This is a genomic window from Streptomyces sp. NBC_00154, from assembly GCF_026342835.1.
Taxonomy (GTDB): Bacteria; Actinomycetota; Actinomycetes; order Streptomycetales; family Streptomycetaceae; genus Streptomyces.
In genome coordinates this window covers 167358-282417 of record NZ_JAPEMI010000003.1, presented here as the reverse complement: position 1 = coordinate 282417, position 115060 = coordinate 167358, and the positions used below count along the sequence as shown (strand labels likewise).

Genomic DNA, 115060 nt, shown 5'->3' with positions numbered 1-115060 from the left:
CCTCCCACCAGGTGGTCCTGGACGGCGGGTGGAACATCGCGGACTGCGTGGCCCGGTCGTACGACCTGGAGGGCATGCATGTCGGCACGGTCGCCGCCGGGCGCATCGGTCTGGCCGTATTGCGCCGCCTCGCTCCCTTCGACGTCAAGCTGCACTACACCGACCGGTACCGGCTGCCCGAGGACGTCGAGCGGGAGCTGGGGCTGGTCTTCCACGAGAGCGCGGCGGACATGGTGCCGCACTGCGATGTCGTCACCGTCAACGCACCGTTGCATCCCGAGACCGAGGGGCTGTTCGGCGACGAGCTGTTGGCCACAATGAAGCGTGGCGCGTATCTGATCAACACGGCCCGGGCGCGCATTGTCGACCGGGACGCCGTCGAACGTGCCCTGCGCAGTGGTCAGTTGGCGGGTTACGCGGGCGATGTCTGGTACCCGCAGCCGGCCCCCGCCGACCACCCCTGGCGCACGATGCCGCACCACGGCATGACCCCGCACATCTCCGGGTCCTCGCTCTCCGCGCAGGCCCGGTACGCGGCCGGTACCCGAGAGATCCTGGAGTCCTGGTTCGCGGGCCGTCCGATCCGTGACGAGTACCAGATCGTCGATGGAGGAGCCCTGGCCGGAACCGGCGCCCACTCCTACTCGGTGACCCGGTGAGGGTTGGAGGCTGCCGCCCGGCCCGCTCAGGCACGGCCGATGTGCACGTTCGTCGACTTCACCCGAGCGGTGGCCTCGATAGCGACCTCCAGAGCGGCCGGCTGAGCGGGTGTGCCCCGCTCAGCCGGCTGCTGTGGCGACATCGGTGTCCAGCGAGGCCCGCAGCCACTCGTGGGCGGCCCCGAGGGTCGGCTCCGGCGAGCCGGACAGCTCGCCGGTCAGCTCCCAGTACCGGTCGACCATCGGATCGGCGGCCAGGGCCAGCAGCCCGCTGAGCCTGCGGCGGAACTCCGGGCTGTCCTGCAGGCCGCGCGAGTCGGCGTGGGCCGCGACGAAGCAGTCGAGTGCCTGCCCCCGCTTCGGTGCCCGGTTCCCCTTCAGGTCAGCCGCGGCCAGCGTGTACGCATCGAAGAGGCCGTCGTACAGCACGTCGGGGCGGCGGACCTTGTCGGTCCGGTTGCCCGCCGGCCGACGCGGGTCGGTGGCCGGGCAGGGCGCGGTGGCGATGGCGTACAGCCGGGCGAAGGTCAGCACCTGGGCCGGCGTCGGATCCGCCGGTGGCTGCGGTACCGCGTACTCGAGGATCGAGGAGACCAGCCGGGGCGACAGCCGGACGGGCAGGGCTCCCCGCCAGAAGCGCGCCAGCGGCGCCGTACTGGGTGGGGCGGACACCCTGCCGACCAGCCGCAGGCGGTCGGCGCGCTCCTCGGCCGGGCAGTCCCGGATCAGCTGCAGGGCGGCCTCCCGCCAGCGCAGCGCGGTCAGTTGCGAGCCCAGCTCGCGCAGCTGTCCGTCGATGGCGTCCTCCAGCGCGTCCGCCAGACCGTCGCCGTGGTCGAGGACCCGGCCCACTTCCGGCACCGGCAGATCGAGGGTGCGCAGCGAGCGGATCAGCCGCAGCCTTTCCAACGCGTCGGGCCCGTACCGCCGGTGCCCGCCGGCACTGCGCGAGGCCTCGGGCAGCAGACCGCGGTCGGAGTAGAAGCGGACGGTCTTCACGGTGACGCCCGCCTGTTCGGCGAGCTCGCCAATGCTCCACATTCCGTCAGGGGACAAGGCTTGAACCTCCCTCAGGGGGAGTTCCTACCGTACCGGCGAGCGCGGACGACCGGTACGGCCGGCCGCGCGGACCGCGGCACGCAAGGAGGCGATCATGACGGCGTTCGTATTGGTTTCCGGACCTTTCACCGGTGGCTGGATCTGGCGGGAGACCGCCGAACGGCTGCGCGGGTCGGGGGCGGAGGTGCACCCGCTGACCCTCACCGGCCTCGGGGAGCGCCGCCACCTGGCCGGGCCGGGCACCGACCTGGAGACGCACATCGAGGATGTGGTGCAGCTGATCGACCACCTCGACGCGCCGGAGCTGGTGCTGGTCGGCCACGACTACGCCATCCACCCGGTGCTGGGTGCCGCCGATCGCCGCCCGGAGCGGATCGGCCGGGTCGTTCACCTGGACGCCGGCCTGCCGCAGGACGGCGACGCCGCCCTCGCCCTCGTCCCGGACCAGGAAGTCCGCGAGCGGCTGCTGCGCCGGGACGGGGCGGCCGAGCACGACTGGCGGATCCCCGTGCCGAAGCCCGACGAGTGGCATCGCTGGGGCAGCACCGCCGGCCTCCCGGCGGAGGCGTTGGCCCGGCTGGACCGCTACGCCGCGCCGCATCCGTCCGGCACCCTCGTCCAGTCGCTGCGGCTGACCGGGGCGCTCGCCGGACTGCCCACCACTGGCGTCTTCTGCACCGCCGGCGGGGTGACCATCGCCATGGTCGAGACGCTGGTTCGGAGCGGACCGCCGCAGTTCCGGGCGCTCGCCGACCCCCAGGTCACCTTCTTCGAACTCGCCACCGGGCACTGGCCGATGCTCTCCACCCCTGACGAGCTGGCCACTGTTCTGCTCCGGGCGGCCGCCGGCGAGGGGCACCGGATCACCGCGAGCGGCGACGAACAGCCGCCCTTCTACCTCAAGCCCTTCGTGCTGGACGTCCCGGAGCGGCCGCGCGAGCGGATCGGTTCGGTCGACCTCCACCTGCCGGACGCGGACGGGCCCCGGCCCGCCGTCGTGTTCGTTCACGGCGGCCCCGTCGCAGCCGAGCTGCGGCCCACCCCGCGGGACTGGCCGGTCTACACCGGCCACGCCCGGTACGCGGCGAGTCGGGGTGTCGTCGGCGTGACCGTCGACCACGGCCTGTACGCCCTCACCGACTACGCGCAGGCCGCCGAGGACATTGCCGCGGCCGTCGAACTCGTCCGGGGCGACCCGCGGGTGGATGCCGACCGCATCGCCCTGTGGTTCTTCTCCGCCGGTGGGCTGCTCGCCGCCGACTGGCTTGCCGCGCCACCGCCGTGGCTGCGCTGCGTCGCCGCGAACTACCCGGTCCTCGCGCCGCTCCCCGGCTGGAACGCCGTCGACGCGCGGTTCCGCCCCGTGGCCGCGGTGCGGACGGCCGGGGAGCTGCCGATCGTCCTCACCCGGGCCGGCCTGGAGCACGCCGAATTCGCGGCGACCGTCGAGGAGTTCCTGGCCGCCGCCAAGGCCGCCGAAGCCCGGATCGAGACCATCGACGTCCCGGCCGGCCGCCACGGCTTCGACGCGGCCGACCACACCGACGACTCCCGCCGTGCCGTGGCAGCCGCCCACGACGCAGTCCTGGCCCACCTCCAGGCCTGACCGCTACGTGAGGAGATCGACCGGCAGTACACCGACACGCAGGGCGCCTCGATCGTCGGGTTCGCCTTCGCCCACATGAACTACCGGGACAGGCGCAGCTCCGGCTGCTGATCCCAAGTCTCGGCTTCGGTCTACGTCTGCTCGGTGGGCTGCTGGGCGGCCTCGCGTGCGCCGGCGCTGATCAGCCCTGTCTCGTAGGCGACGATGACGGCCTGGACACGGTCACGGAGTCCGAGCTTGGCGAGGATGCGGGCGACGTGCGTCTTGACGGTCGCCTCGGCCAGGTGGAGGCGGGTGGCGAGTTCGGCGTTGCTCAGCCCTCGGGCCAGCAGGCCGAGGACCTCCAGTTCGCGCGGGGTGAGCGAGGCGAGGTCGCGGTGGAGGGCGGCGGTGTCGCTGCCGCGCTGGGCGAACCGCTGCACGAGGCGGCGGGTGATGGCGGGCGCGAGGAGAGCGTCGCCGGTACGGACCGTGCGGACGGCCGCGGTCAGATGCTCGGGGGTGACGTCCTTGAGGAGGAAGCCGCTGGCCCCGGCGGACAGTGCCGCATAGACGTATCGGTCGAGGTCGAAGGTGGTCAGGATGATGACGCGGGGTTCGCCGGGGGCGCCGGTGAGGATGCGGCGGGTGGCCTCCAGGCCGTCCATCTCGGGCATCCGGACGTCCATCAGGACCACGTCGGGACGTGTGCGGCGGACCGCTTCGACCGCTTCGGTTCCGTTGGTCGCCTCGGCGACGACGTCGATGCCGTCGGCGCCGAGGATCAACCGGAATCCGGTGCGCACCAGGGTCTGGTCGTCGGCGAGGAGCACACGCAGCGGCTCGGTCACGGTGCCTCCAAGGGGATCAGCGCCTCCACACGGTACCCGCCGGTCAGCCGCCGGCCGGTGTTCAGGCTTCCGTCGTAGACGGCGAGGCGCTCGCGCAGGCCGATCAGGCCCCGGCCGTTCCCGGTGGCCGCGCCCGCGCCCGGGTGTCCACCGGTGTCGGTGACTTCCACCCGGAGCCGTTCCGGGCCGTATTCGACGGTCACGGCGGCGGTGGCGCCGGACGCGTGCTTCACGGTGTTGGTCAGGGCTTCCTGGACCACGCGGTAGGCGGCGAGTTCGAGGCCGGGCGGGAGGGGGCGGGGCGGGCCGGTCACGGTCAGGTCGACGGGCAGTCCGGTGTCCCGGACCCGTCCGACCAGCGTTTCCAGCTGGTTCAGGCCGGGTTGCGGGGCCAACTCCGCCGCCGTATCGGCCAGGTCTGCACCTCCGTCCGTCCCCTCGCCCTCGTCGGCCATGGTGAGCAGTCCCATGACGTGGCGCAGCTCGGTCATGGCCGCCCGCCCGCCCGCCTCGACGGCCAGCAGCGCCTCGCCGGCCTGCTCAGGAGAGGTGTTCATGATCTTGCGGGCGGCGCCCGCTTGGATGATCATCACGCTGACGTTGTGCGTGACGACGTCGTGCAGTTCGCGGGCGATCCTGGCCCGCTCGTGCTCGACGGCCCGGCGCAGTGCCTCGGCCTGTTCGCGTTCCAGGGCGGAGAGCCGGGTGCGACCCTCGTCGGTCCGGAGTTTCCAGGTACGCAGGCCGACGGCGGCCACGGCCATCGGGACCAGGATCAGCAGGGCGATGTATTCGTTGGGGACGATCGGTGTCACCGAGTTCCCCGAGGTGCCGACCAGGACGACGGACACCGGCAGCGCCGCCAGGGTCGCCACCCGGTACGGGCTGTACACAGCGGCGCTGTAGACGGCGATGACGAACGCGTAGAAGGTGAGCCGCAGGACGCTCTGCGGTGTCGCCAGTGTCGCGGCCGTCACGATGCACAGCACGGCGAGCGGGTAGCGGCGGCGCAGCGCCAGAGAACCCGAGGCGATGACCGCGAGGGTCACCATGAAGGCCATGCCGCCGGGGCCGGACGGGCGCGGCACGACGCGCTCCACGCCGGGTGCGATCTCACGCACCACGACGTTATCGGCGTTGTCGATGCCGTAGTAGACGGTGGCGATTCCGAGTGCCAGTGTCACCAGCGCGTCGAACTGCCAGGCGCGCCGGGTGGGCCGCAGCGGTGGACCGCTCGGAAGCCCGGCGTCGCGGACCGTCCGGCGGGCGGCTTCCCACAGCCGATCCAGCGTCGTACGTACGTCCATCACCGGTTCATTGTCGCCGCCGCGCGGACCTGCGGAGTCCGTCCCGGTGGTCATTCCCACCGCACCGGATACATCACCCGCCTACATCGCAGGGATGACGTTTCCGGGGATCGTCCCAGCGCGGTACCGCAATGGGTTCGGGCGGACGATGCGTGCAGGGCGGGCCTGCTCCTAGCGTTCGCGAAGCCAGCTGCCCGTACCTGAGGAGCCCTCTATGACCACGCCGGTGATCGAACTGCGCGAGGTGAGCCGCCGATACGACGACGGCCCGCCCGCTCTGCACGAGGCGTCGCTGACCGTGCAGCCCGGCGAGGCCGTGGCGATCCTCGGTCCTTCCGGCAGCGGCAAGTCCACGCTGCTCAATCTGATCGCGGGCCTGGACCGGCCCGATACGGGGACCGTCACCGTGGACGGGGTGCGGGTGGACCAGCTGGGCGAAGCCGGATCGGCGCTCTACCGGCGGTCGAAGATCGGCATGGTCTTCCAGTTCTTCAACCTGCTCGACGATCTGACCGTCACCGACAATGTCGTCCTGCCCGCGCGCCTCGCGGGTATGGCACGTGGCGAGGCAGACCGCCGGACGGGGGAACTCCTGGAACTGCTGGGCATCGACCGGCACTCCCGCGCCTACCCGGGGCGGTTGTCCGGCGGCGAGCGGCAGCGCGTCGCGGTGGCCCGGGCGTTGATGAACCGGCCGGCGCTGCTCCTGGCCGACGAACCGACCGGGGCCCTGGACACGGCCGCCGGACAGGACGTCAGCAGGCTGCTCACAGGCCTCAATGCCGAGGGCCAGACCATCGTCGTGGTCACCCACGACCTGGCTCTGGCCCGGTCCTGCACGAACCGTACGGTCCGGATCGCCGACGGCCGGATCACCGAAGACGTCCGGTCGCAGGCCGTCGCCTCGGAGGCCGTCCGATGAGCGCGCTCGGCAAAGTGGTGCGCTCGGGGGTGAACCGACGCCGGGTGCAGACGCTGGTGATCGGGCTCGCCACGATGATGGCGGTGGCCGCCTCCGTCCTCGGCGGATCGCTGCTCGTGGTTTCCGGCGCGCCCTTCGACGACGCCTTCGCCAAGCAGCACGGCGCGCATCTGTCCGTGCAGTTCGACGCGGGCAAGGTGAGTGCCGGGCAGCTGTCCAAGTCCAAGGACACCGAAGGGGTGAGCGGTGCGGTCGGGCCGTTCCGTACGGCGACGGTCACCCCGCGGTCGGACGGGGCGGGCCCCGGGTGGCCGATGACCGTGGTCGGACGGGGCGATCCCGGCCGGGACGTGGACGAGGTGGCACTGCTCGACGGGCGGTGGCCCGCGCACTCCGGCGAGATCGTGCTGTCCGCCAACTCCTCGCTCTTCCCGACCATCGGCATGAAACTCGCCTTCCCCGATCTGTCCGGCGGTCCGACATTGACGGTGGTCGGTGTGGCCCGCTCGGTCACGCAGACCGCTGACGCCTGGGTGGTTCCGTCCCAGATGCGGGCGCTCACCGCGCCGGGCAGCGGGGGCTACCAGATGCTCTACCGCTTCACCGACGCGGGCACCGCCGCGCAGATCACCGCGGGCGGCAAGGCCGTGACGGAGTCTCTGCTGCCGGGAACGGCCGTCGGCGAACAGTCATGGCTCACCGTCAAGAAGACCGCCGAGCGCGACACCGCCCTCTACGTCCCGTTCCTCGTCGCGTTCGGCGCCCTGGGTCTGGTCATGTCGGTGCTCATCGTCGGCAACGTCGTCGCGTCGGCCGTCGGCACGGGAACGCGCCGCATCGGCATCCTCAAGGCCGTCGGCTGCACCCCGGCCCAGGTCGTGCGGGCCTACGTGGGCCAGGCACTGATCCCGGCCGCCGTCGGCACGGCCCTGGGTGTCCTCGTCGGTCACCTGCTCGCCGTCCCCGTACTGGCCGAGACCGAGGAGGTCTACGGCACCTCGTCCCTGGCCATCGCCCCCTGGGTCGACCTGGCGGTGATCGCCGGGGTGCTCTGTCTGGTGGCGGCGACCGCGTGGGCGAGTGCCTGGCGGGCCGGGCGGCTGCGTACGGTCGATGCGCTCGCCGTCGGGCGTACCACTTCGGCGGGGCGCGGCCGGTGGGCGGCCCGCCTGGCCGGACGGCTGCAGTTGCCGCAGCCGGTCGCCCTGGGCCTGGCCCGGCCCTTCGCGCGGCCCGCCCGCGCGCTGGCCATGGGCACGGCGATCCTGTTCGGCACCATCGCCGTCACGTTCACCGTGGGGATGGGCGCCTCGCTCGGCCAGGTGATGAAAGCCAAGGCCCACGACGCCGCCGATGTCGTCGTGCCCGCGCCCTTGCCGGACTTCGGACCTCAAGGCCCTGACCCCGAGAGACAGCCCAAGGCCGATCCCGCTGCAGTCGCCGCGGCCATCGAGGCTGCCGCCGGAACCGGGAAGTACTACAGCGCCGCGACGGTACGGGCGACCGTGTCCGGCCTGACCGGCACCATCGACGTGATCGCCTTCACCGGCGACGCCTCCTGGGGCGGCTACACGATGGTCTCGGGCCGCTGGCTCGACAAGCCCGGCGAGGCCGTGGTCCCGACCCCCTTCCTGGCCGCCACCGGCACCGGCATCGGCGACACCGTCACCCTGAACGGCCTGGCCGAGCCGGTCACGGTCCGGATCCTCGGTGAGATCCTCGACCCCCGTAACGACGGCATGCAGGTCTTCACCGACGCCTCGACCCTCACGGCCGCACAACCCGACCTGACGGAGACGAGCCATCACATCGCGGTCACGTCAGGCACCGACGTGACCGGCTACGTCGACGCGCTGAACAACGACCTGGCACCGCTGGGGGCCACCGCCCGGGCCGGCGGCCTCGACGCCGGCGGCGACATGGTCGTCACGCTCAACGCGCTGTCCGTGATCCTCACGCTGATGCTCGTCGCCGTCGCCGCGCTCGGCGTGCTCAACGGCGTGCTGCTCGACACCCGCGAGCGCGTCCGGGAGCTCGGTGTCCACAAGGCGCTCGGCATGACCCCCCGGCAGACCATCGCGATGGTCATCACCTCGGTCGTCGTGACCGGACTGGTCGCGGGCACTCTGGGCGTGCCGCTCGGCGTAGCCCTGCACGGCTGGGTCATCCCCGCGATGGGCGACAGCGTGGGGCTCCGCCTCCCCGGTTCCGTCATCGCCGTCTACCACGGGGCCGAACTGCTCCCGCTCGCACTCGGCGGCCTGCTCATCGCCACCCTGGGTGCGCTCCTGCCCGCCGGCTGGGCCGGCAGGGCCCGAACCGCCACGGCCCTGCGCACCGAATAGGAAGTCAGGTTCAGAGCTCGTGCCTCCGACCCCCACCGCAAGGAGCGGTGGGGGTCGGTTGGCTGGTTCCCTCCAGCTGGCGTGGGACGCGGGAGTTCCGGAGCTCTTTCAGCTCCGGGATTTGGTTAAAGAGCGTGCCGACGGAGACGCCGAGGACCTTGGTGACGTTGTTGGCCGGGTCGGGCAGCATGTCGCGGGCCGCGCGGATGAGGTCCTCGTTGACGACGGTGGGGCGCCCTCCCGTACGGCCGCGGGCGCGGGCGGCGGCCAGGCCCTCGTGGGTGTCCGGGGTTGATACTGGTGAGCTCGTCTATTCAACTGTCGTCAGTTCACCGTGGTGTCCAGCCGGATGGTGACCGTAGGTGATCTCCAGCGGCGTATCGGCTCCAGGTGCCGCCGGCTTGGACGGCCAGCTTGACGGTGGTGACTTGGTGGTAGCCGAGGGCGTCGGCAACGACGGGTGCGGGCATCTCCAGGACGTGCTGACGGATCGCGGAGACCCGGCTGGCGATGGTGGGGATGCCCAGGTCGTTGACCAGGGCCGAGAGCGCGTCGGGGTGCATCGGCTGTCCTGCCCGGCGCCCTGGGCACAGCCAGCGCGAGTCGCGATTTGTCGCGGTGTTCATGTTGTCCCGGTTGTCGATCCAGCTGAGCAGGAGATCGGCGACCGGTCCGGGGAGCGGGGAGGGCGGTTCGCCGAGCCGTAGGAGGACCTGGTCGCCGTCGTGGACCACGTCGTCGACGGTGAGGCGGACGACGCGGCTGAGCGGTTGCGCGTAGAGCAGGACGATGGCGGCCGCGACCCGGGGTCGGAGGGGGAGGTCGTGATCGGTCAGGAGGCGTCCATCGGGCAGGGCGTTGCTCGAGATGGTCTGTTTCAGGATGCCTTTTGGTCGGCGAGCTTCTCGATCTCGGTGGTCACCCGTGCCCCTCGGAAGAGCACCGGGAGCCACAGGAGACATGCCAGCAGGGGGACCGCGGCGTAGGTGGCCATGCCCACACTGGAGCCCAGCCCGTCCATGAGCGCGCCGAGGACGAGATAGCCGATGCCGATGAGCGCCGACTCCACGAATGCGATCATCGACAGCAGGCTCGCCCGGTGGCGCGACGGCACGGCCTCGTTGAACACGTTGTCCACGATCACGGCGGTGATCTCGGGAATCCCGACCAGGGCCAGGAACGCGGCGATGGTGACCCAGACAAGGCCGAGGCCGCTCAGGCCGAGTGCCGCGGCGAGCGTCAGGAGAGACACCGGGACGATGACCCGATACCCGATGCGCCGGTCCGCGCGGTCCGACAGCAGCGGAGTGAGCCCGCCGGCGAAGAATCCCGCCGATATGACCACGCTGACCAACGCGGTGCCCGCTCCCTGATCGGAGAGGGTCTTCTGCGTAAAAATGATGTACGGCGTCAAGGTCGCATGCATCAATCCGGACACCACGACAAGCGTCACGAGCGCCGGCGTGGCGACCCGAAGCATCGCCCGCCATGCTGTGGCGTCGCCGTGCTCCTCCTCGGCTCCGTCCTGCTCGTCCACCGCGTCCGCGCCGCGGATCTCGGGCACCCGTGACATCAGCACCACCACGGCCAGGACGAGGCACGCCGCCGAACCGACGTAGACGACTCCCCAGGAGATCTGCTGCAGTTGGCCGCCGAGGACGATGGCGGCTCCCGAGGTGACCGTCCCGAGCATGGTGAACCGGGACTTGATCTTGACGTAGCTGGCCGTTGCACCACGACGCACGAGCAGGTCGTACAGCAGGGCGGTGTCCGAACCGGACACACATGCCATGCCCACGCCCTGCCCGATGAACAGCGCCAGGAACACCCAGTAGTTGGAGAAAGCCACCTGACCGAGCAGACATCCAGCTATCAGCATCTGGCCGATCACGATGCTGGCACGCCTGCCGATTCGGTCGGCGATGACTCCCGTCGGCAACTCCGCAAGTCCGCTGACCAGGTAGAGCAGTGTCTGCAGTAGGGCCACTTGCCCGACGGAGAAGCCTCGCTGGTAAAGGAAGAGGACGAATACGCCGCGCTGGAACAGCGAGTTGGTGAGCACGGCGTATACGTAGAACGGGCGCGTGACACTTCGTGCTGCATTGTCGACTGCAGCCGACCCGCTAAGCCTTGATCCACCGATCTGATGGCTGTGGATGACTCTTCGGGAAACAAGGAAGTGCCTTGTGACCTGCGATGATGGGAGTTCTTGAGGCTTCCAGCACGCACGATCGGCAAGGCACTTCCGAGATGCAAGTTTCCCATACTCCAGCGGCGGTCTCCGCTGCGTTCGATGACCCGAATCTGGTCGCGCTTGCCGGGCTGGTTCCGGTGATGCGGCTGGCCGAACGGTGTGGGCTGTCGGGCCTGGTGACGCAGAAGGTGGAGCTGAGCGGGACGACGAACGGCGCGGGTGCGTCGGCGGACGCGAAGGTCAGCAGCATCGTGGCCGGCATGGCGGCGGGCGCGGACAGCATCGACGACCTCCGCATCCTGCGGCACGGCGCGATGCGGGCCGTGTTCACGGGTATCCGTGCGCCGTCCACGCTGGGCACGTTCCTTCGCGCGTTCACCCACGGCCACGCACTCCAACTCCACGCCGTCCACCGCAGGTTCCTCGGTCAACTGACCGCGCACACCCCACTGCTTCCCGGCGCCGATCAGATGGTGTTCATCGATGTCGACTCCACCCACAAGCGGGTCTACGGCCGGGCCAAGCAGGGCGCCGAGTACGGCCGGTTCAAGGGCATCCGCACCCTGCACCCCCTGCTCGCCACGATCTGCACCCCCACCTCCCGGCCGGTGATCGCAACAGTACGGATGCGCCGCGGCAAGGCAGCCGATTCCCGTGGGGCCCCGAAATTCGTCAGTGAGGCGCTGGCCACCGCCGTCGAGGCGGGCTGCACCGGCACCCGGATCCTGCGAGCGGACTCGCAGTTCTACAACGCCGGGGTGATCGCCACCTGCCGCCGGGCCGGAGCCCACTTCTCGATCACCTGCGGGATGAACCCCTCCATCAAACGGGCCATCCACACCCTCCCCGACCAGGCCTGGCAGCAGATCACGTACCCGACCGCGGTGCCCGATCCCGCAACCGGTGAACTCATCTCGGACGCCGAAGTCGCCGAGATCCCCGCCTACACCGCGTTCGCCAGCCGCACAAAAGCAGAGCGGGTCACCGCGCGGCTGATCGTGCGCCGGGTCCGCGACCTGGCCAAACCCGCCGTTGTGGGTGAGCAGGGCGAGTTGTTTCCCGTCTGGCGCTACCACCCGTTCTTCACCGACCAGCCCGCACAGACCCTCCAGGCCGAACGCGAACACCGTCACCACGCGGTCATCGAGCAGGTCATCGCCGACAGCAAAGCCTCTGCCCTGGCCCACCTGCCCTCCGCACACTTCCACGCCAACGCCGCATGGCTCACCCTGTGGGCGATGACCTACAACCTGCTGCGGGCCACCGGCGCACAGGCCTCCGCCTTCCACGCCAGGGCCACCACCGCCACGATCCGCACCCACCTGGTCCACGTTCCGGCCCGGATCGCCCGCTCCGGCCGCCGCATCACCCTGCACCTACCGCACAACTGGCCCTGGCAGCACGCCTGGACACACCTGTTCTCCACCGCCCACGGACCGGCCGGCTGATACGAACAGCCCCTGCCCGCCCCGCCCGCAAGGGCCCGACCGGAACCGAACCGTGGAAATGCTGGGCAGACCAGCGGACACAACCTGCCCTCACCCGGCCACCCGACCCGAAACCGATCAAAAGACCACTCTCAAACCACCTCGATGGATCAAGGCTAAGGGCCTCCGTGGTGCCGGTCATGCTGCGGGCTCCCTGGTGACTCCGGTGATCATTAGTGTTGGGCCTCCGCCGCCGACCGGAACCTCCAGCCTCGGTGTTTCACCGCGAGTTCCAGGGCTGGTGGCTGTCCGTCACCAGCTGGAAATGGTGCCCCGCGACCTGCAATGATCCGGCTTGTCGAAGGCTGGGATCGGATGCGGGTGGGGGCACCTTACACGTGCAGCGTAGCGAGTGGAGCCGGGGTCTGGCGATGCCCGAGGCTGCGGCAAACGCCCAACGGCGCCGGCCGCAGCCGTCGGCCTACTCGTCGTCGGTGGCGTCCTTGTCGCGCAGCGGCCGCAGCCCGCCGGGCAGCTCAGGAAGCTGGAACGAGTAGCGGCCCAGCATGTTGATGTGGTGCCGCACCAATGGGGAGAGGCGGGCCACATCCTCGTCGCGGACGTCGAAGCCGTTGGCGCGCAGCTGGTTGACCGCGGCGTCCATGTAGCGGGTGTTGAACAGCACGAGCGCGTTGAGGACCAGGCCCAGGGCGCCGAGCTGGTCTTCCATGCCGTCCTGGTAGCGGTGGTAGAGCTGCCCCTGCTTGCCGTGGAAGATCTTCCGGGCGAGTGCGTGGCGGCCGTCCTGGAGGTTGGCCTGCACTTTGATCTGCCTGCGGTAGCCGGGCTCGTCGGCCAGGCGCAGGATGTGCAGGGTCTTGGAGATCCGCCCGTAGTGGGCAATCGCGTCGCCCAGCGGGGTCGGGCGCCCGTCGCGCGCCAGCATCCGGATGACGTCGTACGCGCGTACGGCGCCGGTGTGGATGGAGCCGATGATCCGCAGGATGTCCTCCCAGTGGCGCTCGATCCTCGCGAGGTCGACCCGGCCGCGGGCGGCGTCCTGGAAGGCGCCGTAGTCGACAGTGCGGTCGATGCGCCACATCTTCTGGTCCGGCAGGTCCGCCAGCTGCGGCGCGTACGCGAACCCGGCCAAGGTAAGCAGGCCGAAGACGATGTCGCTGTTTATGTGAACAGTTCAAGTTGATCTTCCTTCGGTGCATCGCCCAGGGCATGGTCAGTGCGGTCGGTGTCAGTCGGGTCCGCTTGGATGACCCCATGTCGGTCTATGAAGTGATCAAGAAGTTGCCTGGTATCGCGGCTGTCCGCGATCACTCCAAGGCCCTGGCGATGTTGGACGCCGTTCTGTGCCCAGAGTGGGACTTCAGGTACTTCTCGTTCGATTCCCGTTGGTCGCAGGGGGAGGAGATGGCTTCGATGCGGGACGGCAGCGGCAACGACTACGCCATCGTGTTCGCCGCCGCCGGTGCGTACGCCCAGGCATGCAACCACGAGTCGCCGATGACCCCGTCTCACCTCTCGCCTCCGGCACCGTGGCCTGGGCTTTTCGACTCGGTCCCGGAGGTCTTCCGCTCTTATGTGGAGGAACCCGCCTTCGCCGACCACAACGGACTCCCGCGAGCCACCGTCTGCTTGTGGCGCGAACATTCCGACTCCCAGTGGAAGTGCGGCAACGTCCATGTCCCGGATGAGGAGATGGACGACGCCGACGGCGCGGAGTGGCTGTTTGATGTCCTCGTCGGGGGCTCGGCGGAGGCGTACCAGACCTTCGCCGAGGATTACTACGAGGTCACGCTGGACCTTTCGGCGGTCCAGGACATCTGGGACCTCAAGCCGCTGACCCAGCAGGGTGTCTCGGCATTGAATCCGAAGGCGACGCTCAGCGGTCTGGCAGAGGACATCGCCCAAATCGGTTATCCGACCGCCTGAGCGGCGTCGACGGCCGGTGTCCCGGAGCTGCTGGGGCTTACGACGAGAGCTCAAGTCGATCGACCTCCGGTGATTCGTTGGGGCCGTCAAGTGGTTCGTTGAGGTCGGCCAGCAGCTTCTCGACGCGCAGGCTGGTGCAGCGGTGCCGTTCGACCTCGCGGTCCCAGCCGCGCTCTGCTGCGTCCAGAGCGAGGGTCTGCTCGACTCGGCGGCGCGTCCGGAGCCGTGGCGCGTAGTCGGGTGTCGTGACGAACTTGGCGCAGGTCAGGTAGAGGTCGCATTCGCACGGCCCCTCAGCGGGCAGGCGCAGGCACCGGCCGAGTTCGAGCTCGGTCTTGAAGAAGTTCGTCTTGAGCCAGTCAATCGAGGTGTCCGGCAGCGCGCCGGTTCTGAGCTCGTCTCCCGTACGGAGGCGACCAGCCGGGCCAACGTCGTCACGCCGGGCAGCAGCACCCGCCGCTCGCGCAGCCACCCCGTCGCCGCGTCGAACAGCGCCTTCGGCCCCTCCCCGGTCGTCCAAGCCCGCGCGTCCACCCACCCCCGCAGCTCCGCCTCCGCGTCAGCGAACTCCGTGTACTCCAGGAGTTTCCGCAGCTCCCACATGTGCTCGAACCGGGTCTTCTCCCGCTCGCCGTACGCCTTCAGCACCGACGCGTCTGTGATGCCGAGCTGCTGGGCGAGGTAGTCGACGACTTCGGCCGGCACGTCGGTCGGGTCGTCCAGGAACACCCCGAGATACCGCACGGTGGTGAGCTGGGCCGCGAAGCCGAGCCGGTTGTGCGACCGCCCTTTGGACTCGATCAGCTCCCGGTCCGCATCGTCCAGGAAGAAGAACCGCTCCAACTCCGTACGCGACGGCGCCCCGTCGTACGCCGCGTACTTCGCGGCCTGCTCATCCGTCAGAAACTCGACCGGCACTCTCCGGACCTCCAGACAGTCAGGGATCAACACGACTGCCGAAGGCTCTGCCTCCACCGAACCCCAGGTCAAAGCGCTCTCAGGCGCGCGAAGGGCTTAGCGCCAGATTTCAACGGGCCAGACGCAGACGACCGGTCTCGGTCAGGGGTGCATTACGGTGCGGCACGAGGGCCTTTCCGGTCGCCGGTGCAGATGTCGCAATCCACACCAGGCCAGAAGGCCCTCACCCATTTCAAGATCACTCAACCGTGAACCCCGTCACCAACCTCCATGGACAGAACACCTAGCGGGCACTCGCCAGCTCCGAGGAGACCTCTGCCTTGTCGGTCAGGTCGGACACATCGAGGGAGGCCAGCGGAATCTTCGAGAACATCGGCGGCCCCTCCTCGGGTGTCGGCGCTGTCGGGCCGTAGATCCATTCGGTGAAGGCGTAGTCGTAGGTGTCGCGGTCCCGCAGGATCGCCTTGCGCTGCAGCCACCAGCCACCAGCCACCCCGTCCCCTGTCACCCCGTCAGCAGGGCTTGTGTGCTTGTGCATTCCCGGCGTGCCGAAGCTCCCGGACAGGGAACCCCCTTCGTACTTCTCCCCATTTCGATCATGAAACGAACAGGGATCATCACCGTAAGTTCGGGGCGGGAACCTCGCCGAGACCGGTGCCTCGGTCGGTGGCATCGCCACCGCAGGCTGCTGCAGCACTGACCCACCGGCAGGTCACACAGGGCGGCGCCGGGAAACCCACGGGAGCACCCGGCGCCGTCCAAGGGCCGGGCCCTGGATCCGGGCACGCGCCGGGTTCACAGACCGCGTTGGCACCGACGTACGCCCGTTCGCCGATGGTGATCGGGGCGACCGTTACCCATCCGTCGGCAACCTGGCAGGGACGCAGCGTGGCGCCGTAGCCGATCGCGGCGTCGCGGTCAACGCGCAGCAGCGTGGGCAGACCGACGAAACTGGTGGCGATGGTGGTGCCAGGGCCGACGCGCGCGCCCAGGAGCCACAGATAGGGGCCCATGGCAGGGGACTCATACTGAGCACCAGCACGTCCAGCGCCCACAGACGCAGATAGGTCGCTGCCAACGGAGGGTACCGGCCGGGTCTGATGCCCGCCGCCAGCGGCCGGGCGAGGGTGACGGGAACGATCCAGCGTACGGCGGTGTAACCGGCGAGCACGGCGATCGTCGTCCCCACCGCCCCAGCCCGACAACCGGGCGTGGTTCACCGCTTAGGAGACAGCCACCGGCCCGCGTGAGCAGCAGGAGCAGCCCGTACAACGCCGCCGCCTGGGCCATCCCGGCACGCGCGATCCGCCCACGTCGGCCGTGCCGAAGTGGCGCGGGACGGGGCTGCTCCACCACGCCGCGGGATCCCGCCGAGGCCACTACTTGCTCCAGCAACTGCGGGAACAGGTCGGCCTGCGCCTGCTGATGGGGCTGGGCGGATGAGACGATGACCAGGCCAGATCCGGTTGCTTGACCCCATTGTGTGCTGATCCGCTCCAGTGCCTTGGCAGCGAGTTCGTTGCTGCCCTGCCCGGAATAACAGGTGTCCAGGATCAGCATCAGGCGTCGGATGAAGCTTCCCCTTGATGTTGGACACCTGGAGACTGGGACGTGAGGTTCCAGAGGAAGTAGTGCCAGGTGGGAAGCAAGAGCAACCGCAGCAGGCGGTATTCGGAGGAGTTCAAGCGCGACGCGGTCGCGCTCGTGCGCTCCTCCGGCAAGACCGTCACCGAGGTGGCCCGGGACATCGGGGTCAGCGCCGAGGGACTGCGGAACTGGGTCAAGCAGGACACGATCGACCGCGGACGGGAGGCGCCGGGCGAGCTGACGACGGCCGAACGCGAAGAGCTGCGTCGGCTGCGGCGGCAGAACCGTGAGCAGGCCGAGACGATCGAGGTACTGCGAAAAGCGGCGGTCTTCTTCGCGAAGGAGAGCGATCGATGAGCGAGGTGTACGCGTTCATCGAGGCGGAGAAGACCACCCACGGAGTCGCTCTGTTGTGCCGGCTGCTGAAGGTGGCCCGGTCCTCTTTCTACGCCTGGTTGGCCGGTGAGCAGGCCCGCACCGCCCGCCGGGCCGCCGGGCCGCCGACGACGCCCTGGCGCACGAGATCACCGTGTTGCACATCGCCTCCCGATGCACCTCCAGATGTTCGGGCGCGCCAAACTCCCACTCCTCCGCAAACGGGTACTTCTCACCGCCGCCCGATGAGCATGCTGGCTCATTCTGGTGAGCGACGAGGGCCAGCCGAGAGCGATGCCACCTCAGCTTCCACCTGAGGAAGCTCTGTCCGCCGTGCGGGCGGTATCGAGACAACAGCATCTGCGGTCTGCCGCTGGAGAGGCTCGGTTTGCCAGGTGTCGGTGATGTCGGTCCAATGACGCAGGGTCGCTCTCCGGACACCCCCAGGCCGATCGCGGTCATACATGAGGTCGAAGCGATAGACCCGGCCTTCCTCCGAGATGATCTGCCCAAACTCGTGGTCTCCGCCGTCAGGGAAGAGATCGACGAGCACGGAGTTCGCCGGGTCGATCGACTGTTCCTTGAGCAGGTTCCGCAGCCGTACCCACAGATCGAGCGGGCTCTTCCGCAGCAGGTGCGTGTAGTGGATGTGCACGGCATGAGACATAGCCCAATCATCTGATACCAGGAAGCGGCACCACCAGAGAGACGGACCGGAAGATCGTTCACGGAATGTGTGCCAGAACCCACTACTGCGGTTCTGGCTCGCTTTCCGTGATGCGCGCACGCTGAGTAACGGCTGACGCTCAGATCGGGCGCCGGGAAGTTGCCTGAAAATGACCAAGGCCGATCTTGGTGTGGTCGACAGTGCGACGCCATGGAAGAGACGTTGCCCCGTCTGGAGGTGCTGTTGTTACCGTCCATCACGGACGTGTCGGTGCTGTCGCTGGACGTAAGCGACGACGCAATACGTATTGAGGCCTGCAGTACGGCGGCCGGGGCGGCGTGCCCGGATTGTGGGAGCGAGTCCAGTCGGGTGCATAGCTCCTACCTGCGGTTTCCTGCAGACGTGCCGAGTGGGGGACGTCAGGTGGTTCTCCATCTACGAGTCCGACGGTTCTTCTGTCCGCAGCCTTCGTGCGAACGGCGGACGTTTGCCGAACAGATGCCGGGACTGACCCGGAGGTACAGCAGGTGGACCGAGCGGTTGCGTTCGGCTCTCGCCGCAGTCGGTCTCGCCCTCGCCGGCCGGGCTGGTGCCCGGATGGCACGGGTCTTCGGGGTGTCCATCAGTCGCAGCGCGGTGTTGCGGCTGCTCGACGCCTTGCCCGAACCGGAAGTCCACGCCCCGAGGGTGGTCGGTGTCGATGAGTACGCCACACGCAAAGGACGGGTCTACGGCACGGTGCTGGTCGATGTGGAGACCCGTCGACCGGTGGATTTGTTGCCTGACCGGCAGGCGTCCAGCCTGGCTGCATGGTTGGCGAAGCGACCTGGGATCGAGGTCGTCTGCCGTGACCGCGCGCCGTTCTTCGCGGAGGGCGCCTCGGCCGGGGCGCCCCAGGCTGTCCAGGTCGCAGACAGGTGGCATTTGTGGAACAACCTTGGCGAGGCCGCTGAGCGGGCTGTCGCCCGCCACTGCCAGTGCTTGCGCGTCCTGGTCCCCGATCGGGAGGAGAAGGCTGAGGAACCGATGCCGCCCGAAGAGAAAGCGGACTCTCCATGGCGGAGCGACCGGTTCGCCAACCGCATCCGCGCCAGGCATGCCACCGTCCACGCGCTGCTGGAAGCCGGCCACAGTCGCCGCTCCATCGGGCGTCAGCTCCACATGACCGGCAGCCCGAAACCCCGGCGACATGCGACAACCTCGACCTGAGCATGTGGTTCAGGGACCAAGCAAAGGAACTGGCCACTACTCGAACAGGACTGTGGGTCATGGACCTGGACACAGCCTTCTACGTCGCACTGTTCCTGCGCGCTGCCCAGCACTCGATCCGGCGTGGCTGCCCCATCGTCTGCACCTGAGACCCATTTCGGTCCCGCTGGTCTCCCAGCGGATATCACTCACCGTGCACGCGCCACGGAAAGCGAGCCAGAACCACTCCTGCTCGATAAGGCCAGCAGGAGGCGGTTGTCCATGGGAAAGGGGCAGGAACGCGGCCTGCTGAGACGAGCGGAGCACGTCGACGAAAAACACATGGTGACTGTGTGTATTCACTCGGGTGGGTGACGTGAAGGGGCGGTGGTGTGTATGTGCGGGTGGCATGAGGCGGGGACGTTCGCACCCAGAAGGGTGCGCCTCGGAAGGAGGACATCGTGTTCCGCCATTCGACACGTAAGTTCGTAGTGGGTCTGTGCGCGCTGGCCGCGGCTGCGCCGGCGGCGCCGGCCCTGGCCGCCCCGGCCGGGGGTGCACCGCCCCCGGCGCCGCACACCGCCACCCCGGCTCTCCACCCGCAGACCCTCGCCGACCTGGACACCGCCATGCACGGCGAGGCGTACGCCTACGCCACCTACGGTCTCTTCGCCGCCGAGGCCGACCGCACGGGCCACCAGGGCATCGGCCGGCTCTTCCGCAGCACGGCACGGACCGAGCTGCACGAGCACCTGCACGAGGCAGCCGCCCTGACCGGTGTGGTCGGCACGAACGCCGCCAACCTGAGGCAGGCCATCGACGGCGAGACCTACGAACACCAGGTCATGTACCGCGACTTCGCCGACCAGGCCCGGCAGGATGGGGACCTCGATGCCGCGGATCTCTTCAGCGAGATCGCCGCGGACGAGGGCCGCCACCGCGACGCCTTCCGCACCGCGCTGACGGCCGTGACCACCGGCCGCGGCACCGTCCCGGCGCCGCCGAAGGCCGACGTGGTGCCGGTGCCCGCCGGGCTGCCGAAGGTCAAGGCCGACCGCACCAAGACCAACCTGGACACCGCCCTGCACGGCGAGGCACTCGCCCACGCCAAGTACATGCTCTTCGCTACCCACGCCCGGCAGACCGGCCATCCGGCGCTGGCCCGTCTGTGGGAGGGCACAGCCAAGATCGAACTGCAGGAGCACCTCGCCGGTGAAGCGGTCCTGGCCGGCCTGGTCCGCCCGACGAAGGACAACCTGCGCAAGGCCATCACCGGGGAGCGCAACGAAGCGAACAACCTGTACCCGGGGTTCGCCAAGCGGGCCACCGCCGTCGGCAACACCGCCGCCGCCCGCTACTTCCGCGACACCGCCGCCGACGAGGCCAAGCACGCAGCCGCCTTCCAGCAGGCGCTCAACCAACTGCGTTGACCCCGCGGGCTGAGCCGTGAGACCGGCCGGACACAAGGCAAGCACGTCCGGCCGGTCGACCCGTCATATGGGTCGACCGGGCTGCCACTGGCGCAGCTGTTGCCGCGTCACCCCCTGCCATCGGACTCGCTTGTTGAGAAGCGGCCATGCCAGACCGCCTTCGCACCCGAATCACCGATCCGATACACGTCAATGACCGCACCGACGGCCACGACCAGGGCGATCACCAACACCACAACGCGCACCGCAACGGAAGAGGTCAGCCGAGCCACGGCGGACACCCCGCCCTCGGCGGGGCTGTCGGCCGCACCACTGCGCCCACGCTCCCGGCGAAGGCCCGCCCGGTCAAGCAGCCAGACGACGACCGTCAGCACGAACAGGGCGATCGCCCACGGAGTGAGACCGGAACCCATCTCAGCGTGCTTTTCCAACAGCGCACTCTCCTGCACCCGCTCCTCCAGCCACTCACCGGACTCGGTGGCCAACACCACCAAAGCAAGAGTGATCAGCCCCAGGACCGGAAGCACCCAGCCGAGCCGGCGCGCTGCCGAAGGCCACAGCACACAGACGACGAGCACCAACGCCGTCAGCGGGACCAACACGACTGCGCCATGAACGAAGAGCGGATGGCCGGGAAGGCCGTTGATCAGCCCAACATCCACGGGACCTCCTCCAGCGGGCCTGCAAGGCACATCCGGGCCAATATATTGTGTTTCGGGCACTATGTGGCCAGATGTGTCCGCGTACGGGGGTCATGCGCACGTATGGAGCAGTGCCCGCAATCCCCTTATTCGGGAGAGAAACTGGGTCGACCCGGAGGACTGGAAGCCGGGCGATACTCAGGGGTGCAGGGTGACGTCGCGGGTCGGCAGTCCGACGGGGTCCTGGGGCGCCGGTGAGGGTGTCGGGGCAGGAGCGGGCGATCGCGTACAGGCCGCCGATGTCGGCGCCGACCGCTTGGCCGCGGCCGCGCCGTTCCCCGGCCTTGAGCAGCTTCACGTGTTGTCCGGGGTGATCTCGGCGGCGACCGCGGGTGCGCTCACTCGAGCGGGCGGAAGTCTCCCTGCGCCGATCGGTTGCCCCGCTCACGCCGCTCCCGCTGGTGTGCGGCCCCCTCGCCGGTCAGCGAGCATCCTGTGATCATGGCCATCGCCGTTGCCGTACCGGCCGCACTCCTGGCCGCCTGCTGTTTCGCAGTGGCGGCCGTGCTGCAGCAGGAGACTGCTGCGACCATGCCCGAGAAAGAGTCCCTTCGCCCCCGGCTGATCTGGGCTCTCGCGCATCGACCGCTGTGGCTGGCCGGCATCGCCCTGTCGGCCTTCTCCTTCGTCATCCAGGGCGTGGCACTCGCCTTTGGCCCGCTGGTGCTCGTGCTGCCGTTGGCGTCGACGGACCTCCTCTTCGCCCTGCCACTGATCGCCTGGCGACACCATCGGCATCTCACCCCGTGGGACGTGACAGGCGCGATGTGCACCGCCGGCGGAGTGGCCGCCTTCCTGACCGTGCTGCCCTACTCCGCGGGCGAGGGCCGGCCCGGCGTACGGGACTGGCTGCCGCTCCTGGCGGTGGTCGCGGCCTGCGTCACCGTGCTGGTGCCTGCGGGGCTCCGGACCTCTGGCCGGGTCCGCGCGGGTGTGTAGGCGGCGGCCTCGGGGCTGCTCTTCGCGCTGCTGGACGCGCTGACGAAGAACGCGGCAGGTCTCTTCCGAGACCGGGGTCTGGCCGCGCTGGTGCAGTGGGAGCCGTACGCACTGCTCCTCGTCGGCGGAGCGGGGCTGCTGTTGGCACAGAGCTCGTTCCAGGCCGGATCCCTGACGATCAGCCTCCCCCTCATCGACACCATCGAGCCGATCGGCGCCGTCCTGATCGGCGCCGCCGTCTTCCACGAACGCCTTGCCACGTCCGGGTACCTTGCCGTCCAGATCCTCGGCGCGGCCCTGGCCGTGACCGGCATCGTCATCCTGGACAGGTCGCCGCTGGTGCGCACATGAACGTGAACGCGTCAGCAGGTGACGCACACCGTGCCAACGCACGCTTTGGTCCGGCCCGGACGCACGTCCGCGAAACCCGATGCGGCTGATGGCCCCGCAATGCCCGCCCACGGTTCCCGACGGTGCCGCGGCCGGTCTTCTCGGCACCGTCGGAGGGCATCGGCAGCGCGACCGCCTCGCGCAGGCACGCGAAGCGCCGACCGCTCGGTCGACGAGCCGTACGGCCGATGCGCCGCGTGGCATGTTGGCAGAGGCTGGGAAGGGAGGCCGGCCAGGCAGCAACGGCCCTTCGACAAGGAGGCACGGCAATGGCTGAACCGGTCGTTGTGGGAGTCGACGGCTCACCGTCCAGTCTCGGAGCGGTCGGGACGGCGGCACACGAGGCCGCACTACGCGGGACCGGCCTGCGGCTGGTGAACGCCTTCGGGTGGCCCTCAATGCATCCACCGCCCGGTGTGCCGCCCTGGACCCCTGCCACGGCGGGGCTGCGCGAGCTGGTGGACGGCACACTGGCCCAAGCCGAACAGCGGGCCCGTGAGGTCGCGCCGCACCTGGACATCACCCGCGAGGTCACCCTCGGCGAGCCGCTGACGGTGCTGGAGATCGAGTCGCGCACCGCCTCCCTCGTCGTGGTGGGCAGCCGCGGCCTGGGCGCATTCGGCGGCCTGCTGCTCGGCTCCACCGCCGTGCATCTGGCCGCCCACGGCCATAGTCCAGTGCTCGTGGTACGAGGCAGGCCGGGCGGGCCAAACCCGACTGGTCCTGTGCTGCTTGCCGTGGACGGCTCACCGGCGGGCGAGAAAGCCATCGAGTTCGCCTTCACCGAGGCGGCTATGCGCGGTGCGGGCTTGCTGGCCCTGCATGTGTGGAACACCTGGAGCGAACGGGCCTACGAAGGGCCCGGCGACCCGTTGAACGTGGTGGTCGACATCGAGCGGCTGCGTGCGGAGGAGCAGCAGCTGCTGGAGGAGATTCTGTCCCCGTGGCAGATCCGCTATCCCCAGGTCGCTGTGGAGCGGCGCCTGGTGCGCTCTCGGATCCGCACGGCTCTGATCGACGCAAGCCATGACGCGCAGTTGGTCGTGGCCGGCGCACGCGGACGCGGTGGCTTCACCGGCCTGCTGCTCGGCTCGGTCAGCCAGGCACTCCTGCATCACGCACACTGCTCCGTTGCCGTGGTTCGGGGCAAGGCGTAGCCGAGGCCGCCGGGCCACAGTGACGCAGCTGACCACAACGAGCCCGTCGCCGGCGGCGACCGCGGAGCGGTCCGCCGGTGATGGCCTACGTCGGGCCAGATGTTCCCTCACTCCCCGGAAACCGGGGTGAACGCGCGTGATTTTGGCGTATGCAGTCCGGGCAGGGGTGGCCAATTCCGCGCAGCAGACGATGAGGTCGGGCAGAAACGGATCGGGCCGGTTGTAGGTGAGGGGGCTGCCGTCCAGGCGGCTGGCATGAAAGCCCCCTGCCTGTGCCGCTGCCACCAGCGCGGCGGAGTCCCATTCGTGCTGGCCGCCCAGCTGTGATCAGCCATGGCCTCGGTCCGCGCACGATGGCCCGGACAGCACACTGATCAGCGGCACTGCCTTGGCGGCAATACCAGTTGGGCTCAGGCGGGTACGTAGGTCAGGCAGTCAACGTCGGTCTGGTTGAACCCGACAGTGATACCGGGGGCGCGGCACTCGAAGTCGACGTTGTACCGACAGTCGGACATCTTGCAGGCTCCGCCGTGGCCGGGTGCGCAGTTCCTTGGTGAGAGGTGAGAGAGGCGCAGACCATCACCTCGAAGCGCTCGTGGACCCCGGACAGGTCCCGTCGAGCACGGCCTCACGCGTGCTTGCCTGTGTAACAAGCACCAGCGAAGGGGCGAGGATGGAGGGATGGGGCGTATGCGTCGCCCACGTGTTCCTCCGGGACGAGGAGGTCGGATCGTGTTCTTCACGGATCGTCGTGATGCCGGCCGGCAACTGGCCGCCCGGCTGGCGCACCTCAGAAGCCGTTGTTGAACCGGATGTGAGCGTTGAGTTCCTGCTGGTCAGGCATGGTTTTGGTCGGGGTGAGGGATGGTCTCGACGTTCTGTTTCCGCTTGATCGTCGAGGGGTGCGCGGTGGCGTCGATGCTGGGGTTGTTGGAGGCGCGGGAAACGGCTGCCCGCGAGCGGGTGGAGGACCTGCGGGAGGAGGCGGCCCGTGCGGCCGCGGCGCTGGAGGCCGCCGAGATCGAGTTGGACCGGCGGGTGATCGCGCGCGAGGAGCTCGTCGACGCTCTGGCCGCATCTGCCGAAGAGACCACCGTCGTGACGGAGGTCGAGGGCGAGGAAGTGTCCGCTCCTGTGCCGGGGTCCGCGTCAGTGCCGAGAGCGGTCGTGCCGCCCTGGCGGGAGGGGTTGTCGGTGTCGGTGCTTTCGCTGGACAACCAGCGGATCCTGAACGTGCTTCAGGACCGGCCGGGTCACGAGCCGGTGCGGGCCAAGGACATCGCGGCGGCACTGGGTATCGACAACACGGTCGCGGCGAAGGTCGAAGGGGTGCGGTCGAAGGCCAAGCGCCTGGCCGAGCGCGGGTGGTTGCTCCAGGAGGCGTCGGGGGCGTTCAGTGCCGGCCGTCGGCTCGTGGCCGGGCCAGTCGGCGGCTCATCCGCGTGATCATCGAGAACAGGATCATCGCCTCGCTGGTCGCGGTCAGTGTCTCGTAGTCCCGGCACAGACGCCGCGACTGCATCAGCCAGCTCAGAGTGCGCTCCACCACCCACCGTCTCGGCAGTACCACGAACCCCTCCATGTCGTCGGTGCGCTTGACGACTTCAAGGGCGAAGGCGAGTTTCTGCCGGCACCAGTCGACGAGACCGCCGGTGTAGCCGCCATCGGCCCAGACCAGGCACATGTCCCGGTGCAGCCGGCGTAGCCGCTGCAGCAGGGGCACGGCCGCTTCGCGGTCGCCCACGTTCGCGGCGGTGACCGCGACGACCAGGAGCAGGCCGAGGCAGTCTGTGATGATGTGCCGCTTGCGGCCGTTGATCTGCTTGCCGCCGTCGTAGCCGCGTGAGTCGGCGGGCACCGTCGCGGCGGCCTTCACCGACTGCGCGTCGATGATCCCGGCCGTCGGTTCCACCGCGCGGCCCTCGCGCTCGCGAATCCGCCCGCGTAGCCGGTCGTGGAACTCGGTGATCAGTCCGGCTGCCGCCAGCGGCGGAAGAAGGCGTAGACGCGGTCCCAGTCGGGGAAGTCCGCGGGCATCGACCGCCAGGAGATCCCGCCCGCGACCAGGTAGCGGATCGCATCCAGCATCTGACGGTGGCAGTACCCTTCGGGCTGCCCGCCGCGGCCCTCCAGCCAGGCAGGGGTGGGCAACAACGGCCGTACCGCCGTCCATTCCTCGTCGCTCATGTCCGAGGGATACCGGCGCACCCGGTCCGGGTGATCGGCCGCATTGCCGTACACGTGCGCGAGGCAATCGCACGACACGCCGGGCGAGTTGAAGTCCACGGGCGCAGGCGCGTACACATGTGACAACGGGGCCTCCTTGGGCCGCTCGGTTAGGTTCGCACCCCCGAGCTACCAAGAGGCCCCGCCTTCATGCCCGCACCACCACACGATCACCCGACCAGGAACCTTGTTCGACCTGCACGTTCCATGATCGGTACGACAACGGCTTCTCAAGGGAGCTGAAGTGGTGGTGCTTGGCCTGCCCCGCGGAGGGGTTCCGGTCGCCGCAGAGGTCGCCGAGGCGCTGGGCGCGCCGCTGGATGTCTGCCTCGTGCGAAAACTGGGCGTGCCCTCCCAGCCGGAGCTGGGAATGGGAGCGATCGGCGAAGGGGGCGTACGCGTGATCAACGATGACGTGGTGCGCACGGCGCACATCACCCCGGATGAGCTGGCTGAGGTCGAGGCCCGTGAGCGGGAGGTGCTGGAGAGCCGTGCCCAGCGGTACCGGGGCGGGCAGGAACCGATCGGGCTGGAGGGCCGTACGGTACTGGTGGTCGATGACGGGGTAGCCACGGGGTCCACGGCGCGCGCGGCCTGCCGGATCGCCCGGGCCAGGGGGGCTGCACGGATCGTGCTCGCCGTCCCCGTGGCACCTCACGACTGGATCACACGGCTCGGCGAGGAGGCCGACGAACTGATATGCCTGCACACCCCGCGGAACTTCTTTGCGGTCGGACAGTTCTACACAATCGACTTCTGCCAGGTCGACGACGATGAGGTTGTCGCCTGTCTGGAAGAGGCGGGCGCCCGCCCGGTGAGCCCGCCCGGACCGAGTCGCGTCACGCCGTGATCGAGGATCGGGAGGTGGACGTGCGGGCTGGTGCGGTGGTGCTGCGCGGACAGTTGACGGTGCCCGAGGGTGCTAGCCGCTCTCTAAAACCCTGCTGCCAATGTTCCGGCTGCCGTGTGCACCAATGTTGGCGGGAGAGCGGCAGCCGTCTGGGACTTCTATCCGTGCGAGCAGAGCCTTGCCGATACCACAAGGTTGATCTTCCTGGATTCGACGTCCGTGCCGACCTTGTGACCCGGAGCGGAGAACCGGACCTTGGCGGTCTGTACGGGGTCGTTGTCGCTCTTGATGTCGGGGCACTGGCTGCGGGCGTTGTCGATGGCCTTGTCCTCGTCGGCGACCAGGGCTGGGTCAATGGCCTTGAGTTCGGCGAGCAGGGTCTCGCGCTTGGAGCCGGTGGGCTCGGCCGGGATGTCGGCGGCCTTCTTGGCGTCGATATTGTCCGCGGTCTTCGTGGCTGCGGGCGTGCCGCTCCTGCTGGTTTCGGCCTTGTTGTCGCTGTTGTCGCTGTTACTACAGCCGACGAGAGTGACGGCGAGTACGGCAGCGGCGGCGATGGTCGTGCGGACGTGCATGGGCCCCCAGGGCTTGTTGACGCGGAGAGACATCATCGCGCCGTGTGAGCCGCCGTGTGGATCACGTGGCCGTCTTGTGACCTTGGGTTTGTCGCCAGGACACTCGCCACCTCACCCCCCGCTGAACTCATAGCCGACACCCATGACGACGATCTTCCCAGCGCTGGTTCCGCCGCCGCTCACCGTGTGGCGCGTTCGCCCTGATTGGCCGGGAAGTGCCCAGCTCTCGTGAGTGGCTCCCTGCGGGCAGACAGCCGGATGAGCGGGTAGGGGCGCATAGGGCGGCCCAGGAGGTGCGGTGTGTGGACGCGCAGGGCGAGCACCCCGGGCATGGCATGTACGGGTGTGGCGGGCCGTTGCCGAGCGTGCCGCACCCGGCCACGGCCTTTTCGGCCGGTCTCCTGGCTGTGGGGTGTCCCGGGCGGGTATGGGCACTGCGGGCAGGTCAGTTGTTGGTCCAGTCGCGCAGCTGGCGGGCGATGCGGGCGACGCCCAGGGTTCCTGCGGCAGCGTCGCGCACGAGGGCGACGGCCGCCTTGGGTGGGTAGTCGAGCCGGTGTCCGTTCAGGGCGAGGTACGCCTCGGTCGAGTGCCAGGCGAAGGCCTCGCCCGAGTGCTCGAGGCAGGGGAGTTTTGACAGGGTCTGCAACAGTGCGGCGGCCTTGAGATGCACGGAGCCGTAGATGTCGCGTTCCATGGCGTTGGCGTTGACCCGCGCGACGGCCGCGTACAGCGGTCCGAGGTCGTCGACCTGCGGGTCGCCGTCGAGGAGCTCGGCGGCGTGCAGCAGGAAGGTGATGTCGAGCCGGTGCAGCGGTTCGTGCTGGGTCACGCGGCCTGGCCCCGCTTCGGCTGCTGAAGCTCGGCACGGGCCTGCTGCTCGGCGGCCCGCTGCTCCGGGGAGGGGTCGGTGCTGCTGGGTTCGGCGGCGAACGCGGCTCCGCTGCGCGTCATCGACTCCTTGAAGCCATCGAGGAACCGCTGCTCCACGGCGGTCGCGCGGGCGTAGGCCGCGGAGAGGATGTACTCCTGCAGGCTCACTCCTTCCTGCGCGGCTGCGGCGGCGATCGCGGCCCGCTGCTCGGGGTCGGGGAAGCGTAGGTTCATGGCCTTCGGTTCTGGCATGGTACCGACGGTACCAGTGGTATCACTTTTGGCCCAGAGTAATGACGCACCGGGGTGAGGTGAGAGCGGCTCTGAAGTCAGCGGAAGCCACCCACCGGGCCGCGGATCTCGCCCAGCCGGAAGTCGTCGTCCTCCGCGTAATCCCCAAGCGCGAGGGCGTGCGAGGGATGACGCAGCAGCGAGACCTTCCCCCTGAAGAGCGCGCGCACGCGGTCGGGATGGAGCTGAAGCTTCTCGCCTATCGACTCGTCCGAGGCGTGATAGCCGGGAGGATGGTCGCGCGCTGCTGCCGAGGCGCTCGATGGTCACGGCAATGGCGGTGGAGCCCTCGACGCGAGCGCGGTCGGGGGGCCTGCTTCCCGTCACCCGCTGGTTCACCGGTCTGCCCTCCGTCCAACGGCAGGCTCGGCGCGCACGAGGACCACGGTCGGCGCCGTCGACAAGGTCTGTCCGATGGGTGACTGCGACAGCAGGGGGTGGCTGCGTCGGCTTCCCTCACGGCAAAAGCCCACACAGCGCGGAAATGACGTGGGCCAGCCCCAACAGGGCGACGGGCCGGCGGTCTGGTTGCCGCACGGTTCCGCCATCACGAAGTCGCGTACGGGGATGCCATTGCTTCACGATCACTTGCTGGTGTCGATGAAGGCGCAGCGTCCGGACGGCGCATTGGGTGCGGTGCACACCGAGGCCGTGTTCGAGAACGTGGTGGCGGCGTCCGCGTTCTACAAGAGCTGGTGATGAGCGCGGTGTGTGGCGCTCGGTCGGGCTTCCGAGCCGCGGATCGGGTCGGAGCGGCTTTGAGCTGCCGGTCGTCGACGCCGTCGTAGAGGTGGCTGTCGTGGATCAGGAAGTCGGGGCCGCCTCCGTGTCGGTGGGCGAGGACAGCGAGGGTGAGGTCGAAGCAGAAGATGACCACGTTGCCGATGCCGCGGCTGTTGTCCCTGTCGATGTGCGGGTGATCGTCAGGCTCTCGCGTCCAGCCTGGATGGCCAGGAAGGCCTCGCGGGGCCCATAGAGGGCCCGGGCGAAACAAGAGAACAGCAGGTGGCTTCGCGGGCCTGCGGTTCGTGTTCGTCGAGGTCGGTCTCGACGGCCTGCTGGATCTCGATGCGTTTAGCGGTGATCTGGCGGGATCTGGCAGCTGAGAGCGCGCACGTTGCGCACCCTGGCCTTCACGGTGAGCAACCGAGGATGACGCTCCTCTTAAGCGAGCTCGATGCTGAGTTGGGAACCCAGTTCCTCGAAACCCAATGAGGCCGCAACACGTCGGGAGGCGGGAGGGCGCGCACGCCACTGCGGCAGCAGCCCGACAGCGAGAGCATGAGCGACCGCCGCTGAGCCCGTGCGCATGTGGCCCGCGAGCCGTGTCCGGAGTTGCCCCGATCCGCAGCGCGGGGCGGGGCCCTCGTGATGTCAGGCGGCGCGCTTCACGTGGCGGACCAGCCACATCAGCAGGGCGTCGAGGTCAGCGGCGGCCGAGAGGACTCGGTCGATCGCCTCGGGGGTGTGCAGCCACTCCTCGCAGCCGAGGGGACGGGCGGCGATCAGAGAACGGTGGCGCAGCAGGTTCGTACGGGAGTGGTCTGTCGGATAGCCGCGCGGGGGGCGTTTCATCACGTCCCCGGAGATGTCGTAGCCCTTCTTCCGCACGTCCTCGACGATGGCGGACAGTTCGCGGCCGCTCCCCTCGGAGGCCACGGCTTTGCGGAACATGTCCACCTGGCCGGGATCGGGGTACCACCAGGCGCCCTGGATCCGCAGGCCGTCCAGGGAGAAGCGGAGACCGATCTCGATCTTGCGGCCGAGCCGGATCACCGCGCCCTGGTGCTGCCACCACCAGGAGTCGGTGCGGTAGTGCCAGACGGAGAAGTCCTCGTACCGGGGGTCGGTGTCCGCGACCTCGTTGAGCAGGGCGATCATCGGCTGCCGGACCAGGCGTTCGCGGTCCGCGCGGTAGCGCTCGCGGGTGGCATGGGTCGGTTCGCCCTGGAGCTGCCACAACACGTCCATGGCCTGCTCCGGCCAGCCGGTGAACTGTCCGCGCATGCGGGCAGGATAGCTCACCCATGATCCGCGCGCGGAGAGTGAAACGGGCAGGGAGGCGTAGCCCCAGACACGGTGGGAGGTGTTGCGGCGGGGCTCGCCGGCCAGTTCGATGTGCCGTGCGCGGTGGGCGAGTTCGTCGAGGAACACGGAGGCGGGCGGTGAGATTGTGCAGCCGAACTTGAGATCCCACACCTACAAGGATGTAGGATCTCGCGGCCCGTGACATAGGCCGTCGCCCTGACCAGGGGCTCTCTGGGCTGTCTCAGCCCATGTCCCCGTCTGGTGTCTCAGGCTCGTGTGTCTCCTTCAGGGTCGACTTCGGCAGTCGACCAGCTACTTCTGCCCACTCACGCTGGGTTGGTGCCCGTTCGATGCGGCTTGCGATATCCGTCTTGAACGTGGCGTCCAAGGTCTCCGGGAGCTTGCTGAACGTGGCGGGGAGCACGTCGAGCAGGCTCAAGAACTGCTCGCCGCTCGGGGCCGTCAGCAGCAGTTCGCATCTCCAGTGCGGCGACGCCTCGGGGCGGTGACTGAGATGATGCACGAGTGCGGGGAACAAGTAGTGCGTCGCTCCGGGAGCGAGGTGGTCCCGAAGCCAGTCGACCGGAAGCCGCTGGCTGAAGCCGTATGCGCCGGCCTCCCTCTCCAGGTCGAGGAGCTGTTCGGTGTGGACTGCCCGGATCGTGCGGGGAGGAGGTGGGGCCATGCTGTGATGATGCCAAGAAGCCGCTGCGGGGCCGAGAGGTCAGCGGAGCCGGGCTGCGATCTGCCGACGGGCAGGGCTCCAGACTTCCTCAAACTCGTCGGAGGTCAGTTGCTCCGGGTCATTGCCTTGTGTTCCCGAACCTGTGGTCGAACTCGGCGAGGCGGCCTGCAGCGTGGGCCTGCTGCCATTCGTCGAGGGAGGCCGCTGCGATCGGGGTCAGCTCAGGTCCTTCGAGCTCGATCTGCCGGGTCACCCAACCTTCGGCGTCGACCTCGAAGTAGAACCAGACGTCTTCCTCGTCCCAGTAGCAGCGCATCCATGTCGTCACCAGCCCATGATGACGGAGCCCTCGGATCGTCCACCGCGGCGATGTCAGAGTCATGCTGGAGGATTACGCCCATGTTGATCGCGACGAATGAGGCTGGGCGCGTGGTGAAGAAGCCGTCGAAGCCGGTGATAGGCACGATGCTCGCCAACCTCCATCGCAGTAACGCGCATCTGGTTCTGGAGCGCGTGGAGGAGGGCGTGGAGGGTAGCTGGTATGTCCAGGTACTGCTGCGCGACGACAACACGTACCAACTCGAATATCGGGACGGCGTTGCCGCCGAGCACTACCAAACGCGGACGATCTCCCAGGAGAAAGTCTTGACGGCGATGCTCGGCTGGGCTGCTGGCAGAGGGGACTGGCGGGACCCGTTCATGTGGAACAACATCGGCTCGCAGTTCGAAACCGGAGAAGCTCCGCAACTCGGCTGATCAGGTCGCCCATCCGGTAGTTGCTTCGACCTTCGTCTGGATCCACTCGCGGATGGTCCCGATGGCGTCGAGAAGCTCCTCGAAGGTGCGGAGATCACGATGCTGCCGACGAACCCGACCTGTTGCCACGTCCCCGCACTCAAGTTCCGCTTCGCCACTGCTCCAGACGATGAGCACGGCGACGTGGGCATCCGTTTCCAGCGTCACCCGGCTTCGTCGTTCTGCCCCGCCGCTGGAAGATCGAGCGCTCCATCGGTTGGATCACGACCGCCCGCCGCAACTGCCGCGACTACGAACGGCTTCCTGAGCACTCGGAAGCGCACCTGAACTGGGTATTCATCACCCTCATGACCAGACGCCTTACCCGAACGTGGTCCCCGCACCGACAACTGGAGGAAGAAACCAAGCGCACCAGCTGATCTACTGTCAGGACAGCATTGGGATCGATGCCGCGCTTGGGCGGTGCTCGGCCAACAATCGCACGCGCATCAAGGGAGACCGGTGAGCGGGAAGGCCCATCTGCTGATGCGCGCCGCCTCGGTCGTGCTGCACCTCCACCTCCCGATTCCGGGCGTTCGGCCCACCGACGACACCCCCGACAACGTGCGCTCGCTCCAGATTCGCTGACCCGCCGACCTGTCTGGTTCTCGGCAGCCACGGGGCGGCCGAGAACTGGACAGGCCGCCCGGCCTGCACAACCACCGCCCCGCCGGCATTCGCCAGCGGGGCGTTCACTTTGCCAAGCGTGACTGGAAGCGGCAGCTAAAAGTGTGCTGTCTCGCGGAGGTTGGTTACGGGTCAGCATCGGGTGGTCTCGGCGCTGGCAGTACAGGTTCGTTCTCGAAGCCCACTTGGTGCCGTCGTACGGGATAGCCCAAGCTGGACCGCATGGATTGGTTGCCACTGCTCTCCACCCTGGCCGGGGCCGCGATTGGCATCGTCGCTACTCTCATCGCAGATCGGAATCGGTGGAAGCACGAGGATGTCAAAGAAGCTCTTCGGCTGCGGCTCGACATCTACACGCAGTACACCACCACCGTGAAGGTCCTCGGGGAGACCCTGCGGGCCTTGGCCGAGCTAGAGCACCCTTCCGACGACGAGCGGGCGCTTGCGCTGCGCGCAGCCTTTCGGGATTCAGGCATAGCCATCGCATCAGAACGGATGTGGCTCATCGCGCCCCAACCCGTCGTCAAGGCCTCCAACAGCGTGTTCCACTGCCTGCGAAGCATCTGCGACGGCTACATCGACGGCGCTGCTGTCAGCAGTCCAGAGGATCGCGCCCGCTGGGAGGCACGCGGCGAAGCAGCTGCCAAGATGCGAGAGCTCATGCGTGAAGATCTCGGCGTTGTCCCACTCACCGAACGCCACAGCCCCCTTCTCAACGACTACAACAACCCCTCCGCGCAGTGATTGTGACCGTGGCACCAACGTCATGAGATGGCACAGCTAAGGAGTCGGTTTCTCTCGTTCGTGAGCCCCGGCATCATGGTCGTCGGTAGGTTCATACGCGAGAGGACGAGTGCGACGGGTGTCTGGAGACGGGCAGGCGGATCTGACGGAGCTGTGGCAGCAGCGTTGGCCCAGTTGCCCTCCGGTTGGGTACAAGCTCCGTGACCCGTATCGGGATGTCTGGGTACGTTTTCACAGCCTGCCGGAGTCGAAGCGGTACGCGGAGGACGAGAGCGAGTACACCGTCGTCCTGGAGCGTTACAACACCGTCCTCGATGAGTTGTTCGCTGGTGCAGACGTGTATGTGATCACTCCGCTTTGGACGACCGAAGCCGAGGTTCCGTCATCGCAACCCGTCACGGGGTATTGGCAGAGCCTGCTGATGGAGGACGATCCTGACCCTGAGTTCCGCACGTACTGCCACCTCTTCGCCGCCCGCCGGCCCTGGCGGCGAGGCTGCATCGACGAGCCGCTCCGAGACATCGCCGACGACAAGGCGGCGGGAATCCTCATCACCGACACCCGCATGCAGCGCATCCACCACCCCTACGACGGTGGCGCCGACGTCTTCCTTGCCACGACCGAGGAACGGGACCGGATGCGCGATCGGCATGGCGACTGGCTTTCCAGTCATCCCTCGGGTCTCTGACCGGCTCGGATCGCCGCCCCGCTCAGAATGGTTTCCACCGCAAGTACCGGGTTGAGAGGCTCCACGAGTTCCTTGGTGGCGACGGCCACGAGGCGCGCGGGCGTATCACCGTCCAGCAACGCGCTCACGTATTCGATGGCCTCCGCAGGCGAGAGCACAGGCAGCCTCTGGCGCAGTGTCCGCACAGCGTGCATGCGTCCGCGCGTAGCGGCGACTCCGCATAGCGCATCGTGTAGATCGTCTACTGCGGTGCGCACCGGCAGCCCACGTATCCGGGCTCGGTAGTCGTCCTCCCACTCTCCGGTTTTCGCGGAGACGACGGCGATCTGGTGCAGTCCTCCGTCGACGCGGTCGACCAGGTACGGCCCATTGCCAATCAGCATGTACTTCGAGTTCCGAGTGTGTGCGAACTCCTCGGACTGCCAGGAGACGATCCACACCAGATCGTGCTCCTCGACACGGACCACAGCCGTCCTCACCGCGTCCGTGCTTACAGCCCGCCACTTCTGATAGTCGCGCTCGAGCAATGCTCAGGACTTGTGGATCGGTTCCGGGAGGGACGCGAAGGGCGTACCTTCCCGAATGATCCTGTGATGGTCACCGAGTAGGCCCGCGTTGCAGCGCGGGTCGGGAAGGCACGCCCTGTGCTCAGCGTAGTCACCGACGACGGCTCCACCCTGTCCGGCTCCCTGATCGACGAGATCGTTCGCGAGGGCGCCCGCCGAATGCTGGCCGCCGCTCTGGAAGCGGAAGTCAACCAGTACATAGCCGAGTTGGCTGCCGAGACAGACGAGCGCGGGCGTCGCCTCGTGGTCCGCAACGGCCACCACCGGCCCCGGACCGTGGCCACGGCAGCCGGGGCCATCGAGGTCACCGTGCCCCGGGTCAACGACCGCCGCATCGACGAGTCCACGGGCGAGCGCAAGCGGTTCTCCTCCAAGATCCTGCCGCCCTGGTGCCGCAAGTCACCAAAGGTCAGCGAGGTGCTGCCGCTGCTCTACCTGCACGGACTGTCGTCCGGGGATTTCGTGCCCGCGCTGGAGCAGTTCCTCGGCTCGGCGGCCGGGCTGTCACCAGCAACGGTGACCCGACTGACGAAGCAGTGGGGGCGAGGACCACTCCGCCTTCCAGGCCCGTGACCTGTCCGACCGCGACTTCGTCTACGTCTGGGCGGATGGGGTCCACCCCAAGGTCCGCCTCGGCCAGGCGCACTTGTGCGTCCTGGTCCTGCTCGGGGTGCGTGTCGACGGCACCAAGGAGCTGATCGCCATCGCGGAAGGGTTGCGGGAGTCGACCGAGTCGTGGGCCGACCTGCTGCGCGGCTGCCGGCGTCGCGGCATGCGCGATCCCGAGTTGGTCGTCGGCGACGGGGCGATGGGTCTGTGGAAGGCCCTGGCCGAGGTCTTCCCCGCGGCCCGCCATCAGCGCTGCTGGGTTCACAAAGCACGAAATGTAATAAATGCCCTGCCCAAGTCAGCACAGCCGGGTGCAACGAAGGCGATGCAGGAGATCTACAACGCCGAGAACCGCACGTACGCCGAGAAGGCGATTGAGGCGTTCGCGAAGACCTACGGCACCAAGTGGCCCAAGGCCGTCGCGAAGATCACCGACGACCGGGAGGAACTACTGGCGTTCTACGACTTCCCGGCCGAGCACTGGGTCCACCTGCGCACCACAAACCCCATCGAGTCGACGTTCTCCACCGTCAAGCTGCGGACCAAGGTCACCCGTGGCGCCGGCAGCCCGGCCGCCGCCCTGGCGATGGTGTTCAAGCTCGTCGAGTCCGCCCAGGAACGCTGGCGTGCAATCACAGGCGCCCATCTGGTCGCGCTGGTCCGCGCCGGGGCCAAGTTCGAGAACGGCGTCCTGGCCGAGCGCCACGGGAACATCACAGCCGCGTGACCTGGCAAGCTCTATGCTGCGGAGATGATCAAGCCGATTGAACTCGTCATATTCGACTGCGACGGCGTGCTGGTCGACAGCGAACGCATCGCCGCACGTGTCCAGGTCGCCCTCGGAGCGGAGCTGGGGTGGCCGCTCACCGAGGATGAGGTCGTCGACCGGTTCATTGGGCGTTCGCATGCCGCCATCCGCGAGCAGGTCGCTGCTCGGCTCGGCGAGGAGACGGCCACGATCTGGTCGGACCGGTTCGAGCAACTCCACGGTGAGGCCGTGGATGCCGGGCTCGCCCCCGTCGAGGGCCTGCCGGAAGCACTCGACGCGCTCACCCTGCCGATGTGCGTGGCCTCCAGCGGCTCCCACGACAAGATGCGGCACACCCTGGGTCGCACCGGCCTCTACGAACGCTTCGCAGGCCGCATCTACAGCGCCACCGAGGTCTTCCGCGGCAAGCCCGCACCTGACCTGTTCCTGCACGCTGCCAGGCAGATGGGCGTCGATCCCGCGGCCTGTGTGGTGGTCGAGGACAGCCAGCCCGGCGTCCATGCCGCCCGCGCCGCCGGCATGCGAGCCTTCGGCTACGCCGGCGGACTGACCCCGGCGGAACGGCTCGAAGGCCACGAAACCGTCGTCTTCCACGACATGCGCAAATTGCCCGCCCTCATCACCGAGCGGTAGTCACCACCTCGCCACCCACAAGAATTGACAATTGCTCCATGGCCCCGGCGGGAGGCCCGGCGATGAGGATCTGTGTCGACTGCGACCGCGCCATCGTGGGTGCACACGTCGTCGCCGCTAGGGTCGCCCGCTCCGCCGAGCGACACGGGGCCGATCGGGTGACGATGGACGTGTACTGACGTGACCCCGCTCCTCCCAAAAGGAGGCAGACGTCATGACCACCCCTTCCGAGTCCTCAGGCCCCGCTCCCGCGCGCAGCACCGAGCCACAGGACACGCCCCTGACCGAAGGCATGGCCGTCCTGGCGAACATGGGCTGGCAGATCCTGCTCACCATGGGTCTGGCCACTACCGCCCTGGGCGTTATCACCCTGGTCTGACCGGGGCGGGTCCTCGGCGTGCTCTTCGGCGTCTATGCCGGACCGAGGCTGGCATGTGGCTTTCGGGATCATCAGCGCTCTGGCGGGCATCGTGCTGATCGTCTCGCCGTTCGCCTCGATCGCGGCACTCACCCTGGTGGTGGGCCTCATGGCCATAGTCCTGGGCCTGACCGAGGTGGTCCGCACCGTCATGATGCGCGTCGAAATGGGCCGTCTTGCTCCGGCCCCCGCCGCCCAGCGGCGCCCCCCGTTCCACCGTCCGCACCCCCAGCACTGATCACCGGAGCCAGATCGGCCGGCCACCGGCGAACAGCGAAAAGCCGCACGGCCTCGGACGACCGCGAAGCGAACGCGCTGCGACGGCGGAGCAACGATCGCTCCGGCGTCCGCCGCCCGCTCGGCATCACTCCCAGATCACGGCCGTCCGCCACGATGGCTGATCCCGCATTGCCCGTTCCGTCTGGAACCTGCTGCCTGTCTGGAACCTGCTGCGCGGCTCGTCGCCAGCCAGGGCCGCGCGCGGGGTGCCCACGTGGCGACCGGGGAAGTCCGCGCGTCTGCCCGGTTCGGCTTCGGTCAGCCGTTATGACGGCCGTGAACAGCTCGCCCGACAGCCGAGGCCACCCGCCGGATGGTGCCCCGGCCCGGAGGCCGCCCGGCGGGCACGGCACCCGGCCGATGGCGAGGAACCCGTACCCGTAGCGTCCCGGGACTGATCCGGCACCGCACAGGAGCCGGCAGGGTGACGGCTTCACCGTCCAGCCCGACGGGGACAACCGGGACGCCGGCATCGACAACAACCTCCTCAGAGGTGGCCAGAGTGGTCAGGCCGTGCGTCTGCCCACCTCGCAGCCGGGCGGCCGTCTCGGCGGGCGTCTCCGCCCTGGCGGCCAGTACCCCCAGGAGCCCGGAGTCCAGCTCCGCGCGCCTGCCAAGCCCGGCCGGGTCATCCACCCGGTAGGGGTTGTTGCTCACCAGCACGGCATCCGGCTGGTCCACCGTGAGCAGCCCAGCGTGTACCACCAGCTCCGGGCCCTCGTGGCGGGCCAGGAATTCCGGGAGGATCCGCACCACGGTGCCGATCTTGTCCTCCCGATAGGCCGGGTCCTGCACCAGGGCGGCATAGGCACCGAACGACACGTTGTTGACGAACACCCGCTCGCCGGCGAACCCGAGATCCACGCACAGCTCGACGCCGTCAGTGAGGGCCTCCAGCGCGGCCGAAGGGTCCTCACGGTCCAGTCCGAGGTCCATCGCGAAGTGGTTGCGGGTACCGGCCGGAATGACCACGAAAGGAAGACCCCTCTCTGCGGCAACCCCGGCGACAAGTGCCTGCGTGCCGTCTCCGCCGGCCACCCCCAGCAGATCCGCGCCCTCATCCACCGCGTGCCGGGCGACAGTCGCGAGGTCCTGGGGCCTGGAAGGATCGAGCAGGAGAACCTGAGCCCCCAATGCACGGGCTTTGTCCGCGACCCGGAACCGGCTCGCCTTCCCTCCTCCCGAACGGGGATTCACGATCAGAAACGGTCGCCGTGCAGCGGCCACCGGTCGGAACGCGTTCTCGGTCATGACAAGCGCCGACAGGCCGCGTTCATCCGCCCGGCGACCTTCACAGTCACAGGCGCCGACACAGCTGCGCCCGCTGCTGATGCCGTGCGCCAGCGGCCCGGTCCAGCGATCACACCGGCCACCGCCTCCATGACGTTTCCTCCCGACAGTTATGGCCTACGGCACCAGCCCGGTCGCCTTGATGACAGTGCTCACGGGTGGGGGGGGGCGATGACGGCGCGTCCTTGGATCCTGCCGTCGTGCAGGAGCTGGTATGCCTCGTTGGCGCGTTCCAAGGGGAAGTGCTCGACCAGCATCTTGATCTTTTGCTGCTGGGCGAGGGTGATCACGTCCATCAGTTCGGGAAGGGAGCCCCAGTAGGGCGAGGCGACCGAGCACTCGTGCGGCGGGCTCGAGAAGTTGACGGGCAGGGCTCCGCCGCCGAGACCGACGATGGTCAGGTGGCCAAGCACCTTGGCCACCTGAGCAGCCATCCGCAGAGTCGGGTCTATGCCGACCATGTCCAACACGAGCTGAGCGCCCTGCTGTCCCGTCATGTCCTTGATACGCGTCACCGCCTCCTCGCCCGAGAGCAGCACCTCGTCCGCACCCAGGCGCTTGGCCGTTTCCAGCTTGCCGGCATCGGTGTCCACGGCGACGACGGTGGTCGCCGCGCTGAGCGCTCGGACCATCTGGATGGCCATCTGGCCCAGACCGCCCACCCCGATCACCACCGCGGTCGAGCCCGGCCCCAGCAGGTGCACCGATCGCTTGACGGCGTGATAGCTGGTTAGCCCCGCGTCGCTGAGCGGGGCGGCCTGGCGGGGGTCGAGGGTGCCCAGCGGAATGAGGAATCGCGCCGCCGGGACCAGCAGGTACTCAGCCATTCCGCCGTCGTGACCGCCTCCCAGGCCCCCGCCCTGACCACTGACCTTCTGGCAGTAGTTCTCCCGGCCCTCCCGGCAGTTGGCGCACACCCCACAGCCCCAGGGGCCGTAGACCATCACAGGGTCCCCAGACGCGAACCCGGTGACACCCGCTCCCAGCCTCTCCACCCATCCCGCATTCTCATGGCCGAGCGTGAAGGGCAGTTCCGTGGCGAACCCGGGTGGTGGTCCGGGTGCCTCCATGATGTGCAGATCCGAGTGGCACGCACCGGCACCCCCGACCTTCACCAGAACCTGCCCCGGCCCGGGCTCGGGTACCGGCACCTCGCGCAGCTCGGGCGGTTGCTGCCATTCAACGAGTTGAAAAGCACGCATAGCGATCCTTTACGCACGCCGATTCAGTCGCGGATCCCGTCGATGTCGACCAGGACGTGGCGCGGGCCGCGGAAAATCGGCTCTCCTGTCGCTTCCGTGGGTCGCTGACCAGGGCTGATACGCAGAACACGCCGTAGCCCGGCTACGTTTCGACTTGCGACAGTACGAAACGGAAGAACCTGGATACGGCGTGCGATCTGCAAGCATATGGACTCGGCTGCTCGGAGTCGAACACACGGTGGTCGCGTCGGTCGAGGCCGAGGAGGGCAACGGCGCGGAGGCGGGCCCCTGGGATGTGGTGATCGTGGCCCATGCCCGCCCGGCGAAGAGGCGGCGGCAGCGGTGCGGGGTCTGCGGTCGCCGGTGCGCCCGGTTCGACAACGGCGAGGGCCGCCGGCGCTGGCGTGCCCTGGACCTGGGGGTGGTCCGGGCGTTCATCGAGGCCGACGCGCCGCGGGTGTCCTGTCCCGAGCACGGTGTGGTCGTCGCCCACGTGCCCTGGGCCCGCCACGGTGCCGGGCACACCCTGGCCTTCGACGACACGGTGGCCTGGCTGGCCACGCACTGCTCGAAGACCACGGTGGTCCAACTGCTGAGGATCGGCTGGCGCACGGTCGGCGGCATCTGCGCCCGCGTGTGGTCGGACGTCGAACAGCGCGTGGACCTGCTCGCGGGCCTTACCCGGATCGGCATCGACGAGATCTCCTACAAGCGGCACCACAAGTACCTGACCGTGGTGGTCGACCACGACAGCGGCCGGCTCGTGTGGGCGGCGGCCGGCCGGGACAAGGAGACACTGCGGTCCTTCTTCGACCTGCTCGGACCTGAACGCTCCGCGAAGATCACCCACGTGTCCGCGGATGCCGCCGACTGGATCGCGAAGGTAGTCGCCGAGCGCTGCCCGCAGGCGGTGCGGGTGATGGACCCGTTCCACGTCGTGCAGTGGGCCACCGACGCCCTGGACACCGTGCGCCGCGAGGTCTGGAACGCCGAGCGCGGCGGCAAGGGCCGCGCCACCCCGGGCTCGAAGTCACTGAAGAAGGCCCGCTGGGCCCTGTGGAAACGCCCTGAGGACCTCACCGAACACCAGCGCGCGCAACTGGAGTTCATCGCGAAAGCCCACCCCGTCCTGCACCGCGCATACCTGCTCAAGGAGGGCCTTCGCCTGGCGTTGAAATCCGGCCCCGACACCCCCGAGGCCCTCCTCGACTGGGTGTCTTGGGCCCGCCGCTCCCGACTGGAGCCCTTCGTCAAGCTGCAACGGGCCATCGTCAAGCACTGGGACGCCATCACGGCGGCAGCCGAGCACTCCATGAGCAACGGGATCGTGGAGAGCATGAACACCAAGATCCGCCTGATCACCCGCATGGCCTTCGGCTTCAAGGACCCCGCAGCGCTCATCGCACTGACCATGCTCAGCCTCGGCGGCCACCGACCCCACCTACCAGGGCGTCAAGCTGCATGAACCTACCCACGGAAGCGACAGGAGAGCCGGAAAATCTGGTTGTGGCGGTACGGCGGTGGGTCCTCTACGAGCCGGGGGTTGTCCACCCGGCGGATGAACTCGCCGACCGCGACCTGGACCTCGAGCCGCGCGAGCGGAGCGCCGAAGCAGAAGTGGATGCCCTGGCTGAACCCGAGGTGCTGGTTGTCCCGGCGTTCGAGGTCAAGCTCGTCGGGGTTGGCGAACCGCTTCGGGTCGCGGTTCGCCGAGCCGTATGCCAGGAAGATCGGTGCGCCCTTCGGGATGGTGGTGCCCGCGATGTCGATGTCTTCCACGGCGGAGCGGGTGTGCCAGAACTGGACCGACGACTCGAAGCGCAGCAACTCCTCGACCCCGGGCACGATCAGCTCGGGCCGGCGGCGCAGCTTCTCGAGCGCGTCGGGGTGCCGCAGCAGGGTGAGCACGCTGTGGGCGATGAGATTGACCGTGGTTTCATGCCCGGCGAAGATCAGGAGCAAGGCATTGCTCACGAGCACGCCCTTGGACATCCCTCCCTCCGGGCCGTCCTCGTTCACCATCGCCGAGAGCATGCCCGGGCAGGGCTGCTGGGCGTACCGGTCGAGCAGCTCAGCTGCGAACTGTCCGAACTCCTTCACGGCCTGGCGACCCCCGGCCAGTCGGCTCTGCATCTCCTCGGAGGCAGCCTCGGGGCCGAAATCCAAAGCGTCCAGGGCCGTCTCGATCCAGCTGTGGAAGCGTGACTCGTCTTCCAGTGGCACGCCCAGGACCTTGCAGATCACGGTCACCGGCAGGGGGTAGGCGAACTCGTCGACGGCATCGATCCGGGTCTTGCCCTGCATGTCGTCCAGGAGACCGTCCACGATGCAGCGGATCTCGGGTTCCAGGTCGGAGATCAGGTGAGGGGAATGGGGCGGGCCGACGAAATGCGGCGTCATCATCCGACGATCTCGATCGTGCTCGGGTGGATCCTGGGTGATGATGTTCGGCTCCAAGGAGATGACCGCCTCCGTGATCGGCTCCGCCTCCGCCGAGCCCTCGGCCGGGGCCGCAACCGGGACGGGGAGCTTCCTGATATCCGAACTGACCCGAGGGTCGTGGAGCAGCGCGACGATCTCTTGGTAGGTACTGACGACGTAGGTGCCGTCCGGCTGCCGCGCCACCGGTGTCCTGCGGAGTTCCTCGTAGAACGGGTACGGATTGGCGCGGTTGGCGTAGCGGAGGGCCTGCTGCCAGGGGGTTTCCTCGACCACGAGGCTCCACTCCTTCTTCCTGTCGATGTTGTCCGCTTGCACGCCCGATCCGGCGGGCGCGTCAACGAGGGCGAGACCGGAACTCGGCGCTCCGCTCGCTCGGGTCGTGGCCGGTGAGGACGACGTCGGGAATAGCCGTCGGGACGCCGGGGTGCGGGAACTCGGCCGGAATCGGCTTCATCTCGGGGGGCTGGTCCCAGCCCGGCGACGGAGGCGGGAACGGACCCGATTGCTCGATCAGCTTCCCGTAGTACTCCAGCCACTTGCCGTGATCGAAGGTGACGGCGGCGACGATGCGGCCCCGGCGACCGTATGCGGCGGCGAAGTGGCGCTCCTTGACGGACCCCTGCGTGAAGACGATCTCGTCGCCGAAAGGAGGCACGCCGACGGACTTGATGTTGACGCCGAACTGACCGGACCAGAAGCCGGGCAGCAACAGATGCGGGCGATAGTGGGGCTCGAGGTTCACCATGTTGTGGGCCGCGACCTCGGCGCCGAGAACGGCATTGTCCCAGTGCTCCATCGCGAGGAACTGGTACTCGTACAGAACGTGGGGCGCGCGCGCCACGTCCCCTGCCACGTAGATGCTGTCGGTGACCACGCCGTTGATGTCGAAGGCGCGACCGCCGGCGTCGCAACCGACGCCCCAGAAACCGGACGCCAGCTCGGCGCCCTCCAGCCATTCCACGTTGCGGATCGACCCTAGCGAGGCCACCACCACGTCGGCGTGGATGGTGGTTCCGTCCGAGAGATGAGCACGCCGCACGTGTCCGCCGGAGTCGCCCTCCAGTGACGACACGCCCAGCCCGCAGCGCAGATCCACGCCGTGGTCGCGCTGCATCTCCGCGGCGATCTCACCGATCACCCCGCCGAGCGCGCCGACCAGCGGCGCTGAGCCCCGCTCGACGACGGTCACCGGGAGATCGAGTTCCCGGCAGGCGGAAGCCACCTCCGAGCCGATGAACCCGGCCCCGATGACCATGACCCGCGACGGCGGCGCGGCCAGCGCCTTTTGCAACTGGGCGGCATCATCACGCGAGCGCAGCGTGTAGACCCCGTCCAAGGCGGCCTCGTCCGGGTTCGGCCACTGCCGCGCCCGGGTGCCCGTGGCGATCAGCAACCGGTCGTACGGTATCTGCTCGCCGTCGGCCAGGCGTACCTGCTTGGCAGCCCGGTCCAACCCGGTGGCGGCCACCCCGAGCTGCCACTGCGCATTGACTTCTCGCAAACGGGGCAGCTTGGTATGGTCGGCCGGCACCCAGCCTTTGAGCACCTGCTTGGACAGCGGAGGACGGTCGTAGGGCTCATACGGCTCGTCCCCGATGATGGTCAGAGGCCCGGTGAAGCCCTCCTCGCGCAGGGCTTCGGCGGCCCGCAGTCCGGCCAGGGACGCACCGACGATGACGATCCGGCCGTTGGCCCTGAACTCGTGCACCAGCGCTGCGACCGTTGCCGGCACGGTCATGGCGTCGCGCTCCCTTCCGCGCCGCCCAAGCGGTCGATCACGATCGCCTGCACCGGACACGCCGCAGCGGCTCGCTCAACCTGGAGGCGCCGCTCGTCATCGGGGTTCGGCTCGTAAGTGAGCGCCTCCTGGCCATTCAATCTGAAGACCTCGTGCGCCAAATACACGCATTGTGCGTATCCCTGGCACCGATTCAGGTCCACGGTGATTCGCATGGGCAGACTCCTTCCGATCTGCCGCCCAGCCGGACAGCCCACCCGCCCCGGCCGACGCCACCGGCTGAGCACCCGCTATGTTCGATCTTCTTCGCCATGGCGGTACCTTCGCGGTGACGCTTACTGCCGGCGAGCGTCACGGTCCGAAAGGTCGCGGTACAGATCCGATGGCGTCGGCATCAAAGTTTGCCCCGGCCGTTCCGCCCTAAAGAAATGGTCGCGCCGTCTTCCGGCGACGGCAAATCCGCTGTCACGGAAGATCTCTCAGGGCAGCTGTAGTTCTTGAGCACTGACCGGTTCGTGCAGGTCCGGGGGCTTCCGGAGTGCCTGCCCGCATGGAAGCGGCCACCGTGATCATGAGCGTTTGTGGAGACAATACGGCCCCGGCCGACCGAGCCGGCTGAAGCCGCTGATCACGCCTTGCACGCCCGGTCACCACCCTCGAGGACCTCGTGGGGTGCCACCGATTGTCCCGGGCAATGTTGGGTAGCGGGCGGAGTTGACGGACATCCTCCCGGGGCCGAAGCCCCTGATATCGAATGTCCGGCAAAGCGGATCAAGCCCCAAGGCTGGGTAGTTAACGGATTCGCGCTGGTGGCAAGCGAGTTGGCGGGTGTTCCGTGACGGAGCGGGGAACAAGGGCAACGGAGGCCCGTTGGAGCAGGTAGTCCGCCAAAACCTCTTCCGTTACGGAGCTCCGTTGCCTGCACGCCATTGTGCCCTGCCGCCTGGTCTGACGACCGTGACCCGAAGCCTCACCGTGGCAGGGGGCCGCTTCGCTCCCGGCCATCTGGGCGAGTCGACCCAGGTTCTGCCGTTCGAGCTGGTCGACGCGGTCCTGGAAGAGACCCGGAGTGTGCAGCGCAGGCTGCGGGACCTGCCCTCCCCGGTCGGGGTGTACTTCGTGCTCGCGAGGCGCCTGTTCCCCGAGGTCGGTTACCGGCTGGTGTGGCAGAAGCTGATCACAGGCCTGATCGACCACGGATGATCGTGGAGGCGGAGCGGGGTCGGCCGGTCGGGGGGCAGCGCTCAGGGTGTGCCGGCGCGCCCACCTCCTCGTCGACCGCGGCACAATCCGGGGGCTGAGGAACATCCATGTCAGATCGTGCGCTAAGAAGCTGTTGTCTTTCCGAATGTGATCGCTGCGTTTTCGCTGCTCAGGCATGATGTCGACGGTTCTGCGGCAGGGACGACACGTCGTGTTGTTTCGTCGGGGAGGTATGCAGGTGCCGTCGGTGATGGGGCTGTTGGAGGCTCGGGAGTCGGCTGCTCGGGTTCGGGTGGAGGAAATGCGTGCCGAGGCGGACCGGGTTCTGACCGAGCTGGCGGAGGCAGAAGCCGTGCTGGAACGGCGGGTCGTCGCGCTTGCGGAACTGGCCGAGGCCCTGACCGCGGGTGCTGTGCCGCAGGAGCCGGTCCGGCCGGCACCGGTTCCGGTCGAGGTGAAGGCGCCCGTGGACGGATCAGTGGTTCCCGAGTGGCGCGAGGGGGTCACGGCTGTGGTGCTCGCGCCGGAGTACCGGCGGCTGCTGGGCGTGTTGGAGGCCGACAGCGGCAGGGAGGGGCTGCGGGCGAAGGACCTGGCTGCTCGGTTGGGCCTGGAGTTGGTGCCCGCGAAGGTCGAGGGTGTGCGGGGCAAGGCGAAGCGGCTGGTGGCACGGGGTTGGCTGGTTGAGGACCGGCCGGGCCTGTTCGCCCTCCGATGCCCGGGTGAGTGAGTGATCAGGTGCGGCGGCGGGCGAGGCGGCGTCCCATGAGCATGGCCATCGACCATTGCACGACGGCTTCGCTGGTGGCGGGCCGGGTCTCGTAGTCGCGGGCCAGGCGCCGCGAGCGCATCAGCCAGCCAAGGGTGCGCTCCACGCACCAGCGTCGGGGCAGTACGACGAAGCCGCGCATGTCGTCGCTGCGCTTGACGATCTCCAGGGTGAGGCGGAGTTTCTGCCTGGCCCAGTCGACGAGACGGCCTGCATAGCCGCCGTCGGCCCACACGAGTCGGATCTTGCGGTGGCGGGCCAGCAGGTGGGGCAGCATGCCACAGGCGGCGTCCCGGTCGGTGACGTCGGCCGGGGTGACCAGCACCATCAGCAGCAGACCGAGGCAGTCCACGATCAGGTGCCGCTTGCGGCCGTTGATGCTCTTGGCGCCGTCGAAGCCCCGCGACACTGCCGGGACGGATGCGGCTGCCTTCACCGACTGCGAGTCGACGATCGCGGCCGTCGGTTCCGTGTCCCGGCCCTCGCTCTGGCGGACCCGGCCGCGCAGCCGGTCGTGGAACTCGCCGATCAGGTCGTGGTCACGCCAGCGGCGGAAGAAGGCGTAGACGCGGTCCCAGGCGGGGAAGTCCGCAGGCATCGCCCGCCACTTGATCCCGTTGTCCACGAGATACCGGATCGCGTCGATCATCTGCCGGTGGCAGTAGCCCTCCGGCTGGCCGCCCTTACCGTTCATCCATGCCGGCACCGGGAGCAGGTCCCGGACCACCGCCCACTCTGCGTCGGTCGTGTCCGACGGGTAGCGTCGCACACGTTTCCCACGATCGCCCGCATTGCCGTACACGTGCGCGAGGCAATCACACGGCCGGGCAGGCGAGTTGGACGCAGCGGGCAACGGCACGGAAGACTGCGGCACCAGGGCCTCCTGTTGCTCATGGACTTCGACACCCACGAGCTGTGCAGGAGGCCCTGCCTTCATGCCCGGCAAGCCGGAAGATCACCCGACCGAGTCGCCGCACTCGTACCCACGCTCACCGTGATCGGTACGACAACGGCTTCTAAGCCTTCTCGGAGTTGCTTGGTGCTTTGACCTGGGGTGATCGCCCGTCAGAGCCTTCGTAGGTCGCTGTTGTCGATCTTCGGAGAGTTGTTGTGGCGGTCGAGTTTCTGTCGGGTGAGCAGGTTGGGTACGGGGCGTTTGTCGGGGCGCCGTCACGTTCGGAGTTGGAGCGGTACTTCTTCCTGGACGACGCGGACCGGGAGGCGGTGCAGGGCAAACGGCGTGCGCACAATCGGCTCGGGTACGCGGTCCAGCTCACGAGCGTGCGCTACTTGGGCCGGTTCCTGCCGGACCCGCGGCAGGTGCCGGAGGAGGTGGCCGAGTACCTGGCCGAGCAGCTGGAGATCGCAGACCCGTCATGCCTGAAGGAGTACGGCGGACGGGACGGCCCGCACCCACGCCGGGGAGATCCAGGAGGCCGGAGGCTGGCGGGACTTCGCCGAGGTCTCGGCCGAGCTGAGTGAGTGGCTGGACGCGCGGGCCTGGACGACTGGGGACGGGCCGAAGGCGTTGTTCGACGCGGCGGCGGGATGGCTGCGCGAGCGCAGGGCGCTCCTTCCCGGGGCGAGCCGCCTGTCACGGCTGGTGGGCAATGTCCGGGAGGCGGCGAACCAGCGGCTGTGGAACACCCTGTATGGGCTGCTGAACACCGGCCAACGAGCGGTGCTGGACTTGCTGTTGACGGTGCCTTCCGGCGCGCGGGTCTCGGAGCTGGACCGCCTGCGGCGCGGGCCGGTGCGGGTGTCGGGCCCGCAGATGAAATGGTCCTTGGCCCGGGCAGAGGAGATTGCCGATCTAGGTATGGGTGAGCTGGACGTGTCGGGGATACCGCCGCGCCGGCTCGCGGAGCTGTCGAGGTACGGGGTGGACGGCAAGGCGACGCTGCTTAAGCGGCACAACGACGCGCGGCGCCTGGCAACGCTGCTGGCCACTGCGGTGCACCTGACGACGCGGGCGGTCGATGACGCCCTGGACCTGCTGGAGGTGCTGATCGCCACGAAGCTGCTGGCCAAGGCCGAGCGGGAGACGGCCAAGGAGAAGATGAAGAGCCTGCCGAGGGTCGAGCGGGCCGGGGCGAAGCTGGCGACCGCGTTCCAGGTCGTCTTCGACACCACTGCCGAGCAGGTTGATACCGACACCGGGGAGATCAGTGCCCCGAAGGTGGAGACGCTGGCGGCGATGTGGGAACAGATCGAGGCGGTGGTGCCGCGCAACGAGCTGGCTGCCGCGATCGCTGCGCTGTTTGAGCTGACCCCGCCGCTGGACTCCGATGCGGATCAGGCATGGCGGGCGATGCTGGCCACCCGGTTCGGCACGGTGCGGCCGTTCCTGAGGCTCCTGGTGAAAGTCGTGGACTTCGGCGCGACTCCGGAGGGTGCCCCGGTGCTGGCCGCGCTGAAGTCGCTGCCGGAGTTGATGGGCCGCAAGAAGGTCGGCCCGGCCGAGATCGACACCGAGCTGCTGGCCGGGTCGTGGCGGCGTCTGGTGCTGGCCGCGCCGAACCTGGAGCCGGGGACGGTGGACTGGAAGGCGTACGTGTTCTGCGTGCTGGAGCAGTTCCACCGCATGCTGCGCCGGCGGGAGATCTTCGCGAAGAACTCCTCCAAGTGGGGCGACCCGAGGGCGAAGCTGCTGGCCGGTGAGGCGTGGGAGCAGGCCAAACCCACCGTCCTTGCGTCCCTGGGCCTGCCCGAGGGGGCGGACGAACACCTGGCGGCGCGGGCCGCGCTGCTGGACGGTACCTACCGGGAGATCTCGGGCCGTCTGCCGGACAATGCGCAGATCTCTTTCGACGCTGACGGCCGCTTGCACTTCGCCGCGCTGGAGCCGGAGCCGACCTCCCTGCTCGACCTGCGGGCGGCGGTGAACGCGATGCTGCCCCGCGTCGACCTTCCGGAGGTGCTGCTGGAGGTGTTCTCCTGGACCGGCGCCGACCAGGCGTTCACCTCGGTCACCGGCGGCGAGGCCCGGCTCAAAGACCTCCCCGTCACCATCGCGGCGCTTTTGGTCGCGCACGGCTGCAACGTCGGCTACACCCCCGTCATCAGCGGCATCGACGCGCTGAAGTACGGGCGGCTGTCCCACGTCGACCAGACCTACTTGCGCCTCGCGACCTACCGGGCCGCGAACGCCACACTGATCGACACCCAGGCAGCGATCCCGCTCGCCAGTGCCTGGGGCGGAGGGCTGGTCGCCTCCGTGGACGGAATGCGGTTCGTGGTGCCGGTGTCCTCGGTCTACGCCCGGCCGAACCCGAAGTACTTCGGGCGGCGGGGCGGTGCCACCTGGTTGAACATGATCAACGACCAGGCGGCCGGACTCGGCGGGAAGGTAGTGGCAGGCACCCCTCGCGACTCGCTGTATGTGCTGGACGTCCTCTACGACCGCGACGGCGGCAAGCGCCCGGACATGATCGTTACGGATACCGCCTCGTACTCCGACATTGTCTTCGGACTCCTGACCTTGGCGGGTTCACCTACGCGCCGCAGCTGGCCGACCTGCCCGACCAGAAGATGTGGCACATTGACCGCACAGCGGACTACGGCGCGTTCCAGGACGCGGCCCGCGGCCGGGTCGACCTGGTCCGGATTGAGCGGCACTGGGAGGACATCCTGCGGATCGTCGGCTCCATCCACACCGGGGCCGTGCGCGCCTACGACGTGATCCGGATGCTGTCCCGGGACGGCCGGCCCACCCCGCTGGGCGACGCGATCGCCCACTACGGGCGGATCGCCAAGACCCTGCACATCCTGCGCCTGGCCGACGAACCGGCCTACCGGCGGAAGATCAAGGTGCAGGCCAACCTTTAGGAGGGCCGCCACGCGCTCGCCCGGAAGATCTTCCACGGCAAGGCCGGGCAGCTCTACCAGCGCTACCAGGACGGCATGGAAGACCAGATCGGCGCACTGGGCCTGATGCTGAACGCGCTGGTGCTGTTCAATACCAGGTACATGGACGCTGCCGTCACCCAGCTGCGTGCCGACGGGTTCGACGTCCGCGACGAGGACGTCGCCCGCCTCTCACCGTTCGTACGGCACCACATCAACATGCACGGCCGGTACTCCTTCCAGCTCCCCGATCTGCCCGGTGGCCTGCGGCCCCTGCGGGATCCGGAGGCCGACGACGACCGGTAAGTCGATCGGCTCCGGCGCGTTGGTGCTGAGGCTCAAGAACTCTCACGGGTTCCGGTGTTCACCGGTGTGCGCGGAAGAACTCGGTGAGGTCGTGCGCGAGGAGCTCGGGTTCTTCGTGGGCGGCGAAGTGTCCGCCACGGGGCATGCGGGTGTACCTCGTGATGTTGTACGTGCGCTCGGCCCAGCTGCGGGGCGGCTGGGTGAGGTCGGCTGGGAACAGGGCGAGGGCCGTGGGCACGTTTACCCGCTCCACCCGCCTCGTCAGCCGCTGGGCGTATTCGTAGTAGGGCCGGAAGGAGGTCGAGATGGTGTGGGTGAACCAGTAGAGCGACGCCTGCGTGAGGAGGAAGTCGTCGCTGAACCGGGACGACAGGTCACCACCGCAATCGCTCCACGCACGGTACTTCTCGACGATCCAGGCAAGCAGCCCGGTCGGCGAGTCGGCCAGACCATAGCTCAGCGTGAGAGGGCGGGTGCTCTGTTCGTGCAGGTACCCGCCCTCTTCCGCGGACCACCCCGCGACGGAATCGAGGTACTCCTGCTCCTCTGGGGTGACACCGGCCGCGTCGTAGGCGACCGGACTGGCGATCGCCATCAGATGGATGCCCACCACGGCCTCGGGGTGAGCCTCGCCGAGCCGGGAGGTGATGCCGGCACCCAGGTCGCCCCCGTGCGCGGCGTAGCGGGCGAAGCCGAGTTCGTCGTGCATGAGCCGGTGCCAGATCTCATGTGTCTGCGGCTGCTTCGCGAGCGAGGGCCGCTGAGGTGAGAAGGCGAATCCGGGCAGCGAGGGGACGATGACAGTGAACGCGTCGGCGGCGTCACCCCCGTACCGCGAAGGCGTGGCCAGCCGGCGGGCGAGGGTGGTCAGTTCGATGAAGGAACTGGGCCACCCGTTGGTCAGGACGATCGGCAGGGAGCCGGGGTGTTCGCCGTCGAAGCGCAGGTAGTGGACGGGGGTTCCGTCGATGTCTGCGAGGTGAGACGGCAGGGCGTTGATGGTGGCTTCGTGGGTACGCCAGTCGTAGTCGGAGGCCCAGTAAGTGACGAGGCGTCGTAGTTCGCCGGAGTCGGTGCCGGTCTCCCAGCCGGTGGCGGGCCAGGGGGTCGGCCAGCGTGTGTTGAGCAGCCGTGAGCGCAGCTCGTTCAGCTCGGCCTCGGGGACGGCGATCACGGGCGCGTGGCGGGTCATAGGAGTCTCCAAGGTTTCGTTCTCACATGACAGCGGTGCGTGCCTGGGCGTCGGAGCCGCTCTGCGTGCGCTTTTCGGGGGACCGGCGGGTGGTACCTGCTATCACAGCGGACAGGGCCATGAGGATTGCGATGACGAGCAGGGCGTGCCCGACGGTGGTCTGGTTTGCGAGGAATCCGATGAGGGGCGGTCCGCCGACGAAGCCGCAGTATCCGATAGAGGTGATGACGCTGACGCGGCCGGCGGTACGAGCGGGCTCGTCGGCCCCGGCACTCATGCTGATCGGAAAGCCGAGCGCCGCACCCATCCCCCAGAGCAGACTTCCCGCGAACGCCAGTCCAGTGGACGGCCCAAGCGCGAAAAGGGCGACGCCGGTGGCGGTGACGGCGGCGGCTGTCCGAAGGACAGTGACCCGTCCGAACCGGTGGAGGACCGCTGGCCCGAGCCAGCGGCCGGCGGTGAGCGCGGTGAGGAACGAGGCGTACGCCAGCGTGCCGATCGTGGCGGTGACGTGGTGACGGTCGATGACCGAGACGCTGACCCAGTTACTGCCCGCCCCTTCCGCGACCGCGAAGGCCAGTGCGACGAGCCCGACCGCCACGGTGCGCGGTTCTCGCCACGCGCCCAGACCCGAGCGGGACATTTTCACCGGCGGTGGCACTGCGATGGGGCGCGCGGCGTGCTCAGGAAGGAAGTGCCGTGTCGCCGCGGGTATCGCCCCGGCGATGACCGCTGCGACCACGGCCACATGGATGCTTACCGGGATCCGCAGCGCGGTCATCAGCACACCGACCGCGGCACCGGCGACCGTACCGAGGCTGAACGCGGCAAAGAAGCGTGGCATGACGGGACGGCCGAGCTGCCGTTCGACGGACGCGGCGTGCACGGTCATCGCGACATCCCAGAAGCCCGTAGCCGCGCCGAGCAGGAACAGTCCGGCCACCAGCAGGGATGTTGAGAAGGGGTATCCGAGCGCGATGACGCCGAGGCTCGCGCTGACGAGCAGTGCCACGGCGGTGATGGCCCGGCGGGGGCCGATGCGTGTGACGACAGGTCCCGACAGGGGCAGCACGATCACGCCGCCGACGGCGATGGTGAGCAGCAGGAGTCCCAGTGATGCCGGGTCGAGGTGCAGCTGCGTGCGGATCTGGGGAGCCGGGAGGACCACGTCGATCCGGCGAGCCCCAGACCGGCGAAGACCGCGTAGGTTGCCCTCGCACCGGCCGTCACCTCTCGTGCTGTTGGCGCCGTCGGGACGGCTGCAGACGCTCTGGTCACGATCCCGGCCGGCCGGCTGGGCCGAGAGTCTGGTCGATCGCGTCCCGCGTCCTCTCGCGCGACTCCGGCGCGGTTGTGAGCAGAGCATGCATGATCATTCCCTCAAGCAGGGCGTCCAGGCGGGCGGCGCTGTCCGGGCCGGTGAAACGGGCCAGAACAGCGCGGCTGTCCGCCGTCCATTCCTGCGTCAGGGCTCGCAGTCCGGGGTTGCGGAGCGCCGCCAGGTGCAGCTCGAAGCCGAGGACCGCACTGCGGTGCCTGGCAGGACCTCCGTGGACGAGATCGACCAGGACCTCCACGAATTGCTCGTGCGTCTCGACGCTCTGGAACAAATTCTCGAACACCGCGGACTGCAGCTCGACATGCCGGGCGAACGCCTGCGTCTGGAGATCGGTCAAGCTGGCGAAGTGATAGGTGATCGACCCGAGCGGCACGCCGGCCCGGGCAGCGATGTGCCGATGCGTCGTCCCGGCCACCCCATGATCCGCAATGACGTCGAGAGTGGCGTCCAGGATGTGCGTCTTCCGGCCGGGGTCGTTGCGACGGGTCCGCCGCCCACCACCCGATCCACCGGAGGCCCGGCGCTCACCGCCGACCGCTTCCTTGGCCGTTTCACCTTCGGGAGGCTCCGCCGACGGCGGTTCGATGTGCAGCATGCGTACAAACGTACAAGCCTTAAGAACAGATGTACAAATCAATGGATGCTCACAGCCGCCACGCCGCGGCATCACACCTGCACCTTCGGCATACACACAACCGGCCGTTCGCCATGGTCTGCGGTCCGGACGGCTACCCTCACGCTCGCCTCAGCCCCGCCTGGCCGAAGGAAGCACTGCGACTTCCGGTTGGGCGCACTCGACATCCACATCGGCAGCCACCACACGATCCAAGCTCCGCCAGCGGCCGCCCCGGATCAGCGCCTGCTGTCACCCGGCGCGAGCAGGCTGGTGACTTCGGCGATCGCCTCCGGGGAGGGAAGGAAGTACTTCCGTACGTTCTCGGGCTTCTTGTGCCGGGACTTCGCCATCAGCATCAGCAGGCTCGCCCCCGCCTCGCCGAGGTGCGTGAGCCCGGAATGCCGCCACTCGTGCAGATCCCAACCCGTGCCACTTTTGCCGCCGAGGGCGGTGTGCTCGTCCAGCAACATGCGGGCCTGCCCGTACGACAGCCGGACCAGCCCGGTGTCCGGGCACACGTCGCGCGGCGCGAGGACCTTGCCTGGGCCCGGCCTGCGGTGGGTGACGAACACCGGCCCGCGCGTACGGCCCTTGAGCAGGCGGGGCAGCAGCCGGGCGGTGCCCGCGTCCCAGTACACGGTCTCCAGCACGAAGTCCTCGCGCATCGCGCCGCGGCGCCGGGTGCGCGGCCGGGCGCCCTTGGCCTTCACCGCGGCCCGGCGCCCGGCGAGGTCCAACTCCTCGATGTTGACTCCGAGGATCTCCTCCGACCGCGCGACCGTTTCGTAGAGCACCGCCACAGGGTCTTCTCCCGGAGATGGACATTGCGGCGGGCGATCAGCCGGTCGATGGCCATCTTCGAGCGGGCCGGGGTCTCAGAGTCCGACGGAGTCATCCGCTTCGCCCACGCCGGCACCTTCGGGCCGTTGTGCCCGTACTCGCCGCACCAGCCCAGCCACGACAGCACCGACGCCCGCCGGGCGTTCCAGGTGTTGACCGCCGCCTCGCCCCACAGCTCTTCGAGGGCGCCGCCGATCTCGTCGTCCGCGACCGTGGCGAGCGGGCGGGCCTCGCCGAGCCATTCGGCAGTCTTGCCGACCCCGATCCCGTAGTTGCGGACCGTGTTCGCGTTGCCGAGCGAGTCGAGGAACGCGTCCGCCGCGCTCCGTACGGTCAACGCCTTCCCGGCGGGCAGTCGTACGAGCGTCGGCACTGCTTCCCCTCTTGCCGCAGATAACAGGGCCTCTTCACGCACGGCCCCCGAGCCGTTCCCGCAGGTCGCGGTCGGCCGTCCCGCAGATAATAGGGCGTTATCTGCGGGAAGACTTCAAATCGCATTCGCTGCCGATGCTCCGTCAGCCGCCCACCAGGGGTGACGAGGGCTTAGCGCACGATCTGACATGGATGTTCCTCAACCCCCAATTCCACCCGCAACGAGAAGGGCACCGATCAGCCGGGACACTCGATGAGCTGTTCGGACCAGATCGTCTTCCGGCTCTGGCCATGGCGGCAGCCCCAGCGCGCGCCGAGTTGCGCGATGAGGAACAGGCCGCGTCCTCCCTCGTCGGTGGTTGCGGCGCGCCGCAGGCGGGGCTGGGTGGGGCTGGAGTCGGTGACCTCGCAGACTAGAACGTCGTGGCGAATCAGACGAAGTTCCGCAGGCGGACGACCGTAGCGGATGGCGTTGGTGACCAGTTCGCTGACGATGAGTTCGGTGGTGAAGACGAGGTCGTCCAGCCCCCACCTGGTGAGTTGGCGGGTTGTCCATGCTCGGGCCTCGGAGACGGCGGCCGGATCGGCCGGGATCTCCCAGTGAGCGGTGTCCCCCGCCGGGACGGCGCGGGTGCGGGCCAGCAGCAGGGCCGCGTCGTCGCGCGGCGCCTGGTCAGCCAGGTTGGCGAGGAGAGCCCGGCCGGTTTCGTCCAGAGCGCGATCCGGACGGCAGGACGCGGCGAGGGCATCCGTCAGGCACTGGAGCCCTTGGTCGATGTCGCGGTCGCTCCCTTCGATCAGGCCGTTGGTGCAGAACGCGAGGACGCTGCCCGGCTCGAGGTCGATCACGGTGGTCTCGTACGGCAGGCTGCCGATGGCGAGTGGTGGCCCCGGGGAGACCTTGACGACTTCGGCGGTTCCGTCGGGCCGGACCAGGACGGGGGGCAGGTGCCCGGCACTGGCCATGGCACAGCGTCGGGTGACCGGGTCGTAGACCGCGTACAGGCATGTGGCGCCGACGACGTCGTGGTGGTCGGGTGGGGCTTCGGCCACCAGGCGCTGGACCAGGTCCGCGATGCGGGCGAGCACCTCGTCCGGTTCGAGTTCCAGGTCCGCGAGCGTCTGGATGGCGGCGCGCAGGCGGCCCATGGTGGCGCTTGCGAGTATGCCGTGGCCGATCACGTCTCCGGCGACAAGGGCCAGCCGGAGAGAGGGCAGAGCAATGGCGTCGTACCAGTCGCCGCGGATTTCCGCTCCGTCGCCTGCGGGCAGGTAGACGCCGGCGGTCTCGGCGGCTGGCGTGTCGGTTGTGGCCGGGGGAAGGAGGCGCTGCTGCAGCGCCATGGCCGCCCGGTGCTCGCGCGTGTAACGGCGGGCGTTGTCGATGGCGAGCGCACCCCGTGAGGCGATCTGAGCCATGAGATCCGCCTCGTCCTCGGTGAAGGGGTCGGATCGGCCGCATCGCCAGGCCGATATGGCGCCGAGCGTGAGCCCGCGGGCATGCAACGGTGCCACCATCACCGAATGGGCGTCCTTCGGGACGAGATACTCGACCAGCTGCGGGTCGCTGACCATGGCGATGAAGTCGTCACGGCCGAAGACGACTGTCTCGCCGTGTCGGAAGCTGCGCAGGAGGGGGTGGTCGGGAAGGGGCGGGACGGGGTCGCCGCGCTTGATGCCGGCCGGCCACACTGCGGTGGCCGGCGCAAGGGCCGCGTTGTCCATGTCTCCACCGCCCAGCTGCTTCGAGGGTTCTTCCCCGTCGAAAACGGAGTGCGCAAGGTCGACTGCGGCGAGATCCCCGAACGCGGGTACGAGAACGTCCGCAAGGTCCTGTGCAGTGCGCACGACGTCCAGGGAGCCTCCCACCTGCTCGGCCACCTCGCGGGCGAGATCCAGATGACGGCGGGCACGCAGATCGTCGGCACTGTCGATGTAAAGGGCTGCGACCCCCGTGGGGCGTCGCCGCGAGTCCTCCAGACGGAAGGCGGACAGAGACAGCGCGTGCTGCCGCGCCGGATCGTGCCGCCAGCTCACCTGCAGGTTTCTGCGGACCACCGGGACACCCGTCACGAGCACCTGGCGCAGTACGGCCTCCAGGTTCTCGGCGTCCTCGGCACATAGCACGTCGCACAGCCGAGTGCCGGGATCCACTGGACGACCGTCGAGGGTGCCCGGCGTGGCGTTCGTTCGCACAGTGGACAGATCCGTGTCGTGCAGAGCGATCGTGATCCGGTCCTGTGAGGACAGTGCGCGCAAGAGCGCTGCGCCCTGATCGCGGTTGGTGACGTGGTGTGTGGGCGCCGCCAGGACAAGGAACTCCGCGGAGCCTTCCACCGGAGAGATCCGGAAGGTGGCATCGATGGTGTCGCCGGAGCGGTGCCACAGCCGTACGTGGCCGGATGCCGGCATCTCCCTGGCGTTGTGCAATTCGTCGGGGAGGTCGGCCACCAGCTCCTGTATGGGGCGGTCGCAGACTTCTTCGGCGGTGAACCCCGTCAGGTCCTTCGCCGTCCCGGTCCACCGGAGCACCGTGCCTCGGTCATCGAGCACGGCGGCTGCCACGTACTCGAACGGGGGCGGCCTGCCGCTGGGACCAGAACCGGACAGGCGCATCGTCCCTTGGATGTCACCTTCCGAGTGGACATCGTTGACGGTTTTTATATCCATTTTTCGCACTTCCTTCAGTAGCTCAGGCGATCGCGCGGGCTGTGGCCGGCAGGTCTTGCTCGGCCCAGACGACTTTGCCGTCCGATACGGAGCGGGAGCCCCACCTGCGGGACAGGTGAGCGATGAGGATGAGGCCGCGGCCGTTCTCGTCGAGGGTGCGCGGATGCCGCGGACGTGGGTGGCTGGTGCTGGTATCGGAGACTTCGCAGGTCAGAACCTCGTGCTGGATGAGCCGTAGGCGGATCGGCCCGCCGCCGTAGCGGATGGCGTTGGTGACCAGTTCACTGACGATCAGCTCCATAGTTGTCATGAGATGCTCCATCCCCCATTTGCTGAGCTGACGGGCTGCCAGGTGCCGGGCGATGCGGACGGCGGTCGGCTCGTTCGGCAGGGCCCAGGACGCGACCCGGGCCGGTTGGAGTGCGCGGGTTCGCACAAGGAGCAAGGTGACGTCGTCGGAGTGCTCCTGGGCGGGCAAGGTCTCGATCACTTCCGAGCACAGGTCTTCCAGGGACCGGTCGGATTGTGAAAGGGCGGCGCCCAGGCGGCTCATCCCGACGTCGATGTCGTCGTCGCGGGTCTCGACCAGGCCGTCGGTGTAGAACGCGAGCACACTTCCCTCGGGCAGTTCCAGATCCACGGACTCAAAGGCGAGCAGCCCGAGGCCGAGGCCGAGCGGGGCTCCGGCGGGCATTTCGGGGAAGGTGGCATGGCCCTGCGGGTCAATGATCGCGGGCGGGGGGTGCCCGGCCCGCGCCATCGTGCACCGTCGGGTGACCGGGTCGTAGACGGCGTACAGGCAGGTGGCGCCGACCACTGCGGGGACCTGGTCCGGGTCGTCGGCGTCTTCCTCGTTCAGCCGCCGGACCGTGTCATCGAGGTGCGCCAGCAGTTGGGCGGGGGACAGGTCCAGGTCCGCGAGCGTGCGCACGGCAGTGCGCAACCTGCCCATGGCCGCCGCGGCGTTGATGCCGTGTCCGACCACATCGCCGACGACGAGGGCCACCCGGGCGCCGGACAGCTCGATCACGTCGAACCAGTCACCCCCCACGCCGCGGTCCATGTCAGCCGGCACGTAGCGCGAGGCCACCTCGACGGCGGCGTGGCGTCGCACGCGGTGGGGGAGCAGGTCGCGTTGGAGCGTGAGGGCAGCGGTGCGTTCGCGAGCGTACTGGAGAGCGTTGTCCAGGCAGAGCGCGGCGCGGGTGACGAGCTCCTCGGCGAGGAGCAGATCATCCTCCTGGAACGGCGTCTGCTCCTTGGAGCGGGCGAACAGCGCCAGTCCCAGCACGCAGCGCCGCGCACGGATGGGGACGACCATCACAGAGTGGACCCCGGTGTCACGGACCTTCTGGGCCCGTACCGGGTCGTGGTCGACCCATGGGCTGGCGGTGTCCAGCACCGGTTCCAGGTGAGACCTGCCCGTGCGCAGGGCGTTGGCGAAGGACGAGGCCGGGTGGACGTGGACCACCTCTTCGCGCACCCACGGCAACTCCGGGACATCCGGGTCGATAGTGGCCAGACCGGCACGGCGCAGCAGAGCGGGGCGACCGCTCGTCGTGCCGATCCCCCCCGAGGGCTCCACCCCGAACGGAACCGACTCCACCAGGTCGACGACGGCGTGGTCGGCCAGCAGGGGCACGGCGAGGTTGGCCAGTTCCTGCCCGGTCTGCATGACGTCGAGGGTGCTGCCGATACGCGTGCTGGCTTCGCTGAGGATGGCAAGGCGCTCACGCGCCCGCCGATTGCCGGTGTTATCCACGCTCATGGCGCACACCCCAATTGTCTGGCCGTCGGCGTCCTGGAGGCAGAAGAACGAGGCCGAGAACACGTGTGACCGGCCCCGGCCCGCCGGCGGCCACGCCCGGTACTCGTGGACCTTGGTGGTGCCGCTCTCCAGCACCTGCCGCATCACTGCCTCGAGCGCTTCGGCCTCGAAGCCGGGGAACAGATCTTTCAGGCGGCGTCCGAACCATCGGTCACGAGGAACGCCCACGTGGTGCTCCATGACATCGTTCACCAAGGTGCAGCGCAGTTGCAGGTCATGAACGAGGATGCCGATCGGTGCGCGGGCCAGGAGCGACTCCCGCACCGGTCCGTTGGTCGCCCCCGAGGACAGGGTGCCGATGTCGGTCACGGACACCAGCCACCGGGTGCCGGCGTCCTGTCCCCACAGCAACGAGACCTGCAGAGTCATTTTGAGCGTGTGGCCGACGCGGTGGCGGACCGCCACGGTGCCGGACCAGCCACCCTGGGCACGACACTGCTCGACGTGCGACGCAGCCTTCAGGGCGTCCTCGGGAGGCGGCAGCACGTGTGCGGCGGACCGGCCTACCACCTCCCGGGCCGTGTACCCGACTAGCTGCCGGGCGGCATGGGTCCACCCGACCACCGTCCCCTCCGCATCGAGCATGGCTATCGCCGCGTCGGGCTTATCGCCGGAGTTCACCGGCTCAGCGAGTGCCGTTTCGTTGGTGTGCATCGCGGTTCATCCCTTGCAGTGCGTAGGAGGGGGGCATGTGGTGCGCCGATCCGCAGGGGCACGGCGTCCCTAGATTGAGCAATTTTCGGTCAAACCTGATGAAAGTGTCAGCTAATACCTCGAAAGCGTCAAGTCCCCCAATATTGATCGAATGATCAAAGTGGACGAACCAGGCCGTCCGTGAAATGATGCATTCATCAGAACTGCTAATGTCATTCGTGGTGGATGCCGATGTCAGCCTCGCGCAGGAATCGATACGAACGCCGTCGCACCGAGACCCGGAAGGCACTCGTCCGCGCCGCGCGGCAGATCCTGGCCGAATCCGGCGACACCAGCGCCAGCATCCACGCCATCGCGGAGCGCGCGGACGTGGGCTTCGGCTCCTTCTATAACCACTTCACATGCAAGCCTGACCTGTTCGACGCGGCCGTGGACGACGCCATGGAGGAGTACGCCCAAGCCATCGACGAACGCCTGCACAGCCTTGACGATCCCGCCGAACGCCTCGCCGGGGGCGTGCGGCTCAGCACCCGCATAGCCGAGTCACACCCGGAGATCATGCGAATCCTGTGCCACATCGGGCTCGGCCGCATATGCTCCAGCCGCGGACTGGCTCCGCGTGCGGAACGCGACGTGGAGCAGGGCATCGCCTTGGGCCGCTTCACCGTAGCCGACCCGGTCATCGCCCTGACCGCGCTGAACGGCAGCCTGCTGGCGCTCCTGGAGTTGGGGTTCAACAAGCCCGAGATCGACGCCGACCAGGCCGCAGGCAAACTGGCCGAGACGCTCCTGCACATGCTCGGCCTCTCCCCGGATGAGGCCCGCGACGTCGCCCAGCGCCCCCTTCCCGCTGCCGCGTGAAGACAACCCCATGTCGGCGCGCGGCCGACCGGGCGTCGACTGCGTACGGTGGCTCCAGTGGCCTGCGCCACCGAGCCCGGCTGTGTGCCGCCTGGTGGGCCCTGCGCTGGAGCTCAGCGGCAGGAGAGTGCGGAGCCGAGTCCGGTGCTGCGAGGATGCGGCGGACTACGCGCCGGGACCCGGACGCCGGCTCTGTCCGTGCGAGGTACGCCTGCGGCCGTCATGCATCGCAACCACGGCGTGGACCTACGCTTTCGTTGGCGGCCCATACCTCGCAGCCTGGAGGAAGAGCAACGCCGGTCTGAAGCAAGACGACAGCGTCGAGCTGGAGCTGCTCCGCTGCCAGCTGGTCCACGTCCAAGGGCGTATCCGCGCCATTGTGGCTCGCGCAGTCTCTCCTCGGTGTCCCCGCACAGCATTGGATTCGGCCGGAGATCGCCCGACCGTGCTGCTCCCGGGCTCGGTGGGTGGGCACCAGCGGAGCGTCGTCACCCCACCTGAGCCGCACCCCACCACCACGAGGCGGGCACCTCCCGACCGTCCTAGCAGCGGGCTTGCATCGCCCCGCCTATCATGCAGATAGGCAAACGACTCCGCGAAGTGAGCGCAGCGGATGGGCAGTGGCGAGGATCTGCAACCTGCTGCCGTCCGGGACCTGCTGGATCAGGTAGTGGCCCGGACGGTGGCTGGCATGGGTGCGTATGCGGGGGCGCTCTTTCTGCTCGAGCCTGGCGGCGAAGTCCTGGTCCTGGATGCGAGCTTCGGGATGCCCACGGGGTTCGTCAGTCTACTGCGACGCATACGGGTGGCTGCCGTACCCGAGGCCCCCCTTGCCGAAGCGATCCTCCAGCGGCATGTGGTGTGGGTCGGTTCCGGCGAAGAGTTCGCCCGCCGCTATCCCCACCTGGCCCTGACCTACCCGTTCGTGGACGCCGTTGCGGCGGCCCCGCTCGTGGCAGGCTCCCGCGTGTGGGGCGCCATGCTGGTGCTGTTCTCTCAGAAATCGCCCGTCCTGGATGCGCACGCACGGGGCCGGTTCACCACCGCAGCCCGCTGCATCGCCGTGCTCCTGCAGGACGCCGCCGAGGCCGGGCACCGCTTGCAGCCCGGGCTCACGGCGCGTCTGCTGCCGCCGACGCCCGCGCATCCCTCGGCACCGGCTCACCCTCAGGCCGCAGCGGACTTCATAGCCGCTGTTCCCGAAGGGGCGTGCCGGCTCGACGTGCGGGGGCGGATCACCTTCGCCGACCACACTGCGGCCGACCTCCTGGGCGAGAGCATCCCGCACCTGGTGGGTGCCCGGGTATGGGAAGCCGTGCCGTGGCTCGCCCACCCGGCCTCCCAGCTTCGGTACCGCGCCGCACTCGCGAGCCAGCTCCCGACGTCCTCCACGGTGAAACAGCCCCGCACCGGCAGAGAACTGGTGCTCCAGCTCTACCCGGACAGCACCGGTGTGAGCCTGCGCATCTCCGCTCCTGTCGGCGCCACCCACAGCCCGGGTGAATTGGCCCTCGGTACCGGGGCGGTGCCCGGCCCCGCCAGCCTGGATGCCTATTACCACATGATGCAGCTCTCCGGCGGCCTGGCCGCCGCGGTTTCCGTCGACGAGGTCGTGGAGCTGGTGGCCGGCCACCTTCTGGTCGCCCTGGAGGCGCATGCCTTCGCATTGCTGGTCGCGGAGGCCGGCCGGGTACGGGTCGTCGGCCACCACGGCTTCAGTCCGGAGCTGGTCGACCTTGTCGACCACGCCCCCCTCGCTTCCGACCTCCCGCTCCCCGGGCTGACCAGCGGCGCACCGCCCTGGGGGCTGACCCAAGGGGTGCCGTCCTTCTTCGCCGACCGGGACGAGCTGCGTGCGGCGTATCCCGAGAGCGCCTCCATCGACGACCGTCTGGGCGCATGGGCATGGCTGCCACTCATGGCCTCCCAGCAGTTCGTCGGCGTCTGCGTGGTCGGCTACCGGCAAGCCCGCTCCTTCACGTTGCAGGAGCGCACCACGCTGACCGCCATCAGTGCCCTGATCTCCCAGGCCCTGGACCGCGCTCGGCAGTACGACGCCAAGCACGAGCTGGCGGAGAGCCTCCAGGCCAGCCTGCTGCCTCGTACGCTGCCGACGATGCATGGCCTGGAGGCGGCCGCCCGCTATCTGCCCGCCAGCCACGGCATGGAGGTGGGTGGCGACTTCTACGACCTCATCCGCCTGTCGGACACCGAGGCAGCCGCCGTCATCGGCGACGTCCAGGGCCACAGTGCCAGCGCCGCCAGCCTCATGGGCGAGGTGCGCACCGCGGTCCACGCCTACGCCGTCGTCGGCGCGACCTCAGGCGAAGTTCTCGCCCGTACCAATCACTTGTTCAACGACCTCGACCCCGGCCTGCTCACCAGCTGCCTGTACGTGCACATCGACCCCGTCCACCACCGCGCCCAGCTCGCCACTGCGGGCCACTGCCCGCCCCTGCTGCGCCACTCCGACCTGCACACCGACATCCTGGAGGTACCGCCAGGCCCTCTGCTGGGCGTCGACCCCAAGGCGGAGTACCCCACAACCGACATCCCTCTGCCTCCCGGCACCCTCCTGGTCCTCTACACCGACGGACTCATCGAAACCCCCGGCACCGACCACGAAACCGCGCTCACCGACCTCGCGACAGTCCTATCCAAAGCCACCGGTCCACTCAACGACATCGCCGACACACTTCTCGCCCACGCCCAACCGTCAGGCGACCGTGCCGACGACACCGCACTCCTGCTGCTGAAGGTCTTTTGAGGATCCTTGAACGATCAGCGCTCTTTGGCTCAGTGAATCAATTGGGGGGACCTTGATGGTGGAGTCATCCCCGTCGTACGGCAGCGACTGCCGTCGTCCAGCATGACCCGTTTCGAGAGAAGCCCCAGGCCGGTGGCGGCTACTCCCGGCCGCCAGTCGGCGTCCGGGTCCCGGCGCATCGGAGCTGCGCGGCCGGTGGCGCGTGGTGCAGCCGATGGGGCGCGTCGGGTCGGCCCTGGACGACGTTGCCGCAGAGTCGGGCCACTCGGGGTCGAGTACTCCACCGGCACACCTTCCCTACCCACACCGAGGCGAGGCGGTGTAGTCCACGTGACCGGCCGACGCTCGCCACCGCTCGGGCGCAGACTGCTGTGGCGGCCTACGCCAGACTCCGGGGCCAGGTCTGCCCAAAGACCAGCCAGAACTGACAGCGCCTACAGCGGGCTCGCTTGCTGTCCAGCCCCCTACGCCCAGCCCCGCACCCAAGGCGGGACGCAGATGATCACGATAATCTGGGCGAGCGACAGTAGCCGCAGATCCTCCCGCCCGCCGACATCCGGCAATGGGTGAAAAGGGGCATGAAAGGAACAACTGTCCGGCGCTGGATTGCCAGAGGACGATGAGCATGCCCATCTCGAATCCTGGCGGTCGGCCGTACGCCTTCGACGGCCGGGCAACCGCCGTACTCGACAGCCGGGGCACAGTGCTGCAGTGGACCGGGGCGGCGGCGGACCTTACGGGGCTCACGGCCAGGGAGGTCTGCGGCCGCCCTGTGCAGGAACTGCTGGCCGACCTCCCGGGCGTCCCGGACACGACCGCAGAGATACTTGCATCCGGCCAGGTACGGCTGCGCCACCGTTCTGGAGTCCTCATCCCTGACACCTTCCGGGCGACGCAGGTCGCAGGGTCCGCCAATATCCTTGTCGTGGCGGCTCCTGCACAGTCCGTGTCCGATCACCATCAGGGTGTAGCACTCCTGCGCGCACTGTCCACCCAGGACCGGATCGGGATCGTCCTGCATGATCTGGACCTGGTCATCGTGGACAGCAACAACCTGTCGCGCGTCTTTGGCTGTCCCCCCTTGCCGCCCGGTGGCCGGCTGCGCGACGTGTTGTCGGACGGGGATGCTGAGGACACCGAGGCGTTCCTGCGTCAGGTCCTCGATACAGGCGCATCGTTGGTCCTCAGAGACCAGCCACTGAGCTGGCAGCACGATCCGGCACGGCAGCGGGTCATGTCACTGTCCGCCTTCCGCCTCGAGGACGAACGGGGGCATCCGACCGGAGTTGCGGCGCTGTACAGCGATACCACTGATCAATGGCGGGCTCGTCGGAACCTGGACCTCGCTCGCAAGACGGCCGAGCGCATCGGGGGGTCCCTCGACGTCGTGCGCACGGCGCAGGACCTGGCGGACGTATTGGTGCCGGCCTTCGGAGACTTCGCCGCGGTCGATCTCGCGGAGGCCGTATTCGACGGTGACGAACCCGCGAAGCGGCTGGGCGGTGGAGATCTTTGTCTACGCAACGCTGCGATGGCACCGGCCGCCGAGGGGTGGCCGGCCGGCATCGAGCGCGGCGACCCTGTTCCACCGTTCCTCGATCACCCCATCCTGCGCATTTTTCAACACGGTGAGACGGTCATCCTCAGCCGCGACGAGTACATCTCTGTGATCGGCGATCCGCAACTGGTCGAGTTCCTCCTGCCGAAGGGCTGTCATTCGGTGATGGTGGCACCGCTGCACGCTCGCGGCCTCACGCTCGGCGATATATCCGTCTGGCGCGTCGGCTCATCCGTGCCCTTCACCGGGGACGAGGCGGATCTCATGGCTCAGATCGCATCGAGGGGCGCACTCGCCATCGACAACGCCCGCCGTTACACACGAGAGCACCGGGCGGCTGTTGCATTGCAGCGACGTCTTCTTCCTCCGGCCACCACCGACGCTCCGGCAGGCGAGACCGCCGGTGTCTACCTGCCCGCGGGCGGCGGAGCGGAGATCGGCGGCGACTGGTTCGACGCCATTGCTTTGCCCTCTCTCCGGCTGGCCCTTGTCGCCGGGGATGTCGTCGGCCACGGCATGCCCGCGAGCGCCACCATGGGACGCCTGCGCGCCGCCATCCAGACGCTCGCGGACCTCGAACTCGAGCCCGACGAGCTGCTCACCCGGATCGCGGACTTGGTCCAGCGCCTTGCGACCGAAGCCCCACCGGCAGAACAGGACACCGTCGGCGCCACGTGCCTGTACGCGGTCTACGACCCAGTCACTCAATGCTGCACCCTGGCCAGCGCCGGGCATCCGCCGCCCGTCCTGGTCCGGCCCGACGGGACCGTCGAGGTGGTTCAGGTCTCCCCGGGACCGCCACTCGCCATCGGCGGCATGCCGTATGAGACCACCACGATCGAACTCGAGCCGGGCAGCGTCCTCGCCCTCTATACCGACGGGCTGGTCGAACGGGAGGGCGACGACATCGGCCAAGGGCTGCGGCACCTGATGGACACTCTCGCCGCGACCTGTCGGCCGGAGCACCCTCTGGACGAAACCGGCGCGGCTCTCTTCGCCAACCTGGCTGACCAGGTGCCGCGCGACGACGCGGCCCTGCTGCTGGCCCGCACCCGCGCCGTCCCGGCGGGGGACACCGCTCAGTGGCAGATCCCGGCCGATCCAGCCGCCGTCTCCGAGGCCCGAGCGTGGACAACCCGCCAACTCACCAGGTGGGGGGCGGACGACCTCCTGTTCACCACCGAACTCATCGTCAGCGAACTGGTGACCAACGCCATCCGCTATGGTCGTCCGCCTGCGGAACTCCGTCTGATTCGCCACGACGTTCTGGTCTGCGAGGTCACCGACTCCAGCCCCACCCAGCCTCGCCTGCGGCGTGCCGCAACCACCGACGAGGGAGGACGCGGCCTGTTCCTCGTCGCCCAGCTCGCCATGCGCTGGGGCTGCCGCTACAGCCCAGGCGGCAAGACGATCTGGGCCGAGCAGCTCATCGAGTATCCACACTGAACTGCGGCCCCCTCGTTGTGCTGCAGGCGGCGACGAGGTGAGCGCGGCTCCTGCGCAGTGAGAGTCGCTGCGCGCCCTTTAACGCAGATTGTTTGCACACAGTCATTGAGCGCGGCTGGGTTGATCTGGCCCATTGAAGTGAACAAAGACCACGCCTGACAGGCGTGCCCACGGCCATCGGCAGCGCCCGTTCTGCCACGGGCCGAGCCTGGCTGAGGTCGTAGCGGCCCCGGTCGGCGGGGCCCTCAGAGTCGAGGAGCACGACGAACTCTGAGTCGCACGGGATCCCCTGCCCGTGGCGGTCGAGCGAGTGTTCCCATGTCGGGCAGGACCATCTCGGAGCAGGCGCCTGATGGTCGCGCAAGGCCCTGGCCGCTCCGGTCCGGGAGTACAGCAGCTCCATCTGCGGTGCGTCACCCCACTGGCCGGGCGTGACCAGGAAGGCCATGGGGCGACACCCGCCTTCGCCAGCGAGGTGGATTTTGCAGGTCAGGCCGCCCCGGGACCGTCCGAGTCCTTCGTCGGAGCGGTGGTGCTGGGGTGTAGTCCTTTTTTCGGGACACGGGGCTTCCTTCTGCGGGCCCCGGCCGCATGCTGATGAGCACGGCAGGACGTCGAGTCGACGCTGACCATGGTCCAGTCGATCCGGCCCGCGAGGTCAGCGTCCGCCTGGACGGCACGCAGAATCCGGTCCCACGTGCCGTCCGCCGACCAGCGCCGGTGCCGTTCAAGACGGTCTTCCAGCTGCCGAAACGCTCCGGAAGATCCCGCCACGGTATGCCCGTTCGCACCCGGAAAAAGATCCCGTTGATCACCTTGCGGTGATCGTTCCAACGTCCTCCTCGAAGCCCGGACGACGGCAGATGCGGCTCCAACCGGACCCACTCGACATGCGTCAAATCACCCCGCCCCATGCCGGGACCAACGACCGAACAATCCAACAGTCACATGATCCGCCGGACATGCCCTAGCCCGCTCCGGCCAGCAGCCGTAGGCGATGGACAGCGCGCCCCTGGTCCGCCATGCTGCCCTGGCGATCACGCGCCGACGGTGGCTGCATTGTGTGAGAGGTGGGGATTGGTGGAGCAATCGCAGGTCGAGGCTATGCCGCCGGAGCGCATCCGCTACCGGTATACGCGTCTCCAACACGTACTGCCTGTTCTGCCCCTCCTTTTCGTCATCTGGGGCACGAAGGTCTGGGATTGGATGACCTGGAAGCCCGCCGGGGCTGAGATAGCCGAGTCGTTTGGCATGTGGGGCGCCATGCTGTTCGTGCTGTTGATCACCGGGCAGTACTTCGGCGTCACTCTCACGGAGTCGACGGCCATCGTGCACAGCCTCCGCCGCCGGACCATCCAGTGGTCGAACGTCCAGGCCATTCGTATCGAACGCTTCCAGGGGGCCCAAATCGTTGTGATCTACGAAGCGGGTGGCCGTCGTACTCGCCTGCGGGCACCAATCACCGGCTTCCTCTGCTGGGATCGCGGGTTCGAGGAGAAGTTCGACACCATCGGCAGGTGGTGGCTGGACCACCGCGGCCCAGATTGGGCGCCTGTCCTGCTTCCGGGGGCGCAGTTGAGCGGCCCACCGGTTCCCGACGGGAACCCTTTCGGCTCCCCCACGTAGTCGGCGCCGGGGCCTCGTAGCGGCGGTATGGCCGTCGCTGACCGATCTGGCTAGAGCTACGAATCAGAAGGTGTCCGTGCCACAGCCGCGCCAGATCGGGCGGGGACTCACGGGAACCACGACCGCTCCACGAAGTGTGGGCCGAAGGCGGACGGGATGGGAGCTGGCGTGAGTGGTGGGTGGGGGCGAGTGGGATCATCGCGTTTGAGGCTGGGGGAGGACATGGCGAACATCAAGGAAGATCGATGGTGGCTGCAGGGTCTCGGGCTCGCGTTCGGAGCGGTCTGGGCCGGCGCCCGCGCGTTGGGTGGAGGCCGACCGCCGTTGCTCCGGTTGGGCCTGGGCATAGGGGCGATCTGCATCCTTGCTGGACTTGCGGGACTCATCATCGACCGCATCCGGGTAACCAGGCGAGGCCGCAGAGATTCCGCGGCTGACACTGCCGTGGGCGAGCCGCAAGAGCCTTGACGCCGGTAGGTTACGGGGGCCAGTCAGACCGCCCCTTGATGTCTGACATCAACGGCTGACACCAACAGTGGCGTACAGCGGCGGTCAGAGCCGTACCCCAGTGAACCGGGCTTTTGCGAGCCAGCTGCGTTGACCGGCCTCACCATCTCATCGTGATCGACCTGATAAGGATGAGGCCGGATGGCAAAGTTCAGCGGCCCACTTCTTCTTCGCGTCCGTCCTGGCCCTGGGGCACCAGGCGGTGCGAGTTCTTGGACTACACGGGCTTCTTGAGCAGCTGCTCGGTGGGCCAGCACAGGATGCGCAAGGCTGAGTTCGTCACCACGAAGTATCCGGGCCTGACCCAGCCCTCCTCTTTGCACAACAAGGCTCGCGAGTCTGCTCGGTAAGCGCGGCGCAGGTACCTCTGGCGGAGGAGTCCTCCGACGAGCAACAGCACCGGTGATGCGGCCAACGCGAGCGCGGTCACACCGAGTCGGGTGACGAGGATCTGAGAAGCTGTTGTCTTTCCGTACGTGATCGGTAGGTTTCCGCTGGTCAGGCATGGTGTCCGGGATCCTGTGGCAGGGATGGCGTGTCGTGTTGTCCCGGCTTGGAAGGGTGCTGCCGATGCCGTCGGTGATGGGGCTGTGGAGGACGAGGAGCGTGCCGCCCGGCAGCGGGTGGAGGTATTGCGCGAGCAGACCGACCGTCTGCTTGCCGAGCTGCATGAGGCGGAGACGGGCCGGCAGGAACTGGTGATCTCGCAGCGGCGGGTCAGTGGGGTGCTGGCCGGGCAATATCCAGCGGAAGGATCGGAGTTGGCTGCGCCTGTGGTCTCCGTCGCTGAGCCGGGGGTGTCCGACCCGGCCGTGGCGGCGGAAGGGAGGTCGGCGAAGCCAGTGGTGGCGGCCCGGCCGGGATCGCCCCACACCAGCCCGGTTCCCAGGTGCCCGAACAGCCCGAGCGCGAGCACGAAATACACCCCGACGCGCGAGGGGAGGCTTCGCAGGCGTCGCTCGCGAGCCCCGGTCTCGTCCAGCACCGCATCCACCAACTCGGGCGGGATGACCTGCGTCAACTCACCGATATGACCGGGCGCGAACACGTCGGTTCCGCCCGTGACAGACTGAGCCACAGGGCCTCTGCTTCCTCAGGAAGATCTTGGTCGATCCCCTGGATAGCAGAGGCCCCTCCTGCATCGCGTCCACCCTTGACACCGCCAACCGGCCCTTAGAAGCCGTTGTTGAACCGGATGTGAGCGTTGAGTTCCTGCTGGTCAGGCATGGTTTTGGTCGGGGTGAGGGATGGTCTCGACGTTCTGTTTCCGCTTGATCGTCGAGGGGTGCGCGGTGGCGTCGATGCTGGGGTTGTTGGAGGCGCGGAAACGGCTGCCCGCGAGCGGGTGGAGGACCTGCGGGAGGAGGCGGCCCGTGCGGCCGCGGCGCTGGAGGCCGCCGAGATCGAGTTGGACCGGCGGGTGATCGCGCGCGAGGAGCTCGTCGACGCTCTGGCCGCATCTGCCGAAGAGACCACCGTCGTGACGGAGGTCGAGGGCGAGGAAGTGTCCGCTCCTGTGCCGGGGTCCGCGTCAGTGCCGAGAGCGGTCGTGCCGCCCTGGCGGGAGGGGTTGTCGGTGTCGGTGCTTTCGCTGGACAACCAGCGGATCCTGAACGTGCTTCAGGACCGGCCGGGTCACGAGCCGGTGCGGGCCAAGGACATCGCGGCGGCACTGGGTATCGACAACACGGTCGCGGCGAAGGTCGAAGGGGTGCGGTCGAAGGCCAAGCGCCTGGCCGAGCGCGGGTGGTTGCTCCAGGAGGCGTCGGGGGCGTTCAGTGCCGGCCGTCGGCTCGTGGCCGGGCCAGTCGGCGGCTCATCCGCGTGATCATCGAGAACAGGATCATCGCCTCGCTGGTCGCGGTCAGTGTCTCGTAGTCCCGGCACAGACGCCGCGACTGCATCAGCCAGCTCAGAGTGCGCTCCACCACCCACCGTCTCGGCAGTACCACGAACCCCTCCATGTCGTCGGTGCGCTTGACGACTTCAAGGGCGAAGGCGAGTTTCTGCCGGCACCAGTCGACGAGACCGCCGGTGTAGCCGCCATCGGCCCAGACCAGGCACATGTCCCGGTGCAGCCGGCGTAGCCGCTGCAGCAGGGGCACGGCCGCTTCGCGGTCGCCCACGTTCGCGGCGGTGACCGCGACGACCAGGAGCAGGCCGAGGCAGTCTGTGATGATGTGCCGCTTGCGGCCGTTGATCTGCTTGCCGCCGTCGTAGCCGCGTGAGTCGGCGGGCACCGTCGCGGCGGCCTTCACCGACTGCGCGTCGATGATCCCGGCCGTCGGTTCCACCGCGCGGCCCTCGCGCTCGCGAATCCGCCCGCGTAGCCGGTCGTGGAACTCGGTGATCAGTCCGGCTGCCGCCAGCGGCGGAAGAAGGCGTAGACGCGGTCCCAGTCGGGGAAGTCCGCGGGCATCGACCGCCAGGAGATCCCGCCCGCGACCAGGTAGCGGATCGCATCCAGCATCTGACGGTGGCAGTACCCTTCGGGCTGCCCGCCGCGGCCCTCCAGCCAGGCAGGGGTGGGCAACAACGGCCGTACCGCCGTCCATTCCTCGTCGCTCATGTCCGAGGGATACCGGCGCACCCGGTCCGGGTGATCGGCCGCATTGCCGTACACGTGCGCGAGGCAATCGCACGACACGCCGGGCGAGTTGAAGTCCACGGGCGCAGGCGCGTACACATGTGACAACGGGGCCTCCTTGGGCCGCTCGGTTAGGTTCGCACCCCCGAGCTACCAAGAGGCCCCGCCTTCATGCCCGCACCACCACACGATCACCCGACCAGGAACCTTGTTCGACCTGCACGTTCCATGATCGGTACGACAACGGCTTCTCAGGCTCCGGTGGGTCTTGGCGCCGGGTGAGGCCGTGATGGAGGCGAAAGCCCAGAGATAGCCAGCGTGGTTGAGACGGCTCGTTCTTGACCCAGCGGCGGATGATGGCCGACTTGCCAGAGGCCCTGGTGATGGGCGAGGAGCCGGCGTATGCCTTGAGCCGCGAGCGTCGGCGAACCGTGCCCAGGCAGCGTCTCCGCTCGGTGTTGACGAGCCGTCATAAAAATTTCAGCGTTCATGGTCTACACGCATAGACCACCACGGGGCCATTATGTGTGCGACCCGCCACCTCAACTCCTCACCCTGGGAGCCAACACCCATGCGTACCAAGGCTCGTCGGAGCATCCTCACCACCCTCGTAGCAGCCGCCGTCACCGCCCTCTCCTTCTTCGGCACCACACCCGCCCAGGCCGCCCTGCCCACGCCTGTCAGCGCCGCCACCGCCCGCTCCTACCTGGCGTCGATGCCCGCCACCGCCGAGTCGCACGGCTCGACGTACGACCGTGCGTTGTTCCCGCACTGGATCACCATCTCCGGCACCTGCGACACCCGCGAGACCGTCCTCAAGCGCGACGGCTCCGGCGTCGTCACCGACTCGTCCTGCGCCGCGACGTCGGGCAGCTGGTACTCGCCGTACGACGGCGCGACCTGGTACGCCGCGTCCGACCTCGACATCGACCACATGGTCCCGCTCTCCGAGGCGTGGGCGTCCGGCGCGTGGGCGTGGAGCACTTCCCAGCGTCAGGCCTTCGCCAACGACCTGACTCGCCCTCAGCTCATCGCGGTCACGGACAACGTCAATCAGTCCAAGGGTGACCAGGACCCGGGCACCTGGTGGCCGTCCGTCACCAGCTACAAGTGCACCTACGCGCGCGCCTGGGTGCAGGTGAAGTACTACTACGGCCTGACCGTCGACAGCACGGAGAAGAGCGCGCTGTCGTCGGTGCTGAACGGCTGCTGACCGGCCGACTCGCAGTTCACGGGTTCTGCTGACAGAAAGTCTCACAAGGTCGCATACTGGCGGCCGGTCCGTCCGTTCCCGGCTCACGCGGTGCACACACGGCCCCGTCGCGCTCTTCCCCTGAAGCGCGGCGGGGCCGCCGCACGCCCGCGCTCGCCCCTCTTCTGATGGTTTGTGAGCATTTGGAAAATCGAAGGCGTTCGACCTCGACAACCGATACGTCCACCATGTCCAGGTCGCCGGCGCGCGCTGGAGGGTGGAGGACATCATCGAACCGGCGGCCGGGATCGGCCACCGCCCAACGGTGAAGCTTGGTCTGCATCTCCAGTACCCGGACCCGAGAGCCCGGAGCTCCGCCATTCGGCGGGGCGTCTTCCGGCATTGCAGCATCCTTCCCTTCTCGATACCGCTGCCGCCCTTCCCCATGTGGCCGACTCTCCCGGCCTCGGAGTACTACGGCGGCTCCGCCCCGTCCCGAACCGATCGGTGGTCGATGCGCCCAGCCCCACAGCCTGTTGGAGACAGGTAGCGGGGCGAGGTTCGGGACGGTTCCCGTGTTCACTGTGGTTCGCTCGATGAAGGAGGAGCCCGACTGTGTCCCTGCGGTATCGCCACGAGTACGCCGCATGCATTCCTCGTGGCCTCCCGGCCAGCTTTCGTAGACCGGCTCAGGAGTTGTCAGACCACCCGAAAGGATGACCCGAGTACGCACCGCTTCCGGCCCAGATCCGCCAGGTTCGAGCCGGAGGCACTTTAAGAGACGTAAAACGCCGGTTCCTCGCGTACTCCTCTCCATCACGCTTGCCGGACCCGCCCCATCTGGCAGTACTGGACACGTCCCGGCGTTGTCAGGGCCGCTCTCACCCTCCCCGGCATCACCCGGGTCAGGCTGCCCTCAGCTTCAACCCCACTGCTGCGACGGCGGGTTAGTGCAGGTCTCCCACCTCCACACGAACCAACAGCGCCTCACGGCGCAAACGGAATGTGTGCCAGAACCCTTTGAGATGAACGAAGCCACCCGCCCCAGCGTCTTGTACGGACTGGACCCGCAGCTCAGCCTGAACCAGTAGCCTGTGATCAGCGGCCACGAACGGCCCGCGCAGACGGCTAAAGAGGCCCTACCCCGGCGGGGTAGGGCCTCTTTGCTGCGCAAGGGCGATGCGTTGGAGACTTTTTCTGCCCGGTGCTGAGCTGGGAGCCTGTCCCGCTGGGGGCCAACCGGGCGCGCCGGCGGGGGACATGGGGTCCGAATGGGGGCCGGAAGGGTAGTGAAACCCCGTGAATGATCTTCTCGCCTTGTGCGGGCACATGCCATCTGACCAGGAAGAACGGCGAAGATGGTGAAGGTCGAGGAAAGGCAGGGGGCCTCTCTGGCGAGCCGCTGATGCGCCGGGCCCGAGGAGCGGCCCTGCCGATCGTGCACCCGGACCTCGTCGAGTGCTACCTCGCCCACCGGGCCGCTCAAGGCATGAACACCGACCACAAGGTCCGCTGGGGCGCCCGCGCCTTGCTTGCCGCAGTGCCCGACCTGGGGGACTTCTGCCGCCTGCCGCTGAAGCGCCAGCTCGCGTTCAACCACGAGACGCACCGATTCATCAGCTGGCTCGCGGTCACCGGACGCCTGCAGCCGGGCGCAGACTACCTGGTCGCCCGACGCCCGCGGCTGGGCATCGTGCTGGCCAGGACGGAGCCGGAACTGCACCTGCGGTTCATGGAAACCGCCAGGTCGCTCGGCTTTCGCGACGCGCTGGCCATGACCCAGTTCAACCTACTGGGCCACTTCGTCGCACTGTTCGGCAAGCGGCCAGGCGAACTGCAGCAGAGCGACTGAGACGAGGGACGCCACATCCTCCTGGAGGCGGCCCGACGCATCCCCAACCGGGGTGTCAAGGCACTATCGACTGCCCTGTTCAACCTTGAGGCGACACTCTTCCACTGTGAGTTGACCGACCAGCTCCCGCGCCGCCGCTCCCCGGACCGGGCCGACATGCGGGACCAGGAGTGGGCCAGAGTCCCGGCTGCGATGGCGGACACGATGCGGCACTACCTGCAGCAGATCGCAGGGACATTGCGGCCGGGCACCGTGAAGAACGCCGAGCTGACGCTGCGGGAGTTCGCCCTACTGGTCGCCTCTGAAGATCCCACCGTGACCTTTGTCGCGGACCTCAGGCGGCGGCACGTCGAACGCTATCGGCAGCCGGCGTCCCGTGGACCAAGCGTGACTACAAGCCCGGGGACGCCTTCGCAGCAGGCGACGATGTCAACCGCCTGCTCTCCGCGGCCAACTCAGCCCTCTACGGCATCTGCCACGCCGTCATTACCGGCATCGGCACCAGTCCTGCCCTCGGCTTCGTCCACACCGGATCCGCCCTCTCGTTCGTCCTGGACATCGCCGACCTCTACAAGGCGGAGTTCACCATTCCCCTCGCATTCGACCTAGGACCTGTCTGATAATTGATCTTGTGGTGGGTCGCGGCGAACTGACGGATGCGGCGTGGGAGCGGATAGCGCCGCTGCTACCAGGTGTTGACGGGCGGGGTCGTCCGTGGCGGGATCACCGACAGGTGATCAACGGGGTGCTGTGGCGATTGCGCACGGGTGCTCCGTGGCGTGACCTGCCAGAACGCTTCGGGCCGTGGCAGACGATCTATGAGCGGTTCGCCCGCTGGGAGGCGGACGGGACCTGGGCCCGTCTACTCGAGAAGGTCCAGGTCCACGACGACTCGGTCGGAGCGGTGGAGTGGACGGTGTCGGTCGACTCCACGATCAACCGTGCTCACCAGCACGCCGCCGGCGCCCGCAAAAAGGGGCACCGGCGGGGGACGAACTGGAAGATCCGGCACGCGCGGCGGCTGACCAGGCGCTCGGCCGGTCCCGCGGCGGGCTGACCACCAAGGTTCACCTGGCCTGCGACGGCCGGGGCCTGCCTCTGGCCATCCTAGTCACGCCGGGCAACGTCAACGACTCCACCGCCTTCGATGCAGTCCTGGACACACTGCGAGTACCCAGGACCGGCGTCGGGCGGCCGCGCCGCAGGCCCGACGCGGTCATCGCCGACAAGGCGTACTCGTCACGGGCGATCCGCCAGACCCTGCGGCGCCGGGGCATCCGGGCGGTAATTCCGGAGAGGGCCGACCAGAAGGCCAACCGCGTACGGCGCGGCCGGGCCGGCGGCAGGCCGCCAGCCTTCGACCACGAGCTCTACAAAGCCCGCAACGTCGTCGAACGCTGCTTCAGCCGGCTCAAGCAGTTCCGCGCCATCGCGACACGGTTCGACAAACTCGCCGCCCGATACCGGGCCGGACTCCACCTCGCAGCGCTCGTTCTCTGGCTCCGCGAACCAGCAAGATGATCATTACCAGCGGACTGCACTCAGCCCGTTGCCGAGGTCCGTCACCTCTGCTCCAGCCAGAACAGCCGGGACGGCGCTGAGCCGGTCCGTCCGGAACTGCGCTCGGGCCGGGCGCGGGCCCATCGGCAGCCGGCCATACAGGACCAGCGCGTCATCGTCCTCGTCCGCTGTTTCGCCGCCCAGATCGACGAGCAGCGCGACAGTCCTGTCCAACTCCCGCTGGATCAGCCGCTGAACCGCATCGGTGGCCTGCTCACGCTCATTCTCGGTCAACCCGCCGAGTACGAAGGTGAGGACCTGGGTGTCCGGCGCCACGTACCTGACATCGCACACCACGTCCGTGTCAGCCGACAGCCAGAACTGCATGCAGAGCGGCCCGACTGACAGGCCAACAAGCTCCAGGATGCGCCCGACTGGCAGCTTCACCTGTTCCCCCACGACGTCCAACAGCATCCCGCAGCCCAGCGTCGGGTGCTCGACGGCCAGCCCGGACTGGGCCAAGTGGTCGGTGACCGAGCGGAACTCGGACTCGTCCATCCGGCCCTCGCGGTACCAGGACAGATAGGTCTCCAACACCGCTGACACTCCTCGTTGTCATTGCCCGACATGGGGGAGATGGGACGCTCACTGACGGTGTCCACCCCCTTCCACAAGCATCCGGCATTCTGAGCCCACGGGTGATCATTTATCAGACAAGACCTAGCCGCCAAGGGCCTCACCACCGAACGAGACGCCCGCACAGCCCTCCGTGACACCGTCGTCCAGCACAAACTTCTCCCACACATCGTCACCGACATCAAAAGGCTCCTGGTCCCCGACGGAGCAAGCTTCCCCGAGGAGGACGTCCACGGCCTCTGGGACGAGGGCAACACCACCGTCACCGGCGGCCGCAACTGGGCCGATCCCTTCGCCCCGGAAGCCCACCTGGACGTCATACCAACACAACCGGGCGAGGTACGCGATACCCGGCCAGAGGAAAGCGGATGAGCACGGGAACGACCGTCGTCATCCTGATCTCCGCACCACCTGGCCTGCGCGGCCACCTCACCCGATGGTTCGTCGAAGCCGCCCCCGGCATCTACGTCGGAACCCCCAACACCCGCATCCGCGACCGCCTCTGGACCCTCCTCGCCGAACGCATCCGCAACGGGCAAGCCATCATGATCGAGCCGGCCCCGACCGAGCAGGGCTGGTCCGTACGAACCGCCGGCCAAGACCGCTGGACCCCAGCCGACTTCGACGGCCTCACCCTTATGGCCCGCCCACGCCCCGCCGTAAGCCAGCCGTGGCGCGCCGAAACCAAGTGAATGAAAACCGCCCACCCGCCTGACAAAACCGCAGCTCAACAAGCGTCGTCCCCGCGCCCGCGGGGGTTGCTCCCACCACCGGAACCACCCGGAACCACCGGGGTGGTCGTCCCCGCGCCCGCGGGGGTTGCTCCGCCACCCGGGTCGATGTCCCGCCTAGGGAGCGGTCGTCCCCGCGCCTGCGGGGGTTGCTCGGCAATGACTGCGACCCGCGCCGAATGGAGCGCGTCGTCCCCGCGCCCGCGGGGGTTGCTCGTGTCTCGTGCGAGACAGTTCTACGCTTCGGTCGTCGTCCCCGCGCCCGCGGGGGTTGCTCCCGCACCCGGGCCGCGACCCTTGGCCTACTCGCGTCGTCCCCGCGCCCGCGGGGGTTGCCCGCCGTCCAGGGGGCCGACGGCCGGGGCGTCGAGGTCGTCAGTACGTCGAGGACTGGGACGCGTTCGACAAGCTGGACAGACCGGTCGTGACCCTCTTCGGGTTCCTTCGGTGCTGTCCCTGTCGCCATCGTCCCTCCTCACAGACTCACCCGGCTCACGTCAGCGTCCCTTCGGACCCGGAAACCTCAGGCCCGTCCGGTCCGGCGAGTGTTCATCCCGAAGGCAGGGGGACGCAAACGGCGCCCACTAGGAATTCCCGTGATCATCGATAGGGCTCATCAGGCCCGCGCGTCGGCCGCCAGGTCACCGTCCCTCGATGCCGTGAAGATGCGCTGACGCAGGCGGCGTGTTGCTCAGGCTCCGGAGCATCAGTTTCTGCAGGTTCCTGACTTTTCCGCGCCGTGCCCGTACTCACCGACGCCCTCAACCGGTAGTCGACCACTGTTACTCGTTCCTCTCTGGTGTGCCGATCAATTCGTCCGCAGCCGCGATCAAGGCCCCGACTACCTCGGCCTGCGCGTGGCCCGGGGTGACGTCAGGCGCAGGCCAGCCGTGCTGCGGAGGGTCCGGCCCGGGAGGAAAATCAATGTAGGTGGCGGTCCTGATGTCTCCTGGAGGCGGCGTGGATCGCCACCAACAGACGGGGATCACGGACCTCGCCGTACCGCCGGATGGCCTACGTGGGGTTTGAGGGCGGGGAATGTGGGCTGGTTGGGTAGAGGAGTCGTCCGGTCCGCGGAACCCCCACCCCGGCCGCGGCCGGACGGCGAATCCGCCCCCACACTCGGGAGGGGGCGGACTTAAGCTCGGCTCGAACCCGCCCCCCTGCACTGCGCCCCCTAACCACGGCCATGGGCAGTGCAGGGGGGTACGTCAAGCTTGAACTGTCGTGGCGACGACGCTCATGCAGCTGCGGCAGTAGTCCTCTCGGGCGCACATGCCCTCTGGGGTCGGCGTTGCTTTGCTCCTGAAGATCCGAGCGCACAGGGCATCGCCGTTGCGGTCGACGACATGCCACAGGAGTCCGGTGTCATTCTCCGTTGCTACGTGTTCGGCGCACATGTTGTACATCGGCTACCTCCCACTCGAACGCCATTGCGGTCCAGCTCAATGAGAAGGCCACGTCATTTAAGGGGGCGACCCAAACGCTCCAATCGGGTGAATCGCGAGGTCGAGGAGGTCCGGGCCCTCCTCTGCGAGGCGACTTCACCCCAGCGGCCGCTCCTCTGTCTTCGCCTCCGCCGAACCGTCGGCGGTCATGAACCACCACGCCCCCTGTCTGGCCTACGGGCCGGGCAGGGGGGCGGTCTTGTCATGCTGCTGCATACCTATGCGGTCGGCCGCCGCGCCATTCGATCCAGTGCGGGTCATCGAGGCAATGCTCGGCGTCGTAGACGCCCGCCCGCCGGAGCAGTTCGACCAGGTCGTGGTCGTCGAAGACGAGACCGACGAGCTCATTGTTGATCGTGACCGCTCGACCACTGTTAAGGGAGAGGCCGTGGACAACTATCGGGGCAGTCATCCCTCCAGAGTGGCCCTGGGCGACGGCGGGCGCATCCGGCTTGCCCAGGTGCGGGCGGTCCGGTCCGGCGTGAGGATCGGAGTGCGGGCGACGGTCCGACAGTGAGGGTCCTGGGAGGTATGGATGCCGTCGACGATCTGGAGCGGGGCCATTAGTTTTGGCTTGGTCACTTCTCTGAACCAGTCCCACCTGGTGGGCGCTGGCGCTCGGAGGACAACGGCCTAGCTGCTGAACGCCCGGCAGGCGCTGCGCAAGGCAGGGCGGTGCGGGCCCCGACCGCCCGCCGGGCGTTGCTCGAACGGACCGCACGAGATGCTGACGCTGCTGGAGGAGGAGCTAATGCGACGGCTGTGCGAGACCGTCGGCCTGGGGCTGGTCCGCCATACGAGCAGCGTCATCGCGGCGACCAGCGGGGCGGTGGCGATCGGCGACCTGAGCGTGGCAGCCGGTGTCAGCAGCACTCATCTGGCACAGCGGTTCAAGGAGCTCATCGGCGTCACGCCGAAGCGGCCGGCCCGCACCTACCGCTTCGCCGCCACCGTGTTCGCGATCAACCCCGCCGGACCGGTCGACTGGGGCGACCTCGCCGGTGGCGCAGGCTACTTCGACCAGGCCCACTTCGGCCACGAGTTCCGGGCGTTCACCGGGCTCCGTGTCACGACGGCCATGCCGATGGCGCCCAGAAAGTAGCTCTCAGCGGGAGTGAGCGCGGGGCCCTTTGTCAGCGACGGCCCCGCACTGTGACAGGCGGACATCGGCGCGTCATGGGGCGGCGGGGCACTTGGAGTTGCGCGGCGGGCGGCCGATCTGGTGCTCACCGACGACGAGTGTCGACGCTGGTGGTGGCGGTCGAGGAGGGCGCCGCGGCTACGACATTGTCCGCCGGTCCTGCCACTGTCCGTACTGGCATCCGCACGCCTTGCTGCGGTGGCCCTCTACGTGCCTTTCCTGTGCTCGGTGCTGGAGACCGAGCCCCTGCTCCGGGCGGCGGTCGCCATGGCGGCCGGGGCAGGCCCGGCCGGTTTCGCGCAGCCCTGCTGGTGACCCGGCCGTGAGCGAGGAAACCTGTCGTCTCCTCCGGACGAACGGCTCCCTGAATGGGGACCACTCGGTCCTGCTGCCTCGGCGTCCATGTGCGTACGGTGCAGGTATGAGCTCCTGCTGCAGCCGACGGCTGCTGCCACGCGCAGGCAGATCAGTGGAGGAGTCATGACATCTGCCAGTGAAGTACTCCCGATCATGTTCGGAGTCGACCCCGTGGAACCGGCGAATGCGGCCCTGGCCTGGGCAGCCGACGAAGCCGCCCGCCGTGGAGCGCCCCTCCAGCTGATTAACGCCGTCCTGCCGGTGACTCACCGTGTACGCGGCGTCGAGGAGACCGCGCACCACAAGGCCTTGCGTCAGCTGGGGGACGAGGCGCTCGACAAGGCGATCGTCCGTGCCCATGAGCGGCAACCCGGCCTTGAGGTGACGACTTTCATCACGGAAGCCGATCCGGCCCAGGCCTTGGTACGGCACTCCGCGCACGCGCGGCTGGTGGTCCTCGGCTCGCGTCGGCTTGGCCGACTGGCGGAAGTGCTCAATGCTGCTTCCGCGGCGGTCCCGGTGAGCGCGCACGCCGCCTGTCCGGTGGTCGTCGTGCCGGAAGCCGAGCGCGACGTGGAGGAGCCGCCGTACCTGGTGGTGGGGGTGGACGGCAGCCGGTCGGCCGATGCCGCGTTGGAACACGCCTTGGAGGCCGCCGCCTTGCGTGGTGCCTCCGTGCGTGCCGTGTGGGTGTGGCAGCGGCCTCTACTGGGCTTTCTCGATGAGCAGGCGGCGCTCGAGTCGTGCCACAGGCAACTGCACGAAGCCACGGCGGGGCGGTCCCGCGCCTATCGGGATGTTTCGCTGAGCCATGCCGTGTTGCCGGGACATCCTGTTGAGGTACTGGCCGAGGCCGCCGAGCATGCGCTCGCCGTGGTCGTCGGGCGCCGCGGCCGGGAGGGCTTCACCGGCATGCGGTTGGGCTCCGTTCCGCATGGTCTGCTGCACAGGGCCGTCTGCCCTGTCGTCACCGTGCCCCCGCCGGCCGACGAGGGGCTCTGAGTTCGGACCGGATCGGTCCGGGACCAGAGCCTCGGCGACCCGCTGCGGGCTGATTTCCAAGCGCGGGTCCAGATCCCCCTTGGTGAGCGGGCCGTCAAGGAGAGCGCGGACGGTGAGCTGCCTCTGCTCACGGAGCCAGGCCTGCAGGTCGGGCACCGCGTTGAGCGCACGGCCGAGGGCCTGCGCCCGCTCGATGGTGGGCTCGCCCGCCAGGTCGGCGAGGGCGGCGAAGGGGGCGGGGAGCCCGGCTCTTCGACGTCACTACCAACGCAGCCGTTCCGCTCAGTACGCGGAGCATCCTCCTCTTCGCTGCCACGCCCGCCGACGGCATCACACGCACCCTCCACGGCAACGCCTCGGCAGCGGCGCTCTACCAGGTGGCGGGGCCCGCAACGATTCGAGTCGAGGCGCTGAAACACGTCGACAGCGGAACCACGACCGCCGAGGCCGTCTGGGCCTTGAACTTCCGCTTCAAGAAGGTGTCCGACTGATGGCCGGCACCAGCGGCAGCCTCTCGCCCGTCCCGGCCCTGCCGGTCGTGGGCTGTGGCCTTACTGGCGACGGCACGGCCGGTATGCCGATCACTGCAAACCCGGTTGCGGGACAGGCCGCATGGGCTGACATCTGGGACTGCGAGGACGCGACGTACTCAACCGGTATCGAGCGCAGCGCCTCCTTGAGTGCTGCGCGGTCCCGCTTGTGGGCGGCCCGCTGAGGGGCGGGCCCGCGCGGTCTACGCGGCCAGCACCAGCGCCGTAAGGGACGGCGATGGCGAAGAGTCGGTGCGCACCATCGAGATTCACGACATCCGCACCACCGGCAGGTGCGCATCACGTACATGGATGAGCCGATTCCCTCGGAAGACCGCAGGAAAGCGCCGGGCCTGGCAGACTGTGCGCCACCTGGGGGGGAGATTGTCGTGCCGGATGAGCTGACCGTCAGCCGGATACTCGGGGACCAGCCGTTCGCCGAGATCGGCCGGCCCGTGTGGGCGGTGACCGACGAGCGTCACGGCTGTGTCATCGCGGCCGGTGACCTCGGGCACGTCATGTGGCGTGGTACGGGCCACTGGCTCGGCTACCGGATCGGCGTGTACGAGGCCGGCACCCTCCGTCCGCGCCACGTCGTCGCCTCCCGCTACTCCGTATGTGCCATCGAGCCTCACCCCGAGCTGCCGCTCGTCGCCGTCGGCACCGGCCGCTACGACGGCTCGTGGGACTTTCAGGGACAGATGCTCCTGCTGCACCTGGAGACCGGGCGCGTGACGAACCTGCTGAGCAAGAGCCGCCAAGTGCGCCACCTGCGCTGGCTGGAGGACGGCAGGCTCGCGATGCTGCTCTCCCCCGAGGACAAGGACGGCGGCTTCCGCAAGGGCTTCGAGCTGGCCGTCGCGGTGGACGACTGGCTGTCTGCTCCGGCCGGTCTGGTCGACCCCGACGACACACGCCATCCGATGGTCGAGAGCGGGCTCCTTTACGACCCGCGTGTGGAGAACACCCTCGCGCGGCTGACAGAGGGCCGGTGGCGGCGGCGGGCGGAGGTGCGGGACCTCGCGGTGCTGGCCGACGGCCGGGTGCTCGCCACCGGCTGGCACACGGACCTCGAATGCTGGGATCCGTCGGGCGCGCTGAGGTGGGCTCTTCCTGCGGACGGGGAGGGGAGCGTCCGGGTCGAGGCGGCCCCTGACGACGAGTCGGCGTGGGTGACGTACCGGGGCTACCGGCGCGACGAGGTGACGGGTCGCCCGGTTGACCGCGCGACCACTGTTCGGCGGATATCGACGGCGGACGGCGATGCGGTGGATCGCGTGGATGTGCCGTCGGTCCCCGCACTGTGCGCCGCGGACGAAGGCTGGCTTGCCCTGCGCCCGCAAGGGCGCGACGCACACGCCGCGCTGCTGCTCGCCCCCACGCACCAGGAGGCGGCACGCCTCGGCCTCGTCCCCAGCCGCTCCAACTCCCCGGCGCTGCGCGTCAGACACAGCGCCCGTCTGCTGTATGTGGACGGCCCCGGCCCGGACGACGACGCGCCGTGGATCCACGCGATCGATCCTCCAGGCGCCCACGGCCCCGCCACTCTCCGCGCCCTCTTCCCCTTGCGCTGGGACCCGGCGTCCGCACTCCAGCCCTGGTACGGCCCCGCCGTCGAGCTGACACACACCCTCGTCCACGCGGGCCGGTCGTACGAACAGGGCGCCACCTACGTGGAAGCCCGCGAGGGCACGTACGTCGTGAGCCGCCGGCTGCCGGACGGAGAGGCACGCTGGGTGTACGGCACCGACAAACCGCTCGCCGATCTCGACGGCGACGAGCGGAGGGTGTACGTCGTGTATCTCACCGGTGAGGTGGAGACCCTGGACGCGGCGACGGGCGAGGTGCGAGCCCGGCACACCCTGCGCGCGCACGGCCACCCGGTCACGCCGGTGTCCGCCGCGTACCGGGCGGAGCAACAGCGGCTGGTCGTGGGGACGGTGGACGGGCGGATCCTGGACTGCTCGGTCCCGGGTTGACCGGATCGGTAGAAACCGCCCGCCACTACGATGTGCCAACTGCCGGCGGAGGTCTCCTCAAGAGGCTTCAACGGACGACCGAAGGGTGAGGGGGCCAGCTGGCTGCATCGGACGAGCCACCAGTCAGTGCCCCTCCGCGCGGCCACGATCCGCAATACCCACTGCCAGCGAAATTTTGCCGTCATCGGTCTGAGCTGTCCAGATGGAGGGGGGAGGGCGGCTTGGACCAGGGTGGTGATCCGGCTGGTCGAGCACCGAAGCTTCCGAAGGAGCCGCCAGGACTTGAGGGTGGCCACGGCCTGCTCGACGAGTGCGCGGATCTTCGCGCGGGACCGGTTCACGGCCTTCTGATCAGTGGAAAGGGTCTCCCACTGTCCCCAGCAGGGGGTGCGGACCGTGCCGCCTGCGCCTCGATAGGCCTTGTCTCCCCAGCACTTGATGTCGGCTGCGGTGAGGGGCGTCGTGACCCTCGGGCGCATCCGTCTGACACGTGACCGCGGTGGCGATGACCGGGCGGGAGCAGAGCTTGAGGCAACCTTCCCAGACGCTCCTGCCCCCACGACTCTCGTCGTTCCTAACCATCTGAGTGAGTCAGCCAGGTTGGCGATCACCGATCTCGACCCGACAGACGAAGCGGGTTCGCGGCGCGACCCTGTACTGGTACGAGAGGGCGAGGACATGGATTTCAGAGCGCGAGTTGGAAGCCGATGAGTCCCTGCGTGGCTGGGTGATTCGCTACACCTGGGCAGGGGCTGAAGGTGAGGGCACGCTTTCGCGGCTCACCTATGAACGTGCTTCTTCCTGGGAGGAAGTACGTTACTGCGTCAGTCGGGGGCTCCAGAATCCTCCCGCCGGCGCCGCGCTCAACCAGGTGCACGTACGCCGGGCCTACGAGGATGACTGGGGCGATACGTTCTGGACTCGGGGGTCGCGCTAGCAGCAGTGGCTTCGCCCCGACGCAGCCCAGGTCAAAAGGTTCTCAACGGAGGGCCTACCACTCCACCTCCCACTTGCGACTGCAACGACACCACGACGATGCTCGTTCGGCAAGGCATACGGCCTCCTCGGTGTGCGTGCTCCTCGGGCAGGTGCTCGGAACAATGGGCCAAAGGACCGGTCGTTCGGGGCACATGGGTCACGTACGTCGAGAGTGACTGCCTGCCAGGGGTTCGCGACAGATGGCGGCACCGCGCCCGGCCTGGAGGCCACCGCTCGGCACCGGTGTCATCCCGCCAGGCGTCGGAAATGCGCCAAAGGATCCGGAGGGTGGCGGTCCGGGTGACACCCGGAGGGCACTGGTTCATCATCTGTCCCTGACGCTCCAACTGCCCTTCCTGCAAAGGAGATTCACGTGCGACCCCATCGCCCTGCCTATCTTGATCGGCGAAGATCTCGTTCGCGAATCGCCTTAGGCGCGGCCTTCGCAGCCGCCGCCCTCACCCTGAGCGGCCTCCAGGCGATACCCGCCGCGGGCGCTCCGGCGGGGACCGCGGCAGGCGCTGCGGAGGCCGCTGCGGAGGCCCGTACAGCCGCCTGCGCCGACGGCGGCGATCAGGGACCGCGCTGCGTCGTGCTGAAGACCGCACTCGACACGGCGCCTGCCAAGGGCAAGAAGACCACCCTGACCGTGACGCTCGACGCCCGCATCGACATCCCCGGGGCCAAGTTCGAGATCGACCTTCCGGCGGCCCTGCGCTTCACCAAGGCGCCGGAAGGCTTCGACGTCGCCCGCCGCGCCTCCGCCCGGCCCGACAACGGCGGATCGGTCAGTCGGGCCACCCGTACCCTTGACCTCAAGGCCGACCGGACCCTCACCTTCACCGCCCCCGTCACCGCCGCCGCCACCGGCGACCTGGTGGTCCGGGCCCGCGTGCTGCCGCCCAAGGGGTACGGCGCCGGTATCGAGGACCCGGCCCTGGTCACCGTCGGCGCGGACGAGGCCTCGTCCCGCCTCGGTCTCAAGTCCGGGACGTACACCGCCGCCCCGGTGCCCGACGGCACCACAGTCGAACCGCTGACCGGCCGCCCCACCTCCAAGATCCCCGCCAAGGGTCTGGCCAAGCCGCACAGCGACGACGCCGCCACGAGCACAGCGAAGTCGCTCGCCGGCGCCCTCTCCTGCGTGCGCGGCTCCTTCGTCTACCACGACGAGGACGGCATCTCGAGGCCGTCCGCCAACCTCCAGGTGCAGGTCTGGGACGAGGACCCCGCGAACAGCGACGACCTGCTCACCGTCGGCCTGACCGACGGCAACGGCGCGTACCGGCTCTGCTTCGACAACGGCACGGACGCGCGGGGCGGACAGGACCTCTACCTCAAGTTCGTGACGCAGAACGGGCAGTGGGGCGTGGAGCGGGACGACGACGATGTCTACGAGTTCCGTACGGCGAACTTCGAGGACCGGGGCGACGGCACCACCACCAACCTCGGCGTCCAGACGGCCACCGACGAGCGGCTGCACGGCGCCCTGCGCGCCTACGACTTCGTCAACACCGCCTCCGAGTGGACGCCCGGCGACTGCTGGGACGAGCGTGACTGGGACTGCCGCCGCACCGACATCAACTGGCACCCGGACGACGACCCGGGCGGCGCCTTCTACCGGCCGAGCGAGGACGAGATCTACCTCCCGCCGCAGGACGCCGACGACCGCAACGTCGTGGTCCACGAGATGGGGCACGCGGTGATGGACGACACGTACGAGGAGGACAACTTCGACTCGCACTGTCCCTCCCCACACATCATCACGGGCACCAGTCACGTGAACTGCGCCTGGTCGGAAGGGTTCGCCGACTGGTACGGCGTCGCGGTGTTCGGCGACCCGGTGTACCGGGACCGCACGGACACCAACAACGACGCCAGCGGTTTCACTGTCGACTTCGAGAAGCACACCTGGGAAACTGGCGGCTGGGACGACGGGGACGCCGTCGAGGGCCGCGTGGCCGGTGCCCTGTGGGACCTGGTCGACACCGGTACAGAAGGCTGGGACGCGTACGGCGAAGGTCTCTCCCCGGTGTGGAACACCTTCCTCGACCACCGGGTGACGACCTTCCGCGAGTACTGGGACGCGCGCGTGGCGGACAGCCGTGAGACGGGCGCCCCCGCCCTTGGCAGCCTCTTCCAGAGCACCATCGACTACGGCTACCGCAACCCGCTGACCAGCCATCAGTCGCAGACCCGGCCCACTCCTGATCCGGCCCACAACTACCGGTTCGACACCACCAAGGTGTTCTGGTCCGTGGTGGCGCTCCGCCCGCCCACGACCGCCGACTACGACCTGCGGCTCTACGACGACGAGGCGCAGAACAACCTGCTGACCACCAGCGTGGCCGGATCGGGAGCCACGGACTTCGTGGCGATCAACTCCAACCAGCGCCCGACGGGCGACTACTACCCGCGGGTGTCCCTCATCTCCGGCAGCGGCGACTACCAGATCGAGGCCGACGAGACGGAAGGCATCTTCAGCGGCTCGCCCACGGTCACCATGGGTACCGACCGGCTGGCCGCCGTCTGGGACATCTGCCTGCTGAACGGCGAGAAGGCGACCTACACCGTCACTCCCTCGGGCACGGACCAGGACGCAGAAATCTTCGTCCTGGACGCCGACCGCAGCAGCGGCGACAACGTCGTGACCCGCCTCGGCGCCACCGCGACCGGCGACGCGGGCGGCCCCGGCGCACCGGAGTCCGTCGCCGTCGACCTGCCGTCCGGCTGCCACGGCCTGGTGGTCGTGAACAAGGCCGGCAACGGCACGTACACCCTCACCAAGTCATGACCCCCGCCCTGCCGGGTCCCCGGCCCCGTACTCCCGTACGCGGCCGGGGACCCGGCAGGCGGAACCGGTCCACGCCGTCGCGTCGTCCCAGGGGTATGCGTGATCACTTGGCCCCGGTCGCCGGCGCGACGGCTCTCCTCCTGACCGCCGCCGCCCTGACGGCCTGCGGGTCGACGGGCGAGGACGACGCGGCACCTGCACGGCCGACGGGTCGAAGCGATCTCGTGGCCTCAGTCCGGACCATCCCCGGTACCCCTTCCCCACCCGTGCGCGCGGCCCTGCCGGACCTCGCGCTGTACGGGGACCGCAGCGTCATCGTTCCCGGACGCCCGGCGGGTTCACTGCTCACGGCGACCGTACGACGGGTCACCGACGCGAAGGCGGACGCCCTCTACGCCGACGTACACGCGACGGCACACACCGCACCGACCGAGCCGGACGCCGTCGACGGCCCCTCGCTCGCCCTGACGGTCGCGGACCGTGCCTATCAACTGCCCATGCCGAAAGACGAGTTGAGCGACCTCCGGGAACGAGTCGACCCGTCCCGCTGGCCCGCGAACGTCTTCCTGGGCCCCGCCCGCCCCTACCGGGCCTCCCGCCTCGCCGTGTTCGCCCGCCCCTGGCCGGACGCCTCCACCGCGACCCGCCCCTGGTCCCTCGGAAACCCGTCGACGGGCACCGAGACCCCGGAGGGCACCTGCACGATTCTCACCGGTGCCCGCCTCACCCGCGCCGAGCGCCTGGCCACCGAGGCCGGGCCCGGGGTGGTGTGGACGTACGCCGGTACGCGCCTCCAGCTCACGCTGCGGCCCCTGTTGCCGCATGAGCGGGGGTGTGGGGATTTGGAGGCCGCGGACTGAGCCTGCGGGGCTCGTAAAGTCATCGCCGCAGGTCGGGACGGTAGAGCGTTCTCGGCTGGGACCATGTCGGCGTGATCATCTCGATGCTGTACAAGGTGGCCCGCAGACTGCTGTCCGTCCCCCGGGGTGCTGCTGCGCCGCGACACCGATAAGGAAGCCGAGTTGCTCGTCCTCCGGCATGAGAATGTGGTGCTGCGCTGTCAGCTCGCCCGCCCGGTCCGTTACGAGCCAGCGGACCGGTTCTGGTTGGCTGTACTCTCCAGCCTGATACCCCGTCGCCGCTGGTACGAGGTCTTCGCGGTTACTCCCGGGACCCTGTTGGCCTGGCATCGCAGGTTCATCGCGGCTAAGTGGGACTACAGCGCCCGGCGCGCCCGCACCGGACGGCCGCCGACCAAGGCAGCGCTCAAGAAGCTGATCCTGCAGCTCGCTCGAGAGAACGCACAGTGGGGGCACCGGCGGATCCAAGGCGAGCCGGCCCGACTCGGACACCCCATTGCCGCATCCACGGTATGGAAGATCCTCCACGCGGCGGGCATCGACCCGGCCCCACGCCGCGCCGGCCCGACCTGGCGGGAGTTCCTCACGAACCAGGCCCGGGGCATCATCGCCGTCGACTTCTTGCATATCGACACTCTCCTCGGCAGACGCCTGTACGCGATGGCGTTCCTCGAACACGGCACCCGGCGCCTACACATCGCCGGCATCACCGCCCACCCCACCCGCGAGTGGGCAGTGCAACAGGCGCGGAACCTGACCGCCGACCTCTGCACGCGCATGGAACCCCTGCACTTCCTCCTACGTGACCGCGACGGCAAGTACGGCCAGTCCTTCGACGCCGTCTTCGAGGCCGAGGAGATGGAGATCCTCAAGAGTGCACCGCGAGCTCCTCGGATGAACGCCCACTGTGAGCGGGTGATCGGCACCATCCGGCGTGAGGCCCTTGACCATGTCCTCATCATGAACGAGGCCCACGCCCGGCACGTCCTGGCCGCCTACGAGCGGCACTACAACGAGCACCGCCCCCACCGAGCACGCAACCAACTACCTCCGGGCGCCGACCAGCACCCCATCACCATGCACGACCTCGAAGTCCGCAGACTCCTGCGCACCCGCATCCTCGGCGGCGCCATTAACGAGTACCGCTATGCGGCTTGACCTGCAGCGACGACTTCCCGAGCCCCACAGGTAGGTGGGCGGAACGGAATGACATTCGCGACGGCCGGTGTAGGCCGCGGTGGGCCACCACCGCCGACGGCCGCAAGGCGTGCCTGACGACGGCGTTTCCAGGCCTGCCGAAGAAGCTGCGCGCGTGCAAGGGGGGACAGAGGGGGCAATTGTGGCGAAAGAGTCTGGTCGGGTGGCTGCGGCGGCTCGATCCCAATCAGTCCGGGACCGGGCTGGCCGGTCGGTGCACCCGGCCTGACCGGACCGACGGGCTGAGCCCCTTGTCGGGGATGAAAAAAAGATTGATCCGTATTCTCCTGCCGTGTCGATCCGCTGCCGCCTCGTTCGACCTTGGAGTGAGAGGGTTCAGAGGCGACCCGATATCAAGGAGTTCGAAGATGGCGAAGTACATGCTGATCATGCGAGGCACGGACGAATCCGTTGCGAAGATGATGGAGACGCCCTTCGAGCAGATGCTCGAGACGGTGGGTCGCTTCAATGAGGAGATGATCCGGGCCGGCGTGCTCGTCGCTGCCGAGGGCCTGGATGACCCGGCCCAGGGCGTGGTGCTCGACTTCAGCGGCGAGACGCCAGTGGTCACCGACGGCCCGTACGGCGAGACGAAGGAGCTGTTCGGCGGCTTCTACGTGATCGACGTGGCTTCGAAGGAGGAGGCGGTCGAGTGGGCCAAGCGACTCCCGGCGGTTGCCGGTTCGAAGTGCGAGATCCGCCGCGTGCCGGGCATCGACGAGTTCCCGCAGGACAACGAGTGGATCATCAAGGAGCGGGCGTGGCGCGAGCGGACCGGCCAGCTCTGACACCTGCGGCCACCGGCGGCCCGCTGAGCACCGAATCGGTGCGGCGGGCCGTCGAGGCCGTCTGGCGGATCGAGTCCGCACGGATCATCGGTGCGCTCGCCCGCTTCACCGGGGACTTCGACCTCGCCGAGGACGTCGCGCAGGAGGCGGTGGCGGAGGCGCTCGTCACCTGGGCGCGCGACGGTGAGCCGGCGAACCCGGTGAACTGGCTGCTCGTGACCGCGCGGCGGCGCGCCATCGACAGCTTCCGCCGACGGTCGGCACTCGACGAGCGGTACGCCATGCTCGCCGGCCAGCTAGCCGAGGGCGAGGCGAACTCGGGCGCGGCAGCCCCGAGGGGCCGGTCGGACGACCTGCCGTGGGATCCCGACCGGGTCGACGACGACGTTCTCGCGCTGATGCTTGTGGCCTGCCACCCGGTGCTCTCGCCGGAGGCCCGCGTGGCCCTGACGCTGCGCGTGGTCGGCGGCCTGGCGAGCGAGGAAATCGCCCGGGCATTCCTCGTGCCCGTGTCGACGGTTCAGGCACGGATCACGCGGGCGAAGAAGACGATCGCCGCGGCGGGAGTGCCGTTCGAGCTGCCGCCGGCCGAGGAACGGCGCGAGCGGCTCGGCGGTCTCCTGAGCGTGCTCTACGTGATCTTCACGGAAGGCTCGACGGCGACGACCGGTGACCACCTGCTTCGTCCCGATCTCGCGTACGAGGCGATCCGGCTGGCCCGGATGCTGGCCGCCTTGCTGCCCGATGAGCCGGAGGTGCACGGGCTGCTTGCCCTGTTCGAGCTCACGGCCGCGCGCTTTCCCGCACGCACCGGGCCCGATGGCGAGGCGGTGCTCCTGGAGGATCAGGACCGGCGCCTGTGGGACCGGTCGGCGATCCGTCGCGGTCTGGCCGCGATCGGCAGAGCCTCGGCTGTCGGGCGCGGCCTTGGCCCGTACGGACTGCAGGCAGCAATAGCCGCCTGCCACGCGTCGGCATCCTCGGTTCCGGAGACCGACTGGGAGCGTGTCGTGCTCCTTTATGAGGCGCTCGGTCGTGTGGCTCCGTCACCCGTGGTCGAGCTCAACCGGGCTGTCGCTGTCGCGATGGCGAATGGACCACAGCGGGCGCTGTCTATTGTGGATGAACTGGTCGCTTCCGGCCGCCTGTCGGGGTCGTACCTGCTCCCGAGCGTGCGCGGCGAGCTACTTGTCCGGCTCGGCCGGACCGCTGAGGCACAGGTCGAGCTGGAGCTCGCCGCCCGACTGTGCCGCAACGTCCGTGAGCGGTCGGTGCTGCTGCGCAAGGCGGCTGCGCTGGCGTGATATGGGGCCGCCTCCGTCCGGGCAGGTGCACAGGGGTGCCAGCGGCTGGCGCACCCGGCCAGCGATGTACTCGCGCAACGCCAGCTCGAGGTCATCGAAGTGACGGACCTTCAGCAGCGCCCGTATCTCCCGGGCATGCTCGCGCTGGGTCGGCAACCGCTCCCGGTACAGCTTCAGACACGAGGGGTCCCCGATCTCCGTCTGCTCGGCGACGAAGTCCGCCACCCGAGTCTCCAGCTGCCGGACCCGCTCGTCCGGATCAGCGGACGCTACCGCCGCCCCTGGTCGGGCGGCCGGCCTCGCAGCCGCGGCGGTGACGCCACGGCGTTCGCGGTCCCGCAGCACCCACTCGCGCAGGGTCGCCCGGTTGACGCCGAGGTCAGCGGCGATGCTCTTGTAGGTCGCCCCGGGTGTGGACTCGTACAGGGCCACGGCATCGGCCTTGAACTCGTCCGAGTAGTCCTTCATCGCCATCGGCGGTCTTCTCGCTTCCTCCGGATCAAACAGATCCAGTATCAGCGTGTCCACCACTCAGGGGGAGGCCCCTCCACCCCGTTGTTCTTGCCACCTGTGATCTGTCCACGCCATCGGGATGAGCTACCACTTTCGTCTCTTCCGTCTCTCGATCCGCCCTCCGCAGTGCGCGCGGGGAGGATGAACCGGGAGCTGGACCGTGAGGTGGAAGCTTCGGCGTACCGACTAACTGGAGTATGCGCGAAGATCGGCCTACCGGGCCAACTTCGATGCTCAGGCGGGCCAGACCTAAAGCTCACGGACGAAGCTGGCCGCTTAGGACTCCTAACACAATGAGCTATCGGGAATGGTTGTCTGCCAGAGAGACGTGGGGGTGGGGTGCGTGACGGCTCGTGGCCGACCCGACCTGCGACGGTTACTGCGCAGGAGAACTACACGCATGCTGTTCGGTGCCGTTCTCTGATCCCGTTGAGCAGTTCGGGACGGGGACCGCGGAGGTGGGCGGGTGCCAGGTGAGAATCCAGCCGGCGGTAAGCGCCGCCGCGCCGCCTGCCAGGGCGATTGCGCCGCCTGTTCCGATGCCTGCGGCCACCGAGCCGAAGCAGGACGGCCCGACGCCCTGCAGCGTCATGTTGCCGGAGCCGAGCAGACCGAAGGCCTGGCCCTGGCCATCCTGCGGCAGGGCGTCCAGGAACGGCCTTTGCAGGCCGAGACCGTAGGCGAATCCGAAGCCGCAGAGCAGCAGCAGACAGGACGAGACGCCCACTCCGGGCTCGGCGGCGAAGCCGACCAGCGGCAGTCCCATCAGCGCAATCAGCGGGATCACCAGTCGCTCCCGGGTGGGTGGCCGTAGCAGTCGGCCCACCAGCAGGTCGCCGACAAGCATGCCGATCGGCAGACAGCCCATCAGCACCGCGTACCAGCCGGGCGCGAAGTGGCGTCCTCCCGCATAGGCGACGATCAGGCCTTCCGCGCCCGCTACGAACGCGGACGGTAGCCACTGGGCCAGCATCAGTCGTCGCACCGTGCGTCCGCGCAACAGCAGGCCGGCAGCGTGCAGGCTTGCCCGGACGGCCCCGCCATCGCCCCGAGCGCTGCCGGGTGTGCCGCCGAACTCTCCCAGCTGCAGCCGGGGTAGCCGGATGCGGATAGCGAACGCGCAGCAGAGGTAGAGGGCGGCGCTTACCGCGAGCGCCCGGTGCGGGCCGAGTACCGCGACGACCGCACCTCCCAGCGCCAGACCGAACAATTGCGCGCCGGAGGAGGCGATGTTGTTCAGTGAACGGCCCAGTACATAGGCGTCGCCCTCCAGCCACTGCGCGACCAGCCGACTCGACGCGCCGCTGAACACCGGTGTGGCGAGGGCGACCAGCCCCACGACACCGAGGCTTGCCGCGATCGGCATCCGCACCAGAGCGAGCAGCAGGGCGGCGGCGCACTCCAAGGCGTAGCCGCCGGCGATGAGCGCACGGGGCGGCAGTTGGTCGGCCAGTGAGCCCAGCAGCAGCGAGCCGAACAACTGCGGGAGAAAGCCGATGCCGAAGGCCAGTGCGCTCAACAGCGCGGAGCCGGTGGCCGCGAAGACCAGCACCGAGAACGTGGTGATCCGCAGTGAGCCCGCAGTGATCGCGACGGTGCGGGTCGAAAAGAGCAGCCGGAATCGCGGCTCGGCCAGCACCTCCCGGTAGGTGGCACGGTGGTTGCCCTGCGCGGGTTCGGCGGTTGGGGTCATGACGCTCAGCCTCGCCGTGCGCCCACGCCACTCACCAATGATTCGTCGCTGGACGAATCGAAACAGACGTCCCGCGGTAGCATGGCAGGGTGCTCCGCTTCGAAGTCTCCGTCGAGGACCTGCTGCGCAGCCGCTTCGCACTGTCGCCCGCGATGGACCTCTGCTTGCTGCTACGCTCGCTCGCCGGCCAAAACCGGCCGCTGCCGCGAGCTTGGGCCACCCGGCTCATGCCGGCCTTTGAACGGCTTCGCCGCGAGACCGAACTGAACGCCGCCCTCGCCCTGCACACCCCGCAAGGCGGACCGAACTTCGTCGCCCCGCCCCCGCGCGGCCTCAACCAGACCTGGGTAGACGACCTGGCCATGATCCGGGCCACACCGCTGGAAGCGGCCCGCCACGAATTCGCCGCCACCGCGACCGGCCCGTCCGCCCGTGATCCCCGCGTACGCGCAGTGCTGGACTCGACGGACGCCGTCTCCAGGATCGCCGAGGCGATGGACCAGGCGTGGCACGAGCTGCTCGCCACGGACTGGCCGCAACTGCGCGCGATCTGTGAGCGCGATGTCGTGCACCGGGTGGGTGTGATCGGCGAACACGGATGGGCCACGACCATCGAGAGCCTGCACCCGAGCATCGCCTGGCGCGCCGGCGGTATCGAGCTCGGCTTCTTCCCCCGAGTCGGAACAGTCCGCCTCGCCGGCGACGGGCTACTGCTGATCCCTTCGGTCTTCGTCGGGAATATCGCCGCCCACCTGGAAGACCCCTGGCCCAGGACCTTGGTCTATCCTGCCCGCGGCACCGCCGCCCTGTGGGGCGAACAGGAGACCGTCCCCCAACCGGACGCGCTGACCGCTCTGGTCGGCCGGGCCCGAGCCCGGCTGCTGTTGGCGCTGGACGCCCCGGCCAGTACCAGCCACCTCGCCCGAAGCCTCGCCATGGCACCCGGCGCGGTAGGAGACCACCTCGCCATCCTGCGAGGCGCGGGGCTGCTCGTCCGCGCCCGGTCCGGACGGTCGGTGCTCTACCGCCGCACCCCGCTCGGCGAGGCACTGATCGGCGGTTCGGGCTGAGGGCTCAGATCAGCACTGCTTTTTGAGGCGCCGCCAGCAGATGATTGCGCAGCCGAGGGTGAGGAAGGCCTGGTGGATGTCGGCGCGGATTTCCCAGCGGATACGCAGCCGGCGAAACCAGCGCAGAAGTGCGAAGGCCGCTTCGACGACCCAGCGGTTCTTGCCCAGGCCGCTTCCGTGCTCGGTGCCGCGCCGGGCGATGAGCGGGCGGATGCCCAGCTCACGGACCTGGCGACGGTAGATGTTGTGGTCGTAACCGCGGTCGGCGTAGAGGACGTCGGGGCGCTGACGGGGACGTCCGCGCTTGCCGCGGATGGGCGGTACGGCGTGGATCAGGGGCAGGAGTTGGGTGACGTCGTTGCGGTTGCCACCGGTCACGGTGGCGGCCAGGGGTATGCCGTGGGCGTCGACAATGACGTGGTGCTTGCTGCCCGTCTTGCCCCGGTCCACTGGCGAGGGCCCAGTGGCGTCTCCGCCCTTCAGGGCCCGCAGATGGGAGCCGTCGACGGAGGCTCGGGACAGGTCCAAGGCGTCGCCAGCTCGGAGTTCGGCGAGCAGGAGTTCGTGCAACTGCTGCCACACGCCAGCCTCCTTCCAGTCGCGCAGCCGACGCCAGCAGGTCATCCCGGAGCCGAAGCCCAGCTCCTGCGGTGCGGCAGGAACTCCCACCGGATCCCCGTGTACCGCACGAACAGGATCCCGCACATGGCTCTGCGCTGGTCAAGCCGTTTGCGACCGGGGTAGCGGTAGCGCCGCTCCACTACCGGGAGCAGCGGTTCAATCCGCTCCCACAGCCCGTCCTCGACTTCCCACGGCTTGCGCTTCACCGCCCCAGAAGCCGTCGCACACCCCCGCACCCCGCCCGATACCGATACGAGGAAAACACAAGCTGACAGACAGTCATTCCCGGTAGCTCATTGTGTTAGGAGTCCTTAAGGGGCGCGTGCGGTTCCTGCGAAGGGCGTTAGCTATTCAGCGGCGATCGCTTCACGCAGGCAGCCGTCGCAGACGGATTCGCCGTCCGTCGGCGCGAACGGCTTTCCGCAGCGGACGCACTCCTCCATCCCGGAGAAGGTCTCGCCGCAGCGGAAGCACAGGTCGACCGGGTTCCTCGGGGCGGCCGCAGTGAGCACCTCACGTACCAAGGCCTCGACGTCGCAGGCTGGACACCAAACCGGATCCAGTTCGCTGCGGACCGCCGACCACTCGGTGCGGTCAAGGACCTCGTATGCGTATGCCAGCGCGATGTCGTCGGGCCCGCGTCGGTAGTGGCAGTACAAGCAGTAGGCACCCTCCTCGTCCCCGACGACCAAGGCGCACTGGTCGCAGTTCCAGCACTGGACGGTACGGGACTTCACGGGGTCGAGGTCGGGGCGCAGCCGCCGCATCCGCGCCGCGACGTAGCCGCGGATCTCGTCGAGCCCTTCGCGGATACGTGCCAGAGACTCAGCCGTCTCCCCGTCCGGCGGGGTCGAGGCGGGGCAACAGCTCGGAGTCCACGAAGTGGATCAGGAACTCCAACACGTCTGCGGCCTTCGCTTCGATCACGTACCGGTTGACCTTGGCGTCGTGCAGGCGGCCGTAGTGCTGAAGCTGGTGGCGGAGGCTGGCCAGTTGCTTGGGGTCCTTGTCCTCCTTCAAGCTGATGGTGACGCCCGCAAGGTTGACGAGGCGAGTGATCGTCTGATCTACGGTGCAGGTGGTCAGGCTGCCGTCGTCCAGGTCGCTGCGCATTGCGTCGCCGGGGCTCTTGAACACTAGGCTCCAGTGCTCAAGCTCCAACCGGTACTTCAGCAGGCACTCGACGGCGGCCTGCAGGTGCACCACGGCGTATTTCAGCTCCCGGCGGCCCACCTCCTCGCCGCGTAGGTGATCGACCACGCTGACCAGGTAGTCCAGGCCATTGTCCACCGGCGGGTAGTGCACCTCGTCTGTCAAGCCCTTGCCGCCCGTCGTCGGTGCGGCCTGCTCGGCTGGCACCGCGCCCCCCTTCTCGTCCGTCATCGTGGGCGTGCTCTCCTCTCGGTTCCGCCTACCAAGAGGTGACGGGATATCACGTCGTCCGCCGCAGAGGTTTCATAGGGCTGGTACCCACGAATGACAGTGGGCTACGACGTGGGTCGTTTCGGCGATATGACAACAGGCGTGGGGACACGACGGAATTGTCCATCAGAGGAGGAGAGCCTTGACCTCGCTGAGCTGACCTTCGGCGAGTTGAGGAACAGGGAACATCGCCCGTCTCCTCCGGTGTCACCCGCGGAGCATATGGCCCGTGACTCCCGGACGGGCGCTCAGCGCCTCGTCTCGTACCTGGTCAGGATCACGCCGCCGGGAAACGTCCGCGTCTCCACTAGGCTTAGGTTCACCCAGTTGTCCAGCGCGGTGAAGAACGGCGAGCCGCTGCCCACCAGGACCGGCGCGGTGGCCAGCACGTACTCGTCAATCAGCCCGGCCCGCATGGCCGCCCCGGCGAGCGTCGCGCCGCCGATGTCCATCGGGCCGCCGTCCTCGGCCTTGAGCCGGGTGATCTCGGCGACCGCGTCGCCGGTGACCAGGCGGGTGTTCCAGTCGACCTTGTCGATCGTCGAGGAGAACACCACCTTCGACATGTCCCGCCAGCGGCGCGCGAACTCGATCTCCGCCGGGGTGGCGTTGGGCTGCTGGTCGCCGGTCGGCCAGTAGGAGCTCATCGTCTGCCACAGCTTGCGCCCGTACAGCGACAGGTCGGTCGCCTGCAACTGGTCGGACCAAAACTGGAACAGGTCGTCGCTCGGCACGCTCCAGCCGATGTCGTCGCCGGGCGCGGCGATGTAGCCGTCCAGGGTCAGGTTCATGCCGTAGATCAGTTTCCGCATGGCGCCAGCCTTCCGTGAGTCGGTCTCACGCGTACAGACCGGCGCGGCGCGGGAAACTCATCGGTGCGCGATCTGAGCTCGCATGTAGTCCTCGTGCTCGGTGGCTCAGCCGCAGACTCATCGTTCCGCCGAGGAAATGGCATCGATCTGAGACTGATCTTGGGTGACATCGCGGTGAGACAACAGAGAACCAGCAGGTCACAGAAGATCGACATGTCATCGGCGGCGAGACCCTACAGATCTGCTCCGTACCCAGGCCGTACCAGCCCTCGCCTCCGTAGGCGACGCTCAGCCGCGGATCCTCGCCCGCGCACCAGGTGAGCCGGTTCCGGTCACCTTGGTAGATGATGTAGGGGGCGGTCGCGAGGCAGGCCGGGCGCGCGCTCGGCAATGGGGGACCATCCCTGCGGGTGCGGGGAGCAGTCCAACGTGGCGGCCAGCCGGTTCAACGCGTCGGGACCACCCCCCCGGGTGCGGGGAGCAGCCGCGCGGAGGACCTGCGCACAGTGGTCATCAGCCTGCGCCCGTGGTGGGACCATCCCCGCGGGTGCGGGGAGCAAGGTGCACTCCGTGATGTACGTACGGCGGCCGAGGGACCATCCCCGCGGGTGCGGGGAGCAGCGAGCTGGAAGAGACCAAGAGGCGCGGCCCGTAGGACCATCCCCGCGGGTGCGGGGAGCAGCCGCTGACGAACCTACTGCGCGCGGCCATCGAAGGACCATCCCCGCGGGTGCGGGGAGCAGACTGCGTGACCTGCGCCTTTATCGCGACGACACGCAGTTTTCACATACTTTCACCGAGTCCGGCATAACAGGCATAACGCCCCTGTTTCTTCCGTTTAGATGTCCGGTGGGCGGCAGTGCAAAGTGATCATCGTAGATCCTGTCTGCCTGCTGTCAGGGAGTTACTCTCGGGTCAGAAGAAGATTTCTTGAGTTTTCGTCATATAGGCATTCTGGGACTGGGTTTGCCTGTATTCATCTGGCATGACGGGTGAGGGGATGTCCCGCTCGGGCCTGCGGGGCAGGCTCGACGGGCCGGTGCTGACGGTATGGGCGAAGCACGACAGGGATTCCGACGGGTGGCTGCCGTTGTGGCGGCACATGGAGGACAGCGCCGCTGTGGCCGGTCTGCTGTGGGACACGTGGCTGCCCGCGAGCGTACGGAAGTTGATCGCCTCGGCGCTGCCCGGCGGTGAGCAGGACGCACGGCGGCTTGCCGTGTGGCTGGCGGGGGTGCACGACATCGGGAAGGCGACGCCCGCTTTCGCCTGTCAGGTCGACCAGCTCGCGGACCTTATGCGTGAGCAGGGGCTGGAGATGCGCTCGGCGCGGGCCATCGGGCCGGACCGCAGGGTCGCGCCGCACGGGCTGGCCGGGCAGGCGCTGCTGGGGGAGTGGCTGAAGGAACGGCACGGCTGGACGGTGAAGCAGACCGGACAGGTCACGGTCGTCGTGGGAGGACACCCATGGGTGCCAGATGGGCCATGCGACCCGTCCGGCAGGTCGGACCGACAGAAGAAGGAACGACCATTCGATGTCGTCGACCCTGCCGACATCGACCTGGCCCACCCCCTCACTGTGGTCTTGAAAGATGCCTGGGACCAGCAATGCCGGTGAGTTAGCGCGTCGGTGCAGGTCAGGTGGGGTGCTTGGTGACTTTGAGTGTGTAGCGGACGTTACTGGGAGTGCGGGTCTGGTCCCGTTTTCTGACCTCGAAGGTGTTCTTGGACGGCTTCTTGATGCGCTGGCACTGCCGGTTGCGCCGGGGCGGCAGGAGGGCGGCCAAGAGCTCTGTGGTGGCTTCGCGGCGGGCGGCGGCCAGTGTGGTGACGTCGGCTGCGGCCTGGGCGGCGACGGCCAGCCGGGCGAGCTGCACCGTGACGGTGAAGGAGATCCGGTCAGGATCGGTCCCGCCGTGTTCTGCCGCGCGCGTCTGCAGTGCGCATAGTGCCTGGTAGACGGTGAGAAGGGCGTAGATCTCCTGGTAGATCAGCTCGGGCGCCTTGGAGCGCAGGATGAATCCGGCGCCGCGCAGGCGGTTCTTGAGTTCCGCGAATCCGTTTTCGATCTCCCACCGCTGGTGATATGCCCTCGCCAGCTGGTGGGCCGGGGCGAGGCGGTGGTCCAGCAGGCTGGTGACCAGCCGGAACGTCTCGGTGCGGGGTGGGCCGGCCTGTGGGTGGATGGTCACGGTGTACTCGATGATCCGTACCAGGTGTCCCCGGGGCGGCTCGGTCAGGGTGCGTCCGGCCGCGCGGGCCTGACCGTGGCGGATGTTCTCCGCGGGCGTGCGCATGATGGACAGGTAGGACCCGTCGGACAGCACCCGCAGCGGCACGAAGACCAGGTTCTTCTTGATCCGCCAGGCCAGGTGGGCGCCGGTGGCGCGGGCCAGGCCCCACAGCTGGTATCCGGCGAAGTTGCGGTCGGCCAGCAGCAGCATGTCCCCTCGCAGGGAGGCCAGCAGCCGGCGGGCGAGCTTGTGCTCGCTGAACCTGGCCACGGCGTCGAAGGCCGCGTCGACCAGGGCGTGGGTGCCGCATTCGGTCAGGGCCATCAGGCGGACCTGTGGGTGTCCGCTCTGGTTGACACCACCCTTGCCGGTGAAACCGAACTCAGCAGCGTTTGCCGGGGTGTCGGGGACATCCAGCGCGGTGCCGTCCCAGGCGACCAGCCGCAGCCCGAAGGCGAACGCGCCCGGAGTGACGGTCGTGGCCAGCGTGCCGCACCGCCGCTCGAACAGCGCCTGCAGCGGCTTGTCGCCCAGCCGCTGCCGGGCCCGTGTCAGGGCCGAGCTGGTGGGCAAGCGCTGCACACACAGGCCTGGCAGATGCCGCAGCTTCTCCGTCAACGTGCGCAGGACCGACCGGTATCCCGGCGGCCCGGCACTGTCGGAGCTGCTGAACAGGCACAACGCCAGGATGAAGTAGACCACCGCCCGGGCGGGCAACAGCCGGCGGCGACGCTCGCCGCAGCCGGTCAACTCCACGACCTCGTCAACCAGTTCAGGGCTGATCTCCTCGGTCAACACGCCGAGACGGACGTGCTCGCCAAAGCGCCGGTCCGTGGGGGTCACCAGCCTGTTCAACGGGGCCTGGCTGCCCTCGGTGATGGCAGACGACATGCGGACGATGGCACACTGAGTACCCAACGGAGTTCCCTCGCGGACAGTCGGATCTTGGTCGATCTTCTGTCCTACCGGGAACTCCGTTGCCGTGTCCCGGCCTCCGCCGACACGTCACCAGAAGTGACGGATCACGCAACGTCACCAGGGGATATTCCCAACCAAACCCCGCACTATCAAGTGCCTGACCTGCACCGACGCGCTAACTCACCGGCATTGCTGGGACCAGCCACGTTCTCTTCCTGTGACCGTGGAGCACGACGGATCACTTCAGACAGCGCTTTCCTTGGCTGCAGAAGTGCCATCCGGCCTCGACCCGGCCAAGCATCGCTGGCAGGTTACGCTCACCGCCCCCAATCACCCCCTCCCGCCACTCACCGTCCTGGGATTGCCCAACGTCACCGCATCAGGCCAGAACCCTTGGGAAACCTTCGAGGCAATCCGGACCCGGGGCTACGCCATCGGACGCCAGGAGTGCCTACCGGGCTGGGACTCCGTGGCGGCACCGGCTCTCTGGGGCAACACGACACTCGGCGTCGTCCTGCTCCTCAAACCTCTGAGCGATATCCCCAACGACATCACCGACTACATCGACCAGGTCCTCGGTGCCGCCCAGCTGATCAGCCTGGCGGCCACCCAGGGCGGCCGGAACCCCCAGCTCGTCGCCTGACCACGAGAAAGCACAGACATACCGTGACCTTCATTGCCCACGTCCCAGCGGTGGACGATGCCCACGCTCTGATCGCCGACCTCGCAGCTGCCAGCCTCCACTACCTGGACGGGCTCGGCGCCCACCTTGCCCCCTTCCGACTCGCCCTCGACCCAGAACACAAGGAGGTCTGGTGGGTCGCGCCCGAGGGGGAGGCGTGGGCGGTGGAGACAACAACACCTGGCCAGTGCCTCGACCTCATCAGCAAGCGAGCCGACTCGACCTGGGCATCGGAGCCGCTGGCGCGTGCTGACTACCAGCGCATCCTCGATGTGCTCCTTCCGCCGACGAAGCTGTGCAGCGGGTGATGCGGCCCCGCGCTGAGTAGAACAACTGAGTTAGCACCTCGTCCGGGCCACAGCCACTCGGCCGCTCCCTCGCGGTGGGGTCATACCCGAGTCGGCGGTTCGTTCAGGGCCAGGTGGCGATGATTGCTCGGTGCGGATCAATCAACACCGGTGCTATGCACGCCCGGCGCTGTTGTAGGGCTGGAACGAGGCGGCGGGGTGATCGAGCGGCAGAGCGGGGTTCCACGCTGTCAGGCACTGGCTGCTGGGGACGAACAGCGGTTGCGGAAGCGCGTCCAGGGGCCAGAACCGCCAGGCGCCGATGGCCTTTTCCCGCTCGTGCGGGACGCCGCTCCAGGTGGTGACCAGGACGGGGACCGTAAGCCGGACCACGTCGCCCACGCGGTCGAGGAGCGTGCCGAGCACCTGCACGTCGCCGGGATCCGCCTGGAGGCCGGCTTCCTCGGCGAGTTCGCGCACCGCGGCCTCGGCGAACGTCTCGCCGGGCTCCACGGAACCGCCTGCCAGCTCGTAGGTGCCGCGTCGGTGGCGGCCCAGCAGGACACCGTCGGGGCCGTGCACGATCACGCCGACCCCGAGCGCCGTGTTCGGCGGGGGAGGCGCGGTCGTACGGGGACGGCTCGGGACCCGCTCCGGCCGGCGGGCCATGTACAGCCGGTACGAGAGGGCGTTGTCCGACTGCGGGGCGTCGATCGCCGTGACCGAGTCGAGGATGAGGCCGTGCTCGACGAGGAGGTCCTCCCACAGCTGCGGCGTGAGGACCCACATGTGCACGGAGTGCTCCTCGGTGGTGCCGGGCAGCCGCAGAACCTCAGGCCGTGCGACCACGGAGGCCGAGGGGGCGGCGCCGTGGGAGTTGGTGTGCAGCGCGCTGAACACGAAGCGCCCACCGGGCCGGAGCCCGTCGGCCAGCGCGGGCAGGAGCCGGCGCGGGTCCGTGAAGGGCACGCCGCTGACCGAGTAGATCAGGTCGTACGGGTCGGTGTCGCTCAAGTGGGCAACGGCGTCGGCGCAGACCAGGCGGAGGCTGGGTGTGTCGGGGTAGCGGGCGGCGGCGCGCTGGTGCTGGGTGGGAGAGGAATCCACGGCGGTGACCGACGCGCCCAGTGCGGCCACGCGGGCGGCGTGCCGGCCGAGCCTGCTGCCGAGGTCGAGCACGCGCAGCCCCTTCACCGAAGACCTCGATGCCGGGGCCGGCCTCCGGTACGTCCCAGACCCACCCGTCCAGCTCCGGCAATTCGATGTCTCTGGCGAGCTGGTGGGCGCCGTACATGGTCCAGGTGCCCACGTTTTGTGTCTCGAAGTCCTTCATCGGTTGCTCCAGAGCAGAAGGGGTGGTCAGGGGCGGAGGGCGTAGCAGCGCAGGACGTCGAGGTCGGCGGTGCGTACGACGGACCATCCGGCCGTGAGGGTCTCGGCTTCCGCACGGGTGATCCCGAGTGCGAGGAGGGCCGGATCGGTGGTGTTCCGGCGGCCGGTGATCTCGGTGACGACCCAGAACACTCCGCCCGGGGCAAGGAGTTGGCGGACGCGGCTGAGGAACGCCGCCTTGTCGTCCATCCACCGGTAGACCAGGCGACAGGTGATGACCGCGTACGCCGGTTCCGGTAGGGCGGTGAGGTCGTCGGTGGTCATGTCCAGGCACTTCCAGACCAGCCCGGGGCATGGCCCGGTGTCCTGAGCGGCTGCGAGCGCGATGGCGCTGGGGGAGCAGTCGACGCCGGTCGTGCGGTACCCGAGCTCGTGATGGAGGTGCCGGGTCATGGTGCCGTCGCCGCTGCCGATGTCGAGGGCGGGGCGGGCGCGGCCGGGACCGAGGTGCTCGTCCAGCAGCCGCCTCTCGGCGTCGTCGAGCTGCCGGTACCTGCGGCCCTGGGCCCACAGCGGCTCCCAGTAGGAGGCGCTCGCGGTGGACGCGGTGGTGGTCATGATGCTCCTTCACGGGCGGGCGGCACGGCCGGGGAGGGCATGTCCCGCAGGGCTCGGACGGGGGAGGCCAGCAGCAGGACCACGGGCACGACCTGGAGGAGCGCGCCTACGGCGAGGACGGCCCGTACGTCGAGGAGGAGCGCCAGGGCGCCGGCGGTCGTGGCGGCCAGGGGACGGCTTCCGGCGGTCACCGTAGTGCTGGCCGCCTGCATCCGTCCCTGGAAGCGCGGGTCGCACAGGATCTGGCGGAGTGATCTCTGGCTCACCCCTGACGCCGTCGCCCAGAACAGCTGAACGGCGAGCGTCGTGGCCAGAGCGATCTGCCAGCCACGGCCGGGTCCGGCGAGGAGCAGCGGCACCTGGGCGACGGGACTGACCGCGAACCCGGCGATGATCGTAGGGCCGACGCCGATCCGGGCCGAAATCCTTCCTGCGAGCAACGCACCGGCCAGGCTCCCCGCGCCACCGACACCCATGATCACCCCGAACGCGGTCGGGGACGCCCCGAGCCTCGTCAGCAGGTAGTACGCCCAGTACGTGTTCATGATCGCCAGGCCGAAGGAAAGCGTGGACAGCGCGGCGATCACCGTGCGGATCGTGGGCTGCCCGATCACGTACCGCACGCCCTCGGCGATATCCCGGCCGAGGCTGCGGTGCTCCGCGGACGAGTGGGCGAGCGGTTCGGGCGTACGGATACGCCAGGCGAGTACGGCGGAGACCAGGAACGAAACGACATCGGCGAGGACCGACCGCGCCGGGCCAACGGCGCCGACCAGCACCGCGCCCGCGTTGCTGCCGACGCTGTCAGCCACCGAGGACGCCGCGCCGAGCCGGGAGTTCGCGCCCTGCAACTGGTGGGGCTCGACGATGCCCGGCAGGAGAGAGATGGCCGTTGCGTCGTGCTGCACCTTCGCCGCGCCGAGCACGAGCGTCACCACATACAGCTGGCCGATGGTGAGCACGCCGGCCAGGGCGGTGGCCGGGACCGTGGCGAGAGCAGCGGCCGCCGCCAGGTCCGAGACGATCAGCTGGGGGCGCTTCGCGTGCCGGTCCGACAGAGCACCGGCCCACAGCGCGAGCGTGCTCGGGAGCTGACCGAGGAAGGCCAGCACGGCCACCTCCCCGGTGCTGGCGTGGAGTTCGAGGACGGCCAGCGCGGGCAGGGCGATGGTGCTCACCGCCGACCCGGACAGGCTCGCGGCCTCACTTCCGAGCAGGTACCTGAAGGCCGGGATCGCCCACGCGGTGGTCCGTGGTCCCCGGGTGGAGACCGTCACGCGGCTTCACCTCCGTCCGGAGCTTCCGGGGAGGTGACGCCGGCGTTCCGGCGGCCGACGACGTGGCGCAGGGCCTTGTGGGTGACGGCGTGGCACTTGTCGGGCGGGCAGGAGGTGTCGGCCCAGATCGCCTCGCAGTATGTGCCCGGCTCGCGGTCGCGTGGCTCACCCGCCCGGTCCCGGCCGAGGAGAAAGAGGGCGGGGATGCCGCTGGGCATGTGAGCGCGAATGGTCGGCACGGCGTTTCAGGCCCAGCCGAGTTCGCTGTAGAGGCGGCCGGCCCGAATGCCGTCGATCGCGGCCCGGGTGTAGGGCACGATCGGAGACGGAAGCGTGTCGACCGGCCACCAATCCCAGCTGACGCACCGGTCCGGCTCACGCACCACCGGCTCGCCCTCCCAGCGGTGCGCGCGGAAGACCATTCCGATCCGGGGCTGGCCGTCCGGCTCGTCCACCATGTGTACGACGTGAGCCAGCTCGACATGCGTGGGGTCGACGACCAGCCCGGCCTCTTCCTCCGCCTCACGGACCAGACATCCGACGGCGGACTCCTGCTCGCAGTGTCCGGCGAGGAAGTGGTGGGTGGAGGCCGCAAACGCGGCGTCGGGGTGGCGCAGGCCGAGCAGCACCTTGCCGTCCTGTTCCAGGTAGAGGTGCACGCCAACGATGTTCAGGCGTGCTCGGCTGCCCGGGCGCACCTGTGCAGGGGGCGGGACGGGGTTCTGGGCCTGGTGGAGGTCGATGACCTCCTGCGTCCAGGGGCACATCGTCAGATTCGGGATGGTCGCGGCGTCGAAGTGCCGGAACATGATTCCCTCGGGGCACGGCAGTTCGTCGGCCTCGCCGTCCCAGGCGCCGAGGTAGACCCGGATGCGGCCCTTGGTTCCGTCCGGGCCCACACTGTCCACGACGGTGAACTCCTCCAGCGGCACGGTCAGGCCGGTCTCCTCCCGCAGCTCCCGCTCGACCGCCTCGCGGCAGGTCTCCGTTCCTTCGCGGTCGCCTCCCGGGATGCTCCACGTGCCGGGGTCGCAAATGGGTTTGTTCGCGTCGCGCAGGTGCAGCAGGTACCAGCCGCGGGAGTCGACCAGCAGTGCGGCAGTCCCGCGGGGTTCCTCGGTGGTGATCACGAGCAGCTCCTCGGTCGGGGGCGGGAGGGGTGGTCAGCGGTCCTGGGAGAGTTCCAAGAGCTCGGCGAAGGTTCCGCCGGCGTGGACGAGGTCGTCGTAGCGGCCCTGTTCGGTGATCCGGCCGTGCTCCATCACGATGATGTGGTCGGCGATCTTGGTGTTCTCCAGGCGGTGGGTGACCACGATGGTGATGCGGTCGGCGGCGATGGACTTGATCTGTTCGAAGATCTGATGCTCGCCGCGAGGGTCCATCTGGGAGGTGGGCTCGTCCAGGATCAGCAGGGACGGGCGGCGGTACAGGGCTCGTGAGCAGGCGAGGCGCTGCCACTGTCCGCCGGACAGTTCCGCGCCGCCGAAGATCTCGCGGGCGAGGAGGCTGTCGAGGCCGGCGGGGAGGTCCTCGACGGCCTCGCGCATGCCGACGGCGTCGACGGCGTCCCACACGGGGCTGTCGTCGTGGGTGCGGGGCTGTCCGAGGGTCACGTTCTCGCGGACGCGCAGGGGCCATTGGGCGAAGATCTGGGGGACCAGGCCGGTCTGCTGCCAGACGGTGGCCGGGTCGGTCTCGGCGAGGTCGCTGCCGTTCCAGGTGACGCGGCCCTTGTCAGCGAGGTAGATCCCGGTGATGAGGCGGCTGAGGGTCGACTTGCCGGAGCCGTTGACGCCGACGATCGCCAGAATCTCACCGCGGCGCAGGGTGAGGGAGACGCCGTCGACGGCCGGCGCGTCCTTCCCCGGGTACTGGTAGACGGCCTCCTCGAGGCAGATCTCCTCCGCGGGCGTGGCCCCGAGGTTCCCGCGCTTGGGGGCCCGGGCTTCGGCGTCGTCCAGGAATGCCTGCATGTCGGACAGGTAGAGGCTGGTGTGGAACAGGGCGGCGCCGTTGATGATCACCTGGGAGAGGGCGGCGAGGGTGGTCTGTACGGCGACGACGGCCGTCGCGGCGAGCGCGAGCGCGATACGGCCGGTGGCGGCGAGCCAGGCGAGTCCTCCCCAGGTCGCGACGAGGAAGATGCCGGCGACCAGGGAGGAGAGCAGCTGGATCCGTAGCGTGCGCGGAGCCGCGGCCAGGGTCCGTCGGTCGCACCGGTCGGACAGGGAGCGGTACCAGAACAGCAGGTAGTCCGTCATCGAGTTCGCGCGCACTTCGTCGCCGTACTTGGGCGACGTGGACCACCAGCGCATCATGCCACGGACGTTGCGGTCCGCGATGTTCGCGTAGTGGATCTCGTAGTCGACGCGCGCGGTGAGCACCGCGCCGACGCCGGCCGGGAGCACGGCGAGCAAGAGCAGTGGCAGCATCAGCGGGTTGAGCACGCTGAGCGCTCCCGCGGCCGTGACCATCCTGACAAGCGCCGAGAGGAACCGCTGGGCATCGGCGACCATCACATGGGTGCGAATCACGCCCATCTCCGCGGCCTCCTGCCGGTCGGAGAAGCCGTCGACCGCGTAGGCCGACGCCTCGACCCGGCACACCGCCGCCACCAGGGCGGTGTCCGTCTCGGTGGTGAGCCGGGGCGTGATGCGGCGCTCAGCGTACGTGACCACGGTGGCCGCCACGCGGGTCACCGCGGCAGCGACGCCGAGGACGACCAGAGCCGGCAGGGCCTCGTGCAACCGGTCCGCGACGGTCCCCGTACCGAAGAGCGGGCGCATCGCGCGTGCGGTCGCCGCCAGCAGCACCGCCGCCGCAGCACCGGTGACTACGGGAGAGGCCAACAGGAACAGCACCGCCCGTCGGTCGATACGCCACGACATCACGATGATGCGGTGCAGCACCTTCGGTACCTGCGCGCAGAGCTTGCGGAAGGAGGCTTCACCGAGGGGGTTGACGGAGTATTCCCCCGTGTACTGGATCTCTGCCGGCGGCGGAGGCGGAACCGTGCCGTGCTGCTTGAACTCGCGTGTGCCCGCTGTGCTCAACTGCGTCCTCCCTTGCTGATCTGCGTGCCTTGCGTGACGACACCGAGGCCAACGACGTGGACCCCGATATCGAACACACGTGTTTGAGACGATGCCGGAACCCCGAGATGGCGGGCTCGGCGTCGCATGTAGGGCCCATGGATCCTTGTTCGGCCCGGACGCCCTTCCATCCACCAGTGGCCGACACGCCGAGGTTCGATACGCCTGTGACGCTTGGGTTTTCGGGCCCCGGGCCCGTCGCGGCGACGCCGTTCCCGCGATCGGTTTCACGGAGCTGCGGGGGCCTGGATCCTCATCGGAGAGGGCTTAGAACGAAGGAGCATGCTGGCTCTCGCCAGGTCCTCTGGTGTATCGACCGCTATCCCTTCGTCCACGACGCCGAGCATCCGTACGCCGTGGCCGTGTTCAACGAAGCGCATCATCTCCACGCCTTCGGTACGCTCCAGCGGACCCTGCGGGAGGTGCCGGAACAGGCTGAGCGCCGTTCCGGTGAAGCCGTAGAGGCCGAGCTGGCGCAGGTAACTCGGCCGGTCCCCGCGCGGGTAGGGGATCGGCTGCCTGGAGAACATCAGGGCGTTGCGCTCGATATCGACGACGACCTTGACGACGTTGTGGTCCAGGACGGTACCGACGTCGTCCAGCTCCGTGTACGCGTTCACTGCGAGCGTTCCGTGCGCCAGTTGCTCCAGAGCCTCGGAAACGGCGTCGATCGCGGCGGGCGAGATGAACGGCTCGTCGCCCTGGACGTTGATGTACCCGTCGGCGGGCAGGCGCTCCGAGCACTCCGCGACTCGATCGGTGCCCGTGAGGTGCTCTCCGGTGCGCACGCACTCGATGCCCAGGTCGCGGCACGCCTCCTCGATGCGCTCGTCATCGGTGGCGACGACCACGCCGTCGAGGTGCTTCGCCTCCAGGCAACGCTGGTGGACGTGCCACAGCAGCGGCTTGCCCCCGAGCTGCGCCAGGGGCTTCCCCGGAAACCGCGAGGCTCCCCAGCGGCAGGGGATGACGGCTATGTGGTGGCGGGATGCGGTGCTCGGTGGTGCTGCTGTGGTGGCGGCCATGGCGGACTCCCGTCGGCGAGCGTCAAGGAATGAGTGGGGTGGGGGAGGAGGGCCAGCTTGGCGCGGACGGTCGGCGAGGCAGAGTCCTCGAACGACCGCCACTCGAAGCCGCTGACCTCTTCGGTCTGGAGCGTCACCGCGTGTTGGGCCCGGAGGAGGAAGGCCCAGCGGAAGTCCACGTGCTGGTGCGCCGGCTCGCCTTTCGCGGGGTTGTCGGCGATGTCGTGTACGTCGATGTCCAGGGGCACGGTCTCGAATCCCGGGAGGGGGACGACGGCGTCGCGGGGTATGCCGGTCTCCTCGAACAGTTCGCGCAGGGCGGCATCGTCAAGGGTCTGGTCGTCCGGCTCGTTGTGGCCGCCGGGCGCGAGGGACTTGCCCGTCGCGTTGTGTTGGATGTGGAGCACCCGGCTGCTGCCGTCGATCACGATGGCGCTGCAGGTCACGTGCGTGGGAAAAGTCCTGCGGCTGGTCGGGTCGTCCTCGCCGGCGAGAGCGTCGATGAGCACAGCCAGGGCATCACGCTCGGACGGGTAGCGGGTGAGGTACGCCTCGACGGTGGCGCGGATGTGGTCGGGGGACGGCGGCATGGGATCACCTGTCGAAGTAGTCGAACCAGATCCTGGCGATGGCCTGGCGATGGGGTGCGGACATTTCGTGCAGGCCGGGCTGGAAGCAGCCCTCGCTGAGGGCCGCGGTGGCGGCGAGTATCTCGGCCTGGACGAGATGGATGTACGTGCCGACGGCGGCGCCGTGCACGAAGTTGACGGCGCCGCCGTCGGCGAGGACGTAGAAGTAGTGGCCGGTGATCTCGTAGCGCGTCAGATGCTCGCCCACCGGGGTGCGCTGGTAGAGCCCGCGGAGGCTGCTGAGTTCGAGTTCGTCCTCCGAGGACGTCACCGAGGCGACGTACGCCCCGTTGCGCAGGGCGGCGAAGTCATCTTGGCGGAGGGCGAGGTTGCCGGTAGCGCAAAGGACGAGTTCCGCGTCGCGGAGCGCCTCGGCCGTCGACGTGCTCGTACGGAAGCCCTGGGAGTGCGCCTGCACTCTCCTCACCGGATCGGTGTCGTGCACGGTGACGCGCAGGTCCTGGGCACGCAACGTCTGAGCGATGGCCCGGCCGACCTTGCCGAACCCGATGACGCAGGCGTTTCGGCTGGTCAGGATGTCGCCGCGAGCGCGTACGAGGGCGTCGGTCGAGAAGACGATGGACCGGCCCACGAGGTGGTCCTCGCAGTCCTTCAGCGGAGAGCGGGCCACATAGACGACGGGACAGGGCAGATGGTCGAGTGCCGCGTACCTCTGGTGTCCGTTCTCGGTGTCCTCGACGACGCCGAGGACGCGGCCGGAGAACTTCTCTGCCAGGGTGTCGAGGCACGGCGCGAAGTAGCCGCCGATGTCTACCAGGGCGACGTTCTGGCCGCCGGCCGTGTCTTCCAGGTACTCCAACGCCCCGGTCGAGTCCGCGAACAGCTCTCGGCTGAGGTCATGGACGGTGAAGGCACGGCGGACCGCCTCCAACGTCGGCTCGTCTACGGACCTGGGCTTAGGCAGGACGGCACCGACCGTGGACGTCGCGGCCATCGCGCGGAGGAACGACGGCCGCTCGGAGAGCAGGTGCGTGATGATCAGAGTGGTGACGTTGGCGCCGGCGGGGAAGCGTGTCGTGATCTGCCGGAAGAAGGCGTCTAGCCGCGCTCTCTCGGGACTCTCCACTGCAACTCCTCCTGGTCCTGCTGGTTATGCCGCGCGGCCGTACGCGGCGGACTCTGCGGCCAGCGCCTGCATCTGGGCCCGCATGCCGTTGTGGAGGTCGACCTGAGGCTGCCAGCCGAGAACCTCGTGGGCGCGGCCGGGATTGGCGCGAGTGGTGAGGACGTCGCCGCTGCGCGGGTTCTCCTGGTGAACCTGGATCTCGCGCCCCGCGAGACTGTTCGCGATGTTGATCACTTCGAGCAGGGAGGCGCTCGAACCGCCCCCCACGTTGATCACCCCGCTGGCCGTCGGGATGGCGGCCGCGGCGACGGTGGCGGCCACCGCGTCGTCGACGTACGTGAAGTCCCGGCGCTGGTGACCGTCCCCGTACAGCCGCAGCGGTTGGCCGGTCAGGGCGGCGGTGAGCGCCCGGTGCGTGAACATGTCGGGGCGCTGCCGGGAGCCGTAGACGGTGAAGTACCGCAGGGCGACGACGCTGGTGGGGCAGTGGGCCTGGGCGGAGTGCGCGAGGCAGAGCTGCTCCTCGGCGAGCTTCGTGACCGCGTACGGGGATGCCGGCTGAGGCCGGTCGGTCTCCACGCTCGCACCGCCGTCGGTGGGGCCGTAGACGCTGGAGGACGAGGCCACCACGAGCCGGGGAACGCCCATACGGGTGACGGCGTCCATGACGCGGTGGGTCGCGAGGACGTTGGAAGTGACGTACTCGCTGAACTTCGGTCCCCAGGAGGGGCGCACCCCAGGGATGCCAGCCAGGTGGAAGACGGCGTTCGCGTCGACGAGAAGCGGCTCGATCGCGCAGCTGAGGAGGTCGGCGGTGACGTGCATGTACCCCGGGAGCCCCCGCAGGACGGCGAGGTTCGCCGCGGCCGTGGGGTCGGTGGCCGGGTCACGCAGGTCAACGCCGACGACGACGGCACCGGCCTGGACGAGGGCGTGCACGAGGTGGGAGCCGATGAAGCCGGCGGCGCCGGTCACCACAGCCCGGCGGGGGACTGCGGTGGTCAGGTGGGATGGGAGCTGTGACACGGAGATCTCCAGGAATCCGGGGGAGGGGTGGCTTAGGCGAGGCGGGCCAGAACAGTCCGGCCGTGGGTACTGAGGGCGACGTCGTCCTGGTCGTGCCCGCGGACCAGGGCTGTGACGGCCTCGATCGCGCCGAAGGACTCAAGCAGCCGCTGCTCGGTGTCGTTCAGAGGCTGTCCGTATCCGGCGAAGAACGCCGTCCGGAGGTTCGGGACGGCCTGCCAGCGGCGGAACTCGAGCCGGGCGAAGTCGCGGATGCGGGCGTCGCGGCGCATGTGCTCGAAGTCGCAGAGCCCGAAGGCGTCCCCAAGGAGCCAGTTCCGCGGCTGGTAGTCGAGGTGGCATACCGCGCTGTCCATGAGCGTGCTCGCCAGGACGTCCGCGTTGTGGCCCAGGCGGTCGCGTTCGACCGTGGAGATGAGGGCGGCCCGGTCCGCGCGGGCGATCCAGTCGCGCAGCAGCTGGGCGAGTTCCGTGCCGACGGCACCGGTACGCGGCACCGAGGTGGCCTGGTGGAGCTTGCCCAGCACGCGCCCGGCCTCGTAGTGGGCCTGCTCCTCCTTGGGCGACCCCGGTTCGACCGTGTCCACCCGTACTCCGGGAACTGCCGTGAGCAGCAGGGTGCACGTCCTGTCCTGCCGACCCACTACGCGCGGGACATGGCCGATCAGGTGGGAACCCCAGGCAAGATAGGCGTGCAGCTCGCGGGTGTACCGGTCGCGCTCGCTGTGCTGCTTGGCGAAGAACTCGTTGCCCTCGGCGTTGACCAGGCGCAGGACACGGGGCGGGAGCGTCGGATCTTGCACGATCTGAACCGCTCCGAGCGCGCCTCGGGCCAGGTTCAGGCGCGGATCATCGAACATCGTGATCACGAGGCAGCCTCCTGCGCTAAGGCGGCCAGGTGCTCGGTGTCGTTGTGCCGGTCGAGCATCCACCGTCTCTGTCCGAGCCGATTGAGGTGGTGCTGCCAGCGGGTGATGGACCCGTGAGAGACCGTGAATCCGGCCGCAGAGCCGAGCGGGATCCCCAGGAGCAGGGTGTGCGCCACGATCACGGTCTCGCCGTGCGCGGCGAAAAGGACGCGCTCACCCTGGTGCTGGTCGATGAGCTCCCGCAGGAAGCGGCTGGCCCGTTCCAGATAGCCGTTCCAGGTGTCGGATCCAGCCGCCCAGGGCCTGTCCGGGTGGGCGTGCGGCCCGCCTTCGGCGGCGGTCTTCACCTCGCTCCAGGGCTGGCCGTCGGCGGCGCCGTGGACCGGACCGTCGAGACGGTAGTCCGTGCACAGGGGGATCCGGAGGGCCTGGCTGACGATCTCTCCGGTCTGGCGCAGGCGGATGCGCGGTCCGGCGTACAGCGTGTCGAACGGCTTGTCGCGGTGCTCGGCGGCGAGGCGGAGCGTGACCCGTTCGACCTGCGCGTATCCGCGGTTGCTTAGCCCGGTGCAGGTGCGCGGGCCGCCGACCAGGCCGTCGAGGTTGCACTGGGCCTCGCCGTGGCGGACGAAGACGAGTTCTGTGGTGATCATGCGGAACCTCGGGGACTGGGTCGGGACGGCCAGCTGTGGCGGTAGCCGTTGCGCCCGGCGTACGGGGCGGTCAGGACGGCGTGCAGGGCGAGGAAGTCGTCGAGTCGCTCGCGATCTGTGGTGCCGAGCTGGGGGTCGTGGCGTTCGGCGGCCTCGTTGTAGGCGCGCAGGGCGGAGTCGATGGCTGGCGCCGGCAGAGGCCCGTACGTCAGGACCAGCGTCGCGATCAGCTTCGCCGGGTCGTACCCCATCGGCGCCAGCGTGAGGTCGTCGGTGTCGACCGTGTAGACGTCGCCGGCCTCGGTGATGATGAAGTTCCGGGGGTTGCTGTCCTTGTAGAAGGCGGTCGGCCCCTCGGCGGTCTTCTCCAGCAGCGTCAGCATCGCGTGGAGGGCGACCCGGTCGGGCAGGTAGCCCTGCTGCAGTCTTCTTCGGAGGGCGGTCTGCCGGGGACCGGTGTAGTCGCCGAGCGTGATGCCGTCCCGGAAACGGTGTGGCGTGTTCAGAGAGGCCGGTCGGAGGTCGGTGGCCCAGGCGGCGCGGCCACGGTCAGCAGGTCCTCGGTCTGGGCCGGGCGTCCGTCGATCCACTCGTAGGTCAGGCTCGTCGGCCCGATCACGGTCAGCGTCGGCAGCCGCAGCGGCCGTGCGTGCTCGGCGAGCCAGGCGTGATGGCGGGCTGCCGAGGCCACCAGGCCAGGTGCCTCGTAGCGCTTGGTGAAATGGCGGAGCCTCATTGCCGCCCTCCCCGTGACTGGGCCACAACGAAGGTGACGAGGGACTTGGTGGTGAGGGACCGGTCCGGCAGGAACTCGTGCAGGGTCGCCGCTAGCGCGCCCGCATTGCCGTACAGGCCGGGGGCGAGGTCGTACTTCGGGTTGGTGGCCAGGTACTCGGCGGCGTGGTCGTGGCCGTCGAAGGTGAAACTGTGATCCTCGTGCTCCACGGCGAGTACGTCGAGCGACACGGCGGCCAGGCCGGCGAGGTTGCCGCTGTGCGCCGAGACATACAGGCTCTCGTGCTGCTCCGCTCGCGGGTCGAGGCCGGCGGCAGCGACCAACTGGTCCATCTCCCGGTAGCTGTCGAGCCCCTTCGCGACGAGCACGGCCAGACCGCCGGGAGCGAGCGCCCGGCTGATCTCCGCGACCACGGACCGCGGGCGCGGCGAGTGATACAGGCAGAACGCGGCGACGACGACATCGCACGACCCGGCGGACACGGGAAGGCGGTGGAAGTCGCCCTGGTGGAAGGTCACCGGGAGACCGGGCAGTCGCCGGGCGCGCTGGCGGGCCTGCTCGATGAGGGCCGGCGCGGCGTCGAGGCCGACGACGCGCTGGGGCCCGAGTTCCTGGGCGAGGGTCAGGCTGCTCGTGCCGCGACCGCAGCCGAGGTCCAGGGCCAGGCCGAGACGGTCCGGTCGCTTGTGGTGGTTGCGCACCAGCCCGACGATCGTGTCCGGTACGGGGCGCCCAGAGGTCTTCGCCCGCATCAGGGCGTTGGACCGGCCGGCCAGCCGAGAGGCGTGCCCGTACAGCTCCGCCTGCCGTGCGGGATCCAGGAAGGGATTGGTGCCGCTCATGCCGCGCCCTCCCTTCGGGGGCGCGGCGGAGTGCTCAGCGCTGCTCGGCGGCGACCTTCCGCAGCCAGCGGCGCGTCTGCCGCCGGTTGGACAGCAGCACCACGTCGGCACGGCCCGAGGCGAATTCCTCGATCTTGGCCAAGACGCGCGGGCGCATCCTGCGGCGGTACGTCGCCACGTACTTGATCACGCCCCAGTGGATGCGGTTGTGCACCCCGTTGCCCTTGTGTCCGGCCCCGTGCCGGAACTGCCGAGAGAAGATCCCGTACAGCGCGGCCACGGTCGAGACGTCCATGAGGATGACCGTGTCGCAGGCTTCGAGCCGGATCTGCAGCGTCGAGTTGTAGTTCCCGTCGATCACCCACCTCGG

General features: G+C 68.8%; 98 protein-coding genes, 19 pseudogenes and 1 CRISPR repeat array (2 of these 118 only partly in view). Of the genes and pseudogenes, 49 read left to right on the top strand and 68 right to left on the bottom strand.

The genetic code is table 11. The annotated features are described in order from the left end of the window. Nucleotides 1–659 carry the 3' portion of an NAD-dependent formate dehydrogenase gene (locus OHA03_RS46180; RefSeq protein WP_267009919.1) on the top strand. 502 nt of this gene lie to the left of the window's left edge, so 659 of the gene's 1161 nt are visible here — the last part of the coding sequence; the start codon falls outside the window, past its left edge; the stop codon is at nt 657–659. 120 nt (nt 660–779) lie between these two features. On the opposite strand, the gene OHA03_RS46175 is transcribed toward OHA03_RS46180, so the two are convergent. After that, nucleotides 780–1715, bottom strand: a complete 936-nt coding sequence (locus tag OHA03_RS46175) for a MerR family transcriptional regulator (protein WP_267009918.1) — start codon at nt 1713–1715, stop codon at nt 780–782. Nucleotides 1716–1812: 97 nt separating this feature from the next. Here OHA03_RS46175 and OHA03_RS46170 point away from each other — a divergent pair, with 97 nt between their 5' ends. Then, nucleotides 1813–3324 carry an alpha/beta fold hydrolase gene (locus OHA03_RS46170; RefSeq protein WP_267009917.1) on the top strand — a complete coding sequence of 504 codons (1512 nt, stop codon included), beginning with the start codon at nt 1813–1815 and terminating at the stop codon, nt 3322–3324. 131 nt (nt 3325–3455) lie between these two features. On the opposite strand, the gene OHA03_RS46165 is transcribed toward OHA03_RS46170, so the two are convergent. Further along, nucleotides 3456–4154: a response regulator transcription factor gene (locus OHA03_RS46165; RefSeq protein ID WP_267009916.1), complete on the bottom strand. Its 699-nt coding sequence runs from the start codon at nt 4152–4154 to the stop codon at nt 3456–3458. Beyond that, on the bottom strand, nt 4151–5515 hold the full coding sequence (locus tag OHA03_RS46160; protein WP_267009915.1) for a sensor histidine kinase: 1365 nt from the start codon (nt 5513–5515) through the stop codon (nt 4151–4153). Before OHA03_RS46160 ends, OHA03_RS46165 begins: the two co-directional genes overlap by 4 nt. Before the next feature lie 160 nt (nt 5516–5675). On the opposite strand from OHA03_RS46160, the gene OHA03_RS46155 reads away from it, so the two are divergent. Continuing rightward, complete coding sequence (locus OHA03_RS46155) at nt 5676–6383, top strand: ABC transporter ATP-binding protein (RefSeq protein ID WP_267009914.1); 708 nt, start codon at nt 5676–5678, stop codon at nt 6381–6383. Beyond that, nucleotides 6380–8728 (top strand): FtsX-like permease family protein, encoded by a 2349-nt coding sequence (locus tag OHA03_RS46150; RefSeq protein WP_267009913.1) that lies wholly within the window; start codon nt 6380–6382, stop codon nt 8726–8728. The genes OHA03_RS46155 and OHA03_RS46150 overlap by 4 nt, the downstream gene beginning before the upstream one ends. Before the next feature lie 329 nt (nt 8729–9057). Here OHA03_RS46150 and OHA03_RS46145 read toward each other — a convergent pair whose 3' ends face one another. Both OHA03_RS46145 and OHA03_RS46140 read right to left on the bottom strand, forming a co-directional pair. Continuing rightward, nucleotides 9058–9462, bottom strand: a complete 405-nt coding sequence (locus tag OHA03_RS46145) for a hypothetical protein (RefSeq protein WP_267009912.1) — start codon at nt 9460–9462, stop codon at nt 9058–9060. A 143-nt stretch (nt 9463–9605) separates the two neighbouring features. Further along, nucleotides 9606–10790, bottom strand: coding sequence for an MFS transporter (locus tag OHA03_RS46140; RefSeq protein ID WP_267009911.1), 1185 nt, complete (start codon nt 10788–10790; stop codon nt 9606–9608). Nucleotides 10791–10978: 188 nt separating this feature from the next. Here OHA03_RS46140 and OHA03_RS46135 point away from each other — a divergent pair, with 188 nt between their 5' ends. Further along, nucleotides 10979–12370 (top strand): IS1380 family transposase, encoded by a 1392-nt coding sequence (locus OHA03_RS46135; RefSeq protein WP_267009910.1) that lies wholly within the window; start codon nt 10979–10981, stop codon nt 12368–12370. A gap of 460 nt (nt 12371–12830) precedes the next feature. On the opposite strand, the pseudogene OHA03_RS46130 reads toward OHA03_RS46135, so the two are convergent. Continuing rightward, nucleotides 12831–13529: pseudogene (locus OHA03_RS46130) on the bottom strand (Tn3 family transposase); the annotation flags it as partial. 95 nt (nt 13530–13624) lie between these two features. On the opposite strand from OHA03_RS46130, the gene OHA03_RS46125 reads away from it, so the two are divergent. Continuing rightward, the gene (locus tag OHA03_RS46125; protein WP_267009909.1) at nt 13625–14296 is read left to right on the top strand and encodes a hypothetical protein; all 672 of its coding nucleotides are present in this window, start codon (nt 13625–13627) and stop codon (nt 14294–14296) included. A 387-nt stretch (nt 14297–14683) separates the two neighbouring features. On the opposite strand, the pseudogene OHA03_RS46120 reads toward OHA03_RS46125, so the two are convergent. The 3 genes and pseudogenes from OHA03_RS46120 to OHA03_RS46110 all read right to left on the bottom strand — a co-directional run. Then, nucleotides 14684–15214: pseudogene (locus tag OHA03_RS46120) on the bottom strand (DUF4158 domain-containing protein); the annotation flags it as partial. A 283-nt stretch (nt 15215–15497) separates the two neighbouring features. Further along, nucleotides 15498–15722: a hypothetical protein gene (locus OHA03_RS46115; protein WP_267009907.1), complete on the bottom strand. Its 225-nt coding sequence runs from the start codon at nt 15720–15722 to the stop codon at nt 15498–15500. A gap of 109 nt (nt 15723–15831) precedes the next feature. Then, nucleotides 15832–16227, bottom strand: coding sequence for a hypothetical protein (locus OHA03_RS46110; RefSeq protein WP_267009906.1), 396 nt, complete (start codon nt 16225–16227; stop codon nt 15832–15834). Nucleotides 16228–16852: 625 nt separating this feature from the next. Between OHA03_RS46110 and OHA03_RS46105 the strand changes: the two genes are divergently transcribed. After that, entirely contained in the window at nt 16853–17158 is a 306-nt protein-coding gene (locus tag OHA03_RS46105; RefSeq protein ID WP_267009905.1) for a transposase, read from the top strand. Between the two features lie 277 nt (nt 17159–17435). Here the strand turns inward: OHA03_RS46105 and OHA03_RS46100 are convergent, their stop codons facing one another. Next, nucleotides 17436–17843: a hypothetical protein gene (locus OHA03_RS46100; protein ID WP_267009904.1), complete on the bottom strand. Its 408-nt coding sequence runs from the start codon at nt 17841–17843 to the stop codon at nt 17436–17438. A 210-nt stretch (nt 17844–18053) separates the two neighbouring features. On the opposite strand from OHA03_RS46100, the gene OHA03_RS46095 reads away from it, so the two are divergent. Beyond that, entirely contained in the window at nt 18054–19052 is a 999-nt protein-coding gene (locus OHA03_RS46095; protein ID WP_267009903.1) for an ISL3 family transposase, read from the top strand. A 440-nt stretch (nt 19053–19492) separates the two neighbouring features. After that, complete coding sequence (locus tag OHA03_RS46085) at nt 19493–20461, top strand: ferritin family protein (protein WP_267009902.1); 969 nt, start codon at nt 19493–19495, stop codon at nt 20459–20461. Between the two features lie 107 nt (nt 20462–20568). On the opposite strand, the gene OHA03_RS46080 is transcribed toward OHA03_RS46085, so the two are convergent. Further along, nucleotides 20569–21123: a DUF2231 domain-containing protein gene (locus OHA03_RS46080; protein ID WP_323181422.1), complete on the bottom strand. Its 555-nt coding sequence runs from the start codon at nt 21121–21123 to the stop codon at nt 20569–20571. A 480-nt stretch (nt 21124–21603) separates the two neighbouring features. Here OHA03_RS46080 and OHA03_RS47950 point away from each other — a divergent pair. The 3 genes and pseudogenes from OHA03_RS47950 (at nt 21604) to OHA03_RS46055 (ending at nt 25094) form a co-directional block, all read left to right on the top strand. Continuing rightward, nucleotides 21604–22452 (top strand): annotated as a pseudogene (locus OHA03_RS47950) (DMT family transporter). 308 nt (nt 22453–22760) lie between these two features. Beyond that, nucleotides 22761–23648: a universal stress protein gene (locus OHA03_RS46065; RefSeq protein ID WP_267009899.1), complete on the top strand. Its 888-nt coding sequence runs from the start codon at nt 22761–22763 to the stop codon at nt 23646–23648. Between the two features lie 864 nt (nt 23649–24512). Then, entirely contained in the window at nt 24513–25094 is a 582-nt protein-coding gene (locus OHA03_RS46055; RefSeq protein ID WP_267007738.1) for a hypothetical protein, read from the top strand. Here OHA03_RS46055 and OHA03_RS46050 read toward each other — a convergent pair. Continuing rightward, nucleotides 25042–25584, bottom strand: a complete 543-nt coding sequence (locus OHA03_RS46050; protein WP_267008271.1) for a transposase — start codon at nt 25582–25584, stop codon at nt 25042–25044. The two genes, OHA03_RS46055 and OHA03_RS46050, sit on opposite strands and share 53 nt — an antisense overlap. A 32-nt stretch (nt 25585–25616) precedes the next feature. Beyond that, entirely contained in the window at nt 25617–25952 is a 336-nt protein-coding gene (locus OHA03_RS46045) for a transposase (RefSeq protein WP_267008270.1), read from the bottom strand. Nucleotides 25953–26118: 166 nt separating this feature from the next. On the opposite strand from OHA03_RS46045, the gene OHA03_RS46040 reads away from it, so the two are divergent. Continuing rightward, on the top strand, nt 26119–26724 hold the full coding sequence (locus OHA03_RS46040; protein ID WP_323181421.1) for a phosphoribosyltransferase family protein: 606 nt from the start codon (nt 26119–26121) through the stop codon (nt 26722–26724). A 158-nt stretch (nt 26725–26882) separates the two neighbouring features. Here the strand turns inward: OHA03_RS46040 and OHA03_RS46035 are convergent, their stop codons facing one another. From OHA03_RS46035 to OHA03_RS46020, 4 genes are all read right to left on the bottom strand, one after another. Continuing rightward, nucleotides 26883–27335 carry a hypothetical protein gene (locus tag OHA03_RS46035; protein WP_267009898.1) on the bottom strand — a complete coding sequence of 151 codons (453 nt, stop codon included), beginning with the start codon at nt 27333–27335 and terminating at the stop codon, nt 26883–26885. A gap of 409 nt (nt 27336–27744) precedes the next feature. Beyond that, on the bottom strand, nt 27745–28131 hold the full coding sequence (locus OHA03_RS46030; protein WP_267009897.1) for a fic family toxin-antitoxin system, toxin component: 387 nt from the start codon (nt 28129–28131) through the stop codon (nt 27745–27747). Then, entirely contained in the window at nt 28128–28424 is a 297-nt protein-coding gene (locus tag OHA03_RS46025; protein WP_267009896.1) for a DUF1778 domain-containing protein, read from the bottom strand. The genes OHA03_RS46030 and OHA03_RS46025 overlap by 4 nt, the downstream gene beginning before the upstream one ends. Nucleotides 28425–28501: 77 nt before the next feature. Further along, nucleotides 28502–28633 carry a hypothetical protein gene (locus OHA03_RS46020; RefSeq protein WP_267009895.1) on the bottom strand — a complete coding sequence of 44 codons (132 nt, stop codon included), beginning with the start codon at nt 28631–28633 and terminating at the stop codon, nt 28502–28504. 319 nt (nt 28634–28952) lie between these two features. Here OHA03_RS46020 and OHA03_RS46015 point away from each other — a divergent pair, with 319 nt between their 5' ends. Further along, nucleotides 28953–29162, top strand: coding sequence for a relaxase domain-containing protein (locus tag OHA03_RS46015; protein ID WP_267009968.1), 210 nt, complete (start codon nt 28953–28955; stop codon nt 29160–29162). Between the two features lie 115 nt (nt 29163–29277). Here OHA03_RS46015 and OHA03_RS46010 read toward each other — a convergent pair. The 5 genes and pseudogenes from OHA03_RS46010 to OHA03_RS45990 all read right to left on the bottom strand — a co-directional run. Continuing rightward, nucleotides 29278–29340, bottom strand: a pseudogene (locus OHA03_RS46010) (hypothetical protein); the annotation flags it as partial. Nucleotides 29341–29627: 287 nt separating this feature from the next. Next, a pseudogene (locus tag OHA03_RS46005) lies at nt 29628–29768 on the bottom strand (GCN5-related N-acetyltransferase); the annotation flags it as partial. A gap of 69 nt (nt 29769–29837) precedes the next feature. Next, nucleotides 29838–30662 (bottom strand): DUF2461 family protein, encoded by an 825-nt coding sequence (locus OHA03_RS46000; RefSeq protein WP_267009894.1) that lies wholly within the window; start codon nt 30660–30662, stop codon nt 29838–29840. A gap of 70 nt (nt 30663–30732) precedes the next feature. Then, a complete protein-coding gene (locus OHA03_RS45995; protein ID WP_267009893.1) occupies nt 30733–31176 on the bottom strand; it encodes a hypothetical protein in 444 nt (147 codons plus the stop codon). 39 nt (nt 31177–31215) lie between these two features. Further along, nucleotides 31216–31492 (bottom strand): annotated as a pseudogene (locus OHA03_RS45990) (hypothetical protein). 83 nt (nt 31493–31575) lie between these two features. Between OHA03_RS45990 and OHA03_RS45985 the strand changes: the two are divergent. Continuing rightward, on the top strand, nt 31576–31932 hold the full coding sequence (locus tag OHA03_RS45985) for a hypothetical protein (protein ID WP_267009892.1): 357 nt from the start codon (nt 31576–31578) through the stop codon (nt 31930–31932). On the opposite strand, the gene OHA03_RS45980 is transcribed toward OHA03_RS45985, so the two are convergent. Continuing rightward, nucleotides 31933–32139 (bottom strand): hypothetical protein, encoded by a 207-nt coding sequence (locus OHA03_RS45980; protein WP_267009891.1) that lies wholly within the window; start codon nt 32137–32139, stop codon nt 31933–31935. Here OHA03_RS45980 and OHA03_RS45975 point away from each other — a divergent pair. From OHA03_RS45975 to OHA03_RS45960, 4 genes and pseudogenes are all read left to right on the top strand, one after another. Continuing rightward, a pseudogene (locus OHA03_RS45975) lies at nt 32136–32303 on the top strand (IS5/IS1182 family transposase); the annotation flags it as partial. The gene OHA03_RS45980 and the pseudogene OHA03_RS45975 sit on opposite strands and share 4 nt — an antisense overlap. Nucleotides 32304–32433: 130 nt before the next feature. After that, a complete protein-coding gene (locus OHA03_RS45970; RefSeq protein ID WP_267009890.1) occupies nt 32434–32559 on the top strand; it encodes a hypothetical protein in 126 nt (41 codons plus the stop codon). Nucleotides 32560–32820: 261 nt separating this feature from the next. Then, on the top strand, nt 32821–33342 hold the full coding sequence (locus OHA03_RS45965; protein WP_267009889.1) for a hypothetical protein: 522 nt from the start codon (nt 32821–32823) through the stop codon (nt 33340–33342). A 118-nt stretch (nt 33343–33460) separates the two neighbouring features. Then, nucleotides 33461–34030, top strand: a complete 570-nt coding sequence (locus tag OHA03_RS45960; RefSeq protein WP_267009888.1) for a hypothetical protein — start codon at nt 33461–33463, stop codon at nt 34028–34030. On the opposite strand, the gene OHA03_RS45955 is transcribed toward OHA03_RS45960, so the two are convergent. Continuing rightward, nucleotides 34012–34557, bottom strand: a complete 546-nt coding sequence (locus tag OHA03_RS45955; protein ID WP_267009887.1) for a YrhB domain-containing protein — start codon at nt 34555–34557, stop codon at nt 34012–34014. The genes OHA03_RS45960 and OHA03_RS45955 overlap by 19 nt on opposite strands. A 117-nt stretch (nt 34558–34674) precedes the next feature. Between OHA03_RS45955 and OHA03_RS45950 the strand changes: the two are divergent. From OHA03_RS45950 to OHA03_RS45935, 4 genes and pseudogenes are all read left to right on the top strand, one after another. Next, nucleotides 34675–35932 (top strand): annotated as a pseudogene (locus OHA03_RS45950) (IS256 family transposase). A 24-nt stretch (nt 35933–35956) separates the two neighbouring features. Beyond that, the gene (locus OHA03_RS45945) at nt 35957–36607 is read left to right on the top strand and encodes an HAD family phosphatase (RefSeq protein WP_267009886.1); all 651 of its coding nucleotides are present in this window, start codon (nt 35957–35959) and stop codon (nt 36605–36607) included. A 214-nt stretch (nt 36608–36821) separates the two neighbouring features. Further along, entirely contained in the window at nt 36822–36986 is a 165-nt protein-coding gene (locus tag OHA03_RS45940) for a hypothetical protein (RefSeq protein ID WP_267009885.1), read from the top strand. 55 nt (nt 36987–37041) lie between these two features. After that, on the top strand, nt 37042–37263 hold the full coding sequence (locus OHA03_RS45935) for a DUF308 domain-containing protein (protein ID WP_267009884.1): 222 nt from the start codon (nt 37042–37044) through the stop codon (nt 37261–37263). Between the two features lie 299 nt (nt 37264–37562). On the opposite strand, the pseudogene OHA03_RS45930 reads toward OHA03_RS45935, so the two are convergent. After that, nucleotides 37563–38519, bottom strand: a pseudogene (locus OHA03_RS45930) (diacylglycerol kinase family protein); the annotation flags it as partial. 227 nt (nt 38520–38746) lie between these two features. Next, nucleotides 38747–39796, bottom strand: a complete 1050-nt coding sequence (locus tag OHA03_RS45925; RefSeq protein ID WP_267009883.1) for an NAD(P)-dependent alcohol dehydrogenase — start codon at nt 39794–39796, stop codon at nt 38747–38749. Nucleotides 39797–39986: 190 nt separating this feature from the next. Between OHA03_RS45925 and OHA03_RS45920 the strand changes: the two genes are divergently transcribed. Continuing rightward, the gene (locus OHA03_RS45920; protein WP_267005943.1) at nt 39987–41261 is read left to right on the top strand and encodes an ISL3 family transposase; all 1275 of its coding nucleotides are present in this window, start codon (nt 39987–39989) and stop codon (nt 41259–41261) included. Nucleotides 41262–41263: 2 nt separating this feature from the next. Here the strand turns inward: OHA03_RS45920 and OHA03_RS45915 are convergent, their stop codons facing one another. From OHA03_RS45915 to OHA03_RS45905, 3 genes are read right to left on the bottom strand one after another with little or no spacing between them, the layout of a single operon-like run. After that, entirely contained in the window at nt 41264–42553 is a 1290-nt protein-coding gene (locus OHA03_RS45915; protein WP_267009882.1) for a cytochrome P450, read from the bottom strand. A 19-nt stretch (nt 42554–42572) separates the two neighbouring features. After that, complete coding sequence (locus OHA03_RS45910) at nt 42573–43976, bottom strand: NAD(P)/FAD-dependent oxidoreductase (protein WP_267009881.1); 1404 nt, start codon at nt 43974–43976, stop codon at nt 42573–42575. After that, entirely contained in the window at nt 43973–44191 is a 219-nt protein-coding gene (locus tag OHA03_RS45905; RefSeq protein WP_267009880.1) for a ferredoxin, read from the bottom strand. Before OHA03_RS45905 ends, OHA03_RS45910 begins: the two co-directional genes overlap by 4 nt. 721 nt (nt 44192–44912) lie before the next feature. Between OHA03_RS45905 and OHA03_RS45900 the strand changes: the two are divergent. Next, nucleotides 44913–45164, top strand: a pseudogene (locus tag OHA03_RS45900) (transposase domain-containing protein); the annotation flags it as partial. Nucleotides 45165–45480: 316 nt separating this feature from the next. Then, on the top strand, nt 45481–45909 hold the full coding sequence (locus tag OHA03_RS45895) for a hypothetical protein (protein ID WP_323181420.1): 429 nt from the start codon (nt 45481–45483) through the stop codon (nt 45907–45909). Nucleotides 45910–45913: 4 nt separating this feature from the next. Here OHA03_RS45895 and OHA03_RS45890 read toward each other — a convergent pair whose 3' ends face one another. Further along, nucleotides 45914–46717, bottom strand: coding sequence for an IS5 family transposase (locus tag OHA03_RS45890; protein WP_267009878.1), 804 nt, complete (start codon nt 46715–46717; stop codon nt 45914–45916). Between the two features lie 341 nt (nt 46718–47058). On the opposite strand from OHA03_RS45890, the pseudogene OHA03_RS45885 reads away from it, so the two are divergent. Further along, nucleotides 47059–50100, top strand: a pseudogene (locus tag OHA03_RS45885) (Tn3 family transposase). Nucleotides 50101–50158: 58 nt separating this feature from the next. Here OHA03_RS45885 and OHA03_RS45880 read toward each other — a convergent pair. From OHA03_RS45880 to OHA03_RS45855, 6 genes and pseudogenes are all read right to left on the bottom strand, one after another. Then, nucleotides 50159–51292: an epoxide hydrolase family protein gene (locus OHA03_RS45880; RefSeq protein ID WP_267009877.1), complete on the bottom strand. Its 1134-nt coding sequence runs from the start codon at nt 51290–51292 to the stop codon at nt 50159–50161. Nucleotides 51293–51314: 22 nt separating this feature from the next. Then, nucleotides 51315–52460 (bottom strand): MFS transporter, encoded by a 1146-nt coding sequence (locus OHA03_RS45875; protein ID WP_267009876.1) that lies wholly within the window; start codon nt 52458–52460, stop codon nt 51315–51317. Nucleotides 52461–52566: 106 nt separating this feature from the next. Further along, nucleotides 52567–53226, bottom strand: a complete 660-nt coding sequence (locus OHA03_RS45870) for a TetR/AcrR family transcriptional regulator (protein WP_267009875.1) — start codon at nt 53224–53226, stop codon at nt 52567–52569. Between the two features lie 257 nt (nt 53227–53483). After that, a pseudogene (locus OHA03_RS45865) lies at nt 53484–54460 on the bottom strand (tyrosine-type recombinase/integrase). Nucleotides 54461–54696: 236 nt separating this feature from the next. Further along, nucleotides 54697–57129 carry a SpoIIE family protein phosphatase gene (locus OHA03_RS45860; protein WP_267009874.1) on the bottom strand — a complete coding sequence of 811 codons (2433 nt, stop codon included), beginning with the start codon at nt 57127–57129 and terminating at the stop codon, nt 54697–54699. Nucleotides 57130–57151: 22 nt separating this feature from the next. Then, nucleotides 57152–59611, bottom strand: a complete 2460-nt coding sequence (locus OHA03_RS45855; RefSeq protein WP_267009873.1) for a SpoIIE family protein phosphatase — start codon at nt 59609–59611, stop codon at nt 57152–57154. Between the two features lie 225 nt (nt 59612–59836). On the opposite strand from OHA03_RS45855, the gene OHA03_RS45850 reads away from it, so the two are divergent. The 3 genes from OHA03_RS45850 (at nt 59837) to OHA03_RS45840 (ending at nt 66243) form a co-directional block, all read left to right on the top strand. Next, nucleotides 59837–60472: a TetR/AcrR family transcriptional regulator gene (locus OHA03_RS45850; RefSeq protein WP_267009872.1), complete on the top strand. Its 636-nt coding sequence runs from the start codon at nt 59837–59839 to the stop codon at nt 60470–60472. 613 nt (nt 60473–61085) lie between these two features. Continuing rightward, nucleotides 61086–63239: a SpoIIE family protein phosphatase gene (locus OHA03_RS45845; RefSeq protein WP_323181419.1), complete on the top strand. Its 2154-nt coding sequence runs from the start codon at nt 61086–61088 to the stop codon at nt 63237–63239. A gap of 625 nt (nt 63240–63864) precedes the next feature. Beyond that, on the top strand, nt 63865–66243 hold the full coding sequence (locus OHA03_RS45840) for a SpoIIE family protein phosphatase (protein WP_267009870.1): 2379 nt from the start codon (nt 63865–63867) through the stop codon (nt 66241–66243). 400 nt (nt 66244–66643) lie between these two features. On the opposite strand, the pseudogene OHA03_RS45835 reads toward OHA03_RS45840, so the two are convergent. Next, nucleotides 66644–67157: pseudogene (locus tag OHA03_RS45835) on the bottom strand (IS5 family transposase); the annotation flags it as partial. 166 nt (nt 67158–67323) lie between these two features. On the opposite strand from OHA03_RS45835, the gene OHA03_RS45830 reads away from it, so the two are divergent. Beyond that, entirely contained in the window at nt 67324–67869 is a 546-nt protein-coding gene (locus OHA03_RS45830) for a hypothetical protein (protein ID WP_267009869.1), read from the top strand. A gap of 1375 nt (nt 67870–69244) precedes the next feature. Here OHA03_RS45830 and OHA03_RS45825 read toward each other — a convergent pair. Continuing rightward, nucleotides 69245–69454: pseudogene (locus tag OHA03_RS45825) on the bottom strand (transposase domain-containing protein); the annotation flags it as partial. A 207-nt stretch (nt 69455–69661) separates the two neighbouring features. Here OHA03_RS45825 and OHA03_RS45820 point away from each other — a divergent pair. Further along, nucleotides 69662–70204, top strand: coding sequence for a hypothetical protein (locus tag OHA03_RS45820; RefSeq protein ID WP_267009868.1), 543 nt, complete (start codon nt 69662–69664; stop codon nt 70202–70204). Here the strand turns inward: OHA03_RS45820 and OHA03_RS45815 are convergent. The 3 genes and pseudogenes from OHA03_RS45815 to OHA03_RS45805 form a co-directional block, all read right to left on the bottom strand. After that, nucleotides 70152–70694, bottom strand: a complete 543-nt coding sequence (locus OHA03_RS45815) for a transposase (RefSeq protein WP_267008271.1) — start codon at nt 70692–70694, stop codon at nt 70152–70154. The genes OHA03_RS45820 and OHA03_RS45815 overlap by 53 nt on opposite strands. Before the next feature lie 32 nt (nt 70695–70726). Then, nucleotides 70727–71062 (bottom strand): transposase, encoded by a 336-nt coding sequence (locus OHA03_RS45810; protein ID WP_267008270.1) that lies wholly within the window; start codon nt 71060–71062, stop codon nt 70727–70729. A gap of 171 nt (nt 71063–71233) precedes the next feature. Next, nucleotides 71234–71395: pseudogene (locus tag OHA03_RS45805) on the bottom strand (transposase); the annotation flags it as partial. Nucleotides 71396–71534: 139 nt separating this feature from the next. Between OHA03_RS45805 and OHA03_RS45800 the strand changes: the two are divergent. The 4 genes and pseudogenes from OHA03_RS45800 (at nt 71535) to OHA03_RS45785 (ending at nt 75528) form a co-directional block, all read left to right on the top strand. Then, complete coding sequence (locus OHA03_RS45800) at nt 71535–72176, top strand: HNH endonuclease family protein (RefSeq protein ID WP_267009867.1); 642 nt, start codon at nt 71535–71537, stop codon at nt 72174–72176. A 1468-nt stretch (nt 72177–73644) separates the two neighbouring features. After that, nucleotides 73645–74007, top strand: coding sequence for a hypothetical protein (locus tag OHA03_RS45795; RefSeq protein ID WP_267009866.1), 363 nt, complete (start codon nt 73645–73647; stop codon nt 74005–74007). Between the two features lie 368 nt (nt 74008–74375). After that, nucleotides 74376–74615, top strand: a pseudogene (locus tag OHA03_RS45790) (CRISPR-associated endonuclease Cas1); the annotation flags it as partial. A 26-nt stretch (nt 74616–74641) separates the two neighbouring features. After that, nucleotides 74642–75528, top strand: a protein-coding gene (locus OHA03_RS45785) for an IS5 family transposase (protein WP_267009959.1) whose coding sequence is annotated in 2 segments (ribosomal slippage) — nt 74642–74987 and nt 74987–75528 — 888 coding nt in all. Because the reading frame shifts where the segments join, the coding sequence is not laid out codon by codon here. A gap of 3 nt (nt 75529–75531) precedes the next feature. Here OHA03_RS45785 and OHA03_RS45780 read toward each other — a convergent pair. Next, nucleotides 75532–76104 (bottom strand): hypothetical protein, encoded by a 573-nt coding sequence (locus OHA03_RS45780; RefSeq protein ID WP_267009865.1) that lies wholly within the window; start codon nt 76102–76104, stop codon nt 75532–75534. Nucleotides 76105–76511: 407 nt separating this feature from the next. Between OHA03_RS45780 and cas2e the strand changes: the two genes are divergently transcribed. Further along, nucleotides 76512–76835, top strand: a complete 324-nt coding sequence (gene cas2e / locus OHA03_RS45775) for a type I-E CRISPR-associated endoribonuclease Cas2e (protein WP_267009864.1) — start codon at nt 76512–76514, stop codon at nt 76833–76835. Between the two features lie 44 nt (nt 76836–76879). Beyond that, a CRISPR array of direct repeats spans nt 76880–77212; the repeat unit is 28 nt; unit sequence GTCGTCCCCGCGCCCGCGGGGGTTGCTC. 1312 nt (nt 77213–78524) lie between these two features. Here cas2e and OHA03_RS45770 read toward each other — a convergent pair. Beyond that, nucleotides 78525–78734: a hypothetical protein gene (locus OHA03_RS45770; protein ID WP_267009863.1), complete on the bottom strand. Its 210-nt coding sequence runs from the start codon at nt 78732–78734 to the stop codon at nt 78525–78527. 312 nt (nt 78735–79046) lie between these two features. On the opposite strand from OHA03_RS45770, the gene OHA03_RS45765 reads away from it, so the two are divergent. The 3 genes from OHA03_RS45765 to OHA03_RS45755 all read left to right on the top strand — a co-directional run bounded on the left by OHA03_RS45765 (nt 79047) and on the right by OHA03_RS45755 (nt 83331). Next, the gene (locus OHA03_RS45765) at nt 79047–79424 is read left to right on the top strand and encodes a helix-turn-helix domain-containing protein (protein WP_267009862.1); all 378 of its coding nucleotides are present in this window, start codon (nt 79047–79049) and stop codon (nt 79422–79424) included. A gap of 519 nt (nt 79425–79943) precedes the next feature. Then, complete coding sequence (locus OHA03_RS45760) at nt 79944–80822, top strand: universal stress protein (RefSeq protein ID WP_267009861.1); 879 nt, start codon at nt 79944–79946, stop codon at nt 80820–80822. A gap of 919 nt (nt 80823–81741) precedes the next feature. Continuing rightward, nucleotides 81742–83331: a hypothetical protein gene (locus OHA03_RS45755; RefSeq protein ID WP_267009860.1), complete on the top strand. Its 1590-nt coding sequence runs from the start codon at nt 81742–81744 to the stop codon at nt 83329–83331. A gap of 181 nt (nt 83332–83512) precedes the next feature. Here OHA03_RS45755 and OHA03_RS45750 read toward each other — a convergent pair. Further along, nucleotides 83513–83786, bottom strand: a pseudogene (locus tag OHA03_RS45750) (transposase family protein); the annotation flags it as partial. Between the two features lie 1115 nt (nt 83787–84901). Between OHA03_RS45750 and OHA03_RS45745 the strand changes: the two are divergent. The 5 genes and pseudogenes from OHA03_RS45745 (at nt 84902) to OHA03_RS45725 (ending at nt 91252) form a co-directional block, all read left to right on the top strand. Further along, a complete protein-coding gene (locus OHA03_RS45745; RefSeq protein ID WP_267009859.1) occupies nt 84902–87103 on the top strand; it encodes a hypothetical protein in 2202 nt (733 codons plus the stop codon). Nucleotides 87104–87198: 95 nt separating this feature from the next. Next, on the top strand, nt 87199–87963 hold the full coding sequence (locus tag OHA03_RS45740; RefSeq protein ID WP_267009858.1) for a hypothetical protein: 765 nt from the start codon (nt 87199–87201) through the stop codon (nt 87961–87963). Nucleotides 87964–88034: 71 nt separating this feature from the next. Beyond that, nucleotides 88035–89121 (top strand): annotated as a pseudogene (locus OHA03_RS45735) (integrase core domain-containing protein). A gap of 407 nt (nt 89122–89528) precedes the next feature. After that, complete coding sequence (locus OHA03_RS45730) at nt 89529–89948, top strand: YciI family protein (protein ID WP_267009857.1); 420 nt, start codon at nt 89529–89531, stop codon at nt 89946–89948. Further along, the gene (locus OHA03_RS45725) at nt 89921–91252 is read left to right on the top strand and encodes an RNA polymerase sigma factor (RefSeq protein WP_267009856.1); all 1332 of its coding nucleotides are present in this window, start codon (nt 89921–89923) and stop codon (nt 91250–91252) included. The genes OHA03_RS45730 and OHA03_RS45725 overlap by 28 nt, the downstream gene beginning before the upstream one ends. Here the strand turns inward: OHA03_RS45725 and OHA03_RS45720 are convergent. From OHA03_RS45720 to OHA03_RS45710, 3 genes and pseudogenes are all read right to left on the bottom strand, one after another. Further along, nucleotides 91133–91477 carry a DUF4158 domain-containing protein gene (locus OHA03_RS45720; protein WP_267009958.1) on the bottom strand — a complete coding sequence of 115 codons (345 nt, stop codon included), beginning with the start codon at nt 91475–91477 and terminating at the stop codon, nt 91133–91135. The two genes, OHA03_RS45725 and OHA03_RS45720, sit on opposite strands and share 120 nt — an antisense overlap. 9 nt (nt 91478–91486) lie before the next feature. Next, nucleotides 91487–91726 (bottom strand): annotated as a pseudogene (locus OHA03_RS45715) (transposase); the annotation flags it as partial. 415 nt (nt 91727–92141) lie between these two features. Beyond that, complete coding sequence (locus OHA03_RS45710) at nt 92142–93458, bottom strand: MFS transporter (protein ID WP_267009855.1); 1317 nt, start codon at nt 93456–93458, stop codon at nt 92142–92144. 89 nt (nt 93459–93547) lie between these two features. On the opposite strand from OHA03_RS45710, the gene OHA03_RS45705 reads away from it, so the two are divergent. Then, the gene (locus tag OHA03_RS45705) at nt 93548–94528 is read left to right on the top strand and encodes a winged helix-turn-helix domain-containing protein (RefSeq protein WP_267009854.1); all 981 of its coding nucleotides are present in this window, start codon (nt 93548–93550) and stop codon (nt 94526–94528) included. Between the two features lie 9 nt (nt 94529–94537). Here OHA03_RS45705 and OHA03_RS45700 read toward each other — a convergent pair. The 4 genes from OHA03_RS45700 to OHA03_RS45685 all read right to left on the bottom strand — a co-directional run bounded on the left by OHA03_RS45700 (nt 94538) and on the right by OHA03_RS45685 (nt 97383). Continuing rightward, nucleotides 94538–95355 (bottom strand): IS5 family transposase gene (locus tag OHA03_RS45700; RefSeq protein ID WP_267009853.1). Its coding sequence is split into 2 segments (ribosomal slippage): nt 94538–95179 and nt 95182–95355, totalling 816 coding nucleotides; the frame shifts between segments, so codons are not numbered across the junction. Nucleotides 95356–95496: 141 nt separating this feature from the next. Beyond that, nucleotides 95497–95886, bottom strand: coding sequence for a hypothetical protein (locus tag OHA03_RS45695; protein ID WP_267009852.1), 390 nt, complete (start codon nt 95884–95886; stop codon nt 95497–95499). 88 nt (nt 95887–95974) lie between these two features. Next, a complete protein-coding gene (locus OHA03_RS45690) occupies nt 95975–96532 on the bottom strand; it encodes a hypothetical protein (RefSeq protein ID WP_267009851.1) in 558 nt (185 codons plus the stop codon). 287 nt (nt 96533–96819) lie between these two features. Then, nucleotides 96820–97383, bottom strand: a complete 564-nt coding sequence (locus tag OHA03_RS45685; RefSeq protein WP_267009850.1) for a dihydrofolate reductase family protein — start codon at nt 97381–97383, stop codon at nt 96820–96822. Nucleotides 97384–98383: 1000 nt separating this feature from the next. Between OHA03_RS45685 and OHA03_RS45680 the strand changes: the two genes are divergently transcribed. Further along, nucleotides 98384–99001 carry a CRISPR-associated endonuclease Cas3'' gene (locus tag OHA03_RS45680; RefSeq protein ID WP_267009957.1) on the top strand — a complete coding sequence of 206 codons (618 nt, stop codon included), beginning with the start codon at nt 98384–98386 and terminating at the stop codon, nt 98999–99001. A 19-nt stretch (nt 99002–99020) separates the two neighbouring features. Here OHA03_RS45680 and OHA03_RS45675 read toward each other — a convergent pair whose 3' ends face one another. Beyond that, nucleotides 99021–100508, bottom strand: coding sequence for an IS4 family transposase (locus OHA03_RS45675; RefSeq protein ID WP_267000869.1), 1488 nt, complete (start codon nt 100506–100508; stop codon nt 99021–99023). A 388-nt stretch (nt 100509–100896) separates the two neighbouring features. On the opposite strand from OHA03_RS45675, the gene OHA03_RS45670 reads away from it, so the two are divergent. Together OHA03_RS45670 and OHA03_RS45665 are read left to right on the top strand one after the other, a co-directional pair. Then, on the top strand, nt 100897–101178 hold the full coding sequence (locus OHA03_RS45670; RefSeq protein WP_267009849.1) for a hypothetical protein: 282 nt from the start codon (nt 100897–100899) through the stop codon (nt 101176–101178). A 23-nt stretch (nt 101179–101201) separates the two neighbouring features. After that, on the top strand, nt 101202–101525 hold the full coding sequence (locus OHA03_RS45665) for a hypothetical protein (protein WP_267009848.1): 324 nt from the start codon (nt 101202–101204) through the stop codon (nt 101523–101525). A gap of 153 nt (nt 101526–101678) precedes the next feature. On the opposite strand, the gene OHA03_RS45660 is transcribed toward OHA03_RS45665, so the two are convergent. The 16 genes from OHA03_RS45660 to OHA03_RS45585 all read right to left on the bottom strand — a co-directional run. Then, on the bottom strand, nt 101679–102698 hold the full coding sequence (locus OHA03_RS45660) for a bifunctional class I SAM-dependent methyltransferase/NUDIX hydrolase (protein WP_267009847.1): 1020 nt from the start codon (nt 102696–102698) through the stop codon (nt 101679–101681). 165 nt (nt 102699–102863) lie between these two features. Continuing rightward, nucleotides 102864–103454: a bifunctional 2-polyprenyl-6-hydroxyphenol methylase/3-demethylubiquinol 3-O-methyltransferase UbiG gene (locus OHA03_RS45655; protein ID WP_267009846.1), complete on the bottom strand. Its 591-nt coding sequence runs from the start codon at nt 103452–103454 to the stop codon at nt 102864–102866. Further along, a complete protein-coding gene (locus OHA03_RS45650) occupies nt 103451–104731 on the bottom strand; it encodes an MFS transporter (protein ID WP_267009845.1) in 1281 nt (426 codons plus the stop codon). Before OHA03_RS45650 ends, OHA03_RS45655 begins: the two co-directional genes overlap by 4 nt. Further along, entirely contained in the window at nt 104728–104949 is a 222-nt protein-coding gene (locus OHA03_RS45645; RefSeq protein WP_267009844.1) for a hypothetical protein, read from the bottom strand. Before OHA03_RS45645 ends, OHA03_RS45650 begins: the two co-directional genes overlap by 4 nt. Before the next feature lie 27 nt (nt 104950–104976). After that, on the bottom strand, nt 104977–105861 hold the full coding sequence (locus OHA03_RS45640; RefSeq protein WP_267009843.1) for an NUDIX domain-containing protein: 885 nt from the start codon (nt 105859–105861) through the stop codon (nt 104977–104979). Between the two features lie 33 nt (nt 105862–105894). Further along, nucleotides 105895–107784: an ATP-binding cassette domain-containing protein gene (locus OHA03_RS45635; RefSeq protein WP_267009842.1), complete on the bottom strand. Its 1890-nt coding sequence runs from the start codon at nt 107782–107784 to the stop codon at nt 105895–105897. Nucleotides 107785–108050: 266 nt separating this feature from the next. Next, nucleotides 108051–108848 (bottom strand): 3-deoxy-manno-octulosonate cytidylyltransferase, encoded by a 798-nt coding sequence (locus OHA03_RS45630; protein ID WP_267009841.1) that lies wholly within the window; start codon nt 108846–108848, stop codon nt 108051–108053. Further along, nucleotides 108797–109438 (bottom strand): NUDIX hydrolase, encoded by a 642-nt coding sequence (locus OHA03_RS45625; RefSeq protein ID WP_267009840.1) that lies wholly within the window; start codon nt 109436–109438, stop codon nt 108797–108799. Before OHA03_RS45625 ends, OHA03_RS45630 begins: the two co-directional genes overlap by 52 nt. A 4-nt stretch (nt 109439–109442) precedes the next feature. Further along, nucleotides 109443–110564, bottom strand: coding sequence for an adenosylhomocysteinase (locus OHA03_RS45620; RefSeq protein WP_267009839.1), 1122 nt, complete (start codon nt 110562–110564; stop codon nt 109443–109445). Between the two features lie 24 nt (nt 110565–110588). Next, nucleotides 110589–111590, bottom strand: a complete 1002-nt coding sequence (locus OHA03_RS45615; protein ID WP_267009838.1) for an NAD-dependent epimerase/dehydratase family protein — start codon at nt 111588–111590, stop codon at nt 110589–110591. Nucleotides 111591–111622: 32 nt separating this feature from the next. After that, nucleotides 111623–112450 (bottom strand): aminoglycoside phosphotransferase family protein, encoded by an 828-nt coding sequence (locus OHA03_RS45610; RefSeq protein WP_267009956.1) that lies wholly within the window; start codon nt 112448–112450, stop codon nt 111623–111625. 5 nt (nt 112451–112455) lie between these two features. Continuing rightward, the gene (locus OHA03_RS45605; protein ID WP_267009837.1) at nt 112456–113112 is read right to left on the bottom strand and encodes a histidine phosphatase family protein; all 657 of its coding nucleotides are present in this window, start codon (nt 113110–113112) and stop codon (nt 112456–112458) included. Beyond that, nucleotides 113109–113495 (bottom strand): hypothetical protein, encoded by a 387-nt coding sequence (locus OHA03_RS45600; protein ID WP_267009836.1) that lies wholly within the window; start codon nt 113493–113495, stop codon nt 113109–113111. Before OHA03_RS45600 ends, OHA03_RS45605 begins: the two co-directional genes overlap by 4 nt. A gap of 119 nt (nt 113496–113614) precedes the next feature. Then, a complete protein-coding gene (locus OHA03_RS45595) occupies nt 113615–113848 on the bottom strand; it encodes a hypothetical protein (protein ID WP_267009835.1) in 234 nt (77 codons plus the stop codon). Further along, nucleotides 113845–114690, bottom strand: a complete 846-nt coding sequence (locus OHA03_RS45590; RefSeq protein ID WP_267009834.1) for a class I SAM-dependent methyltransferase — start codon at nt 114688–114690, stop codon at nt 113845–113847. The genes OHA03_RS45595 and OHA03_RS45590 overlap by 4 nt, the downstream gene beginning before the upstream one ends. Before the next feature lie 34 nt (nt 114691–114724). After that, on the bottom strand, nt 114725–115060 hold the 3' portion of the coding sequence (locus OHA03_RS45585) for a topology modulation protein (RefSeq protein ID WP_267009833.1). 177 nt of this gene lie beyond the right edge of the window; only the last 336 of its 513 coding nucleotides appear in the window; its start codon lies beyond the right edge, outside the window; its stop codon occupies nt 114725–114727.

What these genes read in the sequence shown, in the direction of transcription:
- OHA03_RS46170 (WP_267009917.1), top strand. Translation starts at nt 1,813, where the DNA reads ATGACGGCGTTCGTATTGGTTTCCGGACCTTTCACCGGTGGCTGGATC.
- OHA03_RS46160 (WP_267009915.1), bottom strand. Translation starts at nt 5,515, where the DNA reads ATGACCACCGGGACGGACTCCGCAGGTCCGCGCGGCGGCGACAATGAA.
- OHA03_RS46155 (WP_267009914.1), top strand. Translation starts at nt 5,676, where the DNA reads ATGACCACGCCGGTGATCGAACTGCGCGAGGTGAGCCGCCGATACGAC.
- OHA03_RS46150 (WP_267009913.1), top strand. Translation starts at nt 6,380, where the DNA reads ATGAGCGCGCTCGGCAAAGTGGTGCGCTCGGGGGTGAACCGACGCCGG.
- OHA03_RS46135 (WP_267009910.1), top strand. Translation starts at nt 10,979, where the DNA reads ATGCAAGTTTCCCATACTCCAGCGGCGGTCTCCGCTGCGTTCGATGAC.
- OHA03_RS46125 (WP_267009909.1), top strand. Translation starts at nt 13,625, where the DNA reads ATGTCGGTCTATGAAGTGATCAAGAAGTTGCCTGGTATCGCGGCTGTC.
- OHA03_RS46110 (WP_267009906.1), bottom strand. Translation starts at nt 16,227, where the DNA reads ATGGGCCCCTATCTGTGGCTCCTGGGCGCGCGCGTCGGCCCTGGCACC.
- OHA03_RS46100 (WP_267009904.1), bottom strand. Translation starts at nt 17,843, where the DNA reads ATGTCTCATGCCGTGCACATCCACTACACGCACCTGCTGCGGAAGAGC.
- OHA03_RS46095 (WP_267009903.1), top strand. Translation starts at nt 18,054, where the DNA reads ATGGAAGAGACGTTGCCCCGTCTGGAGGTGCTGTTGTTACCGTCCATC.
- OHA03_RS46065 (WP_267009899.1), top strand. Translation starts at nt 22,761, where the DNA reads ATGGCTGAACCGGTCGTTGTGGGAGTCGACGGCTCACCGTCCAGTCTC.
- OHA03_RS46055 (WP_267007738.1), top strand. Translation starts at nt 24,513, where the DNA reads ATGGTCTCGACGTTCTGTTTCCGCTTGATCGTCGAGGGGTGCGCGGTG.
- OHA03_RS46035 (WP_267009898.1), bottom strand. Translation starts at nt 27,335, where the DNA reads ATGATGTCTCTCCGCGTCAACAAGCCCTGGGGGCCCATGCACGTCCGC.
- OHA03_RS46025 (WP_267009896.1), bottom strand. Translation starts at nt 28,424, where the DNA reads ATGCCAGAACCGAAGGCCATGAACCTACGCTTCCCCGACCCCGAGCAG.
- OHA03_RS45995 (WP_267009893.1), bottom strand. Translation starts at nt 31,176, where the DNA reads ATGGCCCCACCTCCTCCCCGCACGATCCGGGCAGTCCACACCGAACAG.
- OHA03_RS45985 (WP_267009892.1), top strand. Translation starts at nt 31,576, where the DNA reads ATGTTGATCGCGACGAATGAGGCTGGGCGCGTGGTGAAGAAGCCGTCG.
- OHA03_RS45965 (WP_267009889.1), top strand. Translation starts at nt 32,821, where the DNA reads ATGGATTGGTTGCCACTGCTCTCCACCCTGGCCGGGGCCGCGATTGGC.
- OHA03_RS45945 (WP_267009886.1), top strand. Translation starts at nt 35,957, where the DNA reads ATGATCAAGCCGATTGAACTCGTCATATTCGACTGCGACGGCGTGCTG.
- OHA03_RS45940 (WP_267009885.1), top strand. Translation starts at nt 36,822, where the DNA reads ATGACCACCCCTTCCGAGTCCTCAGGCCCCGCTCCCGCGCGCAGCACC.
- OHA03_RS45925 (WP_267009883.1), bottom strand. Translation starts at nt 39,796, where the DNA reads ATGCGTGCTTTTCAACTCGTTGAATGGCAGCAACCGCCCGAGCTGCGC.
- OHA03_RS45910 (WP_267009881.1), bottom strand. Translation starts at nt 43,976, where the DNA reads ATGACCGTGCCGGCAACGGTCGCAGCGCTGGTGCACGAGTTCAGGGCC.
- OHA03_RS45905 (WP_267009880.1), bottom strand. Translation starts at nt 44,191, where the DNA reads ATGCGAATCACCGTGGACCTGAATCGGTGCCAGGGATACGCACAATGC.
- OHA03_RS45895 (WP_323181420.1), top strand. Translation starts at nt 45,481, where the DNA reads ATGCGTGCCGAGGCGGACCGGGTTCTGACCGAGCTGGCGGAGGCAGAA.
- OHA03_RS45880 (WP_267009877.1), bottom strand. Translation starts at nt 51,292, where the DNA reads ATGACCCGCCACGCGCCCGTGATCGCCGTCCCCGAGGCCGAGCTGAAC.
- OHA03_RS45870 (WP_267009875.1), bottom strand. Translation starts at nt 53,226, where the DNA reads ATGCTGCACATCGAACCGCCGTCGGCGGAGCCTCCCGAAGGTGAAACG.
- OHA03_RS45860 (WP_267009874.1), bottom strand. Translation starts at nt 57,129, where the DNA reads ATGGATATAAAAACCGTCAACGATGTCCACTCGGAAGGTGACATCCAA.
- OHA03_RS45855 (WP_267009873.1), bottom strand. Translation starts at nt 59,611, where the DNA reads ATGCACACCAACGAAACGGCACTCGCTGAGCCGGTGAACTCCGGCGAT.
- OHA03_RS45850 (WP_267009872.1), top strand. Translation starts at nt 59,837, where the DNA reads ATGCCGATGTCAGCCTCGCGCAGGAATCGATACGAACGCCGTCGCACC.
- OHA03_RS45845 (WP_323181419.1), top strand. Translation starts at nt 61,086, where the DNA reads ATGGGCAGTGGCGAGGATCTGCAACCTGCTGCCGTCCGGGACCTGCTG.
- OHA03_RS45840 (WP_267009870.1), top strand. Translation starts at nt 63,865, where the DNA reads ATGCCCATCTCGAATCCTGGCGGTCGGCCGTACGCCTTCGACGGCCGG.
- OHA03_RS45800 (WP_267009867.1), top strand. Translation starts at nt 71,535, where the DNA reads ATGCGTACCAAGGCTCGTCGGAGCATCCTCACCACCCTCGTAGCAGCC.
- OHA03_RS45795 (WP_267009866.1), top strand. Translation starts at nt 73,645, where the DNA reads ATGAACACCGACCACAAGGTCCGCTGGGGCGCCCGCGCCTTGCTTGCC.
- cas2e (WP_267009864.1), top strand. Translation starts at nt 76,512, where the DNA reads ATGAGCACGGGAACGACCGTCGTCATCCTGATCTCCGCACCACCTGGC.
- OHA03_RS45770 (WP_267009863.1), bottom strand. Translation starts at nt 78,734, where the DNA reads ATGACTGCCCCGATAGTTGTCCACGGCCTCTCCCTTAACAGTGGTCGA.
- OHA03_RS45765 (WP_267009862.1), top strand. Translation starts at nt 79,047, where the DNA reads ATGCTGACGCTGCTGGAGGAGGAGCTAATGCGACGGCTGTGCGAGACC.
- OHA03_RS45760 (WP_267009861.1), top strand. Translation starts at nt 79,944, where the DNA reads ATGACATCTGCCAGTGAAGTACTCCCGATCATGTTCGGAGTCGACCCC.
- OHA03_RS45740 (WP_267009858.1), top strand. Translation starts at nt 87,199, where the DNA reads ATGCGTGATCACTTGGCCCCGGTCGCCGGCGCGACGGCTCTCCTCCTG.
- OHA03_RS45730 (WP_267009857.1), top strand. Translation starts at nt 89,529, where the DNA reads ATGGCGAAGTACATGCTGATCATGCGAGGCACGGACGAATCCGTTGCG.
- OHA03_RS45710 (WP_267009855.1), bottom strand. Translation starts at nt 93,458, where the DNA reads ATGACCCCAACCGCCGAACCCGCGCAGGGCAACCACCGTGCCACCTAC.
- OHA03_RS45690 (WP_267009851.1), bottom strand. Translation starts at nt 96,532, where the DNA reads ATGACGGACGAGAAGGGGGGCGCGGTGCCAGCCGAGCAGGCCGCACCG.
- OHA03_RS45685 (WP_267009850.1), bottom strand. Translation starts at nt 97,383, where the DNA reads ATGCGGAAACTGATCTACGGCATGAACCTGACCCTGGACGGCTACATC.
- OHA03_RS45680 (WP_267009957.1), top strand. Translation starts at nt 98,384, where the DNA reads ATGTCCCGCTCGGGCCTGCGGGGCAGGCTCGACGGGCCGGTGCTGACG.
- OHA03_RS45675 (WP_267000869.1), bottom strand. Translation starts at nt 100,508, where the DNA reads ATGTCGTCTGCCATCACCGAGGGCAGCCAGGCCCCGTTGAACAGGCTG.
- OHA03_RS45655 (WP_267009846.1), bottom strand. Translation starts at nt 103,454, where the DNA reads ATGACCACCACCGCGTCCACCGCGAGCGCCTCCTACTGGGAGCCGCTG.
- OHA03_RS45645 (WP_267009844.1), bottom strand. Translation starts at nt 104,949, where the DNA reads ATGCCCAGCGGCATCCCCGCCCTCTTTCTCCTCGGCCGGGACCGGGCG.
- OHA03_RS45630 (WP_267009841.1), bottom strand. Translation starts at nt 108,848, where the DNA reads ATGGCCGCCACCACAGCAGCACCACCGAGCACCGCATCCCGCCACCAC.
- OHA03_RS45625 (WP_267009840.1), bottom strand. Translation starts at nt 109,438, where the DNA reads ATGCCGCCGTCCCCCGACCACATCCGCGCCACCGTCGAGGCGTACCTC.
- OHA03_RS45610 (WP_267009956.1), bottom strand. Translation starts at nt 112,450, where the DNA reads ATGTTCGATGATCCGCGCCTGAACCTGGCCCGAGGCGCGCTCGGAGCG.
- OHA03_RS45605 (WP_267009837.1), bottom strand. Translation starts at nt 113,112, where the DNA reads ATGATCACCACAGAACTCGTCTTCGTCCGCCACGGCGAGGCCCAGTGC.
- OHA03_RS45600 (WP_267009836.1), bottom strand. Translation starts at nt 113,495, where the DNA reads ATGCTGACGCTGCTGGAGAAGACCGCCGAGGGGCCGACCGCCTTCTAC.
- OHA03_RS45595 (WP_267009835.1), bottom strand. Translation starts at nt 113,848, where the DNA reads ATGAGGCTCCGCCATTTCACCAAGCGCTACGAGGCACCTGGCCTGGTG.
- OHA03_RS45590 (WP_267009834.1), bottom strand. Translation starts at nt 114,690, where the DNA reads ATGAGCGGCACCAATCCCTTCCTGGATCCCGCACGGCAGGCGGAGCTG.